At 62.5% G+C, this 112143-nt stretch carries 114 protein-coding genes and 1 tRNA gene (2 of these 115 running past the window's edge); 40 read left to right on the top strand and 75 right to left on the bottom strand.

Going from position 1 to position 112143, the window contains the following annotated elements:
- On the top strand, window positions 1–984 hold the 3' portion of the coding sequence (locus B9A15_RS05545; protein ID WP_139798217.1) for a multicopper oxidase family protein. 414 nt of this gene lie to the left of the window's left edge; only the last 984 of its 1398 coding nucleotides appear in the window; the start codon falls outside the window, past its left edge; it ends in the stop codon at window positions 982–984.
- Window positions 985–996: 12 nt separating this feature from the next.
- Here B9A15_RS05545 and B9A15_RS05540 read toward each other — a convergent pair whose 3' ends face one another.
- Complete coding sequence (locus tag B9A15_RS05540; protein ID WP_170923177.1) at window positions 997–2415, bottom strand: aminotransferase-like domain-containing protein; 1419 nt, start codon at window positions 2413–2415, stop codon at window positions 997–999.
- A 106-nt stretch (window positions 2416–2521) separates the two neighbouring features.
- Here B9A15_RS05540 and B9A15_RS23780 point away from each other — a divergent pair, with 106 nt between their 5' ends.
- Both B9A15_RS23780 and B9A15_RS05530 read left to right on the top strand, forming a co-directional pair.
- Window positions 2522–2755 carry a DUF1127 domain-containing protein gene (locus B9A15_RS23780; protein ID WP_084409035.1) on the top strand — a complete coding sequence of 78 codons (234 nt, stop codon included), beginning with the start codon at window positions 2522–2524 and terminating at the stop codon, window positions 2753–2755.
- Window positions 2756–2881: 126 nt separating this feature from the next.
- Window positions 2882–4360, top strand: a complete 1479-nt coding sequence (locus B9A15_RS05530) for a cryptochrome/photolyase family protein (RefSeq protein ID WP_084409034.1) — start codon at window positions 2882–2884, stop codon at window positions 4358–4360.
- 28 nt (window positions 4361–4388) lie between these two features.
- Here B9A15_RS05530 and B9A15_RS22860 read toward each other — a convergent pair whose 3' ends face one another.
- The 5 genes from B9A15_RS22860 to B9A15_RS05510 all read right to left on the bottom strand — a co-directional run bounded on the left by B9A15_RS22860 (window position 4389) and on the right by B9A15_RS05510 (window position 9070).
- Window positions 4389–4559 carry a hypothetical protein gene (locus B9A15_RS22860; protein ID WP_170923171.1) on the bottom strand — a complete coding sequence of 57 codons (171 nt, stop codon included), beginning with the start codon at window positions 4557–4559 and terminating at the stop codon, window positions 4389–4391.
- Entirely contained in the window at window positions 4556–5848 is a 1293-nt protein-coding gene (locus B9A15_RS05525; protein WP_084409033.1) for an amidase, read from the bottom strand. Before B9A15_RS05525 ends, B9A15_RS22860 begins: the two co-directional genes overlap by 4 nt.
- Window positions 5838–7256, bottom strand: coding sequence for a TRAP transporter large permease (locus B9A15_RS05520; protein ID WP_084409032.1), 1419 nt, complete (start codon window positions 7254–7256; stop codon window positions 5838–5840). Before B9A15_RS05520 ends, B9A15_RS05525 begins: the two co-directional genes overlap by 11 nt.
- Window positions 7253–7837, bottom strand: a complete 585-nt coding sequence (locus B9A15_RS05515) for a TRAP transporter small permease subunit (protein ID WP_084409031.1) — start codon at window positions 7835–7837, stop codon at window positions 7253–7255. The genes B9A15_RS05520 and B9A15_RS05515 overlap by 4 nt, the downstream gene beginning before the upstream one ends.
- Before the next feature lie 81 nt (window positions 7838–7918).
- The gene (locus tag B9A15_RS05510) at window positions 7919–9070 is read right to left on the bottom strand and encodes a TRAP transporter substrate-binding protein (protein ID WP_084409030.1); all 1152 of its coding nucleotides are present in this window, start codon (window positions 9068–9070) and stop codon (window positions 7919–7921) included.
- A gap of 591 nt (window positions 9071–9661) precedes the next feature.
- On the opposite strand from B9A15_RS05510, the gene B9A15_RS05505 reads away from it, so the two are divergent.
- On the top strand, window positions 9662–10519 hold the full coding sequence (locus tag B9A15_RS05505) for a cytochrome b/b6 domain-containing protein (RefSeq protein WP_084409029.1): 858 nt from the start codon (window positions 9662–9664) through the stop codon (window positions 10517–10519).
- On the top strand, window positions 10516–11328 hold the full coding sequence (locus tag B9A15_RS05500; RefSeq protein WP_084409028.1) for a molybdopterin-dependent oxidoreductase: 813 nt from the start codon (window positions 10516–10518) through the stop codon (window positions 11326–11328). The genes B9A15_RS05505 and B9A15_RS05500 overlap by 4 nt, the downstream gene beginning before the upstream one ends.
- On the opposite strand, the gene B9A15_RS05495 is transcribed toward B9A15_RS05500, so the two are convergent.
- From B9A15_RS05495 to B9A15_RS05465, 7 genes are all read right to left on the bottom strand, one after another.
- Window positions 11325–11990, bottom strand: coding sequence for a DUF998 domain-containing protein (locus B9A15_RS05495; protein WP_084409027.1), 666 nt, complete (start codon window positions 11988–11990; stop codon window positions 11325–11327). The two genes, B9A15_RS05500 and B9A15_RS05495, sit on opposite strands and share 4 nt — an antisense overlap.
- Before the next feature lie 181 nt (window positions 11991–12171).
- The gene (locus tag B9A15_RS05490; RefSeq protein ID WP_084409026.1) at window positions 12172–12411 is read right to left on the bottom strand and encodes a hypothetical protein; all 240 of its coding nucleotides are present in this window, start codon (window positions 12409–12411) and stop codon (window positions 12172–12174) included.
- Window positions 12412–12456: 45 nt separating this feature from the next.
- Window positions 12457–12783 (bottom strand): chorismate mutase, encoded by a 327-nt coding sequence (locus B9A15_RS05485; protein ID WP_244556805.1) that lies wholly within the window; start codon window positions 12781–12783, stop codon window positions 12457–12459.
- Window positions 12784–12793: 10 nt separating this feature from the next.
- Entirely contained in the window at window positions 12794–14275 is a 1482-nt protein-coding gene (gene gatA / locus B9A15_RS05480) for an Asp-tRNA(Asn)/Glu-tRNA(Gln) amidotransferase subunit GatA (protein WP_084409025.1), read from the bottom strand.
- On the bottom strand, window positions 14272–14742 hold the full coding sequence (locus B9A15_RS05475) for a GNAT family N-acetyltransferase (protein ID WP_084409024.1): 471 nt from the start codon (window positions 14740–14742) through the stop codon (window positions 14272–14274). Before B9A15_RS05475 ends, gatA begins: the two co-directional genes overlap by 4 nt.
- 9 nt (window positions 14743–14751) lie before the next feature.
- The gene (gene gatC, locus B9A15_RS05470) at window positions 14752–15039 is read right to left on the bottom strand and encodes an Asp-tRNA(Asn)/Glu-tRNA(Gln) amidotransferase subunit GatC (protein ID WP_084409023.1); all 288 of its coding nucleotides are present in this window, start codon (window positions 15037–15039) and stop codon (window positions 14752–14754) included.
- Between the two features lie 121 nt (window positions 15040–15160).
- Entirely contained in the window at window positions 15161–15862 is a 702-nt protein-coding gene (locus B9A15_RS05465; protein ID WP_084409022.1) for a metal-dependent hydrolase, read from the bottom strand.
- A gap of 154 nt (window positions 15863–16016) precedes the next feature.
- Between B9A15_RS05465 and ruvX the strand changes: the two genes are divergently transcribed.
- A complete protein-coding gene (gene ruvX, locus B9A15_RS05460) occupies window positions 16017–16499 on the top strand; it encodes a Holliday junction resolvase RuvX (RefSeq protein ID WP_084409138.1) in 483 nt (160 codons plus the stop codon).
- Here the strand turns inward: ruvX and B9A15_RS05455 are convergent.
- Together B9A15_RS05455 and B9A15_RS05450 are read right to left on the bottom strand one after the other, a co-directional pair.
- A complete protein-coding gene (locus B9A15_RS05455; RefSeq protein WP_210190479.1) occupies window positions 16458–16832 on the bottom strand; it encodes a DUF6105 family protein in 375 nt (124 codons plus the stop codon). The genes ruvX and B9A15_RS05455 overlap by 42 nt on opposite strands.
- 3 nt (window positions 16833–16835) lie before the next feature.
- Window positions 16836–17384 (bottom strand): hypothetical protein, encoded by a 549-nt coding sequence (locus B9A15_RS05450; RefSeq protein WP_084409021.1) that lies wholly within the window; start codon window positions 17382–17384, stop codon window positions 16836–16838.
- Between the two features lie 153 nt (window positions 17385–17537).
- Here B9A15_RS05450 and B9A15_RS05445 point away from each other — a divergent pair, with 153 nt between their 5' ends.
- The 4 genes from B9A15_RS05445 to dprA are packed head-to-tail and all read left to right on the top strand — an operon-like array spanning window position 17538 to window position 21545.
- Window positions 17538–18485, top strand: coding sequence for an aspartate carbamoyltransferase catalytic subunit (locus tag B9A15_RS05445; protein ID WP_084409020.1), 948 nt, complete (start codon window positions 17538–17540; stop codon window positions 18483–18485).
- Window positions 18482–19819: a dihydroorotase gene (locus tag B9A15_RS05440; protein ID WP_084409019.1), complete on the top strand. Its 1338-nt coding sequence runs from the start codon at window positions 18482–18484 to the stop codon at window positions 19817–19819. Before B9A15_RS05445 ends, B9A15_RS05440 begins: the two co-directional genes overlap by 4 nt.
- Entirely contained in the window at window positions 19816–20415 is a 600-nt protein-coding gene (gene plsY, locus B9A15_RS05435) for a glycerol-3-phosphate 1-O-acyltransferase PlsY (protein ID WP_084409018.1), read from the top strand. The genes B9A15_RS05440 and plsY overlap by 4 nt, the downstream gene beginning before the upstream one ends.
- Window positions 20412–21545 (top strand): DNA-processing protein DprA, encoded by a 1134-nt coding sequence (dprA, locus tag B9A15_RS05430; protein WP_084409017.1) that lies wholly within the window; start codon window positions 20412–20414, stop codon window positions 21543–21545. The genes plsY and dprA overlap by 4 nt, the downstream gene beginning before the upstream one ends.
- A gap of 31 nt (window positions 21546–21576) precedes the next feature.
- On the opposite strand, the gene B9A15_RS05425 is transcribed toward dprA, so the two are convergent.
- Complete coding sequence (locus B9A15_RS05425; protein ID WP_084409016.1) at window positions 21577–21783, bottom strand: hypothetical protein; 207 nt, start codon at window positions 21781–21783, stop codon at window positions 21577–21579.
- A 233-nt stretch (window positions 21784–22016) separates the two neighbouring features.
- On the opposite strand from B9A15_RS05425, the gene topA reads away from it, so the two are divergent.
- The 7 genes from topA to dnaE all read left to right on the top strand — a co-directional run bounded on the left by topA (window position 22017) and on the right by dnaE (window position 33950).
- Window positions 22017–24752 carry a type I DNA topoisomerase gene (gene topA, locus B9A15_RS05420; protein ID WP_084409015.1) on the top strand — a complete coding sequence of 912 codons (2736 nt, stop codon included), beginning with the start codon at window positions 22017–22019 and terminating at the stop codon, window positions 24750–24752.
- A 3-nt stretch (window positions 24753–24755) separates the two neighbouring features.
- Window positions 24756–27026, top strand: coding sequence for a ribonuclease R (gene rnr / locus B9A15_RS05415; protein ID WP_084409014.1), 2271 nt, complete (start codon window positions 24756–24758; stop codon window positions 27024–27026).
- Window positions 27023–27466 carry a DUF983 domain-containing protein gene (locus tag B9A15_RS05410; RefSeq protein WP_425292947.1) on the top strand — a complete coding sequence of 148 codons (444 nt, stop codon included), beginning with the start codon at window positions 27023–27025 and terminating at the stop codon, window positions 27464–27466. The genes rnr and B9A15_RS05410 overlap by 4 nt, the downstream gene beginning before the upstream one ends.
- Window positions 27463–28209 carry an NUDIX hydrolase gene (locus tag B9A15_RS05405; RefSeq protein ID WP_084409013.1) on the top strand — a complete coding sequence of 249 codons (747 nt, stop codon included), beginning with the start codon at window positions 27463–27465 and terminating at the stop codon, window positions 28207–28209. Before B9A15_RS05410 ends, B9A15_RS05405 begins: the two co-directional genes overlap by 4 nt.
- 27 nt (window positions 28210–28236) lie before the next feature.
- Complete coding sequence (locus B9A15_RS05400; RefSeq protein WP_084409012.1) at window positions 28237–29430, top strand: MFS transporter; 1194 nt, start codon at window positions 28237–28239, stop codon at window positions 29428–29430.
- Window positions 29431–29648: 218 nt separating this feature from the next.
- Window positions 29649–29816, top strand: coding sequence for a 50S ribosomal protein L33 (rpmG, locus tag B9A15_RS05395; protein WP_084409011.1), 168 nt, complete (start codon window positions 29649–29651; stop codon window positions 29814–29816).
- Between the two features lie 681 nt (window positions 29817–30497).
- Complete coding sequence (gene dnaE, locus B9A15_RS05390) at window positions 30498–33950, top strand: DNA polymerase III subunit alpha (RefSeq protein WP_084409010.1); 3453 nt, start codon at window positions 30498–30500, stop codon at window positions 33948–33950.
- Between the two features lie 40 nt (window positions 33951–33990).
- Here dnaE and B9A15_RS05385 read toward each other — a convergent pair whose 3' ends face one another.
- Entirely contained in the window at window positions 33991–34641 is a 651-nt protein-coding gene (locus B9A15_RS05385) for a hypothetical protein (protein WP_084409009.1), read from the bottom strand.
- Entirely contained in the window at window positions 34638–34943 is a 306-nt protein-coding gene (locus B9A15_RS05380; RefSeq protein ID WP_244556804.1) for a DUF3572 domain-containing protein, read from the bottom strand. Before B9A15_RS05380 ends, B9A15_RS05385 begins: the two co-directional genes overlap by 4 nt.
- Before the next feature lie 119 nt (window positions 34944–35062).
- On the opposite strand from B9A15_RS05380, the gene B9A15_RS05375 reads away from it, so the two are divergent.
- Window positions 35063–35434 (top strand): response regulator, encoded by a 372-nt coding sequence (locus B9A15_RS05375; RefSeq protein ID WP_084409007.1) that lies wholly within the window; start codon window positions 35063–35065, stop codon window positions 35432–35434.
- A gap of 14 nt (window positions 35435–35448) precedes the next feature.
- Window positions 35449–36861: a PleD family two-component system response regulator gene (locus B9A15_RS05370; protein WP_084409006.1), complete on the top strand. Its 1413-nt coding sequence runs from the start codon at window positions 35449–35451 to the stop codon at window positions 36859–36861.
- Between the two features lie 231 nt (window positions 36862–37092).
- Here B9A15_RS05370 and B9A15_RS05365 read toward each other — a convergent pair whose 3' ends face one another.
- The 8 genes from B9A15_RS05365 to B9A15_RS05330 form a co-directional block, all read right to left on the bottom strand.
- Entirely contained in the window at window positions 37093–37533 is a 441-nt protein-coding gene (locus B9A15_RS05365) for a gamma-glutamylcyclotransferase family protein (protein ID WP_084409005.1), read from the bottom strand.
- 99 nt (window positions 37534–37632) lie between these two features.
- Entirely contained in the window at window positions 37633–38100 is a 468-nt protein-coding gene (locus tag B9A15_RS05360) for a ribonuclease toxin HepT-like protein (protein WP_084409004.1), read from the bottom strand.
- A complete protein-coding gene (locus tag B9A15_RS05355) occupies window positions 38097–38432 on the bottom strand; it encodes a nucleotidyltransferase domain-containing protein (protein ID WP_170923176.1) in 336 nt (111 codons plus the stop codon). Before B9A15_RS05355 ends, B9A15_RS05360 begins: the two co-directional genes overlap by 4 nt.
- A gap of 117 nt (window positions 38433–38549) precedes the next feature.
- A complete protein-coding gene (thrS, locus tag B9A15_RS05350) occupies window positions 38550–40562 on the bottom strand; it encodes a threonine--tRNA ligase (RefSeq protein ID WP_084409002.1) in 2013 nt (670 codons plus the stop codon).
- Window positions 40563–40703: 141 nt separating this feature from the next.
- Window positions 40704–40955, bottom strand: a complete 252-nt coding sequence (yidD, locus tag B9A15_RS05345; RefSeq protein WP_084409001.1) for a membrane protein insertion efficiency factor YidD — start codon at window positions 40953–40955, stop codon at window positions 40704–40706.
- The gene (locus tag B9A15_RS05340) at window positions 40945–41319 is read right to left on the bottom strand and encodes a HepT-like ribonuclease domain-containing protein (protein WP_084409000.1); all 375 of its coding nucleotides are present in this window, start codon (window positions 41317–41319) and stop codon (window positions 40945–40947) included. Before B9A15_RS05340 ends, yidD begins: the two co-directional genes overlap by 11 nt.
- Window positions 41319–41609, bottom strand: a complete 291-nt coding sequence (locus B9A15_RS05335) for a nucleotidyltransferase family protein (protein ID WP_084408999.1) — start codon at window positions 41607–41609, stop codon at window positions 41319–41321. Before B9A15_RS05335 ends, B9A15_RS05340 begins: the two co-directional genes overlap by 1 nt.
- Window positions 41610–41653: 44 nt before the next feature.
- A complete protein-coding gene (locus B9A15_RS05330; protein WP_084408998.1) occupies window positions 41654–42100 on the bottom strand; it encodes an iron-sulfur cluster assembly scaffold protein in 447 nt (148 codons plus the stop codon).
- 303 nt (window positions 42101–42403) lie between these two features.
- Here B9A15_RS05330 and folE point away from each other — a divergent pair, with 303 nt between their 5' ends.
- The 3 genes from folE to B9A15_RS05315 all read left to right on the top strand — a co-directional run bounded on the left by folE (window position 42404) and on the right by B9A15_RS05315 (window position 44526).
- Entirely contained in the window at window positions 42404–43024 is a 621-nt protein-coding gene (folE, locus tag B9A15_RS05325; RefSeq protein WP_084408997.1) for a GTP cyclohydrolase I FolE, read from the top strand.
- A 9-nt stretch (window positions 43025–43033) separates the two neighbouring features.
- Window positions 43034–43462 (top strand): phosphoribosyl-AMP cyclohydrolase, encoded by a 429-nt coding sequence (gene hisI, locus B9A15_RS05320; protein ID WP_084408996.1) that lies wholly within the window; start codon window positions 43034–43036, stop codon window positions 43460–43462.
- Window positions 43463–43596: 134 nt separating this feature from the next.
- A complete protein-coding gene (locus B9A15_RS05315; protein ID WP_244556803.1) occupies window positions 43597–44526 on the top strand; it encodes a patatin-like phospholipase family protein in 930 nt (309 codons plus the stop codon).
- A 70-nt stretch (window positions 44527–44596) separates the two neighbouring features.
- Here the strand turns inward: B9A15_RS05315 and B9A15_RS05310 are convergent, their stop codons facing one another.
- From B9A15_RS05310 to B9A15_RS05265, 10 genes are all read right to left on the bottom strand, one after another.
- Window positions 44597–45028, bottom strand: coding sequence for a CBS domain-containing protein (locus B9A15_RS05310; protein ID WP_084409136.1), 432 nt, complete (start codon window positions 45026–45028; stop codon window positions 44597–44599).
- 125 nt (window positions 45029–45153) lie between these two features.
- On the bottom strand, window positions 45154–45828 hold the full coding sequence (locus tag B9A15_RS05305; protein ID WP_244556802.1) for a rhomboid family intramembrane serine protease: 675 nt from the start codon (window positions 45826–45828) through the stop codon (window positions 45154–45156).
- Window positions 45829–46464: 636 nt separating this feature from the next.
- Entirely contained in the window at window positions 46465–46941 is a 477-nt protein-coding gene (locus B9A15_RS05300; protein ID WP_084408993.1) for a cupin domain-containing protein, read from the bottom strand.
- A 167-nt stretch (window positions 46942–47108) separates the two neighbouring features.
- A complete protein-coding gene (locus tag B9A15_RS05295) occupies window positions 47109–47723 on the bottom strand; it encodes a DNA-3-methyladenine glycosylase I (protein WP_084409135.1) in 615 nt (204 codons plus the stop codon).
- Window positions 47724–47860: 137 nt separating this feature from the next.
- On the bottom strand, window positions 47861–48445 hold the full coding sequence (locus tag B9A15_RS05290; protein ID WP_084408992.1) for a MerR family transcriptional regulator: 585 nt from the start codon (window positions 48443–48445) through the stop codon (window positions 47861–47863).
- An 86-nt stretch (window positions 48446–48531) separates the two neighbouring features.
- Complete coding sequence (locus tag B9A15_RS05285) at window positions 48532–48894, bottom strand: integration host factor subunit alpha (protein WP_084408991.1); 363 nt, start codon at window positions 48892–48894, stop codon at window positions 48532–48534.
- A 104-nt stretch (window positions 48895–48998) separates the two neighbouring features.
- The gene (locus B9A15_RS05280) at window positions 48999–49970 is read right to left on the bottom strand and encodes a beta-ketoacyl-ACP synthase III (protein WP_139798228.1); all 972 of its coding nucleotides are present in this window, start codon (window positions 49968–49970) and stop codon (window positions 48999–49001) included.
- Between the two features lie 5 nt (window positions 49971–49975).
- Window positions 49976–51049: a phosphate acyltransferase PlsX gene (gene plsX / locus B9A15_RS05275; protein WP_084408989.1), complete on the bottom strand. Its 1074-nt coding sequence runs from the start codon at window positions 51047–51049 to the stop codon at window positions 49976–49978.
- 81 nt (window positions 51050–51130) lie between these two features.
- Window positions 51131–51700 (bottom strand): YceD family protein, encoded by a 570-nt coding sequence (locus B9A15_RS05270; RefSeq protein ID WP_084408988.1) that lies wholly within the window; start codon window positions 51698–51700, stop codon window positions 51131–51133.
- Window positions 51697–52233 carry a ubiquinol-cytochrome C chaperone family protein gene (locus tag B9A15_RS05265; RefSeq protein ID WP_084408987.1) on the bottom strand — a complete coding sequence of 179 codons (537 nt, stop codon included), beginning with the start codon at window positions 52231–52233 and terminating at the stop codon, window positions 51697–51699. Before B9A15_RS05265 ends, B9A15_RS05270 begins: the two co-directional genes overlap by 4 nt.
- Before the next feature lie 195 nt (window positions 52234–52428).
- On the opposite strand from B9A15_RS05265, the gene B9A15_RS05260 reads away from it, so the two are divergent.
- On the top strand, window positions 52429–52890 hold the full coding sequence (locus tag B9A15_RS05260) for an outer membrane protein assembly factor BamE (protein ID WP_084409134.1): 462 nt from the start codon (window positions 52429–52431) through the stop codon (window positions 52888–52890).
- Window positions 52891–53080: 190 nt separating this feature from the next.
- On the opposite strand, the gene B9A15_RS05255 is transcribed toward B9A15_RS05260, so the two are convergent.
- From B9A15_RS05255 to B9A15_RS05205, 11 genes are all read right to left on the bottom strand, one after another.
- A complete protein-coding gene (locus B9A15_RS05255; RefSeq protein WP_084408986.1) occupies window positions 53081–55231 on the bottom strand; it encodes a sodium-translocating pyrophosphatase in 2151 nt (716 codons plus the stop codon).
- A gap of 153 nt (window positions 55232–55384) precedes the next feature.
- On the bottom strand, window positions 55385–56602 hold the full coding sequence (locus B9A15_RS05250) for an MFS transporter (RefSeq protein WP_084408985.1): 1218 nt from the start codon (window positions 56600–56602) through the stop codon (window positions 55385–55387).
- A gap of 13 nt (window positions 56603–56615) precedes the next feature.
- Window positions 56616–57107: a transcription antitermination factor NusB gene (gene nusB, locus B9A15_RS05245; RefSeq protein WP_084408984.1), complete on the bottom strand. Its 492-nt coding sequence runs from the start codon at window positions 57105–57107 to the stop codon at window positions 56616–56618.
- A gap of 4 nt (window positions 57108–57111) precedes the next feature.
- A complete protein-coding gene (locus B9A15_RS05240) occupies window positions 57112–57561 on the bottom strand; it encodes a 6,7-dimethyl-8-ribityllumazine synthase (RefSeq protein ID WP_084408983.1) in 450 nt (149 codons plus the stop codon).
- 147 nt (window positions 57562–57708) lie between these two features.
- The gene (locus B9A15_RS05235; RefSeq protein ID WP_084408982.1) at window positions 57709–58314 is read right to left on the bottom strand and encodes a riboflavin synthase; all 606 of its coding nucleotides are present in this window, start codon (window positions 58312–58314) and stop codon (window positions 57709–57711) included.
- A 5-nt stretch (window positions 58315–58319) separates the two neighbouring features.
- Window positions 58320–59474, bottom strand: a complete 1155-nt coding sequence (gene ribD / locus B9A15_RS05230; RefSeq protein WP_084408981.1) for a bifunctional diaminohydroxyphosphoribosylaminopyrimidine deaminase/5-amino-6-(5-phosphoribosylamino)uracil reductase RibD — start codon at window positions 59472–59474, stop codon at window positions 58320–58322.
- On the bottom strand, window positions 59474–59947 hold the full coding sequence (nrdR, locus tag B9A15_RS05225) for a transcriptional regulator NrdR (RefSeq protein WP_084408980.1): 474 nt from the start codon (window positions 59945–59947) through the stop codon (window positions 59474–59476). The genes ribD and nrdR overlap by 1 nt, the downstream gene beginning before the upstream one ends.
- 114 nt (window positions 59948–60061) lie before the next feature.
- A complete protein-coding gene (gene glyA, locus B9A15_RS05220) occupies window positions 60062–61378 on the bottom strand; it encodes a serine hydroxymethyltransferase (protein ID WP_084408979.1) in 1317 nt (438 codons plus the stop codon).
- Window positions 61379–61584: 206 nt separating this feature from the next.
- The gene (locus B9A15_RS05215) at window positions 61585–62922 is read right to left on the bottom strand and encodes a L,D-transpeptidase family protein (protein WP_084408978.1); all 1338 of its coding nucleotides are present in this window, start codon (window positions 62920–62922) and stop codon (window positions 61585–61587) included.
- Window positions 62923–63315: 393 nt separating this feature from the next.
- Window positions 63316–63825: a transcriptional regulator LdtR gene (gene ldtR / locus B9A15_RS05210; RefSeq protein WP_084408977.1), complete on the bottom strand. Its 510-nt coding sequence runs from the start codon at window positions 63823–63825 to the stop codon at window positions 63316–63318.
- 149 nt (window positions 63826–63974) lie between these two features.
- Entirely contained in the window at window positions 63975–64439 is a 465-nt protein-coding gene (locus B9A15_RS05205) for a DUF6163 family protein (protein WP_084408976.1), read from the bottom strand.
- 319 nt (window positions 64440–64758) lie between these two features.
- On the opposite strand from B9A15_RS05205, the gene hemB reads away from it, so the two are divergent.
- From hemB to B9A15_RS05180, 5 genes are all read left to right on the top strand, one after another.
- The gene (gene hemB / locus B9A15_RS05200) at window positions 64759–65790 is read left to right on the top strand and encodes a porphobilinogen synthase (protein WP_084408975.1); all 1032 of its coding nucleotides are present in this window, start codon (window positions 64759–64761) and stop codon (window positions 65788–65790) included.
- A gap of 113 nt (window positions 65791–65903) precedes the next feature.
- Window positions 65904–66377, top strand: coding sequence for an RDD family protein (locus B9A15_RS05195; protein WP_084408974.1), 474 nt, complete (start codon window positions 65904–65906; stop codon window positions 66375–66377).
- A gap of 156 nt (window positions 66378–66533) precedes the next feature.
- On the top strand, window positions 66534–68360 hold the full coding sequence (locus B9A15_RS05190; RefSeq protein WP_084408973.1) for an SLC13 family permease: 1827 nt from the start codon (window positions 66534–66536) through the stop codon (window positions 68358–68360).
- A gap of 16 nt (window positions 68361–68376) precedes the next feature.
- Window positions 68377–69126, top strand: a complete 750-nt coding sequence (locus tag B9A15_RS05185) for an arginyltransferase (RefSeq protein ID WP_084408972.1) — start codon at window positions 68377–68379, stop codon at window positions 69124–69126.
- A 115-nt stretch (window positions 69127–69241) separates the two neighbouring features.
- Entirely contained in the window at window positions 69242–70201 is a 960-nt protein-coding gene (locus B9A15_RS05180) for a DMT family transporter (RefSeq protein ID WP_084408971.1), read from the top strand.
- 240 nt (window positions 70202–70441) lie between these two features.
- Here the strand turns inward: B9A15_RS05180 and parC are convergent, their stop codons facing one another.
- On the bottom strand, window positions 70442–72694 hold the full coding sequence (gene parC, locus B9A15_RS05175; protein WP_084408970.1) for a DNA topoisomerase IV subunit A: 2253 nt from the start codon (window positions 72692–72694) through the stop codon (window positions 70442–70444).
- A gap of 229 nt (window positions 72695–72923) precedes the next feature.
- On the opposite strand from parC, the gene B9A15_RS05170 reads away from it, so the two are divergent.
- Window positions 72924–74159, top strand: a complete 1236-nt coding sequence (locus B9A15_RS05170) for a hypothetical protein (protein ID WP_084408969.1) — start codon at window positions 72924–72926, stop codon at window positions 74157–74159.
- Window positions 74160–74303: 144 nt separating this feature from the next.
- Window positions 74304–74858, top strand: a complete 555-nt coding sequence (locus B9A15_RS05165) for a 2'-5' RNA ligase family protein (protein ID WP_084408968.1) — start codon at window positions 74304–74306, stop codon at window positions 74856–74858.
- 75 nt (window positions 74859–74933) lie between these two features.
- On the opposite strand, the gene aspS is transcribed toward B9A15_RS05165, so the two are convergent.
- Window positions 74934–76721, bottom strand: coding sequence for an aspartate--tRNA ligase (aspS, locus tag B9A15_RS05160; RefSeq protein ID WP_084408967.1), 1788 nt, complete (start codon window positions 76719–76721; stop codon window positions 74934–74936).
- Between the two features lie 194 nt (window positions 76722–76915).
- Here aspS and rnd point away from each other — a divergent pair, with 194 nt between their 5' ends.
- Window positions 76916–78067, top strand: a complete 1152-nt coding sequence (gene rnd / locus B9A15_RS05155; RefSeq protein ID WP_084409133.1) for a ribonuclease D — start codon at window positions 76916–76918, stop codon at window positions 78065–78067.
- A 79-nt stretch (window positions 78068–78146) separates the two neighbouring features.
- Here rnd and B9A15_RS05150 read toward each other — a convergent pair whose 3' ends face one another.
- The 4 genes from B9A15_RS05150 to B9A15_RS05135 all read right to left on the bottom strand — a co-directional run bounded on the left by B9A15_RS05150 (window position 78147) and on the right by B9A15_RS05135 (window position 83946).
- On the bottom strand, window positions 78147–79709 hold the full coding sequence (locus tag B9A15_RS05150) for a Ppx/GppA family phosphatase (RefSeq protein WP_084408966.1): 1563 nt from the start codon (window positions 79707–79709) through the stop codon (window positions 78147–78149).
- On the bottom strand, window positions 79657–82020 hold the full coding sequence (locus tag B9A15_RS05145; protein ID WP_244556801.1) for an RNA degradosome polyphosphate kinase: 2364 nt from the start codon (window positions 82018–82020) through the stop codon (window positions 79657–79659). The genes B9A15_RS05150 and B9A15_RS05145 overlap by 53 nt, the downstream gene beginning before the upstream one ends.
- Before the next feature lie 73 nt (window positions 82021–82093).
- Window positions 82094–82756, bottom strand: a complete 663-nt coding sequence (locus B9A15_RS05140; protein WP_084409131.1) for an HdaA/DnaA family protein — start codon at window positions 82754–82756, stop codon at window positions 82094–82096.
- A gap of 11 nt (window positions 82757–82767) precedes the next feature.
- On the bottom strand, window positions 82768–83946 hold the full coding sequence (locus B9A15_RS05135; RefSeq protein ID WP_084408965.1) for an AI-2E family transporter: 1179 nt from the start codon (window positions 83944–83946) through the stop codon (window positions 82768–82770).
- 220 nt (window positions 83947–84166) lie between these two features.
- Between B9A15_RS05135 and purM the strand changes: the two genes are divergently transcribed.
- Complete coding sequence (gene purM, locus B9A15_RS05130; protein ID WP_084408964.1) at window positions 84167–85228, top strand: phosphoribosylformylglycinamidine cyclo-ligase; 1062 nt, start codon at window positions 84167–84169, stop codon at window positions 85226–85228.
- On the top strand, window positions 85228–85953 hold the full coding sequence (gene purN / locus B9A15_RS05125) for a phosphoribosylglycinamide formyltransferase (protein WP_084408963.1): 726 nt from the start codon (window positions 85228–85230) through the stop codon (window positions 85951–85953). Before purM ends, purN begins: the two co-directional genes overlap by 1 nt.
- Before the next feature lie 44 nt (window positions 85954–85997).
- On the opposite strand, the gene B9A15_RS05120 is transcribed toward purN, so the two are convergent.
- The 4 genes from B9A15_RS05120 to B9A15_RS05105 all read right to left on the bottom strand — a co-directional run bounded on the left by B9A15_RS05120 (window position 85998) and on the right by B9A15_RS05105 (window position 91191).
- Window positions 85998–86675, bottom strand: coding sequence for a DUF502 domain-containing protein (locus B9A15_RS05120; RefSeq protein ID WP_084408962.1), 678 nt, complete (start codon window positions 86673–86675; stop codon window positions 85998–86000).
- Between the two features lie 342 nt (window positions 86676–87017).
- Complete coding sequence (glmS, locus tag B9A15_RS05115; RefSeq protein ID WP_084408961.1) at window positions 87018–88844, bottom strand: glutamine--fructose-6-phosphate transaminase (isomerizing); 1827 nt, start codon at window positions 88842–88844, stop codon at window positions 87018–87020.
- Between the two features lie 147 nt (window positions 88845–88991).
- Window positions 88992–90362, bottom strand: a complete 1371-nt coding sequence (gene glmU, locus B9A15_RS05110) for a bifunctional UDP-N-acetylglucosamine diphosphorylase/glucosamine-1-phosphate N-acetyltransferase GlmU (protein ID WP_084408960.1) — start codon at window positions 90360–90362, stop codon at window positions 88992–88994.
- 91 nt (window positions 90363–90453) lie between these two features.
- Complete coding sequence (locus B9A15_RS05105; protein ID WP_084409130.1) at window positions 90454–91191, bottom strand: cytochrome c biogenesis CcdA family protein; 738 nt, start codon at window positions 91189–91191, stop codon at window positions 90454–90456.
- Window positions 91192–92030: 839 nt separating this feature from the next.
- On the opposite strand from B9A15_RS05105, the gene B9A15_RS05095 reads away from it, so the two are divergent.
- A tRNA-Lys gene (locus B9A15_RS05095) sits at window positions 92031–92106 on the top strand.
- 429 nt (window positions 92107–92535) lie between these two features.
- Here the strand turns inward: B9A15_RS05095 and B9A15_RS05085 are convergent.
- From B9A15_RS05085 to B9A15_RS05075, 3 genes are read right to left on the bottom strand one after another with little or no spacing between them, the layout of a single operon-like run.
- Window positions 92536–93159: a hypothetical protein gene (locus tag B9A15_RS05085; protein WP_139798214.1), complete on the bottom strand. Its 624-nt coding sequence runs from the start codon at window positions 93157–93159 to the stop codon at window positions 92536–92538.
- Entirely contained in the window at window positions 93152–93559 is a 408-nt protein-coding gene (locus B9A15_RS22470; protein ID WP_139798213.1) for a hypothetical protein, read from the bottom strand. Before B9A15_RS22470 ends, B9A15_RS05085 begins: the two co-directional genes overlap by 8 nt.
- Window positions 93556–94641: a hypothetical protein gene (locus B9A15_RS05075; RefSeq protein WP_084408955.1), complete on the bottom strand. Its 1086-nt coding sequence runs from the start codon at window positions 94639–94641 to the stop codon at window positions 93556–93558. The genes B9A15_RS22470 and B9A15_RS05075 overlap by 4 nt, the downstream gene beginning before the upstream one ends.
- Before the next feature lie 431 nt (window positions 94642–95072).
- Here B9A15_RS05075 and B9A15_RS05070 point away from each other — a divergent pair, with 431 nt between their 5' ends.
- The gene (locus B9A15_RS05070) at window positions 95073–95270 is read left to right on the top strand and encodes a hypothetical protein (RefSeq protein ID WP_084408954.1); all 198 of its coding nucleotides are present in this window, start codon (window positions 95073–95075) and stop codon (window positions 95268–95270) included.
- A 105-nt stretch (window positions 95271–95375) separates the two neighbouring features.
- On the opposite strand, the gene B9A15_RS05065 is transcribed toward B9A15_RS05070, so the two are convergent.
- The 5 genes from B9A15_RS05065 to B9A15_RS05045 all read right to left on the bottom strand — a co-directional run bounded on the left by B9A15_RS05065 (window position 95376) and on the right by B9A15_RS05045 (window position 99324).
- Complete coding sequence (locus B9A15_RS05065; protein ID WP_084408953.1) at window positions 95376–97262, bottom strand: prohead protease/major capsid protein fusion protein; 1887 nt, start codon at window positions 97260–97262, stop codon at window positions 95376–95378.
- On the bottom strand, window positions 97252–97683 hold the full coding sequence (locus B9A15_RS05060; protein ID WP_084408952.1) for a hypothetical protein: 432 nt from the start codon (window positions 97681–97683) through the stop codon (window positions 97252–97254). The genes B9A15_RS05065 and B9A15_RS05060 overlap by 11 nt, the downstream gene beginning before the upstream one ends.
- On the bottom strand, window positions 97683–97895 hold the full coding sequence (locus B9A15_RS05055) for a hypothetical protein (protein WP_084408951.1): 213 nt from the start codon (window positions 97893–97895) through the stop codon (window positions 97683–97685). Before B9A15_RS05055 ends, B9A15_RS05060 begins: the two co-directional genes overlap by 1 nt.
- Complete coding sequence (locus tag B9A15_RS05050; RefSeq protein ID WP_139798212.1) at window positions 97888–98232, bottom strand: hypothetical protein; 345 nt, start codon at window positions 98230–98232, stop codon at window positions 97888–97890. The genes B9A15_RS05055 and B9A15_RS05050 overlap by 8 nt, the downstream gene beginning before the upstream one ends.
- Before the next feature lie 321 nt (window positions 98233–98553).
- Window positions 98554–99324: a hypothetical protein gene (locus B9A15_RS05045; protein ID WP_084408949.1), complete on the bottom strand. Its 771-nt coding sequence runs from the start codon at window positions 99322–99324 to the stop codon at window positions 98554–98556.
- A 543-nt stretch (window positions 99325–99867) separates the two neighbouring features.
- On the opposite strand from B9A15_RS05045, the gene B9A15_RS22465 reads away from it, so the two are divergent.
- From B9A15_RS22465 to B9A15_RS23770, 3 genes are all read left to right on the top strand, one after another.
- Window positions 99868–100065, top strand: a complete 198-nt coding sequence (locus B9A15_RS22465; RefSeq protein WP_139798211.1) for a hypothetical protein — start codon at window positions 99868–99870, stop codon at window positions 100063–100065.
- Window positions 100062–100499, top strand: a complete 438-nt coding sequence (locus tag B9A15_RS23775; RefSeq protein WP_084408948.1) for a MarR family winged helix-turn-helix transcriptional regulator — start codon at window positions 100062–100064, stop codon at window positions 100497–100499. Before B9A15_RS22465 ends, B9A15_RS23775 begins: the two co-directional genes overlap by 4 nt.
- 232 nt (window positions 100500–100731) lie before the next feature.
- Window positions 100732–100965 carry a DUF6894 family protein gene (locus B9A15_RS23770; RefSeq protein WP_084408947.1) on the top strand — a complete coding sequence of 78 codons (234 nt, stop codon included), beginning with the start codon at window positions 100732–100734 and terminating at the stop codon, window positions 100963–100965.
- A gap of 507 nt (window positions 100966–101472) precedes the next feature.
- Here the strand turns inward: B9A15_RS23770 and B9A15_RS05030 are convergent.
- The 10 genes from B9A15_RS05030 to B9A15_RS04985 all read right to left on the bottom strand — a co-directional run bounded on the left by B9A15_RS05030 (window position 101473) and on the right by B9A15_RS04985 (window position 110786).
- Complete coding sequence (locus tag B9A15_RS05030; RefSeq protein ID WP_084408946.1) at window positions 101473–102543, bottom strand: phage late control D family protein; 1071 nt, start codon at window positions 102541–102543, stop codon at window positions 101473–101475.
- Between the two features lie 7 nt (window positions 102544–102550).
- Window positions 102551–105265 (bottom strand): phage tail tape measure protein, encoded by a 2715-nt coding sequence (locus tag B9A15_RS05025; RefSeq protein ID WP_084408945.1) that lies wholly within the window; start codon window positions 105263–105265, stop codon window positions 102551–102553.
- A gap of 14 nt (window positions 105266–105279) precedes the next feature.
- A complete protein-coding gene (locus B9A15_RS05020) occupies window positions 105280–105939 on the bottom strand; it encodes a hypothetical protein (protein ID WP_084408944.1) in 660 nt (219 codons plus the stop codon).
- Window positions 105936–106427: a hypothetical protein gene (locus tag B9A15_RS05015; protein WP_084408943.1), complete on the bottom strand. Its 492-nt coding sequence runs from the start codon at window positions 106425–106427 to the stop codon at window positions 105936–105938. The genes B9A15_RS05020 and B9A15_RS05015 overlap by 4 nt, the downstream gene beginning before the upstream one ends.
- A 170-nt stretch (window positions 106428–106597) precedes the next feature.
- Window positions 106598–106903, bottom strand: a complete 306-nt coding sequence (locus B9A15_RS05010; RefSeq protein WP_084408942.1) for a DUF6074 family protein — start codon at window positions 106901–106903, stop codon at window positions 106598–106600.
- A gap of 22 nt (window positions 106904–106925) precedes the next feature.
- Complete coding sequence (locus B9A15_RS05005; protein ID WP_084408941.1) at window positions 106926–107804, bottom strand: cyclic nucleotide-binding domain-containing protein; 879 nt, start codon at window positions 107802–107804, stop codon at window positions 106926–106928.
- 45 nt (window positions 107805–107849) lie between these two features.
- Window positions 107850–108530, bottom strand: coding sequence for a hypothetical protein (locus tag B9A15_RS05000; RefSeq protein ID WP_084408940.1), 681 nt, complete (start codon window positions 108528–108530; stop codon window positions 107850–107852).
- Window positions 108527–108730 carry a helix-turn-helix transcriptional regulator gene (locus B9A15_RS04995; RefSeq protein ID WP_084408939.1) on the bottom strand — a complete coding sequence of 68 codons (204 nt, stop codon included), beginning with the start codon at window positions 108728–108730 and terminating at the stop codon, window positions 108527–108529. The genes B9A15_RS05000 and B9A15_RS04995 overlap by 4 nt, the downstream gene beginning before the upstream one ends.
- A 56-nt stretch (window positions 108731–108786) precedes the next feature.
- The gene (locus B9A15_RS04990) at window positions 108787–109503 is read right to left on the bottom strand and encodes a hypothetical protein (RefSeq protein ID WP_084408938.1); all 717 of its coding nucleotides are present in this window, start codon (window positions 109501–109503) and stop codon (window positions 108787–108789) included.
- A 62-nt stretch (window positions 109504–109565) separates the two neighbouring features.
- Complete coding sequence (locus B9A15_RS04985) at window positions 109566–110786, bottom strand: tyrosine-type recombinase/integrase (RefSeq protein ID WP_084408937.1); 1221 nt, start codon at window positions 110784–110786, stop codon at window positions 109566–109568.
- A gap of 495 nt (window positions 110787–111281) precedes the next feature.
- Here B9A15_RS04985 and B9A15_RS04980 point away from each other — a divergent pair, with 495 nt between their 5' ends.
- Entirely contained in the window at window positions 111282–111464 is a 183-nt protein-coding gene (locus B9A15_RS04980; RefSeq protein ID WP_084408936.1) for a hypothetical protein, read from the top strand.
- Between the two features lie 221 nt (window positions 111465–111685).
- Window positions 111686–112143, top strand: partial view of an outer membrane protein gene (locus B9A15_RS04975; RefSeq protein WP_244556800.1) — the 5' portion only. It continues 370 nt past the right edge of the window; the window shows 458 of its 828 coding nt (coding positions 1–458); it begins with the start codon at window positions 111686–111688; its stop codon lies off the right edge, out of view.

Below are 112143 nucleotides of genomic sequence, written 5' to 3'. Positions count from 1 at the left end.
CCCCATTGCAACACGCTGGAGCAGATGGGCCATGGGCTCGCAGGTGTCATGGTGGTCGAAGACCCTGCCGACCCTGTTTTCGATGCCGAGATCGTCCTCAATCTGCGCGATTGGCGGCTCGGCGGAAACGGGCAGTTCATCAGCCAGTTCAAGCCGCGCGAGGCCGCCAGGTCCGGGACATTCGGCACCGTGCGGACGGCCAATTGGCAGGTCGAGCCCATTTATGACGCCCCGAGCGGCGGGGTCGTCCGGCTGCGGATCGCCGTCACCGACGTCACGCGAATCCTGCAACTGAAGCTCGAGGGCGCAGAGGCCGAGGTCCTGGCCATCGACGCCCAGCCTTTACCGCAACGGGTCCCGCTCGATCTCCTGATCCTCTCGCCGGGACAACGGGCGGACATCGCCATCCGCATGCCCGCTGAGGAAGGGCGCGGCGTCACCTTGACCGATCACCGCCCATCGACACCGGCCACGGTCGCGACGCTCAGATCGGTCGGGCCAAGCCTGAACCATGCGCTTGGCGATGTGGGGCCGCTCGCGCCGAATCCCCAACCGGAATTCGACCTGTCGAGCGCGACCGAAATTCCGCTTCTCCTCAGCGCGACGGCCGAACAAGCGGCGAAGAATTCGATCTGTGGCTCGCTCGGCTATTCCTTCTGGGCGATCAACAAGGTGCCCTGGCCAGGCGACACCGCCGATCCCCTGGCGCCGATCGAGGAGCTGAAGCTTGGCCAGAGCTACGTTCTGACCATGAAGAATGTGACGCCGCACGCCCATCCGATCCATCTCCATGGCATGAATTTCACCGTGCTGCGCTCAACGCGCGAAGACGCGCCAAAACTGACCTCCGACACCTATCTCATCTTCCCGGACGAGACGGTTCAGCTCGGCCTCGTCGCCGACAATCCCGGCGACTGGGTCTTTCACTGCCACATCATCGAGCATCAGAAGACCGGAATGACCGGCTATTTCCGGGTCGCCTGAGAGAGCAGAGGATCAAGCGACGCTGTCGAAGGAAACGCTTCCGCTGTCATAGAGACCTTTGAGGATTTGCAAGGCCGAGCCGAGTTCGTCCCGCCCCGGCACGGAGGACAGGCCGATCCGAACGCCATGGGTCATCCGATCGGTCCGCACCGATCGATATTCGTCCTCGCCGTCGATCAGAATGCCGTTGTTGCGAGCCGCGATCTGGAAGGCCGGGGAGGTCCAAGGTTGCGGCAATTCGATCCAACGAAACGGCATGACGGCGGCAGGGCCTTCCGATGTCGTACCAAACACCTGATCGAAGACGGCGCCTCGCGCCTTCAATTCTGCGATGATCCGGACACGGATAGCGTCGGCATCTCCGGACAGAACGAGGCGCGCCGCCGTTTCCATGTTGAGAAAGGACCGGCTTCCCGAAAGCATCGAATGGGCGACATTGGCCCGCACGGCCTGACCGCGCGGCGTCGCGATCCAGCCCGCTCGAACCCCGGCGGCCACGGCTTTCGACAAACCGCCCACCATGAAGGTGCGTTCGGGCGCGAGCGCGGCGATGGGCGCCGCCTCGTCGCCGGTCAAAGCGCCATAGACGTGATCTTCCACAATGGTCAGATTGTGCCGCCGTGCGACGGCGACAATCGCCTCACGCCGCTCGGGGGACAATCGTCGGCCGGTCGGATTGTTGGCCGCCGGCATCAGAAAGAGAAGCTTGGGATGCTGGCGGGCGGCGCAGCGGTCCAGTTCGTCGGGCAGCATGCCCTCCTCGTCCATGCCGACCGTCAGGGGAAGCCGCCCGATCATCGTGGAGGCGCGGGCGACAGCCGAGTAGGACAAGTCCTCCAGAACGATCCGGTCGCCGGGATGGGTCGTCATGCCGATGATCGCCTGGATCGCCGCGTCGGCGCCGACCGTTGGCACGACATCGTCGGGCGATGGCCGATAGCCGCCGCAGGAAAGCCATTCGGCCCCCGCTTCGCGCCAGGCGTGTGGGACGCCGCGAACGTAGTCGATGATACGGTGGGGCTCATCGTGAACAACGTCGGCGATCGTCTGCCCGATTTCGGCGGCCTGCCCGATATCTGGCGCCGATGTCGAATCGAGCCGCAGAAGCGGGGTGCTATCGAGCGTATGGCGTGTACGCAGGCTCTCTGGAGCGCGTGGTCGCTCGTGACGTTCCAGGAACGATGCTTTCGGGTCGCGCACATAGGTGCCGCGACCCACTTCGCCTGTCGTCAGTCCCCGCTCGCGCGCAACCTGATAGGCTCGTCCAATTGTCCCAACGGTGACACCAAGATCGAAGGCGATATCCCGCTGGGGCGGTAGCTTGTCGCCCGGTGCCAATGCGCCATCGAGAATCGCCCGCTCGATCGCGGCTGCGAGGCGCAGATAGAACGGCGTATCCCCGTCCTCTTCGACCTGGAACGCGATTGTCACCGCAACACCTCTCTTTGTCACCCAAACGCCTTGTCGATTGTATCGATCATCCACTTCATTACAAGAGGGACAATCCAATTGACCCTCTGAAAGACGAGACCTTACCATGACAATGCTCGACACAATCCGCACGAGCCATCGCCCGAAGCCCAGCATTCAAGCGATGACACGGCGATTGCTCGCCCGGGGCCTGGCTTTCCTCGCTTCTGTCCATCAGCGCAGACGAATGCGTCACCAGCTCCTGGATCTCACCGATGACCAGCTTCGGGATCTCGGCATCACGCGAGACGAGGCGCTGCGGGCAGCCGATCGCCTCCGTTGGCGAGGCGATTGGACGTGAGCGTGTGACAACCCCGCGCTTGTGCCCATTCGCCGCAACCTGGACCATGTCGATCCCTTCCAACTTTTCCCATCGTCCCTGCGCGACAGATAGGGGGCAATGGAACTGGATAGAGGGCGATCGACCATGGCAGCGAGCGGTGAGCCGAAGGCGAAAACGGCGCAAGCGGATGACGGCCCAATCGTCGTCTGGCTGCGCGACGATCTGAGGCTCGACGATAATCCGGCACTCGCGCTCGCGGCCGAGACCGATCGCCCCATCATTCCGCTTGTCGTACTCGACGAAGAGTCCGATGGGGTGCGCTCATTGGGCGGCGCTCATAAATGGTGGCTGCATCATTCATTGGAGAGTTTTGCCCGCTCCTTGCGCGGCAAGGGATCGGAATTGACGCTTCGCAGAGGCAAGGCGAAGAACCATGTTCTCGATATTGTCGAGACGACAGGCGCCACGGCACTCTTCTTCAATCGCCGCTATGATCAAGCCTCACGCGCCGTCGACGATGCGGTCGTCGAAGCGCTCGGCGAGACTGTGGCGGTCGAGCGTTTCACCGCCAATATCCTCCACGACCCGGACAAGGTGCAGACAAAGACCGGCGGCTATTACAAGGTCTATACGCCCTTCTGGAAGAATGTCTCGGAGACCGAACCCCGCGATCCGGTCGATCCGCCCAATGGGCTGAAGCAACCCGCGACCTTTCCGAAATCGGACAAGCTCGATGATTGGGGATTGCTGCCGACAAAGCCCGACTGGTCGGGCGGCATGGCAAGCTTTTGGGAGATCGGCGAAAAAGCCGCCCATGAGCGCTTCGAATGTTTTTGCGACGATCATCTTCAGGATTACGACAAGGGCCGCGAGCGCCCCTTCGACGATGCGACCTCGCGCATGTCGGCGCATCTGCGCTGGGGCGAAATCTCACCCTATCGGCTATGGCACACGGCGCGCGCTTATGCCGAGCGACGCAACACGATTGCCGACAAGGCTTTGCGCACCTTCCATCAAGAGCTCGTCTGGCGGGACTTCAACTATCATCTCCTCCACCACTTCGGCGCACTGGCGACGAAGAATTTCAACAGCCGGTTCGACGACTTTCCGTGGCGCTCCTCGGCGAGCGATCTCAAAGCCTGGCAGAAGGGGCTGACAGGCTATCCGATCGTCGATGCCGGCATGCGACAGCTTTGGGAGACGGGCTGGATGCACAACCGGGTGCGGATGATCGTCGGCTCCTTCCTCACCAAGGATCTGCTCATCCATTGGCGGGAAGGCGAGGCTTGGTTCTGGGATACGCTGGTCGATGGGGACATCGCGTCCAACACGGCGCAATGGCAGTGGATCGGCGGGGCCGGCGCCGACGCCCAGCCGTTCTTCCGCATTTTCAATCCGATCACCCAAAGCGAGAAGTTCGATCCCGACGGCACTTATATCCGGCGCTTCGTTCCGGAGCTAAAGGATCTGCCCAAGAAAGCGATCCATGCGCCTTGGGAAGCCGACTCCAGCACCCTCAAAAAGGCAGGGGTGGAGCTCGGCAAGACCTATCCGAAGCCGATCATCGATCATTCGGACGGCCGCAAACGCGCGCTCGAGGCTTATGGGGAGGTCAAGGGATGATGTTGCCAGCCAAACGGTCTCGGCTCACTCACTTCGGTGGGCGATGCAGAAACAGGTCGTATCCCGCCAGAAGCACGGTTGCGAGGATCACGCCGCCGAGATCGAGGCGCGGCACATAAGCGATGAGGACGCCTAGAAAGACGAGAAGCACCGCGAAAGCGAAGAGCGTCAGGCCACGCTCGAGAATCGAACCCGTCATGCAGTATCTCCGGTCTGGATAAGCTGTTCGAGCCATCGAGCCGTGCGCAGTAGACGCCCGTCCTCTCCATGACGGCCGACAAGAAGGACGCCGACCGGGCGACCGGCCTCATCCTCAAGAAGCGGAAGCGTGACGACGGGCAGGCCGGCGAATTGCCAGATGCGCCGGAAGGTCCGTCCCGCGTTGTCGCATGCCGACGGCCCTGCGGTCGCCGGCGTCAGAATGGCGTCGCAGCGATCGAGAATGGCATGGATGCCGGCGCGATAGACGCCCTGCCAATCCTTCGAAGCGAGATAGTCGCGGGCAAGAACGGAATCACCAGCATCGAGGCGTTCACGCAAAGTCGCGCTGAATGCCTCGCCCGAGCGCTCGCGAAACCCCGCTAGAGAACGGGACGCCTCGGGGCCGAGAACACGGTCGTAATGGATATCACATTCGGCAAAGATCGGCGGAAGCTCGGCTTCGAAACAGCGCGAACCCAAATGCGCCACCAGCTCTTGGAGCCCTGCCTGCACCGCCGCGTCGGCCTCGCCCCAATCGCCCGTGCGAACGAACCCGAAAAGCGGCTTGACCAGCGGCTCGCCCGCCGCCTGGCGGTGGAGCGCGGGATGGGGCGCGACCACGGTCGATCGATCGTCCGGATCGGCGCCGATAATGGCGTCCGCAACAAGCGCGGCTTCGGCAACACTTTGGGCAAGAACCGCAGGAGAATCGAGGCTCGGCGAAAGAGCGAGCGACCCGCGGCGTGCCACGCTGCCGAAGCTCGGGCGGTAGCCGACAAGGCCGGAATGGGCGGCCTGACGGATGACGTGACCATCGGCCTCGACCCCAATGCCGGCCTGCGCCAGGCCTCGCGCGACGATCGCGCCGAGCGTCGCCTCACCAGCGCCATAGCGCAGTTCCGCACACCGGCTCTTGCCGACGATCATGAGCCCTGCCCGGCGAAGCCCCTCGGCGATGGCCGAATCCCGCTCGGGCCTGCGGGCTTGATCCGGGCTAAGCCCGTTCCCGGTCGGAACGAACGCCGCATCGATCGTGTCGTCGAGGACGAGAGGAACCCCATGGAGGTCGCCGAGCGCCCTGCCCCGGGCTCGCCATCCATCCAGGGCCGCGGCCTGGCGCCGCAGGTGGTCCGGGTCGCACCAGGCAAAGAGATCGCGCTCGTCGCCTGGCGCACTGAGACGTGCCGCCAGGCTCTCGCCCAGCTGGGAGACCCGCATCGCTCCTTCGCCGAAGCGATCGCGCAAAAGCGCGATCGGTGGCGTCTCTGCACTCTGATCAACGGCCATAGAAGAGTTCCGGCAGGCCGTAGACCGCTTGCGGGAAGATGTAGACGATCGCCATGGAGATGAAGACCATCGCCAGGAATGGCAGGATGCCGGCGAAGATTTGGGTCAGGCGAACCTCCGGCGGCGCGATGCCCTTCAGATAATAGGCGCTCATCGCCATAGGCGGCGTCAGGAACGACGTCTGCAGGTTGAGCGCAACAAGAATGCCGAAGAACAGCGGATCGATCCCGAAAATCTCCAGAAGCGGCAGGAAGATCGGCACGAAGATGATGATGATCTCCGACCATTCCAGCGGCCAGCCGAGCAGGAAGATGATCAGCTGGGCCAGGAGCAGGAACTGCAGCGGCGTGAGGTTCAGGCCGGACACGAATTCCGAAATGACCGACTCGCCGCCGAGATAGGAAAAGACCGCGGAGAAGACGTAGGAGCCGACGAAAAGCCAGCACACCATCGCCGTGGTCCGGACCGTCAGATAGACGGACTCCCGCAGCCGCTGGAACGTTAGCGCCCGATAGGCGACGGCAAGCAGCATGCCGCCCAGTGCGCCGATCGCGGCCGCCTCGGTCGGCGTTGCCAGACCGAATAGGATCGAGCCGAGAACCGCGAGGATCAGGAAGGCGAGCGGCAGGAAGGACGTGATCAGAAGCAGGATCAGCTGCCCTGTCGGCATGTCCGGCACCTCGCCTTCCTTCGGCTTCGGCGCGACCGAAGGCTGAAGGAGCGAGCGACCGATGACATAGGTGAGATAGAGCCCGACGAGAATGAGCCCCGGCACCAGTGCGCCGGCATAAAGGCGCACGATGGATGTGCCGGATGCAGCGGCGTAGACGATCAGCATGATCGACGGCGGGATCAGGATGCCGAGCGTGCCGCCCGCGCAGATGATGCCCGATGCGAAGGACGGATCGTAGCGTGCCTTCAGCATGGCGGGCAGCGCCAGAAGGCCCATCAGCGTCACGACGGCGCCGACAATACCGGTCGCGGTCGCAAACAGCGCGCAGGTGATGAGCGCAGCGACGCCGAGCGAGCCCGGAACATTCTTCGAAGCGATGTTGAGGGTGGTGAACAGGCGATCGACGATATTGGCGCGCTCGACCACGTAACCCATGAAGAGGAACAGCGGCACCGCCGTCAGAACCTCGTTCGACATCACCGTATAGGTCTGGTTGATGAAAAGGTCGAAGATGCGGTTGTTGAAGAAGCCCTCGATCCAGAGACTGAAGCTGTCCCAGCTGGACGCCATCTCGTCGAGACGGTTGAAGGAGCGCCACATCCGGTCGGCGTCGAAATAGGCGTAGTATCCGAAGCCAATGCCCATCGCCATCAGCGTGAAGGCGATCGGAAAGCCCAGGAAGACGAGAAAGATAAACAGGCCCAGCATGAAGAGGGCGATTTGCGGTTCGGTCATGGGTGCGCGTCGCTCTCGGCGGCCGTGGCCTTGTTGAGAATCGTGTTTTCGGTTTCCTCGACATCCTCTTCGGCGCGCGTCCAATAGCCGTCACGGATGCAGCGGATGCAGCGCAGGATCTCGGCGATCCCCTGGACGAAGAGAAGCAGTCCGGCGGCGACCATCACCGCCTTGAACTGGAAGATCGGAATACCGGCGGGGCTGTTGACGCTCACCTCGCCATAGCGAACCGAGCGCTCCGCATATTTCCAGCCGGTGACGATCAGCGCCGTCACGCCGGGAAAATAGAAGATAAGATAGAGGACGAGATCGACGCTGGCCTGCGTGCGTGCGCTCCAAAGCCGGTAGAGAAAGTCTCCTCGGACATGGCCGTTGCGCGACAGCGTGTAAGCGCCGCCCATCATGAACAGCGTACCATACATGATGAAGGAGACGTCGAAAGCCCATGGCGTCGGAGCGTTCAACACATAGCGCACGAAGACTTCGTAGCTGGTGCCGAACGTCATGAGGATGATCAGCCAGGCGAACGCCTTGCCGAACGCGGCCGACAGATTGTCGGCAAAGCGGATGAAAGCGAGCATGACTTAAGGGGTCCTTACCGCAGCCAAGGCCCGGCAGCCTGAGGGCTGCCAGGCGATCTCAGATAATTTGAGAGACGAACCTCAGCTCGGCAGCTTGCCGGGGAAGAAGTGGTTGTAAGCCAAGCGATAGTCCGGCGAATTGAGCAGCTCGTAATAGGTGACTCGCTCGACCCATTCGCGCTGGGAATCGAGCACCTTCTTGATGAAGGGATCGCTTTCCAGCTCGGTGATCATCTCGGACCAGGCATCCAACTGAGCCTCGAGAATGTCCTGCGGCGTCTGCTGCACATTCACGCCGCTCTCGTTCTGCAGCTTCTGCAGATCGGCCGAATAGTTGTCGAGCGCAAAAGCCGTGTTCGCGGTCGAGGCGGCTTCGACGCCATGCTCCATGATGGCGCGCAGATCGTCGTCGAGATCGTCCATGAAATCCTTGTTGAACAGGAATTCGAACGCTTCCGACGCCTGGTGATAGGAGCCGAGATAATAGTTCTTTGCGACGTCCTGGGCGCCGAAGCGCATATCCGAGGACGGATTGTTGAACTCGAAGGCGTCGATGACGCCGCGCTCCATAGCCGGCACGATTTCGCCGCCCGGAAGCTGGGCGACGCTCATGCCCATCGACTGCATGAGATCGGCGGCAAGACCAACCGTGCGATATTTCAGGCCGTTGATGTCGCTCACACCGGAAATCGGATTGGTGAACCAGCCGAAGGGCTGAGCCGGCATCGGAAAGCCGAGAAGGCCGACGACGTTCAGACCCATATTGTCCTGGGTCAGCTCACGGTAAAGCTCGCGGCCACCGCCCTGATAGAACCAGGAAAGCATCGTGGTTGGATTGCCGCCGAAAACCGGGCCGGTTCCGAAAAGCGAGGCCGCCTTGTTCTTGCCGTACCAATAGGCCGACACCGAATGGGCGGCATCGATGACGCCGTCATTGACCGCATCCATTACCTGGAAAGCGGCGACGACCGCACCGGCCGGCAGAAGATCGACCTTGATGCGCCCACCCGACATCTTCTCGACGCGCTCGACATATTGGCGCGCCATATCCATCCAGATGTCGGAGGCAGGCCAGGAGGTCTGCATCTTCACGACGACTGGAGACTGGGCAAGAACGGCCGGCGCCGCGAGAGTGGCAGCGGCTGCGGCGCCGCCACCGACAACGCCCTTTTTCAGAAACGAGCGGCGGCTTACGGATTGAACCTGGCTGTCTGTCACTGATTTTCCTCCCATGGCCTGACGATCTCTCTCGTCCGGCTCTTCCTTCCGGCACGGAGTGTCCCGTCCGGCTCCTCCCGGCCACGAACGCTCAAAAAGCATCGCGACCAACACACTTCACGGCCCTTCGCGCCCTCGCGGCAAGGGGCCGATCGCGCCTTTTTTTCCCGAAGACGACGCCGACGAATCTCCCAATTCGCCTATGAAGTTTAGCGTAGGGGAGTGTGCGGACAGGAACAAGTATCCCCGAAGTGGAGCCGCCATGGGCGATTCCACTTCACTAGACCCGAAAACACCTTAAACGGGCAACTCAAACCGTTGAGAATGCAAAAGGATACGAACTCAGATAAACAAATAGAAGCCCTGACGTGTATATGCGCCAAGATGTAAGACGTTCGTCGTAATGGCGACGAAAGATCGCGCGCCCGCGAGCGGGACTCGCCCCATTCTCGGGGACATCGCGATGTAACGGCGCGAGCTTCGGCTCCGAATAGGATGGCAGCAGCAGGACGGATCGACGAGGATCGTCGAAGGTGAAAAGACGCCTTCGGGCTCTCGTTTCGCCCGTCATTTCGCGGTGCAGCCGCGATCGAAAGGACCCACGGCATGGCCGAGACAATCGCCGCAGAGGCAGGGACGGAGGCGCGGCGCGGTCCCCTGATCTATCGTCAGCGCCTGACGACCCGTCTGACCCATTGGCTTTGGGCGCTTGCTCTCTTCTTCCTGCTTCTCAGCGGCTTGCAGATCTTCATGGCCCGCCCGGACCTCTACATCGGGCAGCAATCGGGGTTCGCCTTCGACAACACCGTCTTTTCGATCGGCGCGGTTCGCGAGGCTGGTGAATTGCGCGGCCAAACGACGCTGTTTGGCGAGACATTCGATACGACGGGCTGGCTCGGCGTCGTGACCGAGAACGGCCAGACGCAGGTGAAATCCTTTCCCGGCTGGATGACCGCCCCCGGCTATCGCGATCTTGCGACCGGCCGCGTCGTCCATTTCTTCTTCGCCTGGATCCTTGTCGTCACGCTCAGTGTCTGGCTCGCCGCAAGCCTTCTCAACGGACATATACGCCAACTCATTCCGACCCTGCGGGATGTGAAACACCTACCCCGTGATGCGGCCGATCATCTGCGGTTGCGCTTTCACCGAAGCGCGGACTACAACGTCCTTCAGAAGCTGAGCTATGCGGTCATCCTTCTCATCGTCCTGCCGCTCATGATCCTGACAGGGCTGACCATGTCTCCCGGCGTAAATGCGGTCGCCCCCTGGATGCTCGATCTCTTCGGCGGGCGGCAGACCGCGCGGACGCTCCATTTCGCCGGAATGCTCCTGCTCGTCCTGTTCGTTCTCGTCCACCTTCTGATGGTGCTCGTAGCGGGACCGTTCAACGAACTGCGCTCCATCGTCACCGGCTGGTACCGGACCGATCCGCGTAAGGACACGAAAGGTGACGCCGCGCGATGACCCACAATCCCAAGCACGACCCGAATGGCCGCTCCGTCCGTCTAGGCCGGCGCGGCTTCCTGCGCGGCGCCGGGCTCGTTGCGGCGACGGCACCTTTAGCTGGTTGTTTCGACGGTCTAGGCGATCGGGACGGAACGATCCGCAACGTGATGGAGACCGCCAATTCACTGACCTATCGGGTCCAGCGCATGCTGCTCGGCATGGACGATCTCGCCCGCGAATATTCCGAGAGCGAGATCCGTCAACCGCAACGGCCGAACGGCTCCACAGACCCGCGCGATCCGGATTATCTGGCGCTCGTAGCTTCGAATTTTTCGCCCTATCGGCTGGAGGTGAAAGGCGCGGTCGGAAGGCCGCTCTCGCTGTCGCTCGGTGAGTTGCGCGCCATGCCGGCCCGCACCCAGATCACCCGTCATGACTGCGTCGAGGGCTGGAGTTGTATCGCCAAATGGACGGGCGTACCGCTCTCGCACGTTCTCGATGAAGCTGGTGCGCGCGCGGACGCGCGCTTCGTCGTTTTCGAGTGTTTCGACACGCTTGGAGGTGGGGCCGGCGCGGCGAAATACTACGAATCGATCGACATGCGGGATGCCCGCCATCCCCAGACGATCCTCGCCTATGGCTTGAACGATCAGGGCTTGCCGGTCTCGAATGGCGCTCCCTTACGCGTGCGTATCGAGCGCCAGCTCGGCTATAAGATGGCGAAATATATCCGCTCGATCACCGTGACCGACGACCTGTCCGGCTTCGGTGGCGGCGCAGGCGGCTATTGGGAAGATCGTGGCTATGAGTGGTTCGCCGGAATCTAAGCCGCGCCCTCATTCACCAGTGCTTTGGACCTGTCGATCAGCAGCTTGGACAAGGCGAGCGTCCAGACGATCAGCACCATGCCGACGAGCCGCTCGATCAATCCATCAATGGATGTGGGCGAGAACCAGAAGATCGCTGCGCCCACGACCCAGACCGCGGCACAGGCGAGATTGAAGACCATCCACCGACGACGATAGCGCCGAAAGCCGGCCGCGGTCAGGCAGGCTGCGGCCGTGAAGGTCAGCGCCATGGCGAGGACGAGCGGCAGATGGATCACCAAACCGCCCACTTCGTTGTCGCCATATTCCCCGTGGGCGCCGATCACGACGATCAGGATCGCCATGAGCGTTAGAAGCCATGAGCCGATCCGCCAAGCCCACCGCCCGAACCGCAGCCTGGCAAGGCCGATCGAAACGGCGAAAATCGCGGCGGCGAAAGCATAGAGGCCGACATCCATAATGACGGCATAGCGCCCAGCCGCCGAATCGCTGATCGTATCTTCGATGAAACCCGTCTGGGGTTGGACGATGACCGCCACGAGATTGGCGATCACCACGATCGCGCAGCCGGCAATGCCGAGCCAGCCGCACAGATGGAAGAGCTTTGGATAATGCCCGGCATCATCGCCGGCCTTTGAAGTCGAGCGAGGATGATCGAACATGGTTCGCGTGCGCTGATCGCCTCCTGCGGAAGAGCGAAACGCCGTCCGGTCTTCCGGTCTTTATTGATCGACATCGAGATGGAGCGGGAACTGGGCTGAATATAGGCGTATCCCGCACCGATCCCTCCAGCCTTGCAAGCCGCGCCGCCTCTCGGATTCGGGAGACAACGCGGCGCCCAGCTCAATGTTGCGTCAGCGAATGGACGATCGCCTGCCGTTCCTCGTCCAGCGAGCCGCGAGCGGCCGGTCGTCCGGCGCGGCGATACCAATAGGCGGCATTGCCCTCGTCCCCTTCGATGCGGTGGAGATGGGCATGAATCCACGCCGCATCGGCCGAGGCGTCGGACTGCACGATTGAATGGGCGCGGTCCCACTGGCCGGCTTGCAGCGCATCCAAGGCTTCGGACAGATGATGGGCCATGGTCGTTTCCTCCTCATTATCTCGTAATTTAGGAGGACAAATCCATCAGTCGGACGAGCGTTCCCCTTCGCGTTGCTCCGACGGGCCGAGGGCGTCCTCTTCGACCGAGATCGCGTGGGCGATCAACGCGCGCCAGATCGTCTCGAAGAGGTTTGGATCGAGGCCTCGTCGCTCGGCATGAGCCCTGGCGTTCTGCACGACTTCGTCGACCCGCGCCGGCACGTCGGCCGGGATTCCGCTCGGCGCCTTCAGCGCCGGCGCACGACGGATATAGCTCATGCGCTCGGCAAACAGGTCGAAGAGCTCGCCATCGACGCGGTCGATTTCGCGGCGCAGCTCCTCCATGGATTGGCAGGCTTCGGCCGGCTTCATGGTCTTCCGCCTACCACCATTTCTTCGGCGTGAAGCGCCCAGCAGCCTTCTCGATCGCCGAGCCGACCGAGAACAGCGTCTCCTCGTCGAAGGGGCGACCGATGAGCTGGAGGCCGAGCGGAAGACCGTCCTGGGACAGCCCTCCCGGCACGGCGAGACCAGGCAGCCCCGCCATGTTCACGGTGACGGTGAAGATGTCGTTGAGATACATCTTCACCGGATCGGAAGCCATGTCCTGATCGGCGATGCCGAAGGCGGCGGAGGGCGTCGCCGGCGTCAGAAGCGCATCGATGCCATCGGCATAGACCGTCTCGAAGTCGCGCTTGATCAGCGTGCGGACCTTCTGGGCCTTGAGATAATAGGCGTCGTAATAGCCGGCCGAAAGCACATAGGTGCCGATCATGATGCGGCGTTTGACTTCGCGCCCGAAACCGGCGGCGCGGGTCTTCTCATACATGTCGGCGATGTTCTCGCCGGGCACGCGCAGGCCGTAACGCACGCCGTCATAACGGGCGAGGTTGGACGAAGCCTCAGCCGGGGCGACGATGTAATAGGCCGGCAGGGCGTATTTCGTATGGGGCAGCGAGACGTCGACGATCTCGGCGCCCGCGTCCTTCAGCCATTCGATGCCCTTCTGCCAAAGAGCCTCGATCTCTTCCGGCATGCGCTCGACGCGATATTCCTTCGGAATGCCGATCTTAAGGCCCTTCACCGAGCGCCCGACGGCCGCCTCGTAATCCGGCACGTCCCGATCGACAGAGGTCGTGTCCTTGGCGTCGGTCGAGGCCATGGTCTTCAGGAGGATCGCCGCGTCCTTCACGTCGCGCGCGATCGGACCGGCCTGATCGAGCGAGGAGGCGAAGGCGGCGATGCCCCAACGCGAGCAACGGCCATAGGTCGGCTTGATGCCAACCGTGCCGGTGAAGGCCGCAGGCTGGCGGATCGAGCCGCCGGTGTCGGTTGCCGTCGCGCCCGCGCAAAGATGGGCCGCGACAGCCGCCGCCGAGCCGCCAGAGGAGCCGCCAGGGACGAGATCGACATTGGAGCCGGTCTTGCGCCAGGGGTTCTTCACCGGGCCATAATAGGAGGTTTCGTTGGATGAGCCCATGGCGAACTCGTCCATATTGAGCTTGCCGAGCATGACCGCGCCGGCCGACCAGAGATTGCTGGTGACGGTCGATTCGTAGCGCGGCTCGAACTTGTCGAGGATATGCGAACAGGCCTGGGTGTGGACGCCTTCGGTCGCGAAAAGATCCTTGATGCCGAGCGGGATGCCTTCGAGCGCGCCGGCCTCGCCCTTGGCGATCCGCTCGTCGGACGCCTTCGCCATCGCGCGCGCCTTGTCTGGCGTCACCGCGACATAGGCGTTGAGCGCACCGTTGGCGGCCTCGATGGCGCTGATATAGGCCTCGGTCAGTTCGCCAGCGGAAAGCGTCTTCGCCTTCAGGGCGTCGCGCGCTTCGGCGATCGTCAGGGCGGTCGGTTCGGTCATGATGTCAGCTGCTTTTCGTAAAATCGGCTGTAATCGGAGGACGGATAGTCGAGAACGGCGCCGCATTGGCGAAAGCCGGCGCGCTCGTAAAGCGCCCAGGCCGGCTCGAAGCCGGCCGTATTGCCGGTTTCCAGAACGAGGCGCTTCAAGTTGAGCTTGATCGCATGGGTCTCGATAGCCGTCAGCACAAGCCGGCCGATCCCGGCGCGGCGCAGGCTCTGATCGGTCCACATGCGCTTGACTTCGCCAAGCTCGGCGTCATGGGCCTTGAGCGCCCCCATGCCGACGGCCGCTCCGGTCTCGTCGCGGACGATGAAGACCGTCGAATCGGCCCCCGCCATCTGCTCCACGGTGAGTTGGAACTGAAATTCCGGCGGCGAGAGCGGGCGCAAATGCGCGTTCAATGCCGCGACCATAGCGCGTACATCGTCGCTCAAGGGCGTTTCGGCGCCGATCGTGAAGGCCATGGCGAGATCCTACTCGACGACCTTCGGCACCATGAAGAAATGGTCTTCGCTCGCCGGTGCATTGGCCACGATGTCGTCGGCCTTGTCGCCGTCGGTCACGCCATCCTTGCGCTTCTTCATCGCCATGGGCGTGACGGAGGTCATCGGCTCCACATCGGCCACATCGACCTCGCCAAGCTGTTCGACGAAGCCGAGAATGGCGTTCAGCTCGGTCTCAATGGCCGGCACGTCGTCTTCCGAGACGGCGATACGGGCGAGCTTGGCTACGCGGCGAACGGTTGCGGCGTCGACGGACATGCCGGATTCCTGTCGTAATCGATGGTGCGGTGTCGATGGCCCGATGGCCTTTCCGCGAGCTATAACGACGCCGCCGCCCCCACGCAACAAAGGAGGCGGCGCGCGTTCGGAAAGCGGAAGATCAGACCTCGAAAGGCTCGCAGATCTTCGGGGTCATCACCTTTGAGGACTCGCCTTCCATCGCCTCGACGAAGGTCTTGGGATCCTTGTCGAGGATCGGCAGCGTGCCCCAATGGATGGGGATGATGGTCTCGAAGTCGAAATAGCGGCGGCATGCGATCGCGGCGACCGCCGCGCCCATGGTCAGCCGATCGCCGACCGGCACCATGGCGATCTTCGGATGGTGCAGCTCTTCGATCAACGCCATGTCGCCGAAGATGTCGGTGTCGCCCATGTGGTACACCGTCGGCCCGTCGTCGAAATGGAAGACAAGGCCGTTGGGCTGGCCGAGATAGGTGACGCGTCCGTCCTCCTCCACATGGCCGGATGAGTGGAAGGCCTGGGTCAAGGTGATCGAGAAATCCTCGAAGCGGGCCGTCCCGCCCGTGTTCATCGGCTCGATGGTCTCGACGCCCTTCTTCGAAATCCACTGCGCCAGTTCGAAGGTGGCGACCACCTTGGCGCCAGTGCGCTTAGCGATCTCCACCGTGTCGCCCACATGGTCGAAATGGCCATGGGTCAGCGCGATATGGGTCACGTCTTCGGTCGCATCCGCGACATCGCCTTTGAAATGCGGATTATCGGACAGGAACGGATCGATGAGGATGGACGAATGGTCCGTGTCGATGCGAAAGGCGGAATGGCCGAAATAGGTGATCTTCATCAGGAGCTGCCTCGTTCTTCGACATTTCGGGAGAGCCGAGGCCGCATCGTCGCCGCCCCGCCATTGGCTTGGCTAAGTGCGGGTCGGAGCGAAAGCGTCAAGTCGCTCCAATGCGATCATCTCGAAACCGAAATGCGAGGAGATCGCGCTCATCATGCCCGTGCTGACGATCGAAGACTTCGCCGAAGCGATCGAGACGGGGCGGCCCCTCGCCGGGCTCGATCTTGGCACCAAGACGATCGGGCTCGCGATTTCCGATCGCTCGCTCGGCTTCGCCGTGCCGCGCCCGGTGATCAAGCGACGAAAGTTCACGCTCGACGCCGAAGAGTTGCGCAAAGCGCTCGACAAGGAAGACGTTACGGGAATCGTTCTCGGCCTGCCGCTGAACATGGACGGATCGAGCGGCCCCCGGGCCCAATCGACGAAGGCGTTCGCCCGCACCTATGGCGCGCTCGATCCTCGGCCGATGTTGCTGTGGGACGAGCGCCTCTCCACCGTTGCCGCCGAGCGCGGCCTTTTGGAGGCCGACGTGTCTCGGGCCAAACGTGCGACACGCATCGATTCGGCGGCCGCCGCCTTCATTCTCCAGGGCGCCTTAGACCGACTGGCCTATCTCTTTTCGGCCGGCAGCAACTGAGTCCGGGAAAAGGCCCGCTCCAGAAAGGCTGTCCATATCGTCCTGCGACTCGGCCTTCCCGGCGTTGCGGCGCTCCGCGATGAAGGCCGCGATCTTCCGGCGTCGCCGGAAGGCGATAATCGCCAGAAGAATCAGACTGTCGACGACGATGGCCTTGGCGATCAGCCAGGCGATCTCGTCCGGCGACATGCCAAGAATGGCGCCATAGATCGCAAAGGTCTGGTCGAAGACCTCTCGTGTGTACAACACGCCGCCGACATCGGCCTGCGCCAGAAAGTACCAGCTCCAAAAGAAGCTGAGCGGGGCGACCCAGAAAAGACAGAAAGCGCGCATCGATCAGCGGTCCTCGTTCCGGTCGTGTCGTTGCGCCTCGTCGCGCTGAGCTGCCTTCTGCGCCAGTTCGATCTTGCGCATGACATAGTCGAAGGCTTCGTCGCTCTCGGTCTCATCCGCATAGATCGCATGGTCGAAGACGAGCGCGCCGAGCGTCGCGGCGAAGGCGAAACAAAGCGCCGCGCCGCTTCCAAACAAGGTGGCAGCCGGCGAGCCGGCCATGGTTGCCGCCGCCCAGAAGGCAAGAAGCGCCGTCAGCGACACGGCGGCGAGCCGCTCGCCTCGCTCGGCAATCGTCGCGCCCTCGCTCGCCAGATCACGGACCGAAGCCCCGATCAGCGCGACGACCCCGAAGAGAAGACCGGCAAAGGAGGCGGCGGAAGTCGGATCGAGAGCGATGCGCTCGCCGAGAACGAGGACATCGAGAAGAGCTTCCAGCTGCAGCTGGACCGATGCTGGAAAGATCGCGCCCTCGGCCAGAAGCCGAAGAGCGCCTATGAATGCAAACGAGCCCCATGCGCACATGAGGACGATGGATGCGGTGCGTCGCATACGCGCCTCCCGCTGGAGATTGAGGTTACTAAACCCTTAAATGCTCTTCTCGCGGATGAGGTCCGGTGCCCGCAAGCGTAACTCTTTATTAACCTTAACCGCCGCGCTGCGTTCTTGCCCGGCGGACTGTCTTTGCCTATAGGCCAATCCTCGATGACACCGTCCAACACGCCCTCCGGCCGTCGCCATCTTCTTGGCATCAACGGCCTTGCCCCCCAGGAGATCGTCGATCTCCTCGACCGGGCCGAAACGGCCGTCGCCATTAGCCGGCGGCCCGACAAGAAGAACTCGGTCCTGAAGGGTCGCACCCAGATCAATCTGTTCTTCGAGGCCTCCACCCGCACCCAGGCGAGCTTTGAGATCGCCGGCAAGCGGCTGGGTGCCGACGTCATGAACATGTCGGTCGCCAATTCCTCCGTGAAGAAGGGTGAAACGCTCATCGACACGGCGATGACGCTGAACGCCATGCAGCCCGACATTCTGATCGTGCGCCATCATGCGGCAGGGGCCGTCGCGCTGCTCGCCCAGAAGGTCGCCTGTTCGGTGGTCAATGCGGGCGACGGCCAGCACGAACACCCGACCCAGGCCCTTCTCGACGCCCTGACCATCCGCCGACACAAGGGAAAGATCGAGCGCCTTACGGTGGCGATCTGCGGCGATGTTCTGCATTCTCGCGTCGCACGCTCTAATATCCTTCTCCTCAACGCGCTCGGCGCCCGTGTTCGCGTCGTCGCACCTTCGACGCTTCTGCCGAGCGGTATCGAGAAGATGGGCGTCGAGGTCTTCCATCGGATGGAGGACGGCCTCGCCGGGGCCGATGTCGTGATGATGCTTCGGCTCCAGCGCGAGCGGATGGAGGGCGCCTTCGTGCCCTCGGTGCGTGAATATTTCCGCTATTTCGGCCTCGACGGCGAGAAGCTCAGAGCGGCCAAGCCCGATGCGCTGGTCATGCATCCCGGCCCGATGAACCGAGGCGTCGAGATCGCCTCGGACATTGCCGACGGCCCTCAAAGCGTCATCGAGGAACAGGTGGAGATGGGCGTCGCCGTGCGCATGGCGGTGATCGAGGCGCTCGTCAGCCATAACGGAGAGCCGCGATGATCGCCGCCGCGTCGAATTCGGACAACGCCCCTCTCGTCGTCGAGAATGTGCGCGTTCTCGACCCGTCGCGCGGGATCGACGAAGTCGGAACCCTGATCGCCGCCGATGGCTCGATCCTGGAGGCCGGACGCGGCGCCGCCAATCAAGGCGCGCCGGACGGGGCGAGACGGATCGACGGTTCGGGCCTCCTCGCCATTCCGGGGCTCGTCGATGCGCGCGTCTTCATCGGCGAGCCGGGCGGCGAGCATCGCGAGACCATCCGTTCGGCCTCGCGTGCTGCGGCTGCCGGCGGCGTCACCTCGATCCTCACCATGCCGGACACCAATCCGGTGGTCGACGATGTGGCGATCGCACAATTCGTCATGCGCACGGCGCGCGAGACGGCGATCGTCAACGTCTTCCCTGCGGCTGCCATGACGCGGGGGCTGCAAGGGCGCGAGATGACCGAGCTCGGCCTGTTGAAACATGCCGGCGTGCCGGCCTTCACCGATGGCCAGCACACGATCGAGAACCCGGCCCTCTTCCGCCGCATCATGACCTATGCGCGCGATCTCGACGCGCTCATCATGCATGAGACGCAGGACGCGGACCTGACCGGTCGCGGCGTCATGAATGAAGGGCTTCTCGCCTCCTGGCTGGGCCTGCCCGGCGCGCCGGGAGAAGCCGAGATCATCCCCCTGGAGCGCGATCTGCGCCTCGCCGCCCTCACCCGCTGCCGCTATCACGCCGCGAAAATCTCGCTGGCCGAATCGGCGCGCGTTTTGCGGGTCGCCAAAGACAAGGGCGTGCGCGCGAGCGGCGGTGTCTCGATCAATCACGTCACGCTCAACGAGAACGATATCGGCGAATACCGCACCTTCTTCCGGCTCTCGCCACCTTTGAGAGGTGAGGAGGATCGGCTCGCCATGGTCGAGGCCTTGAGGGACGGCACGATCGACATTCTGGTCTCCTCTCACGATCCGCAGGACGCCGACGGCAAGCGCCGACCCTTCGCCGAGGCGGAAGCCGGCGCCATCGGTCTGGAGACGCTTCTTGCAGGTGCCCTCAGGCTCTATCACTCCGGTGATATTCCGCTGATGCGCCTGATCGAGACCGTCACCAGCGCGCCCGCCGGCCTTCTCGGCCTCGATCGCGGCACGCTTCAGGCCGGGCGTCCGGCCGATTTCGCCCTGATCGATCTCGACGCCCCTTTCCTCTTCGACGAAACCATGATCCGCTCGAAGTCGAAGAACACGGTCTTCGAGAACGCGCTTTTCCAAGGGCGGGTCGAAAAGACCTTCGTCGCGGGCCGGGAGGTGTTCTCGGCTGAATCGGATAAGGACGCAAAGCCATGACCGAGGCGGGCGCGCCCCTTCTCTTCCTTGCCGCTCTGATCGGCTATCTGTCCGGCTCGGTGCCCTATGGCCTCGTCTTCGCCAAGCTTTTCGGGCTCGGAGACATTCGCAAAATCGGTTCAGGAAACATCGGGGCGACCAATGCCTTGCGGACCGGCAACAAGAAGATGGCGGCCGCGACGCTGGCGGGCGATGTCCTGAAGGGGACGGTTCCGATCCTCGTCTTTCTGCCTTTCGGCCTGATCCCCGGTGCCGTCGCGGGCTTTGCAGCCTTTTGCGGCCATCTCTTTCCCGTCTGGCTGCGCTTCAAGGGCGGCAAGGGCGTTGCGACCTATCTCGGCGTGCTTCTCGGCTTCGCGCCGAGCCTCGTCCTCGTTTTCGCCCTCTGTTGGCTGCTGGTCGCCTGGGCGAGCCGCTATTCCTCGCTCGCCGCCCTGACGGCGACGCTCGCCGTGCCGCTCGCCGCCTGGATCTTCGGCTACGGGGTCGCGGCGATCCTCACCGCCGCCATGACTGCCCTCGTCTATTTGAAGCATCACGGCAATATCCGTCGGCTGGTCGCCGGGACGGAAGGCCGCATCGGCGCGAAATCATGAAGCAGCCGGGTGGCCGCTCTTCGGGCATTGCGATGACCGACGAGATGCGGCTGGCCTGGCTGAGGCTCTACCGCTCCGAAAATGTCGGGCCGATCACCTTCCGCCAGTTGATCAATCGGTTCGGCGGGGCGGAGGCCGCGCTCGCCGCCCTCCCCGAGCTTGCCGCGCGCGGCGGTCGCCGCATCCGCATCGCCGACCGGGCGGCTGTGGAGGAGGAAATGGCGAAGGCGGCTCGGCTCGGCGCGCGTTTCATCTGCCTCGGCGAACCGGAGTTCCCGTCGCTCCTGCGCATCAGCGACCAATGCCCGCCGATCCTCGCCATCATGGGTGACGCAGCCGTCTTGGCGCGTCCGACGGTCGGCATCGTGGGTGCGCGCAATGCCTCGCTCTCGGGTATCAAGCTGACGAAGAGCTTTGCGGCCGAACTCGGCAAGGCGGGCTATGCCGTCGTCTCGGGCCTTGCCCGAGGGATCGACGCCGCAGCCCACGAGGCGGCCCTTTCAACCGGCACGATCGGTGTCTTCGCAGGCGGACTCGATCGCCCCTACCCGCCGGAAAACAAGCCGCTGATGCGCAGGATCGTCGATGGCGGCGGCTGCCTCGTCTCCGAAATGCCCTTCGGCTGGGAACCGCGCGCCGTCGATTTTCCCCGGCGCAACAAGGTGGTGGCAGGCCTCTCCCTGGGTCTTCTCGTGGTCGAGGCGGCGATGCGATCCGGCTCGCTGATCAGCGCGCGGTTGGCTGGCGAAATGGGTCGCCTCGTCTTTGCCGTGCCCGGCTCGCCTCTCGATCCAAGAGCGGGAGGGACCAACCGTCTCTTGAAAGACGGGGCGATCGTCGCGACCGAGCCCGCCGACGTAATCGACGGCCTCCGCCCGCTCGACGCGCGCATGTCGCCTCCGTCGGGCGACGTTTTCGACGAACCGATCGACGAAAGCGCCTCGGAGGAGCCAGTTCAAGGGGAGCGCGACAAGATCGTCGAGGCCCTCGGACCGACGCCGGTCTCGATCGACGACATCGTGGATCATACGGGGGCCAATCCCGGCGCGGTACAGCTCGTTCTTCTCGAACTCGACCTTGCCGGGCGCCTGGAACGCCATTCCGACGGAACGGTCTCGATCCTTCTTTAGACGGACATGCGCGTCGCCGCTTGGCGCTCGATCAGCCGGTCTTACGTCGCCCGCTTTCCTCCTCGCCCGACGCACGCCGGATTTCGGCTTCGAGCTCGGCTCGGGTCATGTCGAAGAGATAGGCGAGGAAACTCGGCTCCGATCCACAGGCCAGCGCCCGCAATTGGGGCAGCATGTCCTTGACATAGGTGAGACGGCTCAACGCGTCCTCGCCAGAGCGCTCATTCGCGTCTGCCATGCCGAACCTCTTTGCAGGAGTCGATGCGCAATTCAGGATGCAGCATTCAATGCTGAGGTGAAACCAATAAATCGAATCTACTATTGGTTGCAACAGGCGACGGCTCGTTTTTTGCCCGCACTTGACCGGCCGTTGCGCTATGTCCATGTGACGAGGCGGCTTGGGCGCGAAGCCCGCCGTGCGGGAGGTCACTTCCGCGATGATTTCAGTGAAGCTGCGGGACTACGCCATCCATGGACCTCGTCATCGTCGAATCGCCGGCTAAAGCGAAGACGATCAACAAGTATCTCGGCAGCGGCTATAAGGTGCTCGCCTCCTACGGCCATGTGCGTGACCTCCCGCCCAAGGACGGTTCGGTGCGGCCGGACGAAGACTTCGCGATGAGCTGGGAGGTTGGCAAACCCTCTCAGAAGCGCCTGAGCGAAATTGCCCAGGCGATGAAGAGCGCCGACAGCCTCGTTCTGGCCACCGACCCCGACAGAGAGGGCGAGGCGATTTCCTGGCACGTCCTCGAGGTGCTGCGCCAGAAGCGGGCGCTCGGCAAGAAGCCGATCAGCCGCGTGGTTTTCAACGCGATCACCAAACAGGCGGTGCTCGACGCGATCGCCAATCCGCGCCAGATCGACGAGCCGCTGGTCGAGGCCTATCTCGCCCGCCGCGCGCTCGACTATCTCGTCGGCTTCACGCTGTCTCCGGTCCTCTGGCGCAAACTGCCGGGCGCCCGTTCGGCGGGCCGCGTCCAGTCGGTCGCCCTCCGGCTCGTCTGCGACCGGGAATCGGAGATCGAGCGCTTCAAGCCGGAGGAATACTGGCAGGTCGTCGCGCATCTTGCGACCGAGCGAGGAGACGCCTTCGACGCGCGTCTGACCGCCTTCGACGGCGAGAAGATCCAGCGCCTGTCGATCGGCAATGGTGACAAGGCCGGCACCGTCAAGCGGATGCTGGAGAACGCCGCTTTCCGGATCGAGAGCGTCGAAGCCAAGCCCACACGGCGCAATCCCGGCCCGCCTTTCACCACCTCCAGCCTCCAGCAGGCGGCCTCCGCCAAGCTCGGCTTCTCGGCCTCGCGTACCATGCAGGTGGCGCAGAAGCTCTATGAGGGCGTCGAGCTCGGCGGCGAAACGGTCGGCCTCATCACCTATATGCGAACCGACGGCGTCCAGATGGCGCCCGAGGCGATCGCCAACGCCCGCGAAGCGATCGAAACCGGCTTCGGCAAGCGCTATCTGCCGGAGAAGGCGCGCCACTACTCGACCAAGGCCAAGAACGCCCAGGAAGCCCACGAAGCGATCCGTCCCACGAGCTTTGCCCGCTCGCCCAAGGATGTCGAGCGCTTCTTGGACCGCGACCAGCTGCGCCTTTACGAACTGGTTTGGAAGCGCGGCATCGCCAGCCAGATGGCCTCGGCCGAGATCGAGCGCACGACGGTGGAGATCCTCGCGACCTCGAGCGACAAGACGGCACAGCTCAGGGCGAGCGGTCAGGTCATCCGCTTCGACGGCTTCCTCGCCGCCTATGTCGACCATCGCGACGACTCCAGGAGCGCTGGCGAAAGCGACGAAGACGACGACGACAAGCGTCTGCCGGAAATGAGCGCGAAAGAGCGGGCCGAGCGCCGCTCGATCGACGCCACCCAGCATTTCACCGAGCCGCCGCCGCGCTACTCGGAAGCCTCGCTCATCAAAAAGATGGAAGAGCTCGGCATTGGCCGGCCCTCCACCTACGCGGCGACGCTTCAGACCCTGCAGGACCGCGACTATATCGTGGTCGACAAGCGTAAGCTCCTCCCTGACGCACGGGGACGGCTTGTCACCGCCTTCCTGCAGAACTTCTTCGACCGCTATGTGGAGTATGATTTCACGGCGAGCCTCGAAGAGAAGCTCGACAAGATTTCCGCCGGCGAGCTCGACTGGAAAGAGGTTCTGCGCGAGTTCTGGCGCGACTTCTCGGCCCATGTGGACGGCACCAAGGAGTTGCGCGTCTCTGACGTTCTCGATGCATTGAACGAGGATCTCGCGCCGCTTGTCTTCCCCGAGCGAGAGGACGGCACCGATCCGCGCGCCTGCCCGCGCTGCGGCGACGGCCAGCTGTCCTTGAAACTCGGCAAATTCGGCGCCTTTGTCGGCTGCTCCAACTATCCCGAATGCAATTTCACCCGTCAGCTCGGCACGAGCCTGTCGGCCGATGCTGCCGATGATCCGGCTGGCGACGGCCCGAAAGAGCTCGGCACCGATCCCGATACGGGCGAGATGGTCACCCTGCGCACCGGCCGCTTCGGCCCCTATGTTCAGCGCGGCGAAGGCAAGGAAGCGGCCAGGACCTCCGTGCCGAAGGGCTGGGACCCGTCGAGCATCGATCTCGACAAGGCCCTGAAGCTCCTCACCCTGCCGCGCGAGGTCGGAAAGCATCCTGAAGACGGCGAGCCGATCCTCGTCAATCTGGGACGATACGGGCCTTACGTTCAGCACCAGAAGACCTATGCGAATGTGGAGAGCGTCGACGACCTTTTCGAAATGGGTCTCAACCGTGCCGTCTCGCTGATCGCCGAGAAGCGGGAAAAGGGTGGCAAAGGCCGCGCGGCGCCAGCGGCGCTGAAGACACTTGGAGAGCACCCGACCTTCGGCGGCGATATCACCGTTCGCGACGGGCGCTTCGGACCTTACGTCTCGGTCGCCAAGATCAACGCCACCCTGCCCAAGGGCAAAGACCCGGATTCGGTGACGCTGGAAGAGGCTATCCAGCTCATCAATGAGCGCGCCGAAAAGACCGGCAAGAAGCCGTCTGCGGCCAAGAAGACCGCATCGAAAAAGACGGCCAAAGCCGATGGCGAGGCGAAGGGCGGTGCCAAGGCCAAGTCTGCGAGCAGCGCAAAGAAGAGCGCGGCTTCGACCAAGAAGACGAGTTCATCGTCCCGCTCGAAGAAAGCCGTCGATACGAGCGACGAGACCGTGCCCTGGGACGCGAGCTGATCGATGGCACGCAACCGAACCCAGGACAAGGCTCCCGAACTCAGCCGTGAGGCCGTCCTGCGGTTCGTTGCGGACAATCCTGGCCGCGCGACCAAGCGCGATATCGCCAAAGCCTTCGGCGTCAAAGGCGACGACCGGGTCGCGCTGAAGGACATCTTGGCCGAGCTTCAGTCGGAAGGCCTCCTCGGCGGAACGCGCAAGCGCTTCGTGCGCCCTGGCGGCCTGCCGCCGGTCGCCGTCCTCGAGATCCGCCGGCGCGACACCGAAGGTGGCCTGATCGCCGAACCGGCCGATTGGGACGAGGACGAACAGGGTGAGCGGCCCCAATTGCCTGTCCGTCAGGAGACCGGCAAAGGCCCGGCGGCCGGGCTCGGCGAGCGCATTCTCGCTCATATCGACGAGGCCGAGGATGGCACCCGCTCGGCGCGGGTGATCCGCGTCCTGCAAAAGAGCAACAAGCTGGCGCTCGGTGTATTCCGGACCGCCGAGCATGGCGGCGGGCGGATCGAGCCGGTCGAGCGCAAGCAGAACGAAGTGCTCATCCGACCGGGCGACGAAAACGGCGCCAAGGACGGCGATCTCGTCGAAGTGGACACAGGTCGTCAGCGACGCATTGGCCTGCCGATCGGGCGCGTCGTCGAAGTGGTCGCATCAGGCCGCTCCGAGCGCGCGATCTCGACGATCGCTCTTCACGTCCATGGCATTCCGCATGTCTTCCCGGAGGCCGTACTCCAGGAAGCCGAGGCCGCTCGTTCTCGCAAGCTTTCCGAAAAGCGGGAGGATTGGCGCACCCTCCCCCTCGTCACCATCGATCCGGCCGATGCTAAGGATCACGATGACGCGGTCCATGCAGAGCCCGATCCCGACGAATCCAATCCGGGCGGCATGATCCTCACCGTCGCGATCGCCGATGTTGCGGCCTATGTGCGGCCAGGAACCAAGCTCGACGCGGAAGCGCGGCTTCGCGGCAATTCGGTCTATTTTCCCGATCGCGTCGTGCCGATGCTGCCCGAGGTGATCTCGAACGTTCTCTGCTCCTTGAAGGACGGCGTCGACCGCCCAGCCCTCGCCGTGCGTATGGTGATCGGCAAGGATGGGCTGAAGCGCGGCCACAGCTTTCATCGCATCTGGATGAAGAGCCATGCGCGCATCGCCTATGAACAGGCGCAAGCCGCGATCGATGATTTGCCGAACGAGGTTTCGCCGGCGATCCGAGACGAGGTTCTGCGACCGCTTTATGAAGCCTATGGACTTTTATCGGCGGCACGAGACAAGCGAGGCCCCCTCGCCCTCGATCTGCCCGAGCGCAAGCTGAAGCTCGACAGCGCGGGCCGCGTCGAGCGCGTCGTCGTGCCACCCCGGCTGAACGCCCATCGGCTGATCGAAGAGTTCATGATCCTCGCCAATGTGGCCGCGGCCGAAACGCTCGAACAGAAGCGTCAGGCGCTGATCTATCGCGTTCACGATTCGCCGTCCCTCGCGCGGCTCGAATCCCTGCGTGATTTCCTGCGCACGATCGAGATTTCGCTTGCCAAGAGCGGCGCGCTGCGACCCTCCCATTTCAACGGCATCCTCACCCAGGTGAAGGACACCGAGCACGAGAGCCTCGTCAACGAGGTGGTGTTGCGCAGCCAATCCCAGGCCGTCTATCAACCGGACAATATCGGCCATTTCGGCCTCAATCTGGCGCGTTACGCCCATTTCACCTCGCCGATCCGCCGCTATGCCGATCTCATCGTCCATCGGGCGCTGATCACGGCGCTCAATCTCGGCGACGACGGGCTTTCGAAAGAGGACGAAGCCTCGCTCGTCGATACGGCGGAAGAGATCTCACGTGCCGAACGTCGCGCGATGGCGGCCGAGCGCGACACGGTCGACCGGCTGATCGCCCATTATCTGGCCGACCAGGTGGGTGAGGACTTCGAAGGCCGTATCACGGGGGTGACGAAAGCAGGCCTTTTCGTAGCACTGCCAACCTATGGCGCAGACGGCTTCGTACCTATCTCAACGCTCGGAAACGAGTATTTCCGCTATGACGAGGCGGCCCATTGCCTTGTCGGCGAACGCAGCAGCCACGGATATCGATTGGGGGACCCTGTTTCGGTTCGCCTCGTCAATATCCTGCCTCTAGCCGGCTCGATGCAGTTCGAGATGCTGACCGAGCCGCGCAAATTGCCGAAAGGATCGGCCTCGTTCCATAAGAGCGCCACACGATCGCGCAAGACCAAGCGCGCGGCTGCGATGGCCGGCCAGAGAAAGACGAGACGCAAATGATGACCCAGGCAACGGCTCTCTCCGCTCCGAGCGATGCGATCGATCGCGCGAACGATCTTCAGGCACCGCGCGACGTTTCCAGTGCCATGCTGCGGGGCCTGCGCTGTCGCTGCCCCAATTGCGGCGAAGGCCATCTGTTCGCGCGTTTCCTGAAGAGTGTCGACGCCTGCGAAGCCTGCGGCCAGGAAATCCATCACCATCGGGCCGACGATCTGCCGCCCTATCTCACGATCTTCATCGTCGGGCATGTGGTCGTCGCGCTGTTCATGGCGGCCGAAGAGATGGTGGAATGGTCGATGTGGACCCATCTCGCCGTATGGGTGCCGGTCACGGCGCTGATGTCTCTCGTCCTGCTGCAGCCCCTGAAGGGCGCGACCATCGGTCTGCAATACGCTTTGAAGCTCGGTGGCTTCGGCGGCAAGCCCGAGGAGGGTGAGTGAGCGCTGGCCCCTTGTGGCAAAAGCTCCTCAAAGAAGCGGCCGAGCTCGAAGCGCTCGGTCACCCGCCTGTCGCGATCCGGCCTGCGGCCTCTCTCGTCATTCTGGACGAAAGCGAGAGTCCCGCCGTTCTGATGGGCCGCCGGGGGCGCCACCATCGTTTCATGCCCGGGGTCTTCGTTTTTCCAGGCGGCGGCGTTGAGCCCTGTGACCGCAAGCTGGCCAAGCATCATAGGCTGAACCAACCGGCGCTGGATCGCCTCCACATCGAATCGTCGATCGATACTGTCGAAGCCTCGGCTCTCGCTTTGGCGGCCATTCGCGAGACTTTCGAGGAGACGGGCTTGCTCATCGGGGCGCAAGAGCATGGTGACGCGGAACCCGACTTGGGCTGGCCCTATAACGCGCCCGCCGGCTTCCATCCGCGCCCTCAGTGGCTGACGCCTCTTGCCCGCGCAGTGACCCCGCCGGGCGGAAGCCATCGATATGACACGCGTTTCTTCGTCACCTGCCGTTCCAATCTCGTCGAGCCGGATGCACCGCAATTCGATCCGCCCACTTTGGAATTGGAGGACATTGGCTGGGTGCGCCTCAGCGAGACCGGCGACATGCCCCTTGCCGCGATCACGCGCGCCATCCTACAGGACGTTCAGTCTCGCTTTGTCGCCGGGACACTCTATGACCCCAATCACCCGATTCCCTTCTATCGCAGGCAGGGCCAGGCCTTCCTTCGCGATCTGATTTGACGGCAGCAAAGGGCGGAGTTCGACGCCATGGATCAGCGCAGGAAACCCGACGACATTCTCGAAGAGGCCGAGGCCCGGCTCGAACGTGTCGATTGGGTGGCGGCGGGCGCCGCAATCGCCTCGATCAGCGCCGTCGGCATCGCGCTCGGCCTCGGTCTTCCCCTTCTCAGCGTAATTTTGGAGCGTCGCGGCATCTCCGCCACGATGATCGGCGCCAATACCGCCGTCGCCGGGATCGCCTCGCTGATCGCCGCCCCTCTCGTCACGCCGATCGCCCGCTATGTGGGCGTTCGCAACGCCATGCTGATGGCGATCGTCGGCGGGGCGGCCTCGGCGGTCGGCTTCTATATCTTCACTGAATTTTGGGTCTGGTTTCCCCTCCGACTTGTCTTCCACTTCTCGATCACCGCCCTCTTCATTCTGTCCGAATTTTGGATCAATGCCGCCGCCCCGCCGCGCTCCCGTGGCTTCGTCCTCGGCATCTATGCGACGGTCTTGTCGCTCGGCTTTGCAGCAGGCCCTTGGATCTTCAGCCAGGTCGGCTCGACTGGTTTCCTTCCCTTCGGGATCGGAGCGGGCGTCATTCTTGCCTCCGCCATTCCGCTGATCTTGGCTTGGAACCGCCATCCGATCATCGAGGATGCCAGCCATTTCAAAAGCTTCTGGCGCTATATCGTGTTGATTCCTACGGCGACCGGCGCTGTTCTCGTCTTCGGCGCCGTCGAAGCCGGCGGCTTTGCCCTCTTTCCCGTCTTCGGCAATCGGATGGGCTATGACGAGGCCTCGGCCGCCCAGCTCCTCACGGTGATCGGTCTCGGCAATGTCGTTATGCAGATTCCGATCGGGCTCCTGTCCGACCGCGTGAAGGACCGCCGCAATCTCCTCCTCCTCTTCGCCGCCGTCGGCCTATGCGGCACGCTTCTTCTGCCTTGGATCGCGGCGAACTGGTATGTGATGGCATGCCTTCTCTTCGTCTGGGGCGGTGTTGTTGCCGGCCTCTATACGGTCGGCCTCGCCCATCTCGGCACCCGCGTCTCGTCATCGGACCTCGCATCCGCCAACGCGGCCTTCATTTTCTGCTATTCCGCAGGCATGCTGCTTGGCCCCCAAATCATCGGGTCGGGCATGGATCTCTTCGGCCCCGATGGCTTTGCTTGGTCGCTTGCCCTCTTCTTCGGCCTCTATCTGATGCTTGTCGTCGGGCGTCGCATCATGCGCTGAATTGCGCTTGACGCTGGCGAGGCCCTTGACTTCCAAGGGCGCATGAGTAAGGTCCGCCCGAATTCGCCGACGCGTTGCGTCGGCGGTTTTGCGTTCGTCCCTCGCGAAATCTTTGGGGAGAACGGGCGCAACAACCAATTTCAGCCGCTTCTCTCCGCCCCGACGGCATCCGTCAGGACTGGCCGAGGCGAACCGGCATCAAGCGAACGGACAGGGCCATGGCCAAGGCGACAACGATCAAGATCAAGCTTCTCTCGACGGCCGATACCGGCTATTTCTACGTCACGCGCAAGAACAGCCGTACGATGACCGAGAAGTTGGTTCAGCGGAAATACGACCCGGTCGTGCGCAAGCACGTCGACTTCCGCGAGACGAAGATCAAGTAAGGCCTTTTGCCAGGACCTCAGCTGCTTCCGCAGTCGAAATCGATAGAAATCGAAAAGCGTCGCTCCGATCGAGCGGCGCTTTTTTTGTATTTGCGGCCCCGACCAAGAGCCATGCTAAGCGGACATGATGGCGCCGCCAATCCAACGAAGCTCGTCGAAGCGCATGCGTCGGCCTCTCTTTCGAGTTCATTTTGTTCTCATTGATGTGATCGCCAATTCCCTTTTCTCGACAGAGCGTTAGCGTCCCGACGCGCTGCTAAAAGGCAGGCGATAAGGGCCAAAACGAATCAACCGGCTTGACAAAAGAGAACAAGAAAGGAACAAATACCGTACAAACCGAGGAGAGCAGCATGCGTGATTTGGCGAAAGACGTGGTGTCCTTGTTTGCGGTGACCGGCTTTGTCCTGTCTCTGACGATCTTCATTCATTCCATGTAGCCGCCTGATCGCTTGGCAGTTCGACACCCAAGACCACGATCTCGCACAAGGACGGCCGAATGTGCGTTTGGAGATTGGCTGCAAAAAACTGGGGACCACAGCCAAACGGCAGCGAGAGCCTATGGCTCGTCGGCTACCGGGGAGCTAAGTTCGAGCACTCATTCTCCGCGATCGGCGTCTTCCGAGCTCGAACGTCCCATCGAGCATTTGGCGGAATGGTCGCAGACATATTGCAGGACATGCCATGGCCGAGACCGATCCGAAACTCAGCTTCGTGCATCTGCGCACCCACAGCGCCTATTCGCTCTTAGAAGGCGCGATCAAGCTCGACCAAATCATCAAATTCGCGGTCGCCGACGGCGCTCCGGCGGTCGGAATCGCGGACACCAATAATCTGTTCGGGGCCCTGGAATTCTCCGAGAAGGCGTCCAAGAGCGGTCTCCAGCCGATCATCGGCTGCCAGCTCGACATCGATTTCGAAGACGGCGAAACAGACCGCGATCGCGCGTCCCTATCGACCGCGCCGATGGTTTTCATCGCGGCGAGCGAAGCGGGTTATGCCAATCTCATCGAACTCGTATCCATGGCCTATCTGCGGCACGACGGCCATGCGCGCGCTCACCTGAAGGCGGCGTGGCTCGACGAGCTTACGGAGGATGTGATCGCCCTGACGGGCGGTCCGCGCGGCCCGCTGGGTATCGCGCTGGCGGCCGATCGCGATGCCATGGCGGAAGAGAGGCTTTGCCGTCTGAAAGCCCTGTTCGGGGATCGGCTCTATGTCGAGTTGCAGCGGCAGGAAGGCTATAGTCGGCGGGTTGAGGCCGAGACACTGCGGCTCGCCTATGATCACGAGCTGCCGATCGTTGCGACCAACGAACCCTTCTTCGCTTGTCCGGACGATTACACCGCCCATGACGCACTGCTCGCCGTCGCGGACAACCGACTCGTCAGCCATGAGGAGCGCCGCAAGCTTTCACGCGATCACTGTCTGAAGACCCAGGCCGAGATGGCGGAGCTCTTCGCCGACCTGCCCGAAGCGCTGGCCTCGACGATCGAGATCGCCATGCGCTGCAGCTATCGCCCGCGGGTGCGAAATCCGATCCTGCCTCGCTTTGCCGGCGCCGATGCCGATCCTGTGGAAGCTGAACGGGCCGAGGCCGCCGAGTTGCGCCGTCAGGCGTTCGAAGGTCTCGACGCGCGCATCGAAAAGCTCGGAATGGCGCCCGAATACACGGTCGAAGACTACCGCGAGAGGCTCGATTTCGAGCTGTCGATTATCGAGAAGATGCAGTTTCCCGGCTACTTCCTGATCGTGGCCGACTTCATCAAATGGGCTAAGGCGCAAGGCATTCCCGTCGGCCCGGGCCGTGGTTCGGGCGCGGGCTCCCTCGTCGCCTACGCGCTGACGATCACCGATCTCGATCCGCTCCGCTTCTCGCTTCTCTTCGAGCGCTTTCTCAATCCCGAACGCGTCTCGATGCCGGACTTCGACATCGACTTCTGCCAGGATCGTCGCGAAGAGGTGATCCGCTACGTCCAGGCCAAATATGGACGCGAGCAAGTCGGCCAGATCATCACCTTCGGAACGCTGCAGGCCCGCGCCGTTCTTCGCGACGTCGGCCGCGTTCTCGAAATGTCCTACGGCCATGTGGACAAGCTCTGCAAACTCGTCCCGGCCAATCCCGCCAACCCCGTAACGCTTGCCCAAGCGCTGGAGGAAGAGCCGCGTCTGAAGGAAGCGCGCGAGAAGGAGGAGGTCGTCGATCGGCTGATCTCGATTGCCTTGAAGCTCGAAGGTCTCTATCGCCACGCTTCGACCCATGCCGCCGGCATCGTGATCGGCGATCGCCCGCTCCATAAGCTGGTCCCGATGTATCGCGATCCGCGTTCGGACATGCCCGTCACCCAGTTCAATATGAAATGGGTTGAACCGGCTGGCCTCGTGAAATTCGACTTTCTCGGCCTGAAGACCCTCACGACGCTGCAGACGGCGGTCTCTCTGATCGCGCGCCGCGGCGTCGAGATCGACCTGTCCGCCATTCCGCTCGACGACAAGCCAACCTTCGAGATGCTGACGCGTGGTGAAACCGTCGGCGTGTTCCAGGTGGAATCGGTCGGGATGCGCAAAGCCCTGATCGGTATGCGGCCGGACCAATTCGAGGACATCATCGCCCTCGTCGCGCTCTATCGCCCGGGTCCGATGGAGAACATTCCGACCTACAATGCGCGCAAGCATGGCGAGGAGGAGCCGGACTTCATTCATCCGAAGATCGCCTCGATCCTCAAGGAGACCCAGGGCGTCATCATCTATCAGGAACAGGTGATGCAGATCGCGCAGGTGCTTGCCGGCTATTCGCTAGGCGAAGCCGACCTTCTGCGCCGAGCCATGGGCAAGAAGATCCGCGCGGAAATGGACAAACAACGGATCCGCTTCGTCGAAGGCGCCGTGGAGCGCGGGATCGACAAGGCGCAGGCGGACATGATCTTCGATCTGCTCGCCAAATTCGCCAATTACGGCTTCAACAAATCCCATGCCGCCGCTTATGCGCTGGTCGCCTATCAGACGGCCTATCTGAAGGCGAACTACCCGACCGAATTTTTGGCCGCATCCATGACGCTCGATGCCGGGAACACCGAAAAGCTCAACGATTTCCGCTTGGACGCTGGACGGCTGGGGATCGAAGTGGTGCCCCCCTCGGTGCAGACGTCTCATCGCAGCTTCGAGGTCGGGGAAAACCGGATCTTCTATGCGCTCGCCGCAATCAAGGGCGTCGGCGAACATGCCGCCGAGCATATTGTCGAGCGGCGCGGGAACAAGCCGTTCGCCTCGTTGGAGGATTTCTGTACGCGGATCGATCCGAAAATCATCAACAAACGCACCTTCGAATTCCTGATCGCGGCCGGCGCGCTCGACTGTTTCGGCCATGAGCGTTCGGTGTTGATGGGCAATGTGGAGCGCATGATGGCCTATGCGGCGCGCATCGCCGAAGCGCGCGTCTCAGGCCAGTCCGACATGTTCGGCAGCCTGTCCTCGGAGCCCGAGCCCTTGCGTCTCGGGCCAACGGCTTTGTGGACGTCTTCCGAAAAGCTATTGCGAGAGTTCCAGGCGATCGGGTTCCACCTTTCGGCTCATCCGCTCGACGAATATCGGGCCACCTTGAAACGGCTTCGCGTCCTGTCCCATTCGGAAGCGATCGCGGCCGTCAAGCGCGGGGCGACCGCGGTGCGAATGGCCGGCACAGTCACCAGCCGCCAAGAACGAAAGACGCGCAATGGCGGAAAGCTCGGTATCGTGGCAATGTCCGATCCGAGCGGACAATATGAACTGGTCCTCTTCTCGGAGGCGCTCTCGACATTCCGCGATCAGTTGGAGCCCGGTGCGTCGGTGATCGTCACCGCTGCAGCCGAAGAGCGACCGGAAGGTGTTTCCTTCCGCGCGCAGTCGGTCCAATCGCTCGAAGATGAAGCCGTGCGCATGCAGAAGGCTCTGCGCATTACGATGCGCGACGAGACGCCCCTCTCCGCCTTTCGCGATCAGCTTCAGACTCAGGGCGACAGCGAGATTGCGATCATCTTGCTCCGAGAAGACGGTGATCGCGAGGTCGAGATCACCCTGCCCGGCCGATATCGGGTCTCCCCGCAAATGGCGAGTGCCGTAAAGGCGGCGACGGGCGTCATCGATGTGGAACTCGTTTGACGCTCGCGCTTGGAGAGCCTTGCCGCCGCGAACGCGGCGGTCAGGCGGATATGACCCGTCGGATGATCCGCTCGGCCTCGCTCCAATCGCGTGCCGGCGTGGCGCCGGGCGGAAGTGGCGGCAGATGCGGGCGAAACACGTCGTTGGCCATGAGATGAACGAGATGGGCCGACGGACAGCTGAGGCGAACCGACTGAAGATTGGGCGGAAGATCGTCGACGAAGACGATCGGTCCATCCCATCTTTCGGAAAGATCACTGACCACGGCGCCTTTGGATCGCTCGGTCGCGATCATTGGATAGGTGAAGCCTTCCCGGTCGAGAAGTCTGCGTCTGTGATCGTAATAGCTCGGCTGCATGGCCGTCAGGAACAGAATATCGATGTCCTGATTGAGGGCGCGAAGAGCCGCATGGGCGCCTTCGACCACGGGCTGGCGCGTTTCCTGTTCCTCGTAAAGGCGCAAGGTGATCTGATCGAGTTCGTTGCCCGTCAACGCCGTGCCCGTCGACATCGAACGGACATTGCCGGTCAGTTTGAAGCTGTCGGCATGAAGATGGGCGCCATGGTCCGAAAGAATTTTCTGGAACGGGGCGATGAATTCAAGAACGACCTCGTCGACATCCAGAATGAGAAGGGCGTCCCGGCGGCGCTCCAATTCGTCGATCCGGGGTCCGGCGCTCGCTTTTGTCACGATGCGTCATCCCACGGAACGTCACCACCGATGAGGTGGCCAGCACGCGCGACAAGCTCAGGCGACCGCTCCGAGCTCTCGCAGAACGCCATGAGGGTCGGCTCATGAGCGGTCACGAAGTCGAGCACTCCCCCGAGAAAACCCGGCTCGCCAGCGGCAGCGCGCATCTCGTCGGCGCTGAGCCCGGTCACACCACAAAAACGGTCGAACAGGATTGGATCGGAGGCGATGAAACCGAGCGCTTCCACGGCGATGGCCTCGGCGACCTCGCGCGTTGCTTCGCTGGTGCGGTGGACCTTCAAAGCGCCATTATCCTTAATCGAATGCAACGGTACCATTGCGAATTATTCAATGAAATGAGTCTACACCGGAGAGATCGATACCGGACATTCGGCCGTCGGTCGAGGCAGGAGTAGCGCGGATGGCGAAGACCGTGATGATCGTCGAGGACAACGAGCTCAACATGAAGCTCTTTCGCGATCTGATCGAGGCCTATGGTTACGAGACCGTTCAGACGCGCAGCGGGCTGAACGCTGTCGAACTCGCGCGCGAGCACCGGCCAGATCTGATCCTCATGGACATTCAACTGCCTGAAATCTCTGGTCTTGAGGTCACTCGGAAGCTCAAGGACGATCCAGAACTGCGGCGCATCCCCGTCATCGCGGTGACGGCTTTCGCCATGAAAGGCGACGAAGAGCGCATTCGCGAAGGTGGATGCGAAGCCTATATCTCCAAACCAATATCGGTGCCGAAATTCATCGAGACGATCAAATCGTTTCTGAAGGACGGCTGACACGGGAGAGTAGGATGAGCGGCCGCGTCCTCATCGTCGATGACAACCCGATCAATCTGCGCCTCCTCGAAGCGCGGCTGTCTGCGGAATATTTCGACATCGTCAGCGCCACATCGGGCGAGGACGCGCTCCGGCTGTGCCAGTCGGAATCCTTCGATCTCGTGCTCAGCGACGTCATGATGCCGAGAATGGACGGGTTCGAATTGTGCGCGCGAATCAAATCCGATCCGCAGACGCAGCATCTGCCGGTCGTCCTCATCACGGCGCTGGATCATCCGTCGGATCGCGTTCGGGGCCTTGAGGCGGGCGCCGATGATTTTCTGACCAAGCCGGTTCGCGATCTGCCGCTGTTTTCCCGGGTGCGCAGCCTGACGCGCCTGAAGCAGATGACGGACGAGCTTCGCAGGCGCGCCGAAACGGCGAGCGAGCTGATCGTCTCCGACAATCCGGACGGACGAGGCAGTCTTCATCGTCATCGCATCCTCACATTCAGCGAGCGGCGGGAGGAAGCCCAGAGGATTGGTTTCATGATCGACGAGATTGCGATCACCGCGACTGCATCCGATCCCAATGAAGCGTTGAACGACCTTCGCGAAGGCGGCGTGAGCCTGGCCATAATCGATCTCGTCCATCGCGATCGCGGCGATCCATTGCGATTTCTCGCCAGGGCGCGCTCCGACGAGCGCCTCCGCAGCCTTCCGATCGTCGCAATCACCCCAACGGAAGACGACGCCACGGCCGCGCGGGCCCTCGAACTCGGCGCCCATGATTATGTGCAACGGCCCATCGATCCCAACGAGCTCGTGGCTCGGATTCGGACGCAGCTCGCGCGCCAACGCTATAGCGAAAACCTCAGAAAGACAGTCGAAAGAACGCTCGAACTCGCCGTCATCGACGGTCTCACCGGGCTTCACAATCGACGTTTCCTGGACGCTCATCTCGATCGCGCCGTCAAACAGGCATCGAGGCGCAATGGCTCTTTTGCCGTTCTCTTGGCCGACCTCGATCATTTCAAATCGATCAATGATCGATTCGGTCATGATGTGGGTGACGCAGTTTTGCGGGAATTTTCCCGCCGTCTCGAGACAAGCATCCGCGCGAGCGACCTTGCCTGCCGCGTGGGTGGCGAGGAGTTTGCGGTCCTCATGCCGAATGCGGACATCCGTATGGCGATCGCCGGTGCCGAGCGTGTGCGCGAAACCATCTCGACGTGCCCGGTCGTTTTGCCAGACGGCCAGAACTTGGATGTGACGCTCAGTGCCGGTGTGGCCGTCTTTCCGGACGATGGCGAAAGCCCTCTTACGCTGATGCGCCGTGCCGACGAAGCGCTCTACCGGGCCAAGCATGCGGGCCGCAATCGCGTCGAGCCGAACATGGGCGATCACCCATCTTCGTTAACCAAGTCTTCAAACTTGCAATCGAATTGAATGAAAGGTCGTTGCATTCGCGCCTGTTATCAGCGACGTTCGACAGTGCCCGGAACAAGGGCGGGGTTAGAAGAAATTCAGCGCTACCCCATGGAATGCTCAGGTCCGCCGCATCTCCTGGGTCCCGTGGGGCGGTCGGTCGGTCTCCTGCTCAGGTGGTTTCCTCGTACCGCCGCGGGATGACCGGCCGGCCACTTTTGCTTCGACGACGCGTCATCGGGCCGGACAGTCTCAATGTCCCCTTCGATCCAAATATGCCAACCAGTCGCCGTCCGGCACGAGCGGATCGTGCATGCTTTGGCGGGACACATACACCCAGACATCAAGGCCAGAATCGATCGGCCGCACGAGCCGGCGCAGATAGGGAGAGGCCTCTTCGTTCGCCGGGTCGTAGTCTTCCCAGCCATCGAAGACCGGGAAAGCCTCGGGGCGTAGAACCTCGTAGAGATCGGCCAAGACCACACCCCCCGGACCGATTGCGGAAGCACTGAGCGGATCGGCCTGAAGGCCCGCCGAAACCGACGGAAAATAGCCTGGATAGGGACCATGCGCCCTGAGAGTTCCGGCGAGAAGGCAGGTTCCGCGATAGGCTGCTAGATCGGCCTTTCCAGGCGCCATGGCATCGACGGCGTCGCGGCGAAGCGATCCGTAGAATGCGAAGAACTCGGTCATCGGCGATCTCTGCAGAGCTAAGGTTGGAATGATCAAGGGCTAGGAGGATGGGGGAGCGATATAGCGGCCGACAGGACGCTGAGCACCCTGCGGAGTGGCTCAAAAGACTGTCCGGAGATTCGCGGCCAGAGGCCTCAGCGCAATTGCCAGACGCTTCGCCGCTTCGATCGTGGGGCGCGCACGTTCAACCTCGAAGTCGTCATAAGCGTGCATAGCGCGGTGCCGAAAGCGCCGTGCTTCATCGAGATCGCGAGCAATTGCGGCATTGATCAAAGCAGGCCTTGGAGCATCACCATTACGGGCACGGGAGAACCGACGGATCAAGACGGCATGCCAGTCGGCGCCGACAGGTAATTCCTCGCCGATGATTTCAAGGACACGGACAAGCCCAGCTTCAACCGAACTATAGCCCGACTGAAGCGCATGCATCAAAGCCATGCGAGCTCGATAAGCTTCGAGCTCCTCGCCCGCAAAGCCGTTCGCCTCAAAGAGCAAAACCGCATTCGCGAAGTGCCGACTGGCCGACGTGAAATCATCCTCGACGTCAAGCCAGCGTGCGTCCGTCATCCGAACGTCACCATCCTGTCGGCATTGCGGGCAAGAAAGCGTGCCGACATCGTACGGAATGCAAGCGCGTCGAGCGGCAGACGGTGCTCAATGCAAAGATCCTCGACGAAGGTGAAGGCATCATGCTCATGGTTGGGAGGAAACTCGACGAGCACGTCGAGATCGCTGTCATAGCGCATCTGCCCCGTCACCGCCGAGCCGACGACATGGAAGCGCCCCCCATGGGCTTTTGCATAACGCTCCAATGCGTCCATCACGCTGTCGGCGGCGGCCCGCCGGCGGTTTGCCTCAAGGGCCTTCCGTTCTTCTAGATTAGGTGTCGCGCGGTCCATCGCCCGGTGCAGCTCGCCGAATAGACATCCCATGGCAAGAACTCTCGCCATGGGATTGAGGTTATGCAGATGCCACGCTGAACGGCAAGTCGACTGAGCGGCGACGCCTCGCCACTCTCATGCGTCGTTCGAGGCGGCCTTGCGGCTCATACCACGGGCAAGATCCGGTGCCACCGCCTCCTCGCTCAAGGCGGCGACGGCCTCGGCGAGCGTCTTGGAAGACGGTGTATTGGAACCCAGCCGGCGGATATTAACCGTCTTCTCTTCAGCCTCACGCTTGCCGCAGACGAGGATCGCCGGGACCTTGGCCAGCGAATGCTCGCGGACCTTGTAGTTGATCTTCTCGTTGCGCAGATCGAGCTCGACCTTGAGTCCCGCCGCCCGCAACTCTTCGACGACCTCCCGCGCATAATCATCGGCGTCGGAGGTGATCGTCGCGACCACCGCTTGGACCGGCGCGAACCAAAGCGGCATATGGCCGGCATAGTTCTCCAGGAGAATGCCGAGGAAGCGCTCCATCGAACCGCAGATGGCGCGGTGGATCATGACCGGGCGCTTCTTCTCCGATGTCTCGTCGATATAGAAGGCACCGAAACGCTCCGGCAGATTGAAATCGACCTGGGTCGTGCCGCATTGCCAGTCGCGGCCGATCGCGTCGCGCAGAACATATTCGAATTTCGGCCCGTAAAACGCGCCCTCGCCCGGATTGACCGCCGTCTTGATCCGGCCGCCGGACTTGGCGGCGATCTCGTCGAGCACGCCCGCCATGATGCGCTCGGCATGATCCCAATTCTCGTCCGAGCCGACGCGCTTTTCCGGCCGGGTCGAGAGTTTCACCGTGATCTCCTGAAACCCGAAATCGGCATAGGTCGACAGGATCAGATCGTTGATCCGCATGCATTCGGCGGCAAGCTGATCTTCAGTGCAAAAAACGTGGGCGTCGTCCTGCGTAAAGCCGCGCACCCGCATCAACCCATGCAGTGCGCCGGAGGGCTCGTAGCGATGGACATTGCCGAATTCGGCATAGCGAATAGGCAGTTCGCGGTAAGACTTCAGACCATGCTTGAAGATCTGGACATGCCCCGGACAGTTCATCGGCTTGATGGCGAAAACCCGGTGATCGGCATCTTCGTCATCCGGATGGGTGAAGGCATGCGCCGACTTCACCGCAAACATGTTCTCCTGATACCAGCCCCAGTGACCGGAGGTCTCCCATAGCGCCTTGTCGAGGATCTGAGGCGCATTCACTTCCTCATAGGTGCCATCCAGCCGCCGCCGCATATAGGCGACAAGGCTCTGGAACATGCGCCAGCCCTTGGAGTGCCAGAAAACGACGCCCGGCCCTTCCTCCTGGAAATGGAACAGATCCATCTCGCGGCCGAGCTTGCGGTGGTCGCGCTTTTCCGCCTCCTCCAGCATATGGAGATAGGCTTTCAGCTGATCCTTGGTGGCCCAGGCCGTGCCATAGATGCGCGAGAGCATCGGCCGGGTGGAGTCGCCGCGCCAATAGGCGCCGGCCACCTTCATCAGCTTGAAAGCATCACCCACCTGACCGGTCGAGGCCATATGCGGGCCGCGACACAAATCGAACCACTCGCCCTGGCTGTAGATCTTGACGTCCTGGTCTTCCGAGATCGCATCGACCAGCTCGACCTTGAACCCTTCGCCCTTCTCGGCGAACACGTCCTTTGCCTTTTGACGGTCCCAGACCTCCTTGGCGAAGGGTTTGTTCCGCTGGATGATCTCAGCCATCTTCTTTTCGATGACCGGCAAGTCGTCGGGCGTGAAAGGCGTTTCGCGCGCGAAATCATAATAGAAGCCGTTTTCGATCACCGGGCCGATGGTGACCTGGGTGCCCGGCCAAAGTTCCTGAACGGCCTCGGCAAGAACATGGGCGCAGTCGTGGCGGATGAGTTCGAGGGCGCGTGGATCGTCGCGCGTCAGAATCTCGAGCGCGCCGGACCGTCTGACCGGATCGGCCAGATCGCGCACCTCGCCATCGAGCGCATAGGCAACGGCTTTTTTGGCCAGAGATTTGGAAATCCCTGAGGCAATATCGGCGCCGGTGGTCTCGGGCGGATAGTCGCGAACGGAATTATCGGGGAAGGAAAGCGAAACGGCCTCGGCCATCGGTCATGTCTCCTGTCGTCCAGTCCCGCCTACGAGCGCGGGTGGCTTTTGTGATCGGCGGCGCATTGCGCCGCAGACGCGGAAATAGCCACAAAACCACGAAACCTCAAGCGAGGCTTGGTTCGCACCGATCACTCGCGATCAGTCGGGCACATTGTCGATGCCGCCCCTGCCGAACGGGCCGCAGCGGGCCACGCGGCGCGCGGAAAGCCATCCGCCGCGCAAAAGTCCATGTCGGGCGATCGCCTCATAGGCGTATTCAGAGCAGGTCGGCAGGTGACGGCAATGGCCACCGACGAGCGGTGAGAAGGTCAACTGATAGAGGCGCACGATCCCGATGCCGAAGAGGCGACCAGGCGTGCGGCGCCAGTGGCCCGTAAAGTTACGCGACATCGTCGCCGGCCTCGCGCAATATCGATTCCAGCCGCCCTTGCAGATCGGGAACCGAGGTCGTGGCGATTTCCCACAGGGTGGGATAGTCGATGTCTTCATAGCCGTGCGCAAGCCGGTTGCGCATGCGCACGGCGTAGCCAAGCATCAGCTCCGGATGACGATCGTTGAAATCTGGACGTTTTCGGATCAGCCGGTTTGCGTGTTCGCCGATCTGCTCGATCGCTTTGGCAATGGCCAGTTGCTCTCCTTCGTCTTGCAGGAAACTGCCGAGCGAATAGCGCGTAGTGAGGCGCATACAGCGCGCACAAGCTTGATCGATGATCAAAAGCAGATCGTAGAGTTCATGATCGAAGTCGTCGGCCATCACAGGCGCTGCAAATCTCGTTCCAACCGCTTGAGTATACGCTCGGAGAATTCGCCGGTCAGTCGAAGATCGGCGCGTATGCCGATCTGCTCTCTGATTTCGTCTTCAATCCGAAAGACATCGTAATAGCTGAGGGGATCTTGTCGCTCGACGAGGATGTCGAGATCGCTCTCTTCCGTATCTTCGCCTCGCGCCACCGATCCAAAAATGCGTGGGTTGATGACCGGATAGCGCGACAGGATTTGCCTTATCGTCTCGCGGTGTAGGGCCAGCGCTTCGGAAGGCTTCATACCTCATCTCCGTTCAAAGACACCACGAGACAGCAGGTTCTCCCTCAAGCCGCCGCCGTCTCGCCCCGCCCCTCGATCTCGTCCAGGGCGGAGACGACGGCGTCGAAGGTCAGCATGGTCGAGGCATGGCGGGCCTTGTAGTCGCGGACCGGCTCGAGATATTTGAGGTCAGCGAACCGCCCCTCCGGCGGCGCCCCATTCTCCTTCAGCATCGCGCGCATCTCGTTGCGCACAGTCCGCAATTCGGTCGGCGTCGCGCCCAGAATGTTGCGCGCCATGACCGAGGACGAGGCTTGGCCAAGCGCACAGGCCTTCACCTCATGGGCGAAATCCGAGACGCGACCGTCCTCAACCTTCAGATCGATCGTGACCGTCGAACCACAGAGTTTGGAATGGGCCGAGGCGCTAGCATCCGGCGCGTCCAGCCGGCCGATCCGGGGAATATTGCCGGCAAGCTCGAGAATATGGGCGTTGTAGACGTCGTCGATCATAGACAAACTTCTCCGGCAAAGCTGCGCCTCACCGCATGAGAGCATGGCAAGCAGATGCCTATCAATTGGCGTTTCGCACGATTATATAGGCGCCCGGGCACCTAATCGAAAGACATTGGCTCCGCCATGGCTGCGGACGTGAGTGGAAAGCGGGAAGACAGCGGACAGGCTTCAAGCGCCGCGCGGGGGATCGAATTGACGGACGAAACGAAGAAGAGCACAGCCCGAACGGCAAGTTCCGCGCCCGACATCCACTCCCTTTGGGTTGCGGCGAGAATCCCGAGTTTCAGAGAAGGAATGGCGATGGAAGCGGTTGTCAAGAAGTTCCCCGAGCCCGCCTCCACCGATCAGGAGCGGCCTTCGCGCGAGGAGGCCGAGGAGGCCGTGCGCACGCTTTTGCGTTGGATGGGCGAGGACCCTCACCGAGAAGGCCTCTTGGAAACACCGGCACGAGTCGTCAAAGCCTATAGCGAGCTTTTCGGCGGCTATAAGATGGAAGCCGGCGACGTTCTCGGCCGCACCTTCGAGGACGTGTCCGGCTATGAGGACATGGTCCTCGTCAAGGATATCGATTTCCATTCCCATTGCGAACATCACATGGTGCCGATCATCGGAAAGGCTCATGTGGCCTATGTTCCGAACGGCCGTGTGCTGGGACTGTCCAAGATCGCCCGCCTCGTCGACATCTATGCCCGACGCCTGCAAACGCAAGAATCCATGACGGCGCAGATCGCGACGGCCATGGAAAGCCTTTTGAAGCCTAAGGGTGTTGCGGTCATGATCGATGCGTCCCATCTCTGCATGTCGATGCGCGGCATCCGTTCCAAGGACGCGACGACCATCACGAGCGCCTTCCATGGCCAATTCCGCGACGACAAGGACCTCGCACAGCGCTTCATGCGCCTCGTCGGTCAGGCCTCCTGAGACGATGTCATGACGTTTGAAAAAAGCGGTGCGACCTTCGCGCCAGCGACGACCGGCGCGGAGCAGGAAGAAGGTTCGACATTCAGGCCGCAGTTCGACGCGAACGGGCTCGTGACGGCGATCGCCACCGATCGCGATACCGGGCGCCCCCTGATGGTCGCGCATATGAATGCCGAAGCCCTTTCAGCCACGATCGAAACCGGGATAGCGCATTATTGGTCGCGGAGCCGAAAGACGCTTTGGAAGAAGGGTGAGACCTCGGGAGCCCTCCAGACGGTCCACGAGATCTGGACCGATTGCGATCAGGACGCTGTCTGGCTTCGCGTCACCACCCCCAAGCCGGAAGACACCTGCCATACGGGACGAGCGAGTTGCTTTTATCGGCGGATCGATCGCGAGACCGGCGGACTCGTTCTTTCAGATTCGAGCAATAGTTGATGGTTTAAACTGCCTCGACCGGGGTGGTCTTTTCGGCTGCCCGAACGAGGGAGGTTCGAACGGTCGCCATGTTCCAGCGCGTTCTGAACTGGTCAGACCCAGCATCGGTTGCGACCGATGCCGGATCCCAAGCAATGATCACCGATCGCGCGACGAGCGACGGCCCGCCGGCGCCTAATGACAAGGACGGCATCGCGCTGGCGCTGGGTGGCGGCGCAGCGCGAGGCTGGGCCCATATCGGGGTTCTACGCGCCCTCGACGAGGCCGGTATCCGCGTCTCGATGATCGCCGGCACTTCGATCGGCGCATTGGTCGGAGGCTGCTATCTCGCGGGCAAGCTCGACGAACTCGAAAGCTTCGCGCGGTCCCTTACCCGGCGCGGCATGTTGCGCTTTCTCGATTTCCAATTCGGGGGCGGCGGACTGATCGGCGGCATGCGGCTCAGCCGGCGCTTGACGGAAGCGCTCGCCGACATGCAGATTGAGGATCTCGGCCGACCCTTCGTCGCAGTGGCAACCGAGGCGCGGTCCGGCCATGAGGTCTGGCTCGATCGCGGATCGCTCATCCTCGCCATGCGCAGTTCCTATGCCCTGCCCGGCGTGTTCGAGCCGGTGTCCTGCGGCGGGCGCCGTCTTCTCGACGGAGCCTTGGTCAATCCGGTTCCGGTCAATGTCTGCCGCATGATGGAGGAGCGTCTCGTCGTCGCGGTCAATCTCAATTACGATCTTTTTGGCCGCGCAGCCGTCGTGCGAATGCGGGCAAGCGAGGCGGATCTGGCCGGCACGAACGACAAAAGCGTCCCCGGCAGCCCACAGCAGAGACGCGAGACGCTCGGCATGGCGCGCGCCATGGTCGATGCCTTCAACATCATCCAGGACCGCATCTCCAGATCGCGCCTCGCCGGCGATCCGCCCGATCTGACGCTTCAGCCAAGGGTGCGCGACATCGGACTGTCGGAATTTCACCGAGCCGCGGAAGCGATAGATTTCGGCTATGAGGTCGCCACCGCACGCATCGGCGAAATACGGCGGATGGCGGAAGAACTCAGCCGCCACCGCGTTTGAGCCAATATCCAGTCGCTCTTCTGGCGATTTCGGATATCCGGGCGCCCGTCGGGCAGACCCGGCGGTTTCATTATCCCGCCGCGATATAGCCGCGCATTTCCTCGGCCTCGGCCTCGGCATCTTCGATCTTGCGCTTGACCACGTCGCCGATGGACACGAGGCCGGCCAGCCGGCCATCCGAGAGAACGGGTAAATGGCGGAATCGCCCCGATGTCATGGTCTGCAGCGCTTCGTCCACCGTCGTCCTCTCGGTGCAGGTCGTCACTTTGAGCGTCATGACGTCGCGAACGACACGGCGCAGGCTTTCAGGACCATTGGCACCAACGACGCGAACGATGTCGCGCTCAGACACGATGCCGGCAACCGTGCCGTTTTCCTCCACCAGCACGATCGCACCGATCCGCTTTTCGGAAAGCACCTTCGCCACATCCGCCAAGGTGACGTCCGGGTGAAGGGTGATCACATTGCTGCCCTTCGATTCCAAAATGCGTTTGATGGTCATCGACATCTCCCAACAGTCGGTCGCCCGAGTCCATCGTGCGACGAGCGGGCGCGTCCATCAAGTCCATGACGTTCGCAAGACTTGCGCGAACGGTTCAAAGGGAAACGAAACCCTTGCCCTGACGCTCAGTGTGGATTGCCGTCGCTCGGCCGCCGCTCGAACAAGCCAAGGCCAAGGAAACCAAAGACAAACCCACCAAGATGGGCCTCCCAGGCGACGCTGCCCTCGCCGAAGGCGCCGCCCATTCCAGCCGAGAACAGAAGGTTCGTGGCGAAAAAGACGATCACGAAAACGAGAACCGTCCGATCGGACAGCGCGCTTGCGATCGGCGTCAACGGCTGGTGGCGATAGGCGCGCATCATGCTGAAGCGATCTCCCCGGCTGAGAGCGAATCGACTGGCTCCACCCATCATGGCGGAGACGGCTCCCGATGCGCCGATGACCGGCTGAAGCAGCGTCGGATTGATGACGAAGAACAACGCCGCGCCAGCGACGGACCCGGCAATCGAGAAGACGAGGAAGCGCTGAGCGCCGAGGCGCCGGGCGACCGGCGTTCCGAAGACTAGAAGCCAAAGACTGTTGAGACCGATATGCATCGCGTCGCCATGGAGCAGGGTGTAACTCGCGGGCGTCCACAGATCAGCGCCTGGCGCGCGGACGGTGCAGATTTCGGCCAGATCGGAATAGCAGCCTGGAATGAAGGACAGATTGAGGATCATCCAGCCTTCGATCGTCGGCCCAGCGACCATCACTCGGAAGAGATGCACCGCAACGAGAGCCGCGATAAAAACGAGGACCACGGAGGGGACATTGAAGGCGGGGGGGGAGGGACGCCGGAGAGGCGGTTCACGAAAAGGGTCGGCGCTCACGCATACTCCTAGCAACAAGAATGGCGGCCCGACGCCGCTCATGGCGGGCGCGAGAGAGGCGCGCGATCCGGCCTGACTGCCGGCCCCTGCTCCAAATCATGCCCGTTCTCGCCTTACGCGACCATCGTACCGACCGTCAAAATGTCAACGGAACACAAAAAAACCGCCCATGCGATCACTCGCCGGGCGGTTGAAAAATTCGTGGTGCTCGAAAGCCCTGATCGATCGTGCTGCTTGATCTGAGAGCATATGTCCTCGTGACGATCTAGGCGAACCGGATAGGTGCGGCAAACGCATTCCGAACACAAGGTTAACCTGGTAAAAGCGGAACGGAGCACTCATCACGTGATACAGAATGCCGTCCTAGAGGCCCGACCATAACGGCGCTCGGCTCCGTGATCATTGGCTGTGCCGAAATGGGGTATTGCCCCCGAACTGGACCTTCAGGTGGTGGCAATAGGTTTCGCTCTCTCATCATGCTGCTCGCGGCAAAACAACGATTCTGAGTGAATAGCGCTTTGATCTATCGCATTTAGAGCCAAGTCCTGCGGCGGGCTCACGGCGTCCTCAACCCCGCTCATGGAAGCCGTCTTCCCAATAGACGGTCTCTGGCGCCTCGACCGGATCGACATCGTCGATATTTACGACGACCGCCTCGTTGTCTGAGCGCATCAGAACGCATTGCAGCGGTTCGCCGGGATCGGCATTGATCTCCTGATGGGGCACAAAAGGCGGGACATAGATGAAGTCGCCCGGCCCGGCTTCGGCGACGAATTCGAGACGCTCGCCCCAGCGCATGCGCGCTTTGCCGCTCACCACGTAGATCACGCTTTCGAGCGCGCCATGATGGTGGACACCGGTCTTGGCGTCCGGCTGAATGCTCACCGTGCCGGCCCAGATCTTCTGGGCGCCGACGCGCGCCTGATTGATCGCAGCCTGGCGAAACATGCCCGGCGTCTGCGCGGTGTTGGAGTCCAACTGATCGCCGCGGATCACCCGCACGCCGTCATGCTTCCAATCGGTCTCGCGATGATGGTCCTCCATGTCGTCCCTCCGTAAGCTTTTCTAAGACGCCATAGTGTCCGGCATCCCGCCCCATCAGCAAGGGCGTTGGAACCGATGTTCAAGCCGGGTCCAGCAGCGAGTGAAGATGCCAGCGAAGTCTAAGACAGGTTGAAAGACCCACCAACGAAGCGGCCAAATGCGCCGCATCAGATGGGACGTTCGAATGCGGCTCTGGCTTCCTCGCATCCCGTTCGAGCATGACATCCCGGGGCATGGTCGTTCACGAAGCCCATGGATTGCATGAAGGCATAGCAGGTCGTTGGCCCCACGAACCCGAAACCGGCCTTCCGCAGAGCTTTAGACATGCGCGTCGAGGCTGGCGTTATCGGGTTGGCCATAAGCCATTCATGGGTTGGCTCAGGAGGCCGCTCACTCGCGGGCGGCTCGAAGCGCCATAAGAACGCGGCGAGCGAACCATGCGCATCCTGGACCGCCCTCGCCGCCTTCGCGTTCTGGATCGCCGCCTCGATCTTCCCACGATGGCGAATGATCCGCGCGTCCTTTACCAGGCGTTCGACATCGCCCTCGCACATACCGGCCACGCGATCGATCTCGAAATCCCTGAAAAGCTCGCGGAACGCCTCTCGCTTGCGCAGGATGGTGATCCAGGAAAGGCCCGCCTGAAAACCTTCCAGACACAGTTTTTCGAAGAGCCGCCTGTCGTCACCCAACGGCCGACCCCATTCCGTGTCGTGATAGGCCTGATAAAGCGGATCATGGCCGGCCCATCGGCAGCGGGCCAAACCGTCTTCACCCTGCATGACACCGTGATTGGTCTCGATCGAATCCATGGGGACCATGCTAGACCGACGTAAGGGGCGAGACCAGCCGATTTGCCGAAGATCGAGGATGGTCCATGACGCTGGCCGATCCCCGCTAGACGCGCCTTACAACCACCCTACCGGACCTGATCCAAAAGCCTCTTGCATTCCAGAAGGTCGAGAATAACGCTCTGGAGAGCGTCCGCCTGGACTGCGGAAAGATGGGAGGCGGCCATCCCGTCGTCCCGGGGGCGACGCTTGAGGAACGGACCGAACATGGTGCGCCGCTCCTCGCCCGTGGGTGTGGCCTCACGCGCGGGACTCGGCGCATGCGGCGTGGAAACGACGAGGTCGAGATCGTCGGGTACGGCCGCCAGCACCGGCTGACGCTGAGGCGGCGCCTCGTCCGCCACGGGCTCGGGCAGGTCGTTGGGGTCGATATCGAGGTCGCCCCGCCCCGCAGCGGCCACGAAGCGAGCACCCTGCTCGCGCAAGAGACGCTGAACGCCCTTGATGGTGAACCCTTTGTTGTAGAGGAGGAAGCGGATGCCGTGGAGCAGCGCCACATCCTCCGGGCGGTAATAGCGCCGCCCACCGCCTCGCTTCAGAGGGCGGATTTGCGCGAATCGGGTCTCCCAGAAGCGCAGTACATGCTGCGGAATGCCGAGTTCGCTCGCGACTTCGCCGATGGTCTTGAAGGCCTCGGTGGATTTGTCGTTCATTGTATGTCTTTTCCGACGTGAGACGAGGCCGAAAAGATCGTCTGGCCGAGTCCGACGTCAAGCCATTGAGAGGGCGCGATCGAGCCTTATTCGGCTGCGCGCAGATCCTCCAACTCCATTTCGGAATCGTCGTTGTCCGCGGCGGGACGCCCCTCATGGGCGGCGAGAATCCGCTCCTTGAGGACGTTGGATGGCTTGAAGACCGCCACTTTGCGCGGAGAGATCGGCACCTCTTCGCCGGTTTTCGGGTTCCGGCCGACGCGCTCGTTCTTGCTGCGGACCAGGAACGAGCCGAAGGACGAAATCTTCACGGATTCGCCCTTGGCGATGGTCGAGCAGACCTCTTCCAGCACCATTTCGACGAGGTGCGCCGATTCGGTTCGGGACAATCCGATTTTCCGAAACACGGCTTCTGCGAGATCTGCTCGCTTCAGTGTCTTGCCGCCCATCGTTCCCCTCTAGCGCGCCATTCCCCATGGCAGAATGGAAATTTTCTTCCCATATGTCAGGCGCTCAAGCCTATCCATTTTCTCATATGAATCAAGGTAGCTGACTACCAACGAATTAGGCAGGCTCCCCAAGTAAATCCACCGCCCATCGCCTCGAGAAGAACGAGATCGCCCCGCTTGATCCGTCCGTCACGCGCAGCCGTGTCCAGCGCCAAGGGAATCGAGGCGGCCGACGTGTTTCCATGGCGATCGACCGTCACGACCACTTTTTCGGCGGCAATGCCGAGCTTTTTGGCAGAGGCGTCGATGATGCGGCGATTCGCCTGATGGGGGACGAACCAGTCGATATCATCGGCGTCATAACCAGAAAGCGAGAAGGATTCCTCGATCACATCGGTGATCATGCCGACCGCATGCTTGAAGACCTCGCGGCCCTCCATCCGCAGATGCCCGACCGTTCCCGTCGTCGACGGCCCGCCATCCACATAGAGCTTTTCCTTATGGACGCCATCCGAGCGCAGGCGCGAGACGAGGACGCCGCGCTTCTCTCCCTCGTCAGCGACCGGCTGCGCCTCTAAGACGACCGCCCCGGCGCCATCGCCGAATAGAACGCAGGTGGTGCGGTCCGACCAGTCGAGAAGGCGCGAGAATGTCTCCGATCCGATGACGAGGGCGCGCTTGGCCATGCCGCTCTTCAGATAGAGATCGGCCGTCGTCATCGCATAGACGAAGCCGCTGCAGACGGCCTGCATATCGAAGGCAAAGCCATGACGAATGCCGAGCCGGTTCTGGATCTGGACGGCCGAGGCGGGAAAAGTGTTGTCCGGGGTCGCGGTCGCGACAATGATGAGGTCGATCGATTGCGCGTCGATCCCGGCGGCGTCCAGCGCCTTGCGCGCCGCAGCCTCGCCAAGCGAGACCGTCGTCTCGTCCTTGTCCGCGATATGGCGCTCCGCAATTCCGGTGCGCTGGCGAATCCATTCGTCGGAGGTTTCAACGACACCTTCGAAATCCCGGTTGGTCATGGTCCGGGCCGGGAGGACGGACCCTGTTCCGAGTACAACCGAGCTGCGTATGTCTGTCATGTTTGAGTGCTTTCGCTCTGGTCTTTCGTCTCGGCGCTAAGGCGCCGATGAAAGCTCTCGAGATCGGCCGCGATCTTGTTCATCAGATCGTGGCGGGCCATGGCGTCGGCAAGATCGATGGCCGCCGCAAAGCCTTCGGCATCGGTGCCGCCATGGCTCTTGATGACGATGCCGTTGAGGCCGAGAAAGACGCCGCCATTGACCTTTCGCGGATCCATCTTGTCGCGAAGCCGGTCAAAGGCGCTCTTGGCCAGGATATAGCCGAGCTTGGCAAGCCATGTCCGCGTCATCGCCGCCTTCAGATAGGCGGCGATCTGCTTGGCGGTGCCTTCGGCGGTCTTCAGGGCGATATTGCCGGTGAAGCCTTCGGTGACGACGACATCGACGGTTCCCTTGCCGAGATCGTCCCCCTCGACGAAGCCGTGATAGTCGATCCGCTCGATGGGCGTCTCCTTGAGAAGCCGGCCCGCCTCGCGGATCTCGTCCTGCCCCTTCACCTCCTCGACACCGATATTGAGAAGGCCGACGGTCGGGCGCTCGAGCCCGAAGAGAACGCGGGCCATGGCACCGCCCATCATCGAGAAGTCGATTAGCTGCTGGGCATCCGCGCCGATCGTCGCGCCGACATCGAGAACGATCGACTGGCCGCGAAGCGTCGGCCAGATCGCGGCAATCGCTGGCCGCTCGATCTCGGCCATGGTGCGTAGGCAGAACTTCGCCATCGCCATCAGCGCGCCGGTGTTGCCGGCCGAGACAGCCACATCGGCCTCGCCGGTCTTCACGGCGTCGATTGCCCGCCACATGGAGGATTTGTGCCGACCCTGGCGCAGCGCCTGAGACGGCTTGTCCTCCATCCGGACGGAGACTTCGCAATGGTGAAGGCTGGAAGCGGCTTGAAGCGCGGGATAATCGGCGAGAGCCTCTCGCATGGCCGTCTCGTCGCCGAACAGCATGAACCGCGTATCTGGGCGCCGTTCGAGCGCGAGCGCCGCGCCCGCGATCGTGACCTTCGGTCCGTGGTCGCCGCCCATGGCGTCGATCGCGATCGTCGTCTCGTTTCGCTCAGTCAATTCCGTCCCGCCTCGTCACGCTTCGGGGGTGTGGTTCCGGGCGGACCATATTGATTTCGCGCAGTCCCGCAACTCATCCGCTCACTCTTCGTCCTTCCGCCCGGCCTTGAAGGTCGCGAGCTTTGCGAAGGGCGACACCTTGCCGGCTTCGGGTTCGGGATCGGTATCGACCGCCTCGAAGCGCTCCTCGCCGGCTCTCGGATAGGGATCGAGGGCGAGAGCGAGATATTCCATCATGAGTGGACCGAGATCGATCTCGTCGCCGACAAAGGTTTCCGGCGGATCGTCGCCTTCGGGGTCGATATGGAGTTCATGTTCGTCCGGTCGCGCAATGCGTGCAAGCTTCGAGCCTTCCGGCACATAGGTCGCATCGAAGGTGATCGGATAGGTTCGCCGCAGCGGTTCGAGCGTAACGACACTGGTCTGCTCGACGACGGCCTTCAAATCGCCGGTGACGCGAACCCCGTCGCGCTGCCAGGCGCGGGCCGTCAGCTTGGCCTTGAAGCTTGGAACGCCGACGAGGTCCAGCGCCTCGGCGAGTCGCTGGCGCTCCGTCTCGCTCGCCTCGAAATCGATCGGCATGCCGTCCTGCGGCAGTTTCTTGGCGGCGATCGATACCGACAGCACTTGCGTCTCCCTGGTCTGGCTCATCGCGCTACGTCCTCCTTCAATCGTCCCGACAAGATATGGTCGGACGGCACGGACGACAGACGCCCGGCTTCGACGAGCATGTGGTCGGCCAAACGCAGCCGAACGTTTTCGGGCGTATCGTCCCCGAGTGCTCGGCCAGCCAAGGCATCGCCAAGAGCGGTCCGAGCGCCCTCGCCCACCTCCATCGCCGCATCATAGGCCGAGACACGCTCGTAGAACTGGCCCGCCAGCTTGCGCATGCGCTTGGGCACAGCCTGATAGCCGATACCGATCTCGCGCAGCGAGTGATCCATATCGGTCACGAAGCGGTCGACGACGTCCTGGGCGAGCGGGGCGAGCCGTGCATCGTCCCGGCAACGGCGCAGGAAGAGATACATGGCGATCGCCAGGGCCTCGAAGCGCCCCATCACGGTATCAGGCACGCCGCCATCTTCGTAAAGCTTCGGCTGCCTCGCCCAATCCGTGACCGCTGCGTAGAGCGCGTCGACGATCGCTTCGTTGCGACGCTTCTGCGCGCGCCACTTGAACAGCATGTTTGTCCGCCGGTTCTTTCCGTTTTCTCGCATGGGCGGTGACATAAGGACGAGGCGATTGCAACGGCGCGGCCTCTGCTTTACGGAGGCTCGGGGTATCGATTTCGTCGCATCTGGGCCATCCGTCGCGAAGCACTTCGCCGATAGCTCCCTGCCCGAAGCGACGCGAAGAGGGTTGCGAAGGTGATCTCCGGCATGAAGCTGACGAAGTCCGTCTCGTCTCTCGTTCTTATCCTCGCGCTCGGCGCGACCGCGGCCTGTACGACGAGGGAAGTCCTCACCCAGGGCTATGTGGTCGACGAGCAGACGCTGCAGCTCGTGCCCGTCGGCTCCAGCCGCGAACAGGTGGAGCTGGCGCTGGGCTCGCCCTCGACCAAGGCGACCTTCGACAACGAGGTCTATTACTACATCTCCCAGACCCGCGAGCGCCCGGTCGCCTTCATGAATCCGCGCCTTGTCGATCAGCGGGTGCTCGCCGTCTATTTCGACGCCGACAACCGCGTGGCGCGCATCGCCAATTACGGCCTGCAGGACGGCCGGGTCTTCGACTTCATCTCGCGGACGACACCGACCGGCGGGCGCGATGCCTCCTTCCTCGGCCAGATCCTGGGTGACACGCTCGGCGGCGGCGCCGGCCCGCGCGTCAGCACGAACTGACGGGCTTTTACGCTTCGCACAAGGCGTCTCGGCCTGTCGAAGGCGCCGCGGGCAGTTAGGCCGGTCGATATCTTCCAGTCGTGCCATCGCTCGCCGAAGAGCCATGGTTCCGACCCTTCGATATTTAACACGAAAACGCCCGCGGATGTCCGCGGGCGTTTTCGTTTGCCGGAGAGAGCTTTAAACCGCTTCAGCCATGGGCCAGCACGGCCAGGAGCAGCAGCGCCACGATATTGGTGATCTTGATCGCCGGATTCACGGCGGGGCCCGCCGTATCCTTATAGGGATCGCCCACAGTATCGCCGGTCACGGAGGCCTTATGGGCTTCCGATCCCTTCAGATGGGTGACGCCCGCCGCATCGACGAACCCGTCCTCGAAGCTCTTCTTGGCGTTGTCCCAGGCACCGCCGCCCGAGGTCATCGAGATAGCCACGAAGAGACCAGTGACGATGACGCCGAGAAGCATCGCGCCGACGGCGGAGAAGGCCTCCGATTTGCCGGCGATCAGATAGACGCCGAAATAGACCACGATCGGCGCGAGAACCGGCAGCAGCGAAGGCACGATCATTTCGCGGATCGCCGCCCGCGTCAGAAGATCGACGGCCCGCGCATAGTCCGGCCGCTCGGTGCCGGCCATGATGCCCGGCTTCTCGCGGAACTGGCGCCGCACCTCTTCGACGACGGCACTGCCGGCCCGGCCGACAGCCGTCATCGCGATCCCGCCGAAGAGATACGGAATGAGGCCACCGAGCAGAAGGCCGACCACCACGAAGGGATTGGTCAGCGCGAAGTCCGGCTCGACGCCCCGGAAATAGCTATAGGCGTCGCTCGTCGCGCTTTGCTGGATGAAATATTGCAGATCGTAATTATAGGCCGCGAACAGAACCAGAGCCCCGAGACCGGCCGAGCCGATCGCATAGCCCTTGGTCACGGCCTTGGTCGTGTTGCCCACGGCATCGAGCGCATCGGTCGATTTGCGGACATCCTCGGGCAGGCCAGCCATCTCGGCGATACCACCAGCATTGTCGGTCACAGGACCGAAGGCGTCGAGTGCGACGATCATGCCGGCAACGCCCAGCATGGCTGTGACCGCGATACCAGTGCCATAGAGTCCGCCTAGCTGATAGGTCGAGACGATGCCGGCTACGATCACGAGGGTCGGCAGCGCGGTTGCCTCCAAGGACACGGCGAGGCCCTGAATGACGTTGGTGCCGTGGCCGGTGACCGAGGCCTGGCTGATCGAGCGTACGGGCCTTGAATCGATGCCGGTGTAGTATTCCGTGATAACGACGATCAGGGCCGTCACCGCGAGGCCAACAATGCCGCAGAGGAAGAGCGAGGTGCCGTTGAGAACAAGCCCCGCGCTCGTCTGGCCCGCATCGCCGAAGCCGATCACGGCCCAGGTGGCAAGGGCCAGACCGATGACGGAGAGCCCGGTCGTCGCCCAGAAGCCCTTATAGAGCGCGCCCATGATCGAGCCGTTGGACCCGAGCCGAACGAAGAAGGTGCCAACGATCGAGGTCAGGATGCAGGTCGCGCAGATCGCCAGCGGATAGATCATGAAGGTTGCGGCGAGCTCGGAACCGGCAAAGAAGATCGCGCCGAGCACCATGGTCGCAACGACCGTCACCGCATAGGTCTCGAAGAGATCGGCCGCCATGCCCGCGCAATCGCCGACATTGTCACCCACATTGTCCGCAATGGTCGCCGGGTTGCGAGGATCGTCCTCGGGGATACCGGCCTCGACCTTGCCCACCAGATCGCCGCCGACATCGGCGCCCTTGGTGAAGATGCCGCCGCCGAGACGGGCAAAGATCGAAATGAGAGAGGCGCCGAAGCCGAGCGAGACGAGGCCGTCGATCACGGTGCGATCGGTCACCGAAAAGCCGAGGCCGAGGGTGAGGACCGCGAAGTATGAGACGACACCGAGAAGGGCGAGGCCGGCGACGAGCATGCCGGTGATGGCACCCGACTTGAAGGCGACGTCGAGACCCGCCGACAGCGATTTGGCAGCCGCATCGGCGGTGCGCACATTGGCCCGCACGGACACCAGCATGCCGATGAAGCCGGCGACACCCGACAGAACCGCGCCGACCAGGAAGCCGATGGCGGCATGGATCGAGAGAAGCAGCCAGGTGATGACCACGACCACGAGACCGACGATCGCGATCGTCGTATATTGCCGGGTCAGATAGGCCTCCGCCCCCTCGCGGATCGCGCCGGCGATCTCCTGCATCTTGGCGTTGCCGGCGCTTGCCGCCAAGACGGATCGGGTCGCCCAGGCCGCATAGGCCAAGGCGGCGAGACCGCAAAGGCCTACGCCGAAAATGATCGACTGCATGGCTTTCCTCTCCCATTCCCTCCTGAAGATCATCCGCCAGGGATTTGAGAGCGGATCGATCCCGGCCGTTTTCGGCTCGAAGGCGAGCGTATAGGAGGCCGCAAGGGCGTCAAGCGCCGATCATCGGGAAGACGGCTCGTGCGAGCCCGGCCGTCAGACGGCGCGTGCTTTGCGACGGGTGGCGATCATCTCGCTCGCCAGGGTCAGAAGGCAGACGGTCGCAATCGGCAGGATGATCCAGTTCATCACGTCCCATCCCGCCGTCACATAGGTCCGCCCGGAGAGGAACGACGCGCAGGCGACCGTCGTGAACAGGACGAAGTCGTGAAAGCCTTGCGTCTTGCCGCGCTCGTTCGGCTCGTGGGTCTGGGCGACCATGGTCGTCGCTCCGATGAAGCCGAAGTTCCAACCGATGCCGAGAAGCACGAGGCCGAGCCAGAAATTCCAGATCGCGAGCCCACTGAGAAAAACGAGGGCTGCAGTCGCCGTTAGGATGAGACCCAAGCCCACGACGCGCTCGACGCCGAGGCGATTGATCAGCCGTCCGGTGACGAGGCTCGGCGCGAACATGGCGAGGACATGCCACTGGATGCCGAGAAAGGAGACGTCCTGGGGCAGGCCGCAGCCGACGATGGCGAGCGGTGCGCCGGTCATGACGAAACTCATCATGGCAAAAGATCCGACGCCGCAGATGAGCGCAACGATGAAGCGCCGCTGGGTGACGATCTCGATCAGGGGCCGTGCCGGCCCCGAATGCTCGCCGCCCGTTCCGCTCGGCTCGATCGGCGGCGTGCGCAGGAGCGACAGCACCGCCGCACCCGCCAGCCCGAGGATCGCAAGCCCGACAAAGGAGCCGGCGAATTCGAAGGGCATGAAGACGCCGGAGGTGAAGCGGACCATCTGAGGTCCGACCACCGCCGCGCCCATGCCACCGATCAGCACGATGGAGATCGCATTCGACTGGTAATGACGCGGTGCCCCATCCGTCGCCGCGAAGCGATATTGCTGGGTGAAGGCGTTGCCGAGGCCGATGATGAGAAGGCCGAGAGCAAAGAGCCAGAAGCTGAGTTGGAACAGCGCGAAGGAGGCAACGAGACCGCCGAAGGTCGCGCCGAAGGTGCCGCATATGAAACCGTAGCGCCGGCCAATGGCCCGCATCAAGGCCGCAGCCGGCAAGGCGCCAATGGCGACGCCCACATTGAAGGCGGTCACCGGAAGCGTTGCCAGCGTCTTATCGGCATCGAGAAGAAACGTTCCGGCGAGGCCCCCGGTCGAGATGGCGACCGGCGCGGCCGATCCGACCAGCGCCTGGGCAAAGGCGAGCACGACGGCGTTGCGGCGCGCGGCCCTCACATCGATGCCAGCCTGCATGGGCGGGATATCCTTATCCGTCGCGCTTCGGACGCGTATCGCTCCGCTTCTCGCGCGCCACGCGGTCGAGGACCGCATTGACGAGCTTCGGCTCTTCATCCTCGTAGAAGGCCTTGGCGACGTCCACATATTCCGAAACGATCACCGCCGTCGGCACGTCGAGCCGCGTCTCCAACTCGTACACCCCGGCGCGCAGCACGGCGCGAAGGGTGGAATCGAGACGCGACAGCGGCCAGCCCGAAGGCAGATGCGAGTGGATGATCGGATCGATGCTCTTCTGGCGACGAACGACACCCGAGACGATGTCTCGGAACCAGGCCGCGTCGGCGACCCGGTAAGTCTCCCCGTCGATCTCGCGGCCGAGCCGAAAGGCTTCGTATTCGGCGACGGTCTCGACGAGCGGCGTGCCGCCCACATCCATCTGATAGAGGGCTTGGACGGCAGCCAGTCGAGCGACGCCGCGCTTGTTCGCCGGTTTGAACCCGCGTTGGTCGGTCGATGACATCCTATCAGGCTCCGAGTCGCTCTCTGAGCGCGATCATCTCCAGGGTCGTTCGCGCCGCCGCGCCGCCCTTGTTCTTCTGGGCAGGATCGGCGCGGACGATCGCCTGTTCCTCGTTCTCGACGGTCAGAATGCCATTGCCGATGGCGAGGCTCTCATCGATCGAAAGAGCCATCAGACCGCGCGCCGATTCCCCCGCCACGATCTCGAAATGGTAGGTCTCGCCCCGAATGACGCAGCCGAGAACGACATAGCCGTCATATTCCGTGCCGCCCTCATCCGCGCCGGTCAGCGCGTAACCGATGGCGGCCGGAGCCTCCAAGGCGCCGGGAACGGTGACGATGTCATAGGTGACGTCAGCCGCGTCGAGTTCGGCCTTGGCGCCGGCCAGAAGCTGGTCGGCGATATCGTCGTAAAAGCGGGCCTCGACGATCAGAACGTGAAGCTTGGCGGCCATCGAGACCTCCTTGAGGTGCGTTAGGACAAACCGACCTTGAGAGATCTCTCTAGGCCGGCCAAAATCATGCCGGCCACGAAACGGTCATCGCTCCATCCCGATCCACGTCAATTCGACGAGAACCGGACCCGGAACGCGATGTCACTCTTACTGGCCGGCGAACAGGCGCTCGGCATAGCGCGCAATCTGGTCCACCTCAAGATTGATCCTGTCGCCAACGCGCCGATCCTGCCATGTCGTGACTTCAAGCGAGTGGCGGATGAGGAGAACATCGAAGACGTCGTCCTCGACCGAATTCACCGTCAGCGAGGTCCCATCAAGGCAGACCGAGCCTTTGCGGGCGATGTAACGCTTCTCCTTGGCGGGAACCTTCACACGAAAGCGCGTCGCCTCGCCTTCCTCTTCGATGCCGACGATTTCCGCCATATCGTCCACATGACCGGAAACGAGATGGCCGCCGAGTTCGTCGCCGACTTTCAGCGCGCGTTCGAGATTGATGCGGGTACCATCCTGCCAGGAGCCAGCGGTCGTCAGCCGCAGGGCCTCCTCCCAGGCTTCCACCTCGAACCAGCGTTCATTGGAGCCGTCGTCAGGCAAACGCGTGACCGTGAGGCAAACGCCGGAACAGGCGATCGAGGCGCCGATGTCGATCGTGCTCGGATCGTATTGCGTCTCGACCCGGAAGCGACGGCCTTCGGCGAGCGCTTCGATCGAGGCGATCCGGCCGATATCGGTGACGATCCCGGTAAACATGGGTCTCAGTCCTTCCTGACGAATTCATGCCAATCGTCGGCGCCGAATCGATAGCGCCGGGTCGGGCGATAGGCCCGTTTCGCCTCCTCAAGGTCGATCGGAGCCTTCAGGCCCGCTTCGCCGATCGTCACAGAGCCTTGAACAAGGATAAGCCTGTCGACCAATCCCGCCTTGAGGAAACTCTCGCCGACCTTGGCGCCGCCCTCGACGAGCACATTGAGAATGCCGATGGCGCCAAGATCATCTATGAGTTCGGGAAGCGCCACCCGGCCGGTTTCCGCGTCCGTGTCGCAGGAGACGAGGGTGACACCGGCGCGGCGCAGGGCCTCGCGATGCTCGCCATCCGTATCGGGCCGCGCGACGATAAAGGTCGGCGTCGTTTGGGCAGTGCGCACCAACCCAATATCGAGCGGCGTCCTCAGATCGGGATCGATGACGATCCGCCTCGGAGAGCGCGCCGCGAGCCCCGGCAGGCGGCAATCGAGGCCTGGATCGTCGTCGAAAAGGGTGCCAGCGCCGATCAGGATCGCATCATGTCGGGCGCGTACGAGATGGGTCTGACGATTGGCGACCGGCCCAGTGATATGGACCTGTCCTCCGCCTCGAACACCGAGACAACCATCGGCAGAAAGCGCCATCTTCAAAGTGACTTCTGGCCGGTTCTTCGCGTGTCGGGTGAGATAGGCGGATAGATCCGACGCCGCCTCGCCGGCCAGAATGCCAGGCTGCACTTCAAGACCGCCCGCCGCAAGGATGGCATGACCCTTTCCATTGACGCGCGGATCGGGATCGGACGCGGCCGAGACGACGCGCGCGACACCCGCTGCCACAAGCGCCTCGGCGCAAGGGGGCGTTCGGCCGTGATGGGCGCAGGGCTCGAGCGTGACATAGGCGGTTGCGCCGCGCGCCGCCTCGCCGGCTTCGCGAAGGGCTTGCGCCTCGGCGTGGGGACGTCCCCCGAGTGCGGTAATCCCCCTGCCGACAATACGCGGCCCCTGCCCGTCCTTCTCGTCACGCACGATGAGCGTCGCGACCGAGGGATTGGTGCCGGTAATGCCGGAATGGCGCATCGCCAGGCGGATGGCGGCGGCCATGAACCGTTCGTCGGTCGCCCGGCGCTCGTTCGCCGGACGGCTCGCCGTAAAAGGATCGCGATCCATCAAGACGCCTCCCCGTCCCGGCCGCTCGCGGCCAATTCGTCGATGAGATCACCGAAGTCCCGCGCGTCGCGAAAGTCTCGATAGACCGAGGCGAAGCGGACGAAGGCGACGTCGTCGAGCTGCTTCAGCCCATCCATCACCATCTCTCCGATAGCCTCGGAGGCGATGTCCTGATCACCCGACTGTTCGAGGCGCCGCACGATACCGGAGACGAGACGCTCGACGCGCTCGGGCTCGACGGGACGCTTGCGCAAGGCGACCTCGACCGAGCGCGCGAGCTTATCGCGATCGAAGGGCACGCGCCGTCCCGACTTCTTCAGGACGAAGAGTTCGCGGAGCTGCACCCGCTCGAAGGTGGTGAAGCGGCCGCCGCAATCCGGGCAGACCCGCCGCCGGCGGATGGTGGCGCCATCCTCGGCGGGGCGCGAATCCTTCACCTGGCTGTCCTGCGAACCGCAATAGGGACAGCGCATCAGACCGCTCCCGTCGCAGGGCGCACAAACGCAAAGCGGGCGGACATGATGTCCGCCCGTTCCGCACGCATTTCAATGACTGCGGTTCGATCCATGATCCCCGGCCGCATCGCCTCACATGTTCTGGTAGATCGGGAAGCGATCCGTCAGGGCGACGATCTTCTCGCGCACGGCCGTCTCGACCGCCTCGTTGCCCTCTTCGGAATTGGCCTGACGCAGCCCGTCGAGCACTTCCACGATCAGCTGACCCACCTCGCGGAACTCGGCCGTGCCGAAGCCACGGCTCGTCGCCGCCGGCGTCCCCAGACGCACGCCCGAGGTGATCGTCGGCTTCTGAGGATCGTTCGGCACGCCATTCTTGTTGCAGGTGATGTTGGCGCGGCCGAGCGAGGCTTCGGAGGCCTTGCCGGTCAGGTTCTTCGGGCGCAGATCGACGAGCATCAGATGGGTGTCGGTTCCGCCCGAAACGATGTCGAGACCGCCTTCGCGCAGAGTCTCGGCCAGCACCTTGGCGTTCTCGCAGACCGCCTTGATATAGGACTTGTAGCCCGGCTGAAGCGCTTCGCCGAAGGCCACCGCCTTGCCCGCGATGACATGCATCAGCGGCCCACCCTGAAGACCCGGGAAGACGGCCGAATTGATCTTCTTGGCAATGTCCTCGTCATTGGTGAGAACGATGCCGCCACGGGGCCCACGCAGGGTCTTGTGGGTCGTGGAGGTCGCCACATGCGCATGCGGGAAGGGCGAAGGATGCTCGCCGCCGGCGACGAGGCCGGCGAAATGCGCCATGTCGACCCAGAGATAGGCTCCAACCTCGTCGGCGATCGCCCGGAAGCGCGCGAAATCGATGTGACGCGAATAGGCCGAGCCGCCCGCGATGATGATCTGCGGCTTGTGCTCCTTGGCCAGAGCCTCGACCTGGTCGTAGTCGATGAGGCCGGTGGAAAGGTCGAGACCATATTGAACGGCATTGAACCAGCGGCCCGATAGATTGGGACGCGCGCCATGGGTCAGGTGACCGCCGGCATCGAGGCTCATGCCGAGCAGCGTGTCGCCGGGCTTGGACAGGGCCAGAAGCACCGCTTGGTTGGCCTGGCTGCCGGAATTGGGCTGCACATTGGCGAAACCGCAACCGAAGAGCTGCTTGACGCGCTCAATGGCGAGCTCTTCGACCACGTCCACATATTCGCAGCCGCCATAATAGCGCCGGCCCGGATAGCCTTCGGCATATTTGTTGGTGAGGACAGAGCCCTGCGCCTCGAGGACGGCGCGGGACGTCAGGTTCTCCGAAGCGATGAGCTCGACTTCATGGCTCTGACGGGCCAGCTCGCGACCGATTGCGGAAAAGACCGCATCGTCTCGGTCGGCAAGACCCTGGTTGAAGAAATCGCCGAACGAATCGGCCGAGGCGTGACGGAGAGCCTGGCTCATGACGATTTCACTCCTTCATGGAATGCGACGCCGCTGCCACGGTTCGAGACACGAGCGGATCGACGCCTGGAAAGACAAAGCTGGTTCAGTTCAGCGAGCGGGAGATAACATGGAATTTTCGGCGCTTCCAACCAGGAAAGCGCCAAAGTCCGGTATCTGACCGACATCATCGGGCCAAGCAGCAGAGCGCGACCGCATCGCCGACATCAATAGCCGTCGTCCCCTCTTACATAGGGATTCTGCTGATCGCCCTGATACGGCGTCGTGGTGAGTTCGCTCATGGCGAGCTGCTCGGAGCCGTCGAGGTGATAGATATCGTCGCGGAATTGGACGACGGTCGGATCAGTCGCCCAGGCGCTCACATAGGCAAAGAAGACCGGGACCGGATGGGAGAGGTCGATGTCCTGGCGGGTGCGCGCGGAGATGACGCGCTCGATCGTCTGGCGATCCCAGCCCGGCTCGTCGCGGGCGAGCCAGACGATCAGGTCGCGCACATTCTGAACCCGCACGCAGCCCGAGGATTCGAAGCGCATCAGTTCTGAGAACAGACCCTGCTGCGGCGTATCGTGCATATAGACCGCATGTTTGTTCGGGAAGTTGATCTTCACCGATGCCATAGCGTTGTTGGCGCCGGGATCCTGGCGGAACAGATATTTCGTCGCCTCGTCGCTGTTCCAGTTGATCGCCTGAGGCGGAATCTCTTGCCCGTCCGGGCCGAAGATATGGATATTGTTGCGCTGCAGATAGGTCGGATCCTTCTGCATCAGAGGAATGATATCCCGTCGAACGATCGATTCCGGCGCGTGCCAATAGGGATTGAGGTTCAGATTGGTGATCTGCGATTCGAGAATCGGCGTCTGACGATCGACCTTGCCGACGACGGCCGTATGACGCTGGACGATCTGCCCGCCCTCGACCGCCTCGATAGCGGCTGCCGGAATGTTCACCATCACGAAGCGATAGGGCAGCTCCTGGGCAAGACGCTCCTGAAGGCGTGCTGCATTGGTCTGCAGCTGCCCGAGCCGAAGATTGGCCGAGACGTTGAGAGCCTTGAACGTGTGATCGGCGACAACGCCGTCCGCCGGCAGGCCGTGGCGCGCCTGGAAGCGTTTCACGGCCGCGTCGACATAGCTGTCGAAGGCGGGCGAAGTTCCCGCTTCCTGCTCAAGATCGCCAGAGATGATCAAACGCTGACGAAGCTGGGCGACGTCGGGCGACTGAACGCCGATCTTCAGGACCTGGCGCTCCGGAACCTCCGGCCAGCCACCATTGGCGGCGATCTGCGAATAGGTGCCGATGGCGCTCTGGGTCGAGGCGAAGGTCTGCTGGGAAAAAACCGGCGTCAGAGACGAGACCTGGCGAACGGACGCGCCGCGCGTGTCGAACTGATCATCCCAATTACCGCGCCCTGGCGCGTTGAGGAGATCGTTCAGCGCGTTCTGGGCATAAGCCGCGCCGGGCGCGCTCGCCGCGGCCACGAGGGCCGAACCCATCAGGAAGCGGCGTCGGGTCAAGGCTTGCCTTCCGGCGTGGTGAAACGTCATCGTTGAACTGCCCCTCGTCTGGTCATTCGTGTTCGTAAGCCGACATCCAGAACGCCGGTCAACGGTCTGGCGTCATACTTGAGCTGAAACGATCGCACGGCCGCACCGCGCTCGTCCCATCGAAATCTGTCCGGTGCCCGGCTCCCTTCGGGAACGAGCGTTCGCCGGCGCGTTTGGCTCCCCTCGCCTTCGCGCGCGTACGATCAGTGCCTCTGGTTCGAATAAGGAAAGCTTTGCGGCGAAACGAAGGAACGGACGCGTGGACCGGGTATCAAGATCGCATGACGGCGAGGTGATCGCCGGGAGAGCCAAGCGCTGGAATCGACAAGGGCGCCCACCCGGTAGCCCGGCCGAACGCCCTCGTCGACATGGAGATCGAATGAAAGGGATGGATCAGAGACGATAGAGGATCTGGTCGTTCCAGAAGCGGTCGAGGCGCTGGAGAGCCTTGTTCATCGTCTGGAATTCCTGCTCGTCGAGACCGCCGACCTTATCGATCGAGCCGATATGGCGCTCATAGAGCTCGGCGACGATGACGGCGACTTCCTGGCCCTGCTCAGTGAGGGAGATGCGCACCGCCCGGCGGTCAACGCGGGACTTCTGATGATTGATGAAACCGAGTTCGACCAGCTTCTTCAGATTGTAGGATACGTTCGAGCCGAGATAGAAACCCCGCGACCGCAGCTCGCCCGCCGTCAGCGTCGAGTCACCGATATTGAAGAGCAGCAGAGCCTGAACCGCGTTGATGTCGGTGCGGCCAGCGCGCTCGAACTCGTCCTTGACGACGTCGAGAAGGCGGCGATGCAGACGCTCGACGAGCTGCAGAGTTTCCAGGTAAAGAGACTTGAGCTCAGGCTTCTGTTCTGTCGGCTGGGCGGTCTGGGTCGCAAGGTTCTGGGTCATGTTCGGGCTCCACTGTCGAGTTTATGAGGTCTTTTTCGCCTCATCTTGTATTCGACATTAGGCCGCGCCTCTAAAATTCGACTTAAACCGCAGCCTTAACAAGCCTTTACAGAAGTATGACGCGTTTCTTTGCTTAATGAATTCTCGCATCACCCCTTCAAATGCCCGCGCCGTCCCACCCCGTGACCGCTTCGCTTGCCACGCCAGACCACCATACGCAGAAGCCCGAGCATCAAAAATCCCCACCCATGGAGGACTATAATGGTCATGCGGTCGCCGAAAAGCGGAGCGAAGGCAAACTGCATGATGCATTCGACGAGAAGGATCAGGCCCCAGACGACCGGCCCCCATCGCGCGGTCATCCAGAGGCCTACCCCGCCGACCGGATAGAGGACCGCCAGCGTCGGCGCGGCGACCTTCCAAGGCGTCGTCATCAAATCAAATCGGGGCAAAGGCGCGACGAGAGAGGGCAAGGGAGACCCCAATCCCACGATCAGCGCCCAATAGCTGAGGCCGAGCGCGAACAGGACGAGCGAGCAGATCCGAAGCAGGATCACGGTCAGGCGGCGATTCAGCCCGGTCTCGATATCCTCCCTGGGCGGCTCGATCGTCATGCCTGGCCTTGCAACACCTTCGTTCATGCTCGTTGGGCCGGCGACCATCGGGCCGCCAGGATCGGCAAGCTAGTGTGCAGAAGACGAAAGGGGAACCGGATTATTTCAACGAGCGCCCTTGCCACCAAGCAATGGATTTGTCTCAGGCGCTGTAAAGACGGCTCGCAGAGGAGCGAAAGCGCCTGTTCGGCCCGAAAGAGCTTTTGAGCGAGTGCGCCTTGGGTGTAGCACGGACCTCGATCATCCTCTCGGGCCCGGGCGAATCGCTTCGAAAGCCGGAGAAAATGAATCGGAACGAGACAACGGGACGAGCAGAACGATGAGCGAGACTGGGCTTCAAGCCGTTACCCGCCGGATCGACGAAGCGACGGGCGGTGCCCGCATGCGGCGCCTGCGCCAGGCGGACTGGTCCCGGCGCCTTGTCCGCGAGACGCAACTGACGGCGAACGACCTCATCTGGCCGATCTTCGTGCGCGACGGCGATGGCGAGCCCGAGCCGGTCGCCTCCATGCCGGGTGTCTCGCGCCTCTCCGTGGCCGGTTGCGTGGACGCGGCTCGCGAGGCCGCCGATCTCGGCATTCCGGTCGTCGCGATCTTTCCCTATACGGACCCGGCCTTGCGCGACGAACGCGGCAGCCAGGCCGTCAATCCCGACAATCTCGTCTGCCGCGCGACGCGCGCCATCAAGAAGGCCGCGCCGAATGTGGGCGTCATGTGCGACGCGGCCCTCGACCCATATACGAGCCACGGCCATGATGGCGTCATGGACGGCGAGCGCATTCTCAATGACGAGTCTGTCGAGATCCTCGCAAAGCAATCCGTCGTCCAGGCCGAAGCTGGCGCCGACATCATCGGCCCGTCCGACATGATGGACGGGCGCGTCGCCTGTATCCGAGAGGCTCTCGACGCCCATGGCCTCCGCGATACGATGATCATGGCCTATTCGGCCAAATACGCATCGGCCTTTTACGGCCCCTTCCGCGATGCGGTCGGCTCGAATGCGCTTCTGCGCGGCGACAAGCGCACCTATCAGATGGATTTTGCCAATAGCGACGAGGCTTTGCGTGAGGCCGCGCAGGATCTCGCCGAGGGCGCGGATATGATCATGGTCAAGCCGGGCCTGCCTTATCTCGACGTTCTGGCCCGGCTCGTGCGCGAATTGCAGATCCCGACCTTCGCCTATCAGACCTCCGGCGAATATTCGATGATGATGGCGGCGACCCAGAATGGCTGGCTCGACGGGCCGAAGGCGACCATGGAAGTGCTGACCGCCTATAAGCGGGCCGGCGCCTCGGGCATCCTCACCTATTTCGCGCCCCAGGTGGCAAGTGGCCTCAAAACCCCGCTTTGAGTTCGCTTGGTAGAACCGAACCGTAAAGCGGCGGAAGCCGAGGTTATTGCGAAGGCGGCGAACCATCGCCACCTTCAAGAGCAGGATTTCTTGCTCACCGTCATGGAATTGCGATGACCGACACAGCCGCCTATCCGCAGACCGATCTTCGAACCGGCGCCCTTGACGACTGGCGCCGCTACAGGGGCGTGCGAACGCGCCGCATCATGTCCTTTATTCTCGACTATACGTTCGTCTTGCTCCTGTCCCTGCCGGCGGCCTTTGTCGTCTTTCTGCTCGGGATAGTCTCCTTCGGTCTCGGCTGGGGCCTGTATGCGGTGCTTCTGCCGGTGGTCGCCATTCTCTATGTTGGCTTCACCATGGGCGGTCGGACCCAGGCGACTCCTGGCATGCGCATGGCCGGCGTCGAAGTGCGGCGGCTCGACGGCGAGGCGATGGATCCGCCTCTCGCAGTGCTTCACGGTGTCCTCTTTTGGGCCTCGACCTCCGTGCTGACGCCCTTCATTTTGCTCGTCAGCTTGTTCACGCGGCGCAAGCAGCTTCTCCACGACCTCCTTCTCGGCACCGTGGTCATCCGGCGCCACTGACGTCGAGAGGCGCTGCTAGAGGCGATGGACCTTTCTCCCATTGCCCTCTTTCGGGAAAGGCATTCTGTCCAAAGCGCAACTCTTGGGCGCTTCGCACCTTGTGTCCTCTCCCTCACAAAAGGATAAGGTCGTCGTGATCGAGGGTTACGGCGGCCAATGGATTCCATACACATCTGGGTGACATACGGTCTCATCGCGCTCAGCGTGATCGGCTACGCGCTCGAGCGCTGGCCGATCGAAGCGGTGGCGGCGGCCTCGCTCAGCCTGTTTCTTCTCTTCTTTTCCGCGGTTCCCTATGTCGGGCCGAGCGGCGACAGGCTGACCAGCGCAGAGCTTTTGGCCGGATTTGCCGATCCCGCCCTCATCACGGTGCTCTCTCTCCTCATTGTCGGCCAGGGCCTCTTCGCCACAGACGCGATGGCGCGGCCTGCCCAGATGCTCATGCGGGTCGGTGGGTCAGTGGGCGCAGGAGCGATCATCCTCGTTCTCGTCTCGGCCGCGGTTCTTTCGGCGTTTCTCAACAACACGCCGGTCGTCGTGATCTTCATCCCGATCCTGACCATGCTCGCGACTCAGCGAGCGGTCGCGCCCGCCCATGTCTTCATGCCCTTGTCCTTCCTGACGATCCTTGGTGGCATGACGACCTTGATCGGCTCTTCGACCAATCTTTTGGTTGCGGGCGTTGCGGCACGGTCTGGAATTTCGATCGGCTTCTTCGACATCACCATGCCCGGCATCGTCCTTGCCTTCGTCGGCGGCTTCTATGTCATCAAAATCATGCCGCGCATGCTCAAACCCCGCGAGGCGAACGGCGGACGGCCGATCGATGCCGGCGGCAAACAGTTTCTCGGTGAGATCGATATTGACGACGCCCATCCCTTTGTCGGGCTGACCTCGCGCGCAGGCCTCTTCCCAGGGCTTGGCGAGCTGATGCCGCGCATGATCCTGCGCGATGGCGAAACGATCCTGCCGCCTTTCGACGACGTGACGCTGAGCCCCGGCGACCGCCTGATCGTCACGGCGTCGCGCAAGGCCTTTTCCAAAGCCCTATCGAGCGGCAATCTCGCCATCCGGACCATCGATCCGACGGGCGAACTCAATCTTGAGCGAACCCGCAAGATCGGACCGGACATGGTGATGGCAGAGGCTGTGGTCGCGCCGGGTTCCCGCTACTCGGGCCGAACCATGCAGTATTCCGGTCTTCGCACCCAATTCGGCATCACGCTGTTCGGCTTGCAGCGAAAGAGCCGCATGGCCCGCTCGGCCTTGTCCGATATCCGACTCGAACCGGGCGACACGCTTCTTTTGTGCGGACGCCAATCATCGATCAACGCCCTTCGCGGCAATCACGATCTTCTGCTTCTGGAATATTCAGCCCAGACGGTCCCGCAATCGGCGAAAGCCGGTATCGCCGCAAGCATCTTCTTCGCCATCGTGCTGATGTCCGCATCGGGCGTCTTGCCGATCGAGGTCTTGGCGGTGTCGGGCGCCTGCCTGATGGTCGCCTCCGGCTGTTTGACCATTGGCGAGGCAGCCCGCGCCGTCGACCGCCAGATCCTGATGCTGGTCGGCGCGTCGATCGCGGCGGCAACCGCGCTCGAACAGACGGGCGGCGCCTCGCTTCTCGCGGAGGGTCTCGTCGGGCTTCTCTCCGCGGCGCCGACGCCGGTCATCCTGTCGGGGTTCTTCCTCTTGATCGCAGTGCTGACGAATTTCCTGTCCAACAACGCGACGGCCGTTCTCTTCACGCCGGTCGCCCTCGATCTCGCCAGCCGGCTCGGCACCTCTCCCGACGCCTTCCTCGCCTGCGTCATCTTCGCGGCCAACGCATCTTTCGCGACTCCCATCGGTTACCAGACCAATCTTCTGGTGATGGGGCCGGGACGCTATCGTTTCGGCGACTACATCAAAGCCGGTCTTCCGCTGGTCGTTCTGGTATGGTTATGTTTCACATTCGTCGCGCCGTTCTACTACACGCTCTGAAGGCAGGTGATCGCTCTTGACGGTCCACCATCCGCAGTCGCCGCAATTCTTCCTCACCTCGCCCTCCCCCTGCCCCTATCTGCCGGGCCGCGCGGAGCGGAAGGTGTTCACCCATCTGGTCGGCGAGCGCGCGCCTGGTCTCCTCGATCTCCTGAGCCAGGGCGGCTTCAGACGCAGCCAGAACATCGCCTATCGTCCGGCCTGCGAAAAATGCCGCGCCTGCATCTCCGTGCGCATCCTCACCGACGAATTTCAGCCGAGCCGCAATATGCGGCGCATTCTCAAGACGAATTCCGACCTTGTCGGCGAGTTGCGCGGCGCCGAGCCATCGAGCGAACAATATTCGCTGTTCCGCAGCTATCTCGAATCGCGTCACGCCTCCGGCGGCATGGCAGAGATGAGCGTCCTCGACTATGCGATGATGATCGAGGACAGCCAGGTCGACACGCGCGTGGTGGAATATCGCAAGCGCGGACCCGATTCCGGCTTCACCGATGACCGCAGCGGCGAACTCATGGCGGTCGCCCTCACAGACGTGATGAGCGACGGCCTCTCCATGGTCTATTCCTATTTCGAGACGGAAGCCCAGGAGCGCAGCCTCGGGACCTACATGATTCTCGACCATATCGAGAAGGCGCGGCGCATGGGTCTGCCCTATCTCTATCTCGGCTATTGGGTTAAGGGCTCCAAGAAAATGGATTACAAGATCCGCTTTCAGCCGCAGGAACATCTCACACCGAAGGGTTGGGAGCGCTATCAGGGCTGACGGCTCGGCCGCTCGCTGCCCCACGCAAATTCTCGATCTTTGCGGATGATGCGCGACGCCGATCGTTCCGGCGCTCAATCTGATGTGGCTAGCGGACCAGTCTCGAAGGGCAGGCATGACCAGCGCATCCAATCACGGGCCGTCCGCGACCGGAGGAATCGCCGCCCCGTCTCCTCTCGCCGCCACCATGGACAGCCGCGCTCAGACCGCCACAGGCCTCGCGGTGGTCGGCGCCGGCGGCATGGTACTCTCCTTCGACATTCCGTTGATCGAATTGTCTGAGAGTGGCTTCTGGACCGTCCTTTGCCTTCGCGGGATCATGACGTCCGTCGTCGCCCTGTTGATCTGGGCCGCCGATCGCATGCTGCGCGGACGGAAGATCCCGCTCATCCCCGGGCGCATCGGCGCGCTGGTGACCTTCATCTTCTGCTTCGCCAATGCCGGCTTCGTCCTCTCGATCTATCTGACCAATCCGGCGAATGTCGTCTTCATCCTCGCCTTCAATCCGGTCTTCGCCGCCCTGTTCGGCTGGCTGATCGCCGGTGAACGGCCATCGAGGACGACGCTTCTCGTGATCCCGGTGACGATCGTCGGCGTTGCGATGATCATAGGCTCCGGCCTCGAAACGGGGAATTGGATCGGCGATCTCGTGGCACTTGCCACCGCCTGCCTCATCGCGCTTGCCTTGACGCTCGCAAGGCGCAGCCGCCAAGACTTCCGCTACACCTCGGCCATCGCCGCCATCGGTCCATCCATCGTCGCGCTTCCCTTCTTCGCCGGGACAGGTCTCGAGTCGGAGACGTTCGGTTGGCTTTTCCTCAACGGCGCGGTGGTCATTCCCCTGGCGATGATCCTGCTCGCCGCCGGTCCACTCTTCGTGCCGGCGCCGCTCGTCTCGCTGGCCTATCTCCTCGAAACCGTCTTCGCGCCGATCTGGCTCTGGATGCTGTTCGGCGACCGACCGACCAATCTCGCCCTCTGCGGCGGCGCACTCATCGTCGCAGCCCTGCTCGTCCAATCGCTCGCCTCGCTTGCAGGGTCAAACAGCAATGGCGCACCAGCGAAACTCGGCTGAACCAATATCCCTTTGCAAGTGAAGCCACCTATTTGACCTGCGGAAGCTGATCGAACGGGATTTTAAACCTTAGGGCCGACAAGCACTCGCGCTGAGATCATATGTATCGGAGGGCAAGACGCTCTACCCGCAGACAGCTGCCAGAGCGGCCAATGGCTCAACGGTCGATCTTCAAGAAATCCATCGTCCGATGGCTGCGTGTTTCGGTCCCCGAAACTCACATCTCGGCCGGGCAATGGCTTACCCAGTGAACTTGTTGCTCTTGGGAAAGCCTTTCGGCACCAGACGCCCGGCCTGGGCCCGGTCGCCGCGCCATTCCAGAAGCTCGGCTTTGGAGCGGTTGAAGACGCGGCCGGCCGCATCGACCCAGCCGAGGCCATCGGCCATCTTGAAGACCTTGGCGTCCGAGACGCCGCCATCCTTGTAGCGTTGCAGACGCACGCCCTTGCCGCGCGCCATTTGCGCGACCTGGGCCAAGGGAAAGACGAGGAGTTTGCGATTCTCGCCGACGATCGCGACGCTGTCGCCTTCGCCCACGTCCACCGATAGCACCACTTCAGCGCTGCCGGAGACATTGACGATCTGTTTGCCCTTCCGCGTCGTCGAGATCAGGTCGGCCTCGCTGACGATGAAGCCCGTGCCGTCGCTGGAAATCATCAGGCGACGGCGATCGGGATCGGCCGTAAATCCGGCGATAATGTCGTCCTTGTCGTCGAGCTCGAAGGCCAGGCGGATCGGATCGCCATGGCCGCGTCCGCCCGGCAGCTTGTCGGCCGACATGGTGAAAACCCGGCCGAGCTTGGAGATGAAAAGAAGCTTATCCGTCGTCATCGCCGCAAAGGCGAGGCTGAGCCCGTCGCCTTCGCGGAAGGTGAGGCCCGACGTGTCCGTTAAATGGCCGCGCATGCCGCGCAGGAAGCCCTTGTTGGACAGAACGACGGTGACCGGCTCCTTCTCGATCAGCGCCTCGGCGATGTCGCCCATGTCATGGGTCGGCGCATTGGCGAACCGCGTGCGGCGGCGTCCAAGCGTGGTCTTCTTGGAGAAGGCCTCGCGCACCCGGCGCACTTCCTCCGCCACCTTTGACCACTGCCGTTCGGTGGAGCCGACGAGCGCTTCCTTATCAGCCTTTTCCTCGGTGAGCTGGTCGAACTCTTTGCGCAGTTCGAACTCCTCGAGCTTGCGCAAGGAGCGCAAGCGCATGTTGAGGATCGCCTCGGCCTGCACATCCGTCAGCTCGAAGGTGCGCATTAGCTCCTGCTTCGGCTCGTCCTCCTCGCGGATGATGCGGATCACCTCGTCGATATTGAGGAAAACGATCAGATAACCGGCGAGGATTTCGAGCCGCCGCTCGATCTGGCCGAGCCGATGGCGGGCGCGGCGAACGACCACATCGCGCCGATGTTCCAGCCATTCCGCGAGCACGTCCTTCAAGGACATGACCTTCGGCACCTTGCCGCCCGACAGAACATTCATGTTCATCGGGAAGCGGACTTCCAGATCGGTCAATTTGAAGAGCGATTCCATCATGATCGCGAGATCGACGGTGCGGCTCTTCGGCTCGATGACCACCCGGATATCCTCGGCGGACTCGTCGCGGATATCGGCGACGAGCGGCAGCTTGCGCGCCGCCAGAAGCTCGGCGATCTTCTCGATCAGCTTCGACTTCTGAACCTGATAGGGGATCTCTGTGACGACGGCGACCTGACCGCCGCGCCCGAAGGGCTCAGGTTCCCAGCGCGCACGGACCCGAAAAGCGCCACGCCCGGTCTCGTAAGCCTCGCGGATCGTCGAACGATCGTCGACGATGACGCCGCCCGTCGGAAAGTCCGGGCCTTCGACGAAGCGTAACAGCTGCTCGACACTCGCCTCGGGATTGTCGATGAGTTTCAGTGCCGCGTCGCAGAGTTCAGCCGCGTTGTGCGGCGGAATATTGGTCGCCATGCCGACGGCGATGCCCGACGAGCCATTGGCTAGAAGATTGGGAAAGGCGCCCGGCAGGACGACCGGCTCTGAGTCTTCCTCGTTGTAGGTCGGGCGAAAATCGACGGCGTCCTCGTCGATCCCTTCGAGAAGCAGCGTCGCGACCTCGGTCATGCGCGCTTCAGTATAGCGCATGGCGGCGGCCGAATCGCCGTCGATATTGCCGAAATTGCCCTGCCCGTCGACCAGCGGATAACGGACTGAGAAGTCCTGCGAGAGCCGCACGAGGGCATCATAGATGGCAGCATCGCCATGAGGATGGAAGCGGCCCATCACGTCGCCGACGATGCGGGCGCATTTCTTGTAGCCTTGGCCCGGATCGAGGCGCAGAACGCGCATGGCGTGGACGATGCGCCGATGCACCGGCTTCAAACCGTCGCGCACATCCGGCAACGCCCGACCCATGATGGTCGAAAGCGCATAGGCAAGGTAACGCTCCTCGAGAGCGGCCTTCAGATCGACAGGCTGGATGTCACCCCCGCCGGCAGGTGGATCGGCTTGCTTTCCCATAGCCCCGTTTTGAACGATGATGCGGGGCGGAACAAGGACGGAACACGACTTCGCGGGTGCTAAAGCACACAATCGTCGGGTTTTTCTCGAATTGTGGCGCGCGATGCGAGCCGACTCGCCTTACTATCGCGACGAAGGCGCTCTGTCGGACCGGCAAATGCGCCCTAACATTGGCTGGAAATTTGACCGTTCCTCCGCAGAGGACGCACGTCAGAAAGGGTTATCATCGATGCGTAGGATCACCGCCGGCTTCTCTGCCGCCGCATTCGCAACCATGCTCAGCTGCGGCACCGCCCTCGCCGCAGACGCCAACGCCTTCGCCGAAAGGGTCAAGGAGGCGATGGCTTCCCAGGGCGCGACCCTGACCTATGACGATGCGGTTTCCGAAGGCGATACGGTCATCATGCGGGGCGTTCAAATCGGTGAGGGCTCCAATAAAGTCGACTTCGGTCAGGTGAATTTCGAGGACGTCACCGGCGCGCCGGATACGGGCTACGAGGTCGCGCGGGTCGGCTTCGAGGATATTTCAGGAACCGACAAGGCCTCGGGTGACCGCACGATCGCCTACGACATCATGGGCATGAGCATTGAAAGCCTGATGATCAACGGCACCCAGCCGTCGAGCAATCAGCCAGCTTTGCTCCAGGGTACGCCGTTCTACTTCGAGCGGGCCTCGGTCGACACCGTCAAGCTGAGCGAGGACGGCGAGGAGACCTTCTCGGTCGGCGACGTGACCGTCACCAGCACGATCGGCGACCAGAATCGTTTCGACAGCGATTTCAACGTCGGCAACTTCCGCGTTATCCTTCCTGAAGAGAAGGGTGACGACGGGGCGAATATGGGCCGGGAACTCGGTTACGACGTTCTCACTGGTTCGATGCAGTCCGAGGTCAACTGGACGTCGGACCAAGGCAAACTCGCGCTTTCACCGACCGTTCTCAACATCGACAATGTCGGCACGCTGCGGACCGATCTTGTCGTAGACGGCTATACGCCAGAAGTGATCCAGTCGCTGCAGAAGATCAGCGAGGACATGCGGCAGAACCCGGAGAACCAGCAGAATTCCGGCATGGCGATCATGGGCATCCTGGCCCAGCTCAGCCTCTCCAATGTTTCGCTGTCCTTCGAGGACGATTCGCTGACCCAGCGCCTGATCGACTATTACGCCAAGGAGATGAACCAGTCGCCGCAGGCGGTCATCGACATGGCGACCCAAATCGTTCAGGCCAATATCAGCCAGATCGGCGACAAGGCGTTTCAAGATCAGGTGGTCAGCGCCGTTCAGAGCTTCCTGAAAGATCCCCAGTCGATCCGCGTGGCCACCGAACCCGCGCAGCCGATTCCCTTCATGCAGATCATGGGCTCCGTGATGGGTGCGCCGCAGACCCTACCGCAGGTTCTGTCGCTCTCGGTTTCGGCCAATGGCGATAGCGATCAGGGAAGCAGCAACGCAACCGCGCAATAATCAATCCGATCCGGCCGGCACTCGCTCCAAAGAGGGTGCCGGCCGGCCCTTCATTGATGTCCATTTGCCTGAGACGCATGGCGCGCGACAGTTTGGCCACCCCTGTCGGATCGCCCACGCGCAATTGACCGTCAGGAGCCGCCGATGACCGATGACGCGCCGCTGATTCTGACGCTCCTTTTCGATCCCGAAGCGTTCGAGCGCTTCGACGCGCTTCGGCGGGAGCATTTTCCCTCCGAATTGAATCTCATCCCGGCCCATCTGACGCTGTTCCATCATCTTCCGGCCGAGCGGATCGAGGAGATCACGGATCATCTGCGCTCGCTCGCAAGCGAAGAGGAAGTCTTTTCCTGCCGCGTGTCGGGCCTCAGACTTCTCGGCAAAGGCGTTGCTTTCACCGTCGAATGCCCCCACCTCGAGCGTCTTCGCACCGATCTGGCAAGCGACTGGTTCGACTGGCTGACGACCCAGGACCGTCAGCGCTTCAAACCGCATGTGACGATCCAGAACAAGGTGAAGCCGGAGCGCGCCGAAAGCCTGTTCGAGCGGATGGATGCAGATTTCGAGCCGTTCGGCTTCGAGGCCTGCGGCCTCCTCCTATGGCGCTATCGCGGCGGTCCGTGGGAAGCGGTCGAAACCTTCGATTTCGGCGAAGCCGACAGCGGCACGGCGCCGAACGCTGGCGCCGCGCGGAACTAGGAACTAGGCCCGTAAATCCATCGATCGAAGGCTGACCGACGCAAAAAGCGCCCGGCCGGCCTTCGAAGCGTGCGATCAGTCCTTCGCCTGGGGCGCGACTCGAAGTCCTAGCTCGCGCAGCTGCGCGGGCGAAGCTTCGGCCGGCGCGCCCATCAACAGGTCGTAGGCCTGCTGGTTCATGGGGAAGAGCGCGATCTCGCGCAGATTCTTCACCCCGCACAGAAGCATCACGATCCGATCGATGCCCGCCGCCATGCCGCCATGGGGTGGCGCGCCATATTGGAAGGCGCGATAGAGGCCGCCGAAACGCTCTTCCACCGTCTCCTTGGAATAGCCGGCGATCTCGAAGGCCTTGACCATCACATCGGGCAGCTGGTTGCGAATGCCGCCGCTGGCGATCTCATAGCCGTTGCAGACGATGTCGTACTGAAAGGCCTTGATCGACAAGGGCTCCTGGTTCTCAAGCGCGTCCATACCCCCCTGCGGCATCGAGAAGGGGTTGTGGGCGAACTCGACCTTCTTGTTGTCCTCGTCCCATTCGAAAAAGGGGAAGTCGACGATCCAGGCAAGCTCGAAGCGGTCGCGATCGGTGAGGTTCAGCTCCTCGCCGACCCTGGCCCGGGCTGCGCCCGCAAAGGCCGTGAACTTTTCCGGGCGGCCAGCAACGAAGAAGCAGGCATCGCCCGGCTCGAGGCCAAGCTGGGTGCGGACGGCCTCGGTGCGCTCTTCGCCGATATTCTTGGCGAGCGGACCGGCGCCGGAGATGACGCCGCCCTCCTCGCGCCAGAAGATGTAGCCGAGTCCCGGCTGGCCTTCGCCTTGCGCCCAGGAATTCATCCGGTCGCAGAAGGCGCGCGAGCCGCCGGTCTTGGCCGGGATCGCCCAGACCTCGACCTTGTCGTCACTCGCGATCATATTGGCGAAGACCTTGAAGCCCGAGCCGGCGAAATGCTCGGTGACGGCCTGCATCTCGATCGGATTGCGCAGATCCGGCTTGTCGGTGCCGTATTTGCGCATGGATTCGGCATAAGGAATCCGCCGGAAGGTCTCGGAGACCGGCTTGCCCTCGGCGAAGGTCTCGAAGACCTCGCGAATGACCGGCTCCATGGTCTCGAAGATCTCGTCCTGCTCGACGAAGCTCATTTCCACGTCGAGCTGGTAGAATTCGCCATAGAAGCGGTCGGCGCGCGGATCCTCGTCGCGGAAGCAGGGGGCGATCTGGAAATAGCGATCGAAGCCCGACATCATCAACAGCTGCTTATATTGCTGCGGCGCCTGGGGCAGCGCGTAGAACATGCCGTTGTGAAGGCGCGAAGGCACAAGGAAGTCGCGCGCGCCCTCGGGCGAGGATGCGGTCAGGATCGGCGTCTGAAACTCGGTGAAGGCGGCGTTCTGCATCAATTCGCGGATCTTCGCGATGATGCGCGTGCGCTTCATGATGTTCTTGTGCAGCGTCTCGCGGCGCAGGTCGAGGAAGCGATATTTGAGGCGGATGTCTTCCGGATATTCGGGCTCGCCGAAGACCGGCAGCGGCAATTCCTTGGCCGGCGACAGGACTTCGATCTCGCGGGCGAAAATTTCGATCTCGCCGGTCGGGAGCTTCGCGTTGATCGTCTCGTCCGAGCGCTTCTTCACCTCGCCATCGATGCGCACCACCCACTCGCCGCGGATCGTCTCGGCCGTCTTGAAGGCCGGCGAGTCGGGATCGACGACGATCTGGGTCAGGCCGAAATGGTCGCGCAGATCGATGAAAAGCAGGCCGCCATGATCGCGGATGCGGTGCGCCCAGCCGGACAGGCGAACGCTCTCGCCGACATTGTCGGCACGAAGGGCGGCGCAGTTGTGGCTGCGGTAGCGGTGCATGTCACTCTCTCTCAAGCGTTTTCGGGCGCTTTTGCCGGCTGCGGGCCCCTTATCGAGGCAGGCCGGCGAGAAGCCCGATCGGTCTGGAAAATCGCGGCGGACAAGCGCATGGGCGTTCCCGTCTGTCAAGTTTTGTCGGGGATGATCGCCCGCGCGTCTTTCGCCTTGGGACAGGCAGGGCTATGAAGCCAGTCATGGAAGTCATCACGCGCACCTCCGAGCTGGAGCGCGCCTGCGAGGCGCTCGCCCGGTCCGATTATGTCACCGTCGATACGGAGTTCATCCGGGAGACGACCTTCTGGCCCGAGCTCTGCCTTGTTCAGTTGGCATCGGACGACACGACGGCGCTTGTCGATCCGCTGGCCGACGGGCTGTCGCTGGCGCCGTTTTTCGCTTTGATGCGCGATCCATCGGTGACCAAGGTGTTCCACGCCGCCCGTCAGGATATCGAGATCATCTATCGGCTCGGCGGCATCGTCCCGGCCCCGCTCTTCGATACCCAGGTCGCGGCGATGGTCTGCGGCTTCGGCGAGTCGATCGCCTATGACCAGTTGGTCGGACGCCTGACCAGCGGGCGGATCGACAAGACATCGCGCTTCACCGATTGGCGCCGGCGCCCGCTGTCCGATCAACAACTCGTCTATGCGCTCGCCGACGTCACCTATCTGCGCGACGTCTATAAGTCCCTGCGAGAGACGTTGGAAAAGACCGGTCGTCTCAGCTGGCTCGACGAAGAGATGGCGGTCCTCTCCGACCCGGCGACCTATGATCTCCACCCGGACGACGCCTGGCGGCGGCTCAAGCTGCGGGTCAAGAAGCCGATCGAATTGCAGATCATGAAAGAGATCGCCGCCTGGCGCGAACGCGAGGCGCGCGAGCAGGACAAACCGCGCGGGCGGATCCTTAAAGACGATGGGATCTACGAGATCGCCCAGCAGCAGCCGCGCGATGAACAGGCCCTCTCCCGCCTCCGCACGATCCCGAAAGGGTTCGAGCGCAGCGCGGCGGGCCGGGCGATCCTCGCCGCCGTCGCAAAGGCGCATGCGGTTCCGAAATCCGATCTGCCGGCGATTCCACGGCCACCCCAATTGCCCGAAGGCACGCAGGCCGCCGTCGAGTTTCTCCGCGTTCTCTTGAAGATTGTCGTGGAAGAGGAAGGCGTCGCCGCCAAGCTGATCGCCAATTCGGACGATCTGGAAAAGCTCGCTTCGAAAGGCGAGGCTGCAGAAATCGCGGCGCTGACCGGCTGGCGCCGCGACATTTTCGGGGCGCGCGCTTTGAAACTGTTGGAGGGCGAAAGCGCCCTCGTTTATCGCAACAAGCGCGTCGAGATCATCGCCCTTTAAGGACGATGACCGTTACGAATGCGGTGGCACCCGCTCCGGGTGCCACCGTTTCAACGTCCATCGCGACGAAGGCCGTTCTTCAACGGGCTTCCAGGCGTAGGGGCTGCCCAACCAGCTTGGAAAATTGCTGCAGCCGTCCTTCGGGCCGCTCTCCGATGAGATCGCCGAGCTCGGCGGGAATGACCAGCGTAAAGCCGCCGCGAGGATCTTGCGCCCAGCGGAAGCGATCGAGAACGCCCGGCATCGACGCCGTCAGAAGATAGGTCACCCGGAAGAGCGAGCCGAGCATACGCGCCCGCTCAAGGAGATGGCTGTCGACCAAGGTCTCCAGGTCCGGCACCTGCGTCTGCTCGAACGTCCCTTCGTGGCGGAAGAAGTTGGTCAGGCCGAGATAGGCCCGTCCCCGATGATCGATCGCCGGGAAGGCCGCATGGGTGATGATCGAGAGCGATTGGCGCCCACGATAATCGGGATGAGCCCGCCAGCCGATATCGGCGAGGAGGCAGGCGGCCGCCCGCAGACGCTTCTCCTCCTCGCTCTCGACGATCCCGAAGGCTTCGAATGTCCGCGTGGACCAGGTGACAAGTTCCTCGGCATGGTCGGGCGAGCGCGAGCGCAAGACCGCAAGCTCGCGCGCCGCTTCGATCAAGGGGTCGAGATCGCGCTCCTCCTCGGGCAGGAGCGAATGGAGATAGCCCTCACGCACACCGAGCGCGGAGGTAACGATGGAACTCGGCTTCAGGAATTTCATCACGCTGCGCATCGTCACCGCGCCATAGGCGAGAAGCGCCCGGCGCGATTTCGAGACCGCCGCGATGCCCGGCAACCGGTCGGGATCGCCGGAGACGACGCTGTCGAGAAACTTGTCGAGCGACCCGCCGGCGGCCAGCGTGTAACCATGCATGACATGCAGCGGATAACCCGCCTGCTCCATGTGGAGCCGGGCAAGATTGCGCCAGGTACCACCGACCGCATAGAAAGGCCGGCCGGTGCCCTGGCGCGCGAGAGCCGATGACGCAACATGGCTGTCGGCGACCGACTGGGCCTGTTTCAGGTCGCCGCCGGCGATGTCGCGAAGCCGAAGCCCGCCAAGCGGCAAGGTCAGGCCCTGGCCGAGTTGGCCATTGGCCACCTCAACCAGTTCCAGACTGCCACCGCCGAGATCGCCGACGATGCCGTCGGGCTTGTGGAAACCGCTCATCACGCCTTCGGCGGCATAACGGGCCTCGTCCTCGCCGGACAGAATCGCGATCGGCCTGCCGATCGCCGCCTCGGCGGCGCTCAAAAATTCCGGGCCATTGACGGCCTCGCGGCTCGCGGCGGTGGCAAGCGGATAGAGCGCCTCGACGCCGGCCTGGTCGGCCAGGCGACGGAACCGCTTGAGGGCATTGAGGGCGCTGGAAACCGCCTGCCCGTCCAGCCGGTTGGTCTGAGCCAAGCCCTTTCCAAGCCCGCTCAGGACCTTTTCGTTGAAGAGGACCGTCAGGGCGCGGCTATTGCCCTCATAGATGACGAGGCGGACCGAATTCGACCCGATATCGACGACGCCGACGGGCCGGCGGCCGATGATTCGCCCCTGACCCAAGGGCTCAATCGAATCGTGCGTGCTCGGCTTTTTGTTTTGCGATGAGCTTTGGAGCATCCGTCCTCAGTGCTTTTCCGCGCCCCGACAGGCTCGGATTGGTCATGAAGTACCGCTGGGCGTTGAAGGGCTGTTCCCCTTCGTTCGGTGTGATGTGGCGCGAGGTCCCGTCGGACGCCAGGGACCAGCTTTGCTGATTGTCCAGAATGTTGCCCAGCATGATTTGCGACAGCACCTGACTGTGGACGGTGGGAGTCGTCAAGGGCACGAGCGTTTCCACCCGCCGATCGAGGTTGCGCGGCATCAGATCGGCCGAGCCGATATAGACGATCGCCTCTTCCGACGGCAGGCCGTGCCCATTGCCGAAACAATAGATGCGGCTGTGCTCCAGGAAGCGCCCGACGATCGATTTGACGCGGATATTGTCGGACAGGCCCGGCACGCGCGGCTTCAGGCAGCAGATGCCCCGCACCACGAGATCGATCTCGACGCCGGCCTGGCTCGCCCGATAGAGCGCGTCGATCGTCTTGGCGTCGACCAGCGAATTCATCTTCATCCAGATCTGCGCCGGACGGCCCGCCCTAGCGTGATCGATCTCCTGGTCGATATGCTTCAGGATGCGGTCGCGCAGGGTCAGTGGAGAGACGGCGAGCTTCTTCACATCGGTCGGCTCGGCATAACCGGTGATGTAGTTGAAGACGAGCTGGACGTCATGGGCGATGTCCGGGTCGGCCGTGAAGTAGCTGAGATCGGTGTAGATCTTCGCCGTGATCGGGTGATAGTTGCCGGTGCCGAGATGGCAGAAATTAACGAGCTTGCCGTCCTCGCGCCGCACGACGAGGCTCAGCTTGGCGTGGGTCTTCTTCTCGATGAAGCCGAAGACCACCTGAACGCCCGCCCGCTCCAGATTGCGGGCCCAGCGGATATTGGCCTCCTCGTCGAAGCGTGCCTTCAACTCGACGAGGGCCGTCACCGACTTGCCGGCTTCCGCCGCGTCGATCAGGGCCCGTACGATCGGCGAGTCGTTCGAGGTGCGATACAGCGTCTGCTTGATCGCAATCACATTGGGGTCGAGCGCCGCCTGCCTCAGGAATTGGACGACGACGTCAAAGGATTCATAAGGGTGATGGACGATGATGTCCTTCTCCCGAATGGCCGCGAAGCAGTCGCCATTGTGTTCGCGAATGCGCTCGGGAAATCGCGGGATGTAAGGCGTGAACTTCAGATCGTCGCGGTCGACCTTGCAGATTTGCGAGAAGGAATCGAGGGCGAGCATGCCGTCGAGGACCGAGATACGGTTATCGGGCACGTCGAGTTCGCCCGCCACGAAGTTGCGCAGGGCTTCGGGCATCGAGTGATCAAATTCGATGCGGATGACCGAGCCCCGGCGGCGGCGCTTCAAGGCCGATTCGAACAGGCGGACGAGATCTTCGGCCTCTTCCTCGACCTCGATATCGGAATCGCGAATGATGCGGAAGGTGCCCGAACCCCGGACGCGGTAGCCGGGGAACAGCTTGCCGATGAAAGCGGCAACGACGCTTTCAAGCGGCACGAAGCGATGGGTCCCGTCAGCCCCGCGCGGCATCTCGACGAAGCGCTGCAAGGCCGGGGGCAGACGCAGAAGCGCGTTCATACGCTCCGAGTCGCGTTCGCGCACGAGGGCTAGGGCGATCGAGAAGCCGAGATTGGGGATGAAGGGGAAAGGATGGGCCGGATCGATCGAAAGCGGCGTCAGAACCGGGAAGATCGTTTCGATGAAATGGCCTTGAAGCCAGTCCCTGTCGGCGCCCTTCAGCTCACCGGCCGAGATGATGGTGATCTTTTCGTCGCGCAGGCATTTGACGAGTTCGGCGAGCGAGGCCTGCTGCTCCTCCTGAAGCAACTGGACTTCCGCCAGGATGCGGTCGAGCTGTTCTTGGGCGGTGAGCCCATCCATCGAGCGAACCGCGATCTTCTCGCGCACCTGACCGGCAAGGCCCGCGACGCGGACCATGAAGAACTCGTCGAGATTGTCGGCCGAGATCGAGAGAAACCGCAGGCGCTCCAGGATCGGATGGTTCGGGTTCTGCGATTCCTCCAGCACGCGCCGATTGAACTGCAGCCAGGAGATTTCCCGATTGACGTAGCGGTCGGCCGGCATTTCCGGCAGTCCTTCGACGGTCTCCGGGGCGGCGGCAATCTCCGATTCGGCCGCTTTTTCCAGAAGCACTTCGATATCGGATGGACGATCGATCGGCTCGCCGTCCTCCGGCTCGCGATGGGGGGCGAGATCGGCCTCGACCTGGCTGGCGTCCGCCGCCTGCGTCTCATTCTCGACCTTCGACTGGTCCCTGCCGGCTGCGACCGTGTTCGGATCCGTCTCGTTCATCATCGGTGCTTCGCCTTCTTGTGCCCAAGTTTCCAACCCGCGCAGGTAACGAGGTCAGACTACCGTTTTGTGACGCTCACGTCTGCCCTTCGCCAATCCCCAAGACCTGACGCACCAAGGGTCGCGTGATACGGCGCTTCTCCGAGAGTGCCGCGCGGTCGAGCTCGGCCACAACCTTTCGCGCAGCGCCCGCCGAGCGTTCGATCCGGGTCGCGAGATAGTCGACAGTCTGCGGATCGACGGCCAGCTGGCGATCGGCGAAGAGCTTGACGAGGAGCGCCGAAAGAAGCGCATCGTCCGGCGGATCGAGCCGGGCAAAGGCCGCAGCCGAGAGGCGCGAGACCAGGTCCTTAAGGCGCCCGCGCCATTCACCGGGCGGTGTTCGTGCAGTCGCCAGAAGCCAACCACGGCCGAGCCGCGCGGCATTGACGATGCCGAACAGCTCTTCGTCGGACAGGTCCGTGCGATCGATATCGTCGATAACGGCCCGAAAACCGTCGTCCCCCGCAATCTGCCCTGCGTCATGCGGACGAACCATCGTCGCACCGGCCGCATCCGCCCAAATCTGCGCCAGATGGCTTTTGCCGGCGCCCTCCGGCCCGACGATCAGAAGCACATTGTGGCGCCAATGGGGCCATTGATCGATGGCCTCGACGGCCATCTGGTTGGACCGGGTCACGACGAGATCGTCTCGAGAGAGCGATTCGATCGGCGGAAGGTCGAGCGGAAGTTGTCGCATCGCGTCTTGGCTCAAAGCGAACCGCGCGTCGCCTGACCGTCTTTATCGGTCGTCGTGGCAGGCATGGCTTCGATCTGCTCAGTGCGTTGCGTAGCGGTCAGACGGCCGTTCGATCCGCCCTGGCCGTTATAGAGTTCGCTCTGGAGATATTGAGACAGGCCGAAGCGGGCGAGCACACCGATCGCCGCCGAGGCCGGTACCGCGATGAGCAGCCCGACGAAGCCAAAGAGCGCGCCGAAGGCAAAGAGCGCGAACATCAGCCAGACCGGATGCAGCCCCACGGAGGCGCCGACGAGTTTCGGCTGAAGAATGTTACCCTCGAAGAACTGGCCAGAGAAGAAAACGGCCGCGACGCCGACGATCCAGGGCCAGTCCGGCCAGAACTGCACGAGGGCAACGCCGATGGACAGGACGAGACCAAGCATCGAGCCGATATAGGGAATGAAGGAAATCAGCCCGGCGAAGAGCCCGATCAATAGGCCGAAATTCAGCCCCAAGAGCGTCAGCCCAACGGCATAATAGGTGCCGAGAATGAGGCAGACGCTGCCCTGCCCGCGCACGAAGCCGGCGATGGAGCGATCCATGTCGCGCGCGATGCGCCGCACCGTCGTCTTATGCTGGCGCGGCACCCAGCTGTCTACCTTGGCGACCATATGGTCCCAATCGAGGAGCATGTAGAAGGCGACGACGGGCGTCACTACGAAGAGCGAGACGAAGTTCACGACCGCGAGCGAGGAGGACCAGACTTGCTGCAGGAAGGAGGTGAAAAGAGCCGACGAGTCGGAGACAAGCTGCGCAAAGTCCTGTTCCAGCGTCGACTCTTCCGAGGTGAAAAGGAAGGCCAGAGGTCCGGAACGGGCGGCGACCGCGAGATCCTGAAGCCGATCGAGGTATTCGGGCACCCTTTGCGCAAAATTGGCGATCTGGCTCGATATGACGGGCACAACGATCAGAAGGACCGCGACGAAGCTGGAGATGAACAGGAAGAGAATGATGATCGTCGCCATCAGCCTCGAGAATCCGCGCCGCTCGAACCAGTCCGCGACCGGATCGAGAAGATAGGCCACGACCATGCCCAGGACGAAGGGCAGGAGAATGCTGGAGAACAGCCAAAGGAGCAGCACGCAGAGAAAGAGCGTCCCGGTCCAGAAATAGACCTGTCGCCGGAAAGAGCTGCTGCGATCGCCCATCTCGTTCCCTCTCCGGCCGGTCCTTCGGCCCAAAAACGCGCTCAGCGGCAAAGAGTTCGAAACCCCTCCCGCAGTGCCAAAGAGGAGATAGGCAACCGCAGCCAGAAGGGTCAAGGGAGCGAAAGGGGCCGCTCCGGCTTGTCCAGCGTGGTATTACGGCCTCGACTTGCTCCTCTCACGTCTTCGTGCGACTTGCGAAGCCGAACAAGGACGTATCGCCATGCACCCGAAAAACTCCCTGACCTATCGCGACGCGGGCGTCGATATCGATGCCGGAAACGAACTCGTCCAGCGGATCAAACCCCATGTGCGCTCGACGCGCCGGCCGGGCGCCGATGGCGAGATCGGCGGCTTTGGCGGCATCTTCGATTTGAAAGCCCTGGGGATGCAGGACCCGCTGCTAGTGGCGGCCAATGACGGGGTCGGCACCAAGCTGAGGATTGCCATCGAGGCCGGGCTGCACGAGACGATCGGCATCGATCTCGTGGCCATGTGCGTCAACGATCTCGTCGTTCAAGGCGCAGAGCCTTTGTTCTTCCTCGACTATTTTGCGACCGGCAAGCTCGATCCGGCTCAGGGCGAGGCGATCGTTAAGGGCATCGCCGAGGGCTGCCGCCAGGCCGGCTGCGCCCTGATCGGTGGCGAGACGGCGGAAATGCCGGGCCTCTATCAAGGCGACGACTACGATCTGGCCGGTTTTGCCGTCGGCGCGGTCGAGCGGGAGCGCCTTTTGCCCTCGGGCACCATCGCCCATGGCGACGTCATTCTCGGGCTCACCTCCTCCGGCGTGCATTCCAACGGCTATTCGCTGGTGCGCCGGGTGGTCGAGCGGGCCGGCCTCTCCTATGGCGATCCGGCCCCCTATGACGCTTCCGTCTCGCTCGGCGAAAGTCTTCTTCAGCCGACCCGAATCTATGTGAAGCCGCTTCTGGAGGTCTTTGCGCAATCCACAGGCGTAAAAGCTCTCGCCCATATCACCGGCGGCGGCTTTCCCGAGAATATTCCGCGCGTCCTGCCCGAGCACTTACGCGCCGATATCGACATCAACGCGATCCATGTGCCGCCGGTCTTCGGCTGGCTGTCGCGTGAGGGCGGCATCGAGACGTCGGAAATGCTGCGCACCTTCAATTGCGGCATCGGCATGATCGTCGTGGTCTCGGAGGCGGAAGCGGCCTCGATCGGTGCGATGCTCCAGGCTGCCGGCGAAGAGGTGGTCCCACTCGGCCGCATTCTTCAGAACAAGGGCGAGCGGGTGACCTTCAACGGCGAGCTTTCGCTCTGATGTCGCGCAAGACCACTAAGCGCGTCGCAGTTCTCATCTCCGGTCGCGGCTCCAATATGAGCGCCCTGATCGCGGCGGCGATGGACCCGTCCTATCCGGGCCGGATTGTCGGCGTCCTCTCGAACCGGCCCGACGCGAAGGGTCTGGAGACCGCCGAGCGCTACGACATCCCGGCCGTTGCGGTCGATCACAAGGCCTATGCCAGCCGCGAGGCCCACGAGGCGGCCGTTCTCGAAGCGCTCGAAAGGCTGAACCCGGACATCATCTGCCTTGCCGGCTATATGCGGCTTCTGTCGCCCGAATTCGTCCGCCGCTTCGAAGGGCGGATGATCAATATCCATCCTTCGCTCCTGCCGCTCTTTCCCGGTCTCGACACCCATGCGAGGGCTCTGGCTGCCGGAATGAAGCTGCATGGCTGCACGGTGCATTTTGTGACCGAGCGGATGGACGAGGGGCCGATCATCGCCCAGGCCGCAATCGCCGTCGAAGCCGATGATACGCCGGACCGTCTGGCCGAGCGGCTCTTGCGCGCGGAACACAGACTCTATCCGCACGCCTTGCGGCTCGTTCTCAATGGCTCCGTCCGCATGGTGAACGGACGCGCGGTCACGGCCTCGCAGACGGCCGGATCGAACGAGGATGACATGGTGGAAGGCGACGAGGCACTCTCCATTCTCATCTCGCCGGATGCGAGGCGGAGACCCGGCGCCATGCGCACGGGCTGATCTTCCTCTGTCTCGCTCTCAAGAGACGGATACCGCCGCCGCCCTCAGCTCGGCTCACGCAGCCGCTTCTCGACGATGCGGCTCGCCTCTTTCAGGCTGATCGGCGCTTCCTTTTCGTCGCCGGTCACGAGGCCGGCCGAGACAACGAGCTTGAGTGCCGTCTCGATGCTCATATTCAAAATACGCACATCCTCGCGCGGGACGAAGAGAAGAAAGCCGGAGGTGGGGTTCGGCGTCGGCGGCAGGAAGACGGCCAGCATCTCCTCGCTCTGATCCGACAGGACACGCGCGACCTCGCCCTTGGTGGTCGTTGCGACGAGGACAAGGCACCAGACGCCCCTGCGGGGATATTCCATCAGCGCAGCGGTCTTGAAGGAGGATGAGCGATCGGCGAGGACCGTCTCGAAGATCTGCTTCAGCGCCGTATAAACTGTCCGCACGAGTGGCATGCGGCCAAGAACGTTCTCGCCCCAGCCGACGATGGTCCGTCCGATGAAGTTCGCGGTCAGAAAGCCGATGAAGGTGATGATGATCAGCGCGACGAGAAGGCCGAATCCGGGCACCGCGAAGGGCAGATAGGAGTCCGGGAGAAAGCGCGTCGGGATGTAAGGCTTCACCCAGCTATCGGTCCACTGCATGAAGGACCATGTGATCCAGGCGGTGATCGCCAATGGCGCGCAGACGATGAACCCGGTCAGGAAATAGTTGCGCAGCCGCGCCATGTGCTCGAAACCCTCTGCGCAAGATGCCCGGCCGACCGGGATGGTCGGTTTTGCAGGGCGCCACGAGCAAACGCTATCCAGCCGCATGTCGTTGCAGACGACACAACCGACCCCGAATCACCATTCACCCTCGCGCCCACCTTTCAGGTGTGCAGTGCGGCAAGCATCGGCGGCGAAAGCGACAAATGCAAGACACCCGATGCAATGTCCGGCCGAGATGAAAAGACCATGACGTGACACATGACGCGCTGCGCGAGCCGCGGTTCAGCGCATGCTCGCGAAGCGATCCGCCGCACCCGATCCCTTCGCCTATTCGCGGCTCACACCTTTGGGCCAGAAGCGTCACTCCACCGTAACGGATTTGGCGAGATTGCGCGGCTGGTCCACATCCGTGCCCATCTGGATTGCGGTGTGATACGCCAGAAGCTGCAGCGGCACCGCATAGACGATCGGCGTCAAGATTTCCGGCATTTCCGGCATGACGATCGTGTGGACATTGTCGACGATCCCGCTCGCCGCGCCCTTGGCGTCGGTGAAAAGGATGATCTCTCCGCCCCGCGCCGCGACCTCCTGGACGTTGGACGCGGTCTTCTCGAAGCTGCGATCATGGGGCGCGACGACGACGACGGGCATGGTCTCGTCGATGAGGGCGATCGGCCCGTGCTTCAGTTCGCCCGCCGCATAACCTTCCGCGTGGATGTAGCTGATTTCCTTCAGCTTCAACGCGCCTTCGAGCGCCAGCGGATAGGAAAATCCCCGGCCGAGAAAGAGCGCGTGATTGCGGGTCGCCATGCGCCGGGCCAGCGTCTCGATCTGCCCTTCGAGCGCGATCGCCTCATTGACGAGGCGCGGCGCCTCCTGAAGCGTGCGCGTGAAGGCGAGTTCGTCCTGCGCCGAAATACGGCCCTTCTCAACGCCGGCGTGAACCGCGAGGGCGGCCAGAGCCATCAGCTGGCAAGTAAACGCCTTGGTGGACGCGACGCCGATCTCCGGGCCCGCCAAGGTCGGCAGAACCGCATCGGCCTCGCGCGCGATGGTCGATTCGGCGACATTGACGATGGCGGCCGTCGTCAGCCCCTCGCCCTTGGCATGGCGCAGCGAGGCGAGCGTGTCGGCGGTTTCGCCCGACTGGGAGACGAAGAGCGCCAGATCGACGTCCTCCAGCGGGCTCTCGCGATAGCGGAACTCGGAGGCGACATCGAGATCGCAGGCGATGCGGGCATAGCGCTCGAAATAATACCGGCCGACGAGGCTGGCATAAAAGCCCGTGCCGCAGGCCGACAGCGCGATGCGGCGGATCTTGGAGAAATCGAGCGACTGGCCGACGGGAAGCCGGGTGCGCCCGGTGGTCAGGTCGACAAAGGCGCCGAGCGTGTGGCCGATGACCTCTGGCTGCTCGTAGATCTCCTTCTGCATGAAGTGGCGATAATTGCCTTTGTCCACATAGAAGGACTTGCCGGTCGACTGCTTGATCGGCCGCACGACTTCCTTGCCATGCTCGTCGAAGATTTCGATGCCGTGATGGCTGAGCACGGCGAAATCGCCCTCTTCCAGATAGCGGATGCGATCGGTGAAAGGCGACAAGGCGATGGCGTCGGAGCCGAGGAACATCTCGCCCTCGCCTTCGCCCACCACCAGAGGCGAGCCACGCCGAGCGCCGATCAGCACATTCTCTTCGCCGTCGAAGAGGAAGCCGAGCGAGAAGGCGCCTTCGAGCCGCCCGAGAACCGCATGGACGGCATCCTTCGGGCTCGCGCCACGCTTGATCTCCCGCGAGACGAGATGGGCGACGGTCTCGGTGTCGGTCTGGCTTTCGAAGGTGACGCCGTCGGCTTCGAGTTCGGCCTTCAGCTCGCGATAATTCTCGATGATGCCGTTATGGACGATCGCGAGATGTTCCGAGCGGTGCGGATGGGCGTTCGCCTCGGTCGCGGCGCCATGGGTCGCCCATCGGGTGTGGCCGATGCCGATCGTGCCGGCGCGCGGCTCGGCTTTCAGCTTCTCGATCAGATTGACGAGCTTGCCCTCGGCCCTCAGCCGCGTCAGCGCCCCGTCTTCCAGGGTCGCGATGCCTGCCGAATCATAGCCGCGATATTCCAGCCGTTTCAGGCTGTCGATCAGCCGGTCGGCCACGGGCTCCTTCGAGATGATGCCGATGATGCCGCACATGGCGCAAGATCCCCATTGTGGTCTCTGGCCGATCCGCCCAGGGGACCGTCCGTTTCAAATCGCGCCGACCATAGACGAAGTCCGCCGGCGAGCCTCTCAATTTGCGTTTCCGAACCTTACTGTTCGCCGAGGCTCGAGCCTGACGCGTCAGCGATCTGACTTGGTTGCCTTCTTGGCCGCCTTGGCCGCGCGGTTTTTCTCGGCAATCGCCTTGCCGCGGCCGTCCTTGTTGACCTGCCGGCCCCGCGCGAGGGCGAGCGCCTCGTCGGGCACGTCCTCGGTGACCACGCTGCCCGAGCCCACATAGGCTTCACGGCCGATCCGAACGGGTGCGACGAGGGCCGAGTTCGAGCCAATGAAGGCCTTTTCGCCAATTTCCGTGAGATGCTTCAGCGCGCCGTCGTAATTGCAGGTGATGGTTCCAGCGCCGATATTGGCCTCGGCACCGACGTTCGCATCGCCGATATAGCTGAGATGGTTGATCTTGGCGCCGCGCGCGACGCTGGCGTTCTTGACCTCGCAGAAGTTGCCCACCTTGGCGGTTTCGGCAAGGTCCGTTCCGGGACGGAGCCGGGCGAACGGCCCGATCGAGGCGTCCGGCCCGATCCGCGCGCCTTCCAGATGGCAGAAGGCGTGGATCACGGCGCCCTCGCCCACGCTGACACCGGGTCCAAACCAGACATTCGGCTCGACGGTGACGTCCTCGCCAAGCTCGGTGTCATAGGCGAAGAAGACCGTGCCCGGATCGATCAGAGTGACGCCCGAAATCATCATCCGCTCGCGCGCGAAGGCCTGCCACAGAGCTTCGACCTCGGCGAGTTCGGAGCGATTGTTGACGCCGATCGTCTCGGCGACGGGCGCCTCGATCGCGACGACGCGGCGGCCTCTCCCCCGCGCAATCTCGACGATGTCGGTCAGATAATATTCGCCCTTGGCGTTCTCGTTGCCGATCGCATTCAACAGGTCGAGGGCATCGCGGCCGGCAAAGGCCATGATGCCGGCATTGCAGAAGCCGATCAGCCGTTCGCTCTCGCTTGCATCCTTCTCCTCGCGGATGGCGACGAGTTCGCCATCGGTCTCGACCAGCCGGCCATAGCCGGTCGGATCGGCGGGTCGAAAGCCGATGACGCAGACATCGGCGCCTTTGGACAATTCGGCCCGCGCGCGCTCGATCGTGTTCGCGGTCAGAAGCGGCGTGTCGCCGAAAAGGACGACGATATCGTCGAAGCCCTGTTCGATCGCCTCGCGGGCCGCAAGGACCGCATGGCCGGTGCCGAGCCGTTCGCGCTGTTCGAAGACGGCAACGGTTTCGCTGTCGCGCCGGACAGCCGCAGCCACCTCGTCTCCATCTCGGCCGACAATCAGCGCCAGACGATCCGCGCCGGCCTGAAGCGCTGCACGGCCCACATGACGCACGAGAGGCAGGCGCCCGACTTCATGCAGCACCTTGGAGCGCTTGGAGCGCATTCTTGTGCCTTCTCCGGCGGCGAGAATGATCGAAAGACAGCTTCGCGCCATTGCGGGGTCCGCTCCATGCATGTGGTGACCGTCGGCGCGGAGCTTAAGGCCCCAAGCCTTGTGGTCTGGTGAAAATCAGGTTCGGTGCTCGTCAACCGATGGTCTGCAACGCCGGGAAGGTTTCGAGCAGCCAGAAGGAAAAGGTCTGCATGCCGCCCGTCAGAAAGAGGACCCCGGTGACCACGAGGAGACCGCCCATGGCCTTCTCGACGGTCGCAAGATGGCGACGAAAACCGCCGAGCCAACGAAGGAAAGCGCTGGAAAAGGCCGCCGCAATGATGAACGGAATTCCGAGCCCCGCCGAATAAAAACCCAGCATCAGGGCGCCCTCGCCCACCGTGTCATGGGCACCGGCAAGACCGAGAATCGCGCCGAGCACCGGGCCGATACAAGGCGTCCATCCGAAGGCGAAGGCGAGCCCCATCAGATAGGCGCCGATCAGGCTCTTCGGCTTGTCGGGCGCGGTCATGCGCACTTCCCGCGACAGGAAGGCGAGACGGAAGACACCGAGGAAATTCAGCCCCATCACGATGATCGCGATGCCGGCGACGATGCCGAGCCAATCGAGATTCTGGCGCAAGAGCTGCCCGATCGAACTCGCCCCCGCCCCAAGCGCCACGAAGACGGTGGAGAAGCCGAGAACGAAGCAAAAGGCGCTCACCAACAGGCGTGCATAACCTGTGGAGGCGACCGCCGGCCCGCTGCGAAGCTCATCCGCCGAGACACCGGCCATGTAGCACAGATAGGGCGGAACCAGCGGCAGGACGCAGGGCGACAGGAAAGACAGGGCACCGGCAAGGACCGCCGTCGGATAGGACAATTCCGTCAGCACGGATGGTGGGCTCCCGCAGCTTATCGGTGTTGAGGCTTCGCAAATGATCGTGCCCATGACTTGAGCGCACCGACCTTTTATCGCGCGGCCGCCCTGGCGATGAGGCTAAGGCCGGAAACACGGTCTCGACCTGATCGACCAGGACGAGGCCTCTCTAGCGCGCCGAACCCGCGCCCGCAAATCACGCGAGAGCCAGCGGACATCGAAGCCTTCCAGCGCAATTGTCATCGCTCTGCTCACCCTCACTGGTGCGTCTCGAGGCGATCTGTTCTGGGCGGCCGCTTTTCCGATCCACGGGACCGGCCGCTATTTTCCAACGCGTCGAAGGTGTGATGCTCAGCGTCAGCGATTTATACGAAAGCAACCGATGACGGTGGATGGCCGACCGCAACATCCGCGGTGGGTCAGAAGAATGATGCCGAGACGTTTCTACGGGTCGTCTCGGCGTTTACCGCCGACGAGACGACCCGCCGCGCTCGTCAGGACGCGGTTGTTGATGTGTTCGGCGGAGCGACCTGAACGAGAGATTTGGACTTATAAAAAGTCCAAGGCCTTCGGCGCAGCTTACGAAGACAAATGCGACTCGGTTCCGGGTGTTTCGGCGATGCTGAACAATCGTGCGACCGAGTTGTTCGATGCCGGCGGTAATTCGTCGGATAGGAATGCGATCCGCAAGGCGATGGATACGGGTTGACTTCCATTCGCTGGGCGGCGGGGTGAGGATGACCCCGAACCATCATCCGATCCTGTGGGGCTTTGCCCCAGGCACTCTTTCCGGCGTTGACCTTGCTACAGGGTTCCTATACCTCCCGCCTGTCGGCGGCGAGAGCCGCTTCGGGCGCGTAGCTCAGTTGGTAGAGCAACGGACTTTTAATCTGTAGGTCCAGGGTTCGAGTCCCTGCGCGCCCACCAAATTCCCCCAACAAGATCAGCGGCTTGCAACTCGCGACCTACTGATCTTCAGAGGCAAAAGGCCCGCAGGGTTCCGATAGGGTTCCAGTTGACGAGTTCTGCGCTATCATGCGCCATGGCCTCCACCTCCTCCCGCCCGTCCGATCGCGATCGATTCGTTGCCCTTGTTTTGTGGATGCATGGCCTATCGGCCGGCGACATCGCGCTCTTTCTCGGACGCACGCGGAAGAGCGCCTTATCGCTCTGCCAGAAAGCGCCCTACCCGCCGCGTGCCTCGATGACGCTCGCCGAGCGCCAGGCTGCGCTCGACGAGCTGCGGCTCGTCCGCGCAGCTGAGAGCGGCGAGTTCGTCGACGGCGGCATGCTGCCCGATAGGGTGTTCACGCCGAGACCGCTGAACGGGAATCAGACGATAGGCTCACGCACTGATCAGAGGCTATCAGTTGGGTGATGATAGAAGGAAATGGGGACGTGCCGAAGCCGAAAAGGCAGACCTGATCGCGGGTGGGTGAATGTCGAGACCAGAGCGAGCGGATTTCGTTCACATTGAACGGTAGACGCGTGGGGAAAGGCTTCCACAAAATGCTTCCGCCACGTCTCCATGACCGCCTTGGTGTTGGCGACCTTTACGTATACCACTAGTCCGCCAGCATCCTGGCCGGGCACACCAGTCGAATACCGATCGATGATTTGCTTGGTGCCCTTCTCTAGCCAACCGTAACGCGAGTGGATCTTGGCTTCAGCGGCCCATAAGAAGTTGTCGCGGTCGCGCACAACGATATCACAATGTCCACCAATATCTTCGTCATGTGTAGCTCGAAAACCCATCATTTTTAAGCTACTTACAACATCGATCGTAATGCCGTCTTCGTCTCGATCTTTCCTGTGATGGGGTGTTTCGCCGAATTCAATAGCGATATGGTCTATCGCGTCTTCAACAAGCCTGGCTCGCTGCTCATTCGTCTCGGCGAACATCAGTCCAATACGTATACGATTGGGTTCGGAGTCACCGGCGAGCGCCTGTATCTCACGCAGAGTGTAATGTTCAGACACTGTTCGACTCTGCCAGGAAGCGCTTCGTAGGCACAAAGAATGGAACTAGCCTTCCGGCGTAGTTCTCCACCAACTCTCCAGTGTGAGGGTGAACGAGCTCTCCAGTAAGATGGGCCTCCGCCAAATCAGACGGATCAATTTCATACTCCATCTCATCAGCGTCAACGAGAAGGGCTCGTGCATCGAGCACGGAGAGATTTCGAAGGATTGCTACGGCCGTGAGGAGCTCAGCATCTACATCGTCAACCCCGGCGGCGACGGAGAGCTCTCGAAACGTGAGCATTCGCAGCTCGTCCTCGCGACGGGCTGCGAGAAAGTCGATGATGCGCAAGCATAGATCAGCAGCTGGCACATCGCTCCAGCCGGTTCGCACTTCTACCTTGATATCCTCAACGCTCATGCCTCAGCCGATTCGAGTGAAATCACGGACGCTAAATGTTGTAAGATACGTCCCCGAACAAATTCGTAATCCTCAACGCCCATACAGTTCCTAATAACTGCATCAAGGAGCACAGGCTGTTCCGACCCACTGGTTCGGGAATTTGAATGTAGGTTTAGTTCTGGCTTCGAACGCATCCGCTCATCGATCGCTCTCTCCCACTCAATACTCACTTTGAACGGAGATATCGGCGCAGATAGGGCGGCAAGGCCACCACGATGATAGCGCTCATCACGCAGCGAGATAGAGCCACGACGCATTTTCTCATGCTTCAGAGAAGCTGTGGTTGTTCCAAATGCAAGCTCAACGACTGACCCCTCCGCATGATCGTGATACATTCGGGAAATCAGCGGGAACAGGTTTATAGGTTCGCCGAGGTAGTCTCTTCCGAGTTCAGCCATGAGATGAGAGCGAACTTTGTCGTGCGCATATTCACCAGCGTTCCGAAGCATTCCATGGGGGTAGTCTACCCGAACCTCTGCGATGTCTCCCTGCTCAGGCAACCAAACGATATCCAACCCTTGCACTCGTTTGTTTTTTATCCCGATAATTTCATCGTAGTTGCCCTTCGCCGCGGCCGAACCTAACGGGAAATCCTCTGGGTGGAGCTCTTCCCGAACCATCACGCTTCGGACGGAAGAGAAGATTATCGCAGTTCCAGTATCTGTCTGCGAGACGTCGATCAGAGTATGACCGAGAGGTGCGCCTCGTAGATCGTCTTCATCAACGACTATAGGAAATTTGTCGCGAAAAATGCTGTCATTCGGACGGAGATCGAAGGCCGCTTCGCGGAACTCGGACATGGTTCGGCTGTCCACGCGATAGAACCGCGAGAGCTTTTCGCCGCACAGCGTATGTTCGAACAGAGAGAGCCGGACCGGCTCGATCACGCCGGAAAAGTCGATATCCTCGTCTGCAAGCTTTTCGAGTGTGTTGTCCCATCCACGACCTCTGGAGACATCATGCTGCTCGAGAATCTTTCGCCCCACCGTCCAAGGCATCCGATCGCGCATGCTGCGCCCAAGTTCATAAATCGTTGGCATAGAATCTCCTTGGCTCCGCTTGCTAAGGAAGCCAGAAGGTCATGCGAAAGACAATCCGCGATAGCGGTAGACTTCCGGAAAATGCGCATGATCTCCGACGTGAAAGGTAAGGGCGATGTGGGGCTTGCTGTTCGAGCCGGATGAAAGAGCCTCTTCCATGGATCGAGACCGACGAAGCCGTGCTATCCTTCGCCCCTTCGGATGAAAGGGCGTCCAGATGGTCTACGGCTCCGTCGCATGCTTTCTCATAACCACGATCGCGTTCTTCGTCTTCGCCGCCAAGTACGGTCTTGGGCATCGCCCTCAGCCTCATCACCGGGAAGCGGCGCGGCGTGCTGGACTGTCAAACGGAATCGAGGCGAGCGCGCTTTTCCGGGGCCTATACTGCCCACTTGCCGCAGCATGGGCAGGCCTTGGGATCGTGCTTGCCTATGTCGCGTTCACCGCGATCCACACGCGACACCCCTCTCCTTCTGGTCATGACGATCGCTGTTGAAGTCGCCGGCATCACCGCTGCCGTGGTGGCGCATTGCTTTGAGAGGGACACCGGCATTCGCGCGCCTTGGCGCCCGGCCGCCGCCATCATTCCCTTGCCGCTCATCGGATTCGTTCTGGCACTGATGGCGTAACGCAAAAGGCCCTCGGTCGTGAGACCGAGGGCCCTGCCCGAGAGGAGGATCGGGCATTTCGTCCGGTGCCCCAGCCATAGGTTCCGGACGATCTCTGAGCTGGGATTAGGCCCCAGGATTTTTGTAGGCGAACCGGTAATCGGTGAGCCCGGCTCCGAAATCATGCCGGAGCTTGTATTCGATGCCATCGATGTCGAAGCCCACGCGCTCATCGAAGAACGGCTGTTCCTGGCCGGCCAGATAGGCGTACTGGAGGCCTCTCCCCATCGTCTGTTGCGCGCTGGCGAAGAGGAACCAGGCGGTCGTTCCGAGGGCGTCCAGGCGGTGCTCATAGACCGGCGTGATCGACCTAATTGCTTCCGGAATGACTTGGTCGATCGTCTGCGGTGTCGTCGTGCTCGATACGATCGCCTGCGCCTCGATCTCGAGGTCGGAGCCGACGAAGAGATACTGCGGCGCGATGTTGATCGGCTCGCCGTCGAGGTCCTTCTGCTTCCGGAAAGTCGTGCGGGCCGCCTTGAGCGAGGCGAGGCTCAGAGCCGCGGCCGAGCCGAGATTGCCATGGTCGGCGTGAAAGAGGCCTTTGCCGTCCGCGAGCTTCGCGTTCTCGATCACCTGCGCCCACACGATGTCGCCCTCGAGCTTGGCGGCCTTTCGGCCCCATTCCTGGACGGCGCGGGTGAAAACGCCGAGGCGATCGTTGATCAGGGTTTGACGCGTCAGCGCCATCACCCGACCGAAGGTCGCGAGGTGGAAACTCTCCTGCGATTCCCGGATGGTCCCTCGCTTGAACTCTCCATGCTCGTTCACCGGGAGAAGGTTCGGCGCCGACCCGACGTCGATGACGCGGATTTCGCGGAAGTCGCTGACGACGTTGCGGGTGGCGATCAAGTCGAACGTGTTCGGATAGCTCTGATAGCCGGAAAGGAGGGTCTGTTCCGTCACCTGGTTCAGGATGAAGGTGAAGTCCGAGGTCGAATGCATCGCCCGCTTGAGGACTTCATTCGGCGATCCGCGATCGCTCTCGCCGGAGGCTCGCAGCATCGCCCGGGCGATCTCGATCGCGGTCATGCCGCGCCATTCGCGGGCGCCTTCCGACAACTCGTCGACGACGCCCGTCCGGTGAAGAAGCGCGTTGGTCACGAGCGATCGGCGGGTGACCGTCTCGTCCTGCATGCCGCGTGTCTCGATATGCGGGAAGGAAGCAGTCCGCTCTTGCTCTTGGATCATGTGCTCTGTGATGGCGCTTCGAAACTCGGCTTCCGTCGTGCCGGCGTCGACATGGGCGCGGGTGAATTCATCGGTCATGTTGAACCGGCGTCCGAGAGCCTGGACAGTCGTGACACGGGCGCGCTCGGCGCGCGCCGCTTCGGCCGCGATCGTCTGGTTCGACGCGGGCGGGTTCTCGATCGCGCTGCGGGCGGCGGTGTCGGGATCGGCAGTCGTGGTCGTCTCTTCCGGTCGGCGGCCGGTGGCGTTTGCCTGAGGCATTTCGTTCTCCAATGCTCGGGTTGATGCCCCGGCATCGGCCGGGATGTTGACGACTGAGACCTCCAGGAGGTCCCATGCCGTGGCTCTGAAGTTCGGGGGATCGGCGTCGTCGGCTTCGTACTTCCGCACTCGATAGCCGATGGAGATTCCGAGGCGATGGCCGGCCCGGAGCGCCGAGCGCACCGGGGCCGCCCGCTCGTCGTCGAACAGGCGGATCGTCGCCACGAGCGTGTTGCTCTGGCGTTTGATCGTCTCGACGGTGCCGAGGCGATCGGCGAAGGTCCCCGCCCGATGGCTGTCCAAGAGCGCCATGCCGCCGGCGACGCGGTCGAGATTGGCGCCGCGCACGTCGAGGACTTCGTTCACCCGGCCTTCGCCCGGCATGTATCGCTCGACCGGTGCATCGGTCGCGATCACCGCCTCGAAGGTTCCGGTGTCCTCATTGTAGGTCGAAGCCGATCTGACACCCGGCAGACGGCGTGTGAGATGGTCATGAGGCATGGATCACCTCCAATTCGAGATCGACGCGGACGGAGTTGCCAGGGAGGACGCGGGCGATCCGATACTTCGGCGAGCCCGGGCGATCGGTGAGCTCGATCACGTCGCCGACGCGAACCGGGACCTCGTTGCCGGCTTCGTCGACAAGCTCGGCGCGATCGACGCTGAAGGTCATCTTCACGCCATTGGCTGTGGTGTTGAGATCGTTGCCGCGTCCTGGCCCGCGACTGCCGAACTGGACCGCCGCGTCGGCCGCCTTGCGATCGAAGACGCCCTTGGCCTCGTGCGGCTCGCGATCGGGATCACGTGCCGCCCGCCCGTTGGCCGCTGCGGCGGTCATGGGCAGGATGGTGGACGGCTCGCCATAGAGCTTGTCCACCGCGCGAGAGGCGAGCCGGTCATACTTTTCGTACTTGATCGCCATCAATGCACCCTCGCCTTCTGGATCGCGTCATCGGCGACACGGAGGGCGTGGGCATCAAGGCGATCGGCGGTTTCAATCAAGCGCACCGCCCATGCCCTCATTTCGTCGGGCGACAGGACGAGCTGGAGCGGCATGCCGTCGACCACGACGAACGTTCGCCCGAACTCGTCGATGATGGCCCCATCGACGGCAGGGATTTCGATCTCAGGCATCGGCGCGCACCTTGCCGAGGGCCCGATCGAGGGCGGCGCGGAGGATGCGGCGGATCGGGAGGATGAAGGCGTCGTCGTGCTGATACATGAGCGACACCGCTTCATCCGCAGTGTGGACGATCCAGTGCTCGTCGACCGTCACCTCGTCGGCGGCCGGGCGCCAGACGATCCAGGCAGAGTGCTCCTCATTGACGGTGAGGGCTTCGAACTCGGCGGCGGCCATCTCGACGAGCCGGCAGGCTGTCGAGACCGCGAGGCCGCATTCCACGAGATAGAGCGAAGCCTCGATCCGGATCATGTCGCCGGTCGACAGCACTCGCTCACCGTCGACGTACATCGCTTTGGCGCCCATTCGGGCGAGGTAATCACGCGTTGTCTGTTCGGCGCGACTGCGCTTTTTTGAATATTCTCGGAGGGAGAGCATTGATTTGTCCCGTTTTGGAAAGCACGGGCTATTCGTGGATCGAAAATACTTTTGAAGAAAGAGGCGATACCGGCAGCGAATATTACCGGCAATATCCAATACTGTGCATTGGTGTGCAGTCACGTCTCACTACGTCTCAGGACGTACCGCAATGACTTCTATGATTTTGCGAGTTATCCACAGAAACGAAAGGGCCGGCGGATTGCCGGCCCCTCGTCGTCGGTTTGGTGAAGGTCAGACGCCCGCCGGAGCCAAGCGCCGGACCACGTCCGCCGCGATCTCGCGAACCGGCTCATGCAGATGAGGCATCAGGCTATTGAGCGTGCGGAAGCAGACGACCTCAATGTGATCGTCCAGCATGTACGCCTCATGCAACGTCACGATGAGGCGCGCCACTGCGACGTCCAGGTTGCCCGGCTCGGCACGTCCAAGCGCCTCGATGAGCCGATCGGCCGATGCGATCTCCCGATCGATCGCGGCCTGCATGGCGATGATCTTCGGCAGGCCGACCTTTTCCATTTCGGCCTTCTGTTCGCGGCGACGGGCGATCCATTTGCGGATCGCCGCGAAGGCGTTGCGGCGCACCTCGCGCCGCCGCTCTGGCGTTCGGCAGGCGAAGTCCGCCACCTTCTTGTGGAAGCTCACCACGTCGTCGAGCGACGGGCGAATGAGGACGCGCTCCATATTGTGCTCGGGTGCGGTCCAGTCCGCCACCTGCGGATATGGTGACATGGCGCCGACGAATGAGCCGTCGGCGATGACGAACATCTCGCCTTCCGCTGCCCATTCAGGCAGGGCGAAGTGGGCAAGGTCGTGGGCTTCGTCGAGTTCGGCATAGGCGCGCTTGAGGTCGACGAAGCGCGTCATGAGCGCGGCGATCTCTGCGGAGACCTCGCTCGGCACCTGGCCTGCGCTGGCCGGCAGGGTGACGGTGGCCGCGCTCGTTGCGAGCGCGGCGAGAACGGCGCGGCGGTGGATGCGAGCGGAATTCGAATTGCTGATCATGATGGTTCTCTGTGCACGAACCGGCTTTCCACGGCCGGCGGCGCTATGCGCCTCGCCAGCGAACGGCGCTGGCGCCGGGAGTGTGGAAACCATCACAGAGAATGGCCCGACCGCTTTTACCCGTGAGGGCTCTTGCATGACGGCCGGACTCCCGACATAGTGCCGGTGTTCGCGCACCGACGATTAGATCGGCCGCGTTCTTTTCGCAGGACGGATCTTTGGCGAGATCGTTTCTGCGCTCTGTGACTGACACGCAAAGCCTTGGCGGGCTCCGTGTCGGGAGGTTCCACGCTCCACAGAGCACAATCTTCGAACATGGTTTGGATTGCAAGCCGCCCCCTCTCCGGGGCGACCGCTTGCGCTTGTCCGAAGCTGGCGTATCATCCGCTTTACCGCAGACGTCCGGCGGGCCTTCAGGGGCGAACTGCTATGCGGAGACGGGCGGGGCTGGACGCTTGCGCGCGCTTCCGGCAATGTGAGGAGAGTGGCGGACGTCCCGCCGGCTCTTCTAAACGAACCGTTATGCGGTGACGGAAAGGCAGAGTGGAAAAGAGACTTGCCGAGGAAATCGAGGCCGAAATCGAGCCTACGTTGGAACGAAGGCTCGACCTCACGGCAAGCGAAGCGGCACGAGCCGTAACCCGGCGCATTCCAAGCAATGATGAACTATCCACTTCTGATGTCGAACGGAAAATCATCGAAGCCGCCCGTGCGCGAGGCGTTCCGGTAAAAGTCGCATGACAGACAACAAATTCGTTCCTTGCTTGATCCGAATTATCAAGAGCGGGAGATTTCTGCTTGATCTTCGATTGCAAGAATTAGGCTTACGCTCTGGACAAGATCACCTCCTAATGGAGCTGGATCCAGAAGGTCAGCCAATTACCGTGTCGCGGTTGGCGGATCGTCTCGGAGTAAGACCATCGACAGTTTCGAAATCGATCGAACGTTTTGCGGATCGTGGTCTAATTCTACGAGGTGAACACAAGACTGATCAGCGACTCACCACTGTGCGTTTGACCGACACGGGGAAAGCCGCCCGGAACGAAGTTCAAACGGTCTGGACCGAATTCGAGACATATCTGCTGGACGGTTATCCAGACGATGCGGAGAAACTACGGCATTCAACGCAACGCCTGGAAGCGATCTTGAATGACAGAGTTCGGCGTCTGCGATGACCACCCTCCAATACGCATAGTTTTGTGAACACAGATTATTTCTCGCCAAAGGCGCGGCCGCTCACAGAACAACGCACCAGTGCGTCCTCTCGCAAAGCGAACTTGCACCACTAGCGCAGCTCGCGAATGACAAGCCTCAGCCTTAAAGTGGTGCCGTCTCCCCTCTCTTTCCGTGACATATTGTGTGTACGGTGTCTTTCTGCGCAGCCATTCATCGAATTTGGAGACGGCAATGCCACGCTTTTTCTTTCATGTAACCGATGCTCTCGGCCGGTCGGCGGATAATGAAGGCACCGATCTTCCCTCGGTTGAGATCGCACAGCGCGAGGCTGTTCTTCTTGCTGCGGGTGAGCTCCAGTGCCACGCCGAGCGTGTCGTCGAGAGCGGTGTTTGGGGCGTCCAGGTAGCGGACGAAAGCGGCAGGACGGTCTACGATTTTACGGCATCAGCGAGACTTGCGAGCTAGTGAGAGCGTACCGCCTGGTGCTGCCCTGAGATTTCAGGCGAGTGAACGTCGGCGCAATTTTGCGCTCAGCATGATCCGACGGCGGAAGAGGTAATCCCCCGATGGGGGAACACCCAACCCCCCAACGGGGGCGTTGAAGTCGGAAGCCGATCCGCCCATATCTGCCAGACGGTTACGGATGAAAACGCCTGAAACGGCTCGAAACCGGGAACCCGATCGCCAAAACCGGCCACTCCGATTTGCGCAGTCCTTCCAGGGGGTTACGTCGGAAATGCACCCGATTTCACGAGAACCGGCTACTCCGATCGAGGGGTGTTCAGAATGTGAACACCCATGGGGGTCCACAACATGGACCCCCTTGCCTTCGCGGAGAGTGGGGAGGGTACGCAGATTGTGCGTACCCCGGCCAACGGGCTGAATCGTCAGCCGGTCGGTAGGGTCCCCACTTTATGGGGGACCTGAAGCAATATCCGATTTTCGGACAGTGGAACGTGATTGCCAGTCACCTTATGCCGCTGGCCTCGGCGTTGGGATCGGCACCCTTTCCGCCCCGCCCGCCGACGGGCCGTTCGCGCCCTGTGCCGACGTCGGCAGCTCGCACGAGATTGCCGTGGTGTAGGCGGACGACCCGGACCATGAGTGGACGACGTTCGTTGCCCGCCAGACGCCGTCGACCAACGACCGAATCCCGTAAGCGTAAAGTTCCGCCTCGGCGCGAGCATCAGGATCTCCATCGATGACGAAATTCGCGCTGCCGGTCGCCCGGCGGAGATCGCCGACTTTCGCCTGCGCCGCCCGTTTGGCTTCGTCCTCGCCGGGGAACGGCGATCGGATCAGAAAGGTCGGGCCGTCATCGCCGGTCTCGATCTCGACGGATTTCCGTTCAGCGTCATCGCGGTCGAAGAAAGTCGCCTCGACGGTGCCGTGCCGCGGCTTGTCGCGGACGGAGACGCTGTAGCTCATCAGGTTCTTGCCGCTCGCCACGTAGATCGGCGGGAGGACGATGCCGGTCGCGGATGTTCCCTTCCCCTTCTCCGACGCGATGAGGTGCTGGTCCTTCACCGAGATCGCGCCGCCGAGCTTGGCGAAGATGCGGGTCAGGAACTCGGCCGCCTTCTCCTCGGCCTGCATTTCGTACCGGAGCGGGACCTCGGCCAGAGCGGGCGAGATGGCGGGCGTGAGCCCGATCTTGCCGGCGATCTCGCGGAACACGTCGCCATAGGTCTGGTATTCCGGCGGCTTGTACGCCTTGGGCTCCCGCTGTTTGCCCATCTCCTTCGCGGCCAGCGACTGGCATTGGACGTCGATCGTCTGCGGGTAGCCGTCGAGAGTGACCTCATCGACGACGAAGCTCCCGAAGTTGCGCTTGGCGCCGTCTCGATAACCGCCGACGATGGACAGGACCTCGCCCGTTCGAGGCGGGGCGATGATGCCCTCGTTGTCATCGATCCGGAACTGGACGGTGTCGGTACTGGCGCCGACACCGTCCGTCACGGTGAGCTCGATATTGCCGCCGGCTGTCCGATCTGTGACGACGATGCCGCCTTGCGTGGAGATCTCGAAGAACGGGATAGGCATGGTGCGCTCAGGACTCCCACGAGGCTATGCGGCCATTCAATTCGGTCGATTGAGATCGCCGATTTGCTCGTAAAAGCGCCCGACTGACCTCATCGGCCGCGCCCTTTGGATCGGTCGACCGAATGTTGAAGGTCGGGTTCCAGTGGTTCGTGGTGTTGTGCGTGTTCCCAATCGCCCCCGCCAGCGATGGCCCGCCACGCCCCGAGGATGCCCCGTCGTGCGGTTCGCGCATGAAGGCGGTCATTGGGTCGTGGTACTTCGGACTTTGGAGGATGGCGCGGGAGTCCTTTGCGTTGTGGACATATCCACGACCAAAGAGTTGCAGGATCTCCGGTCCTTTCTCGCCTACTAACCAATTGCCGGGCCGGACCGGCCCGCCGCTCGCTCTCGCCCCATCGACGGGCGGCACCATGGCGCCGATCGCCGAGCCGGCAGAGCTCGGCTTCCCCGCTCCACCCGATCGAAGCCCGCCCGTAGCCGCGCCGAGACCGGCGAGAGCCTGGCGGAGAGCGTTCGCCTTGCCGAGAGCGTTGTCGATCTGGCCGCTGTTCACCTGCACTGTGGCGGCCACGTCCAGCGCCGCCTTCATCGCCGGCCCGGCGACCGTCGCCTTGCCGGTGGCGGCGTCGATGGACGTGGTGTCGACCGTCGGGCCTGTGGCAAAGCCGAGTAGGCCTTTCATCATCGTGGCGGCTTCTGACGCCTTCGTGCTCATCGTCGAGAGCGCCTGGCCGATCGCCGCCGCTGCCGCCGCTGCCGCCGCCTCGTCGATCTTGGGCACCATCGGCACTTCGATTGGCGTCGGCGCCGGCACAGCCGCCGCGACTGGCTTCGCTGGCCGCGACCGGGGGACTGGTATGGACTTCACAAGGTCGGCGGGGGCAGAGGTCGGAAGCTCGAGCTTCGGAAGCTTCATCGTCCCCGCCATCGGAACGACCGCGTTCTCGCCGAGCCGGGCGTTCCGCCGCTGCCAATGCTCTCTCCGCGCTCGATCCAGATCTTCGACCGATTGGCCTCCAACGGCGGCCATCCGCTCACGACGACGGGCGGTATCATCGCGAATTGTCTGGTCTTCTTCCTCAGTCCGTCGACCGGTGACCACGTCGCGAACGCCAGCGAGCGCCTTGCCGGCGGGCGACACGCCCGCCAGGCCGTCGATGGTCTTGTTGACCGCGTCTCCGACGCCCTTCTCCGGCGTCTTGTCCTCAACCATGCCGAGGGCTTGCAGAACCTCCTGAGCCGTCTCGATCGTGCTGGAGACGGTGTTGATGAGATCGGCCAGCCGGGTGAACGTCTGTTCGAGGATCGTGCCTTCGCCGCCCATGCCGAGCAAGCCCGTGATCGCGCCCATGAGGTCGGTCACCGCTTGCTTCGCTTCCGCAAGCCCCTTCACGTCGAGCCTCAGCTCGAAGGCGTCGAGGCCCTTGCCGATCTCATCAATCAGCGTGCGCACGCCTCGGAGCGCCGCCTGTGCGGCCGGAAGCCCCATTGTGCCGGCATCGATCGCGAGCTCGGCAAGCGCGTTCTTCATGACTTGCCATTGAGACCAAAAGTCATCGAGCTTGAGCTTGTAAGTCCGATCCAGGCTGTCGAGCCATGAGGCTTCATTTCGAGCGAGCCCCAGATTGCGCCTGAGCTCGCCGGTCGCCTCGACCAGGCGGATCATTTCATCGGCCCATTCTTGCCCGACAAACGCTTTCAGGAAGGCTGCGCGATCGCTCTTGTCGAGGGTCTGGAGCGTGTCCAGCATCTTCATGAGGGCGCTGTTCGCGTCCTTGTCGACCAGCTCGGCGAAGTCGCCGACTGGTCCCATGACCTTTTCGAAAGCGGTGCGGTTCTTCCCGGTCAGCTCGCCAACGGTGAGGAGTTTCCCGGCCAGCGCGCCCATGCCGGTGGATGCCACTTCCGCCGGCATGCCGATGTTCAGGAGGGTCGCCCCGAGAGCGAGCGTCTCCTCCTTCGTCATGCCCAGGGTTTTGAGCGTCGCGCCGGTTCTATCCATGAAGTTGACGAGGTCTTTCTCGTCGGCGATGCCGGCGTCGGCGAGGGCGTTCGTCAGGTCCAGCGTCTGGCGAACTTGTTGCTCCGTCATGCCGAGGGCGGTCTGAAGTTTCGCGACGAAATTTCCGACCTCTTCCGCCGCCATACCGAAGGCATCGGCGCCCTTCACCGAGAGCGTGGCCGCCGCCTTCAAGTTCTCGATCTTCACGCCAGCAGCGGCGGCGCGCTCATAGGCGGCCGCGATCTCATCGATGCCGACGGCTACGTCACCGGAGACGGCGAGCGCCTTGATCTCCTCACCGAGCTTCGCGGTCGCTTCGTCAGACAGGCCTGCTTTCTGCTGGATCTTGGTGAGCGCGGACTCGAAGTCGGCTGCCTGTGTGATCGCCGACTTCACGCCGAGGGCGGCGGCGGCCGGGATGGCGATCGGCGCCATGCCGCGCGCATAGGCGAGCATGCCGGCGCTAGCGGAAGCTGCCGCCCTCTCTTGCGCGGCGAGCGACGCGGCGACTTGACGGGTTTGCGCCCCCGCCGCCGCCTGGCCGGCAGAGAAGGCGCGCAGCCCGCGCGCCTGCGGCGCTGTCATGAGTTGAACGCCTCCGCCGCGTCGGAATCCGGACGCGAGCCGATCGAGATCGTGGAGCTCGCCTTTGATGGCTTTCGCCGGGCTGGTAACCTGGTCGATCAACCTCAAGATCAATTCGGCGCTTTTTTCGGCCACCACACACGCTCCTGTTAGAACCTCATGATCTTTTCTAGACGCTTATTGACTTTTTCAGAAAGCTGAACTGGCGCTTCTCTGTGGAAAACCCGAGCCGATTCGCCTTGCACAAGCTCTTTGCGGAGCGAAGGCCCTGCGAGCCGGCGGACTGGCCCATACGTTTTGCCCGTTGAGCCGAACCGGCCGCCCGCATCGCGCGGCTGGTTCGGCTTGTTGCCGAACGTCCAGAAGGCCATTGGTGCGGTCGTGCTCTGCCCCCCGCTGGGAAGAGTCGCGAAATATCCAGAGGGCGTCGCGAAGGACCGGTCGAACACGCGGGGATTCTGCCAGACGCCTGACCGGATGGTGCCGGAGGTGAGCGTCTTCGAGCCTCGAAGCACTTTCAGGCCTCGATACTCATCGATTTTCAGACCGCCTTTGACGCCGAAGATCGCGGTCGAGAGCGACGCCTCGTCGTTCCGTTGGCGCGTCTCGCTCGCGACGTTCTTCGTGTAGCTGCCGGGGCGATAGGCGGCCTGCTTGAAGGTCTCGCGCTGCACCTGTGTCTTTACCCGGCGGCCGGCGTCGATGACGCCCTTGTGCGCCTCCCGTTTCCAGGCACCATCGGCCAGGCGCCCGGAGAGCTTTGCGAATGCCTTCAGGTTCTTCGTGTTGGCTGAAAAGGTGAGTTTCATCGGTCCTCTTCTCCATCGTCGAAAGTGTCCGGCTCGGCCTGCCCGGTCTCCAGGCGGAGCCGGAGCCGGGCCGCGCGCTCTTCGAATTCGGCCTTTGCTTCTCCGATCTTGGCACCGCCTTTCGGGATCCTCTCGTCGAGGCGGTCAATCGTGTCCGACATCGCATCGCGGATGTCGTCGAAGGTCTCGATTGCCTCGTCGAGCATGATGATCTCGCGATCCTCTTTCCTCATGCGCGCCGCGATTTCGGCGGCGCGTTGCTCGCGAAGGGCGTCCGCCGATGTCGATCCTGCCCGACGACGGATCTCCGCGAGCTGGTGGTTGTAGAACGCGTCCGCTGTCGCTTTCATCGGATAGGAATCGCGCGACGTTTTCGGCAGGGTGCCCCGCCTCGAAAGGGCCTGGAGCTGCCGCACAGAGATCTGGAGAAAGCGCGCCATCTCGGCCGCCGGCACCTCGGCGGGGATCTTGGCTTTGGGTTTGGTCATGATTGCCTCCTGGCGAAGACGAAGTGTGAACTCGGAAACTCGAAAAACTCGCGAATACTGCGCTGCGCCCGCCCCGCGGTCGGCCGCCGAGGGCCAGAAAGGACCCAACCGTGGGGGTGGGCAGGCGGTACGCCCGAACCATCACCGCGACGGCTGCACGCCCGGCGACCTCACCCGGTCGCATCGCTCACATCCTCTTTCGCCTTGCGCCGTTCGGCCAGTCGTTGCCATCGGCCAAAGTCCACAGGGATCACGGCCGCTGCCGCCCGCTTCTCTTCGCGGAACTCACACACGAGCCGTTGTCGGCGCTTCTCCATCGCCACCCTCACGCCATCGCGAAGCTCATCGATAGCGTCCGCGATTTCATCCTCGGAAAAGCCGACACGGCGCAGGCGATTTTCGTAGGTACGGGCTCGCATTTTCAGATAGGCGCGCCTCTCGCCCGCCGTCCGAAGAGACGCCCACTTCTCGACCATCGCGTCGAGCCATCCTCGGCATCTACGCGGAGTAAAAATCTTGATCGTCGCTGTCATCGCTTGCGCACCATTTTGCACAGGTCAGGAGTGTTTCGAGATCGCGAATGTCTGGAAACTGATTGGAGTCGATGCTGTCGAGAATGACCTCGTGAGAGAGGTCGCGACGCGCTTCGAGGTAGAGGCCCGCTGCTTTGGCAAAGCTCTCATCCCATTCGCGTCGTCGGTAGATCTCTTCGAACTCCGTCGCGGTTTCCTCATCGGGAAAGAGATCCCTTCGTTCGGGCCGACCCGGCCTTTCAGGGCCGGAGTCGGACACGGTCTCGACGCGTGGAGGAGGAGCACGAGATCCAGCCTCAACGTCTGCACTATGATCGTAGGGAACGAACGTCTCAGAAGATGCGTGAGGGGCGGGGCCCGATGGGGCCCGCCCCGCATCAGAGGTTCCTATCGGAGGTTCTTCAGAAGTTCGGGTGACACAGCCGTCACCCTTCTGCGACGGAGCTGTCACCCTTTTTCGACGCTGGCTGTCACCCTTTTCCTCAGAAAGGGTGACACGGGTGTCACCGTTTTGACCGTCCGAAAGGGTGACAGCGGTGTCACCCTTTTCTGTCTTTGGCTTGATGATCCACCGATAGCGGTTCGTCTGTTTCCGACCTCCCCGCGCTTCGGTTTCGAGGTGGCCTCTTTCTTCGAGCTGCCGCATCACGCGCTGGACCGTCCGATCTGTCGTCTTCGCGTCAGACGCGAGCCGGTCCACCCCGACCCACGTGCAGCCCTCATGCCGGTTCATGTACTTGGAAATGAAGATCGCGATCCGCGCGGCGATGGGAGCAAGAGCGTTATCGCCCGCGACCTGTTCGAGCCAACGACTGCGGCGAGCCTCGAAGCTGTCAGACGGCACGGCCTTGCCCTCCGACAGCTTCCGCCGCCTCGTCGATGGCGGAGGTCACCATGGCAGCACCCCCCGCTCTCGCATTCGGTGCTGAAGACCTCTGACGGCACCATCTTCGACGCTCTCGCGTAATTCTTTGCTCAAGCCCTCCGTCATGACCTGGACCGCCTTGCGAAGCCGCCGCTCCAGGTCGAATGGGTCGGAGTCGATCGTATCGACCGGGTCGGGAACGCGGTCGGCGACGGCGCGGCCGTAGTCGTACGGATTTTCAGGGGGAGCGAACGGCTCGGGAGCGTCATAGACGCGGGCGGAAACGGCGCTTTCCCCAGCGAAGTGCTCTTCGAGGTGCCCATCGATCCAGGCGACCAGAAATTCTGCTATGTCGCCGATCGTGCCATCGTGCTCGTCCCCGCCGACATTACAGAGATCGAACGCAATCCGGAGAAGTGGCCCGGCGGGTCGTCTGATGCCGACCGCGAGGGCGGCAACGCAACGCATGTCCTGCACTCTTCCTGCAAATGCGACCTTTGGCATCGGCAGGGGGCCAGCGACTTCAATATACCGATCAGCGCCGAACGGGCGTAAATGGCGCATGCCTCGCCCATCCATGTTCTGCTCGATCTTTTCCATTCGCCGAGCCCAACACGAGAGCTGGATCGCCACGATTGTGACGGCTTCGATGAGGTCGGGTGTGTCAAATTCCAGCGCCCAGGCGGGGTCTTGGTTCGTGTTCATGCAGCCCTCCCAGCATCACGCTGAGCAAGCAAACCCTCAATGAACGCGTCGACCTCGTCTTCCGCAAACCGCTCCAGGCCGTCGCCGACCTTGACCGGCCTCGGAAAGCGCGGATCGTTCTTTTCCATCTTCCAGAAGGCCGTGCGCCCGCAGCCGCCAAGCCGCTCGCGAAACGCCTGCCGCGTGATAAGTCTCCGCATGTCCGATCTCCTTCGTTCGAGTTCGGACACGGACTTTATGCATTAGAATTTGCTCGTCACCGTGGACTTTTCGTTGCCGATTTTCGCCGCGTATGGTCCACCCGGCTACGCTCAACCAATAGTGGCCGCACTCTCTTTGCGATGAGATTGATCAGCGCCTCGGATCGGGGAGGCTCTTCGTCCAATGCGGTTTTCAAAGTGACAGTCAGATATCTGAGGAGCGGGTTTTCGCGTCCTCGATCCTTCCTCGGGAGACCAAGCTCTCCCAGGCAATCAAACCAGGCAGCGCAAAGCTCGGCGATCAGCCGGCAGCTCTTGTTCGATATGTGACAGCGCGAAGCCTCAAGGAGTGGCGTTATCTGAGCCCTGTCGATCTCCTCGATCTTCATCACCCGAGCCAGATCCAATCTCAGGCGCTCCCTGCATGACCAGAGATCGGCTTTCGGTCCGATCTGCGGCTTGAACCGGGCGGCAAACGAAGCGGGAGGCTCCTGAGTGTGGCAATCGGCCAACGCTTTGGCGAAACTCTCGATCGTCGGAAACTCATCAGGCCCGAGCTCGAAATCGAGAGTGGCTTTGCTTGCCGGATCAAGAGCCGAAATCTCGCGCGCCCCTCTCTCCAAAGCGACAAGCGCATCGTCGATGTGTGCGATCGCGTCTTGCATACTTCGCATCTGGATGTCGTAGAAGTCGATCCAACCTTCAGCATGCCGTGCGAGCGCGACCTCTGTGCGCCTCACCAACTCGTCAGCCTCGATAGCGGTCAGGGTCACGCCTTTCGGCAAACTTCCCAGAATGCTTTCGCGGTCAGGCGATAGGAAATGACCTCGACGCATCACGCCACCTCGCCGCGGCGGATCGAAACGACCTTCGCCGCCTTGTTTGCGACGATCTCTTGGAGCCGCGATGCCCATTGATCCAGCGCGCGTCGTTTCTCCGGCTCATAGCGGTTTCTGTTGTAGATCCCGGCCACTCCGGCGCGGAAACCACTGATGTGATTGAGGACCGACTCGATCACGTGCGGGAGAATGCCGATCTCCGCCATCATGGTCGCCACGGTCCGCCGTATGTCATGCGGCGTCCAACGCTCGTCGACGACCTGGAGCTTCAGTCGGACGGCATGAGCGACCGCGTTGCTCTCGATTGCGGCCCCGGTGCGCGAGAAGAGAAACGCCTCCCGCTCTTCGCCTACATTGGCGAGCCGGCGCTCGACGACTTCGAGCGCTGGCGGCGATAGCGGAACAACGTGGGTGAGCCCGTTCTTCGTCCGCCCGCCGGGGATCGTCCATTCTGCGCGCTCTAGATCGATCTCGCTGGCCCGCATGCCGCAGACCTCGCCCGAGCGCTGGCCGGTCAGGAAGAGGAGCATGATGATATCCCGCATCGCAGGGCTCACAGCGGCCGCCGGCAGCGCCTTCAGGATCATCCGGACATCTTCAACCGAGAGCACTCTATCGCGCTGTGCGGCCTTCGCACGCGGCTTAACGCCAACGGCAGGCGAAACCTCGAGGTAATCCTCGTCGACCGCCCAGGCGAACATCTTCCGCACGATCGCCAGAACATGGCGCGATTGGGTGAGCTTCCCCTCCTCCACCTTGCGATCGATAATATCGATAATGTCTCGACGTTTGACCGCCATCGCCTTCATGCCGCCGATCGTCGGCCGGACGTCGACCCGCAAGGTTCGCTCGTCCTCCTTCCAGCTCCGCTTATTCCGCTTCGCGTATCGTTCGATGTAGAGGTCGGCGAGATCGTTGACTGTCATCGCCTCGCGACGGGCCCGCTTGTCGCCGGCGGGGTCGTGACCATCAGACACGGCCGCGACCGCATCGAGTGCCTTCCGTCGCGCCTTCTCGAGAGTGAGCGCTGGAAACTTACCGAGGGTGACGCGTCGCTTCTCGCCGTCACTCTCGCGCGTGTAGACCACTGTCCAAGACTTCACGCCCGTGGGCGAGACGCGGAGCACCAGACCCTTGACCACGTCGTCCCAAAAATCGGTGCGGGTCTCGACAGTGACGCTTTCGACGAACCGGCTCGTCAGATTCTTCCGTGGCATCTCGACCTACCGACAAATTTTCAAATTTTGGCGCCGGGGTTCCGAGGGGGTTCCAAATCTGCAAAACTCGAAGAAACCGAAGCGAACAACGTCGAACATATAAATCCATATTTCGCAAGGCTTTGCGGCATCATTCGCGTTTCAAAGCGTTCGCGTTTGTTCTCTTCGACGCCACTTTTAATCTGTAGGTCCAGGGTTCGAGTCCCTGCGCGCCCACCATTCCCCCTTTGTGTAACGCTTTCGATGACCCGCGTAACAATTCGGGTCTCCGGGAAATAGCGACCCGAATAGGCGGTAGGTTCCTGGCGAGCGCTGAGGATCGCGACAGTCTTTCCGATATCGCCTACCCGTTCATGCACCCTCATTCGAGAGACAAACGCTCATTTGGGGAGAAATAGGCGGGACGCGATCACTTCATCGAGATTGGGCGTCGCGGTTGGGCGATGCGTCTTTATTTCGTCTGCTAAGGGACATCCTTGCGTGGGGAGGCTTTCGATGAGCGTGAATGGCGGGGGGCCGGAACGGCCGCGCGAACGTGTCTATACGCTGCTTGTCGTCATCCTCGTCTTGATCGTCGCGGCGATCGTGATCGACGGACTGATCTCTGACGATGCGATCGATCAGGGCCCGCCCCAGATCGGCACCAAGGACGGAGCGGAACCGACAGTCGGCAATTGATCAAACGGACTGGCGGACGCTCGCTGAGCAAATTCGCAGAATGCTCTTTTGCGCGCATAGAGATCGACGCAAAGCATCAATGGCCTCCGCAGTAAATTCGGCGTGATCGTTAAATAAAGATAACGTGATGGTGAAAAGGCTATTGCTTTATACTGTTGCAGTTAAGTCATAGGAATTATTCGTCTTACAGAGCATCACTAGTCCATCCCAACCTGGAGGACATGATGCGCTTCGCAACCTTCTCGCTTCTGACGACGACCTGCCTCGTGTCGAGCCTGTCGCTCGCGCAAGCTGCCGACCTCTATGACGCGCCGGTCATGGAGCCCGCGCCGATGATGGACGTCGCCCCGGTTTCATCCGGCTGGACCGGGCTTTATCTCGGCGTTCAGGGTGGCGGCGCCTTCAATCCGGACGATCCAGACGATGTCGCGCTCCGCCCGAATGGCTTTCCCTTCGCCGGTTCAGTGATCCAGGGCGCGTTCGGTTCGAACTTCGATTCCAACTTCGATTCGAGCTTCATCGGCGGCGCGCATATCGGTTACGATTATCAGATCGACAATGTCGTGCTGGGTGTCGTCGCCGATATCAACGCGGTCGACGTGAGCCGCTCCTCGAATGCCGATTCCTCGACACCGGCCTTTTATCGCACGAACCGTTCGCTGGACTATCTCGGCACCGT

Origin of the sequence: Fulvimarina manganoxydans, assembly GCF_900176465.1 — a bacterium.
In the GTDB taxonomy this organism is placed as follows: Bacteria; Pseudomonadota; Alphaproteobacteria; order Rhizobiales; family Rhizobiaceae; genus Fulvimarina; species Fulvimarina manganoxydans.
This window is presented reverse-complemented; position numbering and strand designations above follow the sequence as displayed.

Coding starts and splice junctions, on each gene's coding strand:
- B9A15_RS23780 (WP_084409035.1), top strand. CDS start 2,522: ATGACAATGCTCGACACAATCCGCACGAGCCATCGCCCGAAGCCCAGC.
- B9A15_RS05530 (WP_084409034.1), top strand. CDS start 2,882: ATGGCAGCGAGCGGTGAGCCGAAGGCGAAAACGGCGCAAGCGGATGAC.
- B9A15_RS22860 (WP_170923171.1), bottom strand. CDS start 4,559: ATGACGGGTTCGATTCTCGAGCGTGGCCTGACGCTCTTCGCTTTCGCG.
- B9A15_RS05525 (WP_084409033.1), bottom strand. CDS start 5,848: ATGGCCGTTGATCAGAGTGCAGAGACGCCACCGATCGCGCTTTTGCGC.
- B9A15_RS05520 (WP_084409032.1), bottom strand. CDS start 7,256: ATGACCGAACCGCAAATCGCCCTCTTCATGCTGGGCCTGTTTATCTTT.
- B9A15_RS05515 (WP_084409031.1), bottom strand. CDS start 7,837: ATGCTCGCTTTCATCCGCTTTGCCGACAATCTGTCGGCCGCGTTCGGC.
- B9A15_RS05510 (WP_084409030.1), bottom strand. CDS start 9,070: ATGGGAGGAAAATCAGTGACAGACAGCCAGGTTCAATCCGTAAGCCGC.
- B9A15_RS05505 (WP_084409029.1), top strand. CDS start 9,662: ATGGCCGAGACAATCGCCGCAGAGGCAGGGACGGAGGCGCGGCGCGGT.
- B9A15_RS05500 (WP_084409028.1), top strand. CDS start 10,516: ATGACCCACAATCCCAAGCACGACCCGAATGGCCGCTCCGTCCGTCTA.
- B9A15_RS05495 (WP_084409027.1), bottom strand. CDS start 11,990: ATGTTCGATCATCCTCGCTCGACTTCAAAGGCCGGCGATGATGCCGGG.
- B9A15_RS05490 (WP_084409026.1), bottom strand. CDS start 12,411: ATGGCCCATCATCTGTCCGAAGCCTTGGATGCGCTGCAAGCCGGCCAG.
- B9A15_RS05485 (WP_244556805.1), bottom strand. CDS start 12,783: ATGAAGCCGGCCGAAGCCTGCCAATCCATGGAGGAGCTGCGCCGCGAA.
- gatA (WP_084409025.1), bottom strand. CDS start 14,275: ATGACCGAACCGACCGCCCTGACGATCGCCGAAGCGCGCGACGCCCTG.
- B9A15_RS05475 (WP_084409024.1), bottom strand. CDS start 14,742: ATGGCCTTCACGATCGGCGCCGAAACGCCCTTGAGCGACGATGTACGC.
- gatC (WP_084409023.1), bottom strand. CDS start 15,039: ATGTCCGTCGACGCCGCAACCGTTCGCCGCGTAGCCAAGCTCGCCCGT.
- B9A15_RS05465 (WP_084409022.1), bottom strand. CDS start 15,862: ATGAAGATCACCTATTTCGGCCATTCCGCCTTTCGCATCGACACGGAC.
- ruvX (WP_084409138.1), top strand. CDS start 16,017: ATGCCCGTGCTGACGATCGAAGACTTCGCCGAAGCGATCGAGACGGGG.
- B9A15_RS05455 (WP_210190479.1), bottom strand. CDS start 16,832: ATGCGCGCTTTCTGTCTTTTCTGGGTCGCCCCGCTCAGCTTCTTTTGG.
- B9A15_RS05450 (WP_084409021.1), bottom strand. CDS start 17,384: ATGCGACGCACCGCATCCATCGTCCTCATGTGCGCATGGGGCTCGTTT.
- B9A15_RS05445 (WP_084409020.1), top strand. CDS start 17,538: ATGACACCGTCCAACACGCCCTCCGGCCGTCGCCATCTTCTTGGCATC.
- B9A15_RS05440 (WP_084409019.1), top strand. CDS start 18,482: ATGATCGCCGCCGCGTCGAATTCGGACAACGCCCCTCTCGTCGTCGAG.
- plsY (WP_084409018.1), top strand. CDS start 19,816: ATGACCGAGGCGGGCGCGCCCCTTCTCTTCCTTGCCGCTCTGATCGGC.
- dprA (WP_084409017.1), top strand. CDS start 20,412: ATGAAGCAGCCGGGTGGCCGCTCTTCGGGCATTGCGATGACCGACGAG.
- B9A15_RS05425 (WP_084409016.1), bottom strand. CDS start 21,783: ATGGCAGACGCGAATGAGCGCTCTGGCGAGGACGCGTTGAGCCGTCTC.
- topA (WP_084409015.1), top strand. CDS start 22,017: ATGGACCTCGTCATCGTCGAATCGCCGGCTAAAGCGAAGACGATCAAC.
- rnr (WP_084409014.1), top strand. CDS start 24,756: ATGGCACGCAACCGAACCCAGGACAAGGCTCCCGAACTCAGCCGTGAG.
- B9A15_RS05410 (WP_425292947.1), top strand. CDS start 27,023: ATGATGACCCAGGCAACGGCTCTCTCCGCTCCGAGCGATGCGATCGAT.
- B9A15_RS05400 (WP_084409012.1), top strand. CDS start 28,237: ATGGATCAGCGCAGGAAACCCGACGACATTCTCGAAGAGGCCGAGGCC.
- rpmG (WP_084409011.1), top strand. CDS start 29,649: ATGGCCAAGGCGACAACGATCAAGATCAAGCTTCTCTCGACGGCCGAT.
- dnaE (WP_084409010.1), top strand. CDS start 30,498: ATGGCCGAGACCGATCCGAAACTCAGCTTCGTGCATCTGCGCACCCAC.
- B9A15_RS05375 (WP_084409007.1), top strand. CDS start 35,063: ATGGCGAAGACCGTGATGATCGTCGAGGACAACGAGCTCAACATGAAG.
- B9A15_RS05370 (WP_084409006.1), top strand. CDS start 35,449: ATGAGCGGCCGCGTCCTCATCGTCGATGACAACCCGATCAATCTGCGC.
- B9A15_RS05365 (WP_084409005.1), bottom strand. CDS start 37,533: ATGACCGAGTTCTTCGCATTCTACGGATCGCTTCGCCGCGACGCCGTC.
- B9A15_RS05360 (WP_084409004.1), bottom strand. CDS start 38,100: ATGACGGACGCACGCTGGCTTGACGTCGAGGATGATTTCACGTCGGCC.
- B9A15_RS05355 (WP_170923176.1), bottom strand. CDS start 38,432: ATGGACCGCGCGACACCTAATCTAGAAGAACGGAAGGCCCTTGAGGCA.
- thrS (WP_084409002.1), bottom strand. CDS start 40,562: ATGGCCGAGGCCGTTTCGCTTTCCTTCCCCGATAATTCCGTTCGCGAC.
- yidD (WP_084409001.1), bottom strand. CDS start 40,955: ATGTCGCGTAACTTTACGGGCCACTGGCGCCGCACGCCTGGTCGCCTC.
- B9A15_RS05340 (WP_084409000.1), bottom strand. CDS start 41,319: ATGGCCGACGACTTCGATCATGAACTCTACGATCTGCTTTTGATCATC.
- B9A15_RS05335 (WP_084408999.1), bottom strand. CDS start 41,609: ATGAAGCCTTCCGAAGCGCTGGCCCTACACCGCGAGACGATAAGGCAA.
- B9A15_RS05330 (WP_084408998.1), bottom strand. CDS start 42,100: ATGATCGACGACGTCTACAACGCCCATATTCTCGAGCTTGCCGGCAAT.
- folE (WP_084408997.1), top strand. CDS start 42,404: ATGGAAGCGGTTGTCAAGAAGTTCCCCGAGCCCGCCTCCACCGATCAG.
- hisI (WP_084408996.1), top strand. CDS start 43,034: ATGACGTTTGAAAAAAGCGGTGCGACCTTCGCGCCAGCGACGACCGGC.
- B9A15_RS05315 (WP_244556803.1), top strand. CDS start 43,597: ATGATCACCGATCGCGCGACGAGCGACGGCCCGCCGGCGCCTAATGAC.
- B9A15_RS05310 (WP_084409136.1), bottom strand. CDS start 45,028: ATGACCATCAAACGCATTTTGGAATCGAAGGGCAGCAATGTGATCACC.
- B9A15_RS05300 (WP_084408993.1), bottom strand. CDS start 46,941: ATGGAGGACCATCATCGCGAGACCGATTGGAAGCATGACGGCGTGCGG.
- B9A15_RS05295 (WP_084409135.1), bottom strand. CDS start 47,723: ATGCAGGGTGAAGACGGTTTGGCCCGCTGCCGATGGGCCGGCCATGAT.
- B9A15_RS05290 (WP_084408992.1), bottom strand. CDS start 48,445: ATGAACGACAAATCCACCGAGGCCTTCAAGACCATCGGCGAAGTCGCG.
- B9A15_RS05285 (WP_084408991.1), bottom strand. CDS start 48,894: ATGGGCGGCAAGACACTGAAGCGAGCAGATCTCGCAGAAGCCGTGTTT.
- B9A15_RS05270 (WP_084408988.1), bottom strand. CDS start 51,700: ATGAGCCAGACCAGGGAGACGCAAGTGCTGTCGGTATCGATCGCCGCC.
- B9A15_RS05265 (WP_084408987.1), bottom strand. CDS start 52,233: ATGCTGTTCAAGTGGCGCGCGCAGAAGCGTCGCAACGAAGCGATCGTC.
- B9A15_RS05260 (WP_084409134.1), top strand. CDS start 52,429: ATGAAGCTGACGAAGTCCGTCTCGTCTCTCGTTCTTATCCTCGCGCTC.
- B9A15_RS05255 (WP_084408986.1), bottom strand. CDS start 55,231: ATGCAGTCGATCATTTTCGGCGTAGGCCTTTGCGGTCTCGCCGCCTTG.
- B9A15_RS05250 (WP_084408985.1), bottom strand. CDS start 56,602: ATGCAGGCTGGCATCGATGTGAGGGCCGCGCGCCGCAACGCCGTCGTG.
- nusB (WP_084408984.1), bottom strand. CDS start 57,107: ATGTCATCGACCGACCAACGCGGGTTCAAACCGGCGAACAAGCGCGGC.
- B9A15_RS05240 (WP_084408983.1), bottom strand. CDS start 57,561: ATGGCCGCCAAGCTTCACGTTCTGATCGTCGAGGCCCGCTTTTACGAC.
- B9A15_RS05235 (WP_084408982.1), bottom strand. CDS start 58,314: ATGTTTACCGGGATCGTCACCGATATCGGCCGGATCGCCTCGATCGAA.
- ribD (WP_084408981.1), bottom strand. CDS start 59,474: ATGGATCGCGATCCTTTTACGGCGAGCCGTCCGGCGAACGAGCGCCGG.
- nrdR (WP_084408980.1), bottom strand. CDS start 59,947: ATGCGCTGTCCCTATTGCGGTTCGCAGGACAGCCAGGTGAAGGATTCG.
- glyA (WP_084408979.1), bottom strand. CDS start 61,378: ATGAGCCAGGCTCTCCGTCACGCCTCGGCCGATTCGTTCGGCGATTTC.
- B9A15_RS05215 (WP_084408978.1), bottom strand. CDS start 62,922: ATGACGTTTCACCACGCCGGAAGGCAAGCCTTGACCCGACGCCGCTTC.
- ldtR (WP_084408977.1), bottom strand. CDS start 63,825: ATGACCCAGAACCTTGCGACCCAGACCGCCCAGCCGACAGAACAGAAG.
- B9A15_RS05205 (WP_084408976.1), bottom strand. CDS start 64,439: ATGACGATCGAGCCGCCCAGGGAGGATATCGAGACCGGGCTGAATCGC.
- hemB (WP_084408975.1), top strand. CDS start 64,759: ATGAGCGAGACTGGGCTTCAAGCCGTTACCCGCCGGATCGACGAAGCG.
- B9A15_RS05195 (WP_084408974.1), top strand. CDS start 65,904: ATGACCGACACAGCCGCCTATCCGCAGACCGATCTTCGAACCGGCGCC.
- B9A15_RS05190 (WP_084408973.1), top strand. CDS start 66,534: ATGGATTCCATACACATCTGGGTGACATACGGTCTCATCGCGCTCAGC.
- B9A15_RS05180 (WP_084408971.1), top strand. CDS start 69,242: ATGACCAGCGCATCCAATCACGGGCCGTCCGCGACCGGAGGAATCGCC.
- parC (WP_084408970.1), bottom strand. CDS start 72,694: ATGGGAAAGCAAGCCGATCCACCTGCCGGCGGGGGTGACATCCAGCCT.
- B9A15_RS05170 (WP_084408969.1), top strand. CDS start 72,924: ATGCGTAGGATCACCGCCGGCTTCTCTGCCGCCGCATTCGCAACCATG.
- B9A15_RS05165 (WP_084408968.1), top strand. CDS start 74,304: ATGACCGATGACGCGCCGCTGATTCTGACGCTCCTTTTCGATCCCGAA.
- aspS (WP_084408967.1), bottom strand. CDS start 76,721: ATGCACCGCTACCGCAGCCACAACTGCGCCGCCCTTCGTGCCGACAAT.
- rnd (WP_084409133.1), top strand. CDS start 76,916: ATGGAAGTCATCACGCGCACCTCCGAGCTGGAGCGCGCCTGCGAGGCG.
- B9A15_RS05150 (WP_084408966.1), bottom strand. CDS start 79,709: ATGCTCCAAAGCTCATCGCAAAACAAAAAGCCGAGCACGCACGATTCG.
- B9A15_RS05145 (WP_244556801.1), bottom strand. CDS start 82,020: ATGATGAACGAGACGGATCCGAACACGGTCGCAGCCGGCAGGGACCAG.
- B9A15_RS05140 (WP_084409131.1), bottom strand. CDS start 82,756: ATGCGACAACTTCCGCTCGACCTTCCGCCGATCGAATCGCTCTCTCGA.
- B9A15_RS05135 (WP_084408965.1), bottom strand. CDS start 83,946: ATGGGCGATCGCAGCAGCTCTTTCCGGCGACAGGTCTATTTCTGGACC.
- purM (WP_084408964.1), top strand. CDS start 84,167: ATGCACCCGAAAAACTCCCTGACCTATCGCGACGCGGGCGTCGATATC.
- purN (WP_084408963.1), top strand. CDS start 85,228: ATGTCGCGCAAGACCACTAAGCGCGTCGCAGTTCTCATCTCCGGTCGC.
- B9A15_RS05120 (WP_084408962.1), bottom strand. CDS start 86,675: ATGGCGCGGCTGCGCAACTATTTCCTGACCGGGTTCATCGTCTGCGCG.
- glmS (WP_084408961.1), bottom strand. CDS start 88,844: ATGTGCGGCATCATCGGCATCATCTCGAAGGAGCCCGTGGCCGACCGG.
- glmU (WP_084408960.1), bottom strand. CDS start 90,362: ATGGCGCGAAGCTGTCTTTCGATCATTCTCGCCGCCGGAGAAGGCACA.
- B9A15_RS22470 (WP_139798213.1), bottom strand. CDS start 93,559: ATGAGCGTTGAGGATATCAAGGTAGAAGTGCGAACCGGCTGGAGCGAT.
- B9A15_RS05075 (WP_084408955.1), bottom strand. CDS start 94,641: ATGCCAACGATTTATGAACTTGGGCGCAGCATGCGCGATCGGATGCCT.
- B9A15_RS05070 (WP_084408954.1), top strand. CDS start 95,073: ATGTCGCGTTCACCGCGATCCACACGCGACACCCCTCTCCTTCTGGTC.
- B9A15_RS05065 (WP_084408953.1), bottom strand. CDS start 97,262: ATGCCTCATGACCATCTCACACGCCGTCTGCCGGGTGTCAGATCGGCT.
- B9A15_RS05060 (WP_084408952.1), bottom strand. CDS start 97,683: ATGGCGATCAAGTACGAAAAGTATGACCGGCTCGCCTCTCGCGCGGTG.
- B9A15_RS05055 (WP_084408951.1), bottom strand. CDS start 97,895: ATGCCTGAGATCGAAATCCCTGCCGTCGATGGGGCCATCATCGACGAG.
- B9A15_RS05050 (WP_139798212.1), bottom strand. CDS start 98,232: ATGTACGTCGACGGTGAGCGAGTGCTGTCGACCGGCGACATGATCCGG.
- B9A15_RS05045 (WP_084408949.1), bottom strand. CDS start 99,324: ATGATCAGCAATTCGAATTCCGCTCGCATCCACCGCCGCGCCGTTCTC.
- B9A15_RS23775 (WP_084408948.1), top strand. CDS start 100,062: ATGACAGACAACAAATTCGTTCCTTGCTTGATCCGAATTATCAAGAGC.
- B9A15_RS23770 (WP_084408947.1), top strand. CDS start 100,732: ATGCCACGCTTTTTCTTTCATGTAACCGATGCTCTCGGCCGGTCGGCG.
- B9A15_RS05030 (WP_084408946.1), bottom strand. CDS start 102,543: ATGCCTATCCCGTTCTTCGAGATCTCCACGCAAGGCGGCATCGTCGTC.
- B9A15_RS05020 (WP_084408944.1), bottom strand. CDS start 105,939: ATGAAACTCACCTTTTCAGCCAACACGAAGAACCTGAAGGCATTCGCA.
- B9A15_RS05015 (WP_084408943.1), bottom strand. CDS start 106,427: ATGACCAAACCCAAAGCCAAGATCCCCGCCGAGGTGCCGGCGGCCGAG.
- B9A15_RS05010 (WP_084408942.1), bottom strand. CDS start 106,903: ATGGTCGAGAAGTGGGCGTCTCTTCGGACGGCGGGCGAGAGGCGCGCC.
- B9A15_RS05000 (WP_084408940.1), bottom strand. CDS start 108,530: ATGAACACGAACCAAGACCCCGCCTGGGCGCTGGAATTTGACACACCC.
- B9A15_RS04995 (WP_084408939.1), bottom strand. CDS start 108,730: ATGCGGAGACTTATCACGCGGCAGGCGTTTCGCGAGCGGCTTGGCGGC.
- B9A15_RS04985 (WP_084408937.1), bottom strand. CDS start 110,786: ATGCCACGGAAGAATCTGACGAGCCGGTTCGTCGAAAGCGTCACTGTC.
- B9A15_RS04980 (WP_084408936.1), top strand. CDS start 111,282: ATGAGCGTGAATGGCGGGGGGCCGGAACGGCCGCGCGAACGTGTCTAT.